A 92,578-nucleotide genomic window follows, 5' to 3' on the forward strand; every position below is an offset into this window, starting at 1 on the left:
ACGCGCACGGCCCGGGAATGTATTTCGGTGACTGAATGGTTGGTATTTACATCCGACCGATCGAGACCGTACTCTCGGGCCGCAAGACCCGAGCACATCAGCGAGGCATCGTGAACCACTCCACCCCCGAGCAGCCCGCCGACGTCGTGGCCCGGCTGCGCGCCACCTTCCGTACCGGCCGTACCAAGCCCGTCGAGTGGCGCACGGGTCAGCTGCACCGCCTGCGCGAAATGCTCACGGAGAAGGGCCCAGAACTGGCCGCCGCGCTCCACGCGGACCTGGGCAAGAGCTCCGCCGAGGCCCACCGCACCGAGATCGACTTCACCGTCCGCGAGATCGACCACACCCTGGGGCACCTCACGCAGTGGCTGCGTCCCGAGTCCGCACCCGTGCCGGCGCACCTGGGCGACGACGCGCGGGCCTGGACGCAGTACGACCCCCTCGGTGTCGTCCTCGTCATCGCCCCCTGGAACTACCCGGCCCAGCTCCTGCTCGCCCCGATGGTCGGCGCGCTGGCGGCCGGAAACGCGGTGGTGGCCAAGCCGAGCGAACTGGCTCCGGCCACCTCGGCCGCGCTGGCCGAGCTGATCCCGGAGTACCTGGACACCGAGGCGGTCGCGGTGGTCGAGGGCGGCGTCCCGGAGACCACCGCCCTGCTGGCCGAGCGCTTCGACCACATCTTCTACACCGGCAACGGCACGGTCGGCCGCGTCGTGATGCGCGCCGCCGCCGAGCACCTCACCCCGGTCACCCTCGAACTCGGCGGCAAGTCACCGGTGTTCGTCGACCGCGATGCCGACATCGAGGTGGTCGCCGACCGGCTGGCGCGCGGCAAGTTCCTGAACGCCGGACAGACCTGCGTGGCCCCGGACTACGTCCTGACCGACCCGGAGACCGCCGCCGCCCTGGAGCCCGCGCTCGTACGCTCCGTCGAGGCGCTGTTCGGCACGGACCCGGCGGCCTCCGCCGAGTACGGCCGCATCGTCAACGAGCGCCACTTCGACCGGCTCGGCAGGCTCCTCGGCTCGGGCCGTGTGGTGCTCGGCGGCGGCAGCGACCGCGGGTCCAAGTACATCGCGCCGACCGTGCTGGCCGACGTCGACCCGAAGTCGCCGGTCATGCGGGAGGAGATCTTCGGTCCGATCCTGCCGATCGTCACCGTGGCCGGCCTCGACGAGGCCATCGGCTTCATCAACGACCGCGACAAGCCCCTCGCGCTGTACGTCTTCACCGAGTCCGACGGCACGCGGGCGCGGATCGCCGCCGAGACCTCCTCCGGCGGCCTCGGCCACGGCCTGCCGCTCGCCCATCTCACCGTCTCCGACCTGCCGTTCGGCGGTGTCGGCGAGAGCGGCATGGGCAGTTACCACGGCCGCTACTCGATCGAGACGTTCAGCCACCGCAAGGCGGTGCTGGAGAAGCCGCTGAGCTGACCTCCGTCAGCCTGCCGGGCCCGGCCGTTCGAGCGGCCGGGCCCCGACCTCTACTCCTGACGGCCCTTCACCGGGCATGGTGTCATGCACCTGACTGCCTCCTCCGAGGAAAGGCACCCGCATGCGCACCCCCCACGCCCTGCTCGCCATGACCGCCGCGCTGGCCGCCGCGGTCGTGGCACCTCCTTCCCATGCCGCCACCGCGGTCCCGGCCGCCGGCGCCTACTACGTCCAGAGCGCCGTGACCGGCCTCGACGCCGCGGACAACGGCGCAGCGGTGGAACAGCACAGACCCAAGGGCAACGAGGACCACCAGCAGTGGAACCTCAGGACGAGCGGATCCTCGTACGTCCTGGAGAGCACCGACACGGCCGGCAGCTGTCTCGGCCGCTCCGGCGACCAGGCCCGGACCGTGTCCTGCGCGAGCGACGACGCGGCCTGGGAGATCGGCACGGCCGGTGCCGACCGCTACACGCTCAAGGCGCCGGGCACCGACCGTTATCTGACCGTGGCGCCCCAGCCCTCCGGCGCCAACTACCCCGCCCAACTGGCCATGGGTGCCTCCGGCACCCTCGCCGCCTGGTACCTCACCCCGGTCGCGTCCGCCACCGGCCCCATGCCCCCACCGGACCGGCGCACCCTCGACCAGGTCACGTTCCTCACCGCGCACAACGCCTACGCCAACGGAGTCGACGGCGGTTTCGCCCCGCCGTTCGTGAACTTCTTCCCCAACCAGGCCCGCGGCGTCGACCAGCAACTCGCCGACGGCGTCCGCGGATTCATGCTGGACATCCACCAGACCCCGGACGGCGCCATCCTGTGCCACAACAGCTGCACGCTGGTCAGCAGGCCGGTCGCCCTGTGGGTGGACGTACAGCGGATGGTGAACTTCCTCAAGGCCAACCCCGACCAGTTCATCACCGTCTTCCTGGAGGACTACGTCGACCCCGGCGTGCTGCGCTCCGAACTCTCCCGCGTCAGCGGTCTGCCGGACGTGCTCTACCGCCCCGACCAGACGGGTGTACGGCAAAACGGCTGGCCCCGGCTCGCCGACCTGATCGCCGCGAACCACCGGCTGCTGATCTTCACCGACCACAGCCGCTCCGCCGACGAGTCCGCTGGACTGACCCGGGACAGCTTCGGCGTCATGTACCAGCGGGAGTGGACCGTCGAGAACTACTGGTCCCTGGGATCGGGCCTGGGCTCCTCGGACTGGTCCTGCTACAGCCGCTGGTACGACGCGGGCACCAACATCCCGCTGACCCGCACCGAGACGGGCTTCAGGCCGCTGTTCGTCATGAACCACTTCCGTGACGCCACCATCGCCTCCACCGCCCGTACGGACAACACCAAACTCGCCGACCGCGCCCGGCGCTTCTGCCAGCCGGCGGCCCGCAAGAAGCCCAACTTCCTTGCCGTGGACCGCTATGACCTCGGCGACCCGGCATCGGCCGTCGCGGCCCTGAACACCTACACCTATCCGTAAAACCGCTCGCGGCGGGGGCCGGGGCGTGTGCGAGACTCCGCCGATGGCCTCCCGAACGATCACCGCGGCCGCCGCGGGCACCTGGCCCCTCGGTGACCTGCCCGTCAACCGCATCGGCTTCGGAGCCATGCGGCTGACGGGCAGCGCGGCCTTCCATCTGGACACGCCGAGCGACCGTGAACGGTCGATCGCCGTGCTGCGCGGGGCCGTCGAGCTCGGCGTGAACCACATCGACACGGCCGCCTTCTACTTCTCGTCCCTGCGCTCCGCCAACGAACTCATCAACAGCGCGCTCGGCCCGTACCCCGACGACCTGGTCATCGTCACCACGGTCGGCCCGTGCCGCGACTACTACGGGCAGTGGGCCTCCCCGGCCCGGCCCGACCAGCTGCGCGGACACGTCGAGGAGAACCTGCGCCAGCTGGGGCGCGACCACCTGGATGTGGTCAACTTCCGCCGGACGGCACGCCAGGACTCCATCGCCGAGTACTTCGGCGCCCTCGCCGAACTGCGCCAGGCGGGTCGGATCCGGCACCTCGGCATCTCCGGGGTCGGCCCCCACCACCTGGCCGAGGCCCTGGAGATCGCCCCGGTGGTGTGCGTCCAGAACCGGTACGCGCTCGACCGGCCCGACCCCGTGGACGACGAGATGCTGCGCATCTGCGCCGACCGGGGCATCGCGTTCGTACCGTTCTACGCGGTCGCCGGAGACAGCGGACCGCGCGGGGCGACGGAGCACCACGACGATGCGGTGCTCGCCGTCGCCCGGGAGCACGGAGCCGGCCCCGCCCAGGTCCGCATCGCCTGGACCCTGCACCAGGGCCCGCACATCCTCGCGATCCCCGGTACCGGCAACCCCGACCACCTGGCCGAGAACGTAGCCGCGGGCGCGCTCCGACTCACCGAGGCCGAGCTGGCCCGGCTGAACGGGAGCCGCGCGGCAGCGGGCACGCCGTGATGCTGCCCGCCCGCGGTCCTGCCGAACGCCGCGATCAGCGTCGGCCGCCTCTTCACATGATGGGCGCACGGGCCATGGGTGTACGGGCTCGGCCGTACACCCGCGACCCGACCGACTACAATCGCGTAGACGATCTGCCGAACCGTGGACGAGGACGGGGTGAGGAACGTTCCCATGGCCGACTCGAAGGATGAACGGACCGACGCGAAGGACGAGCGTCGGCCGTCCGGCGAGCTCGAGGCGAGCGTCATGGCCGCCCTCTGGGCCGCCGCGGCGCCCCAGACGCCCGGCCAGGTGCAGCTCAGCCTCGGCTCCGGCCTGGCGCGTACCACGGTGACGACGATCCTCTCCCGCCTGCACGACAAGGGTGTCGTCGGCCGGCAGCGCCAGGGTCGTGGCTACGCCTACTTCCCGGTCCAGGACGCCCAGGGCCTCACCGCCCGGCGTATGCACACCGAACTGGACCGGGACAGCGACCGCGAGACGGTGCTCGCCCGGTTCGTCGCCCAGCTCAGCGCCGACGACGAGCGCGTCCTGCGCGACCTGCTCGAACCCGGTGAGCGATGACTGTCCTGCTGCTGGTGCCGCTGCTGCTGCCATGCGCCCTGCCGGTCCTGGCCCGGCGGGCCCTCGACCGGCTCGTGCCTGCCGCGGCGCTGTGGCTGATCACCGTCTCGGCCGTGGTCCTCGCGGGCTGCTCGGTGGCCGCGCTGGGCGCGTTCGTCCTCATCGGGCTGCTCAAGCTGCCCCTGTTCGCCGCGCTCGGCGAGCTCGTGCATCCGCTGAGCACCGCCTCCGACGTCTTCGTCGTCCCGGCGGCGGCGACCTCCGTGGGGGCTCTGGCCGTGTGTGCCTGGACCCTCGTCCGCTCGGTGCTCCACCAGACGCGTGCCTTCCGCGCGGCCCGCTCGGAGGCCGGCCACGGACCGGCGGCGGGCGATCTGTGCGTGGTCGACTCGCCGCGCCCCGACGCCTACGCGCTGCCCGGGCGCCCGCACCGCATCGTCGTCACCACCGCGATGCTGCGCAGCCTGGACGCCGCCGAGCGGGAGGCGCTGTTCGCGCACGAGCGGGCGCACAACGAGGGGGGCCACCACTACTTCCTCGCGGCGGCCGAGCTCGCCGCCCACTGCCATCCCGCGCTGCGGCCGGTCCGCGAGACCATCCGGCTCGCCGCCGAGCGCGCAGCCGACGAGGCCGCCGCCACCGCCGTGGGTGACCGGCGCCTGACCGCCCGTGCCATCGCCCGCGCGGCCCTCGCCGGCCAGGACGCCGCCTGCGAACGTCCGGACTTCGCCCCCGCCGCGACCACCGGCCCCGTCCCGCGGCGCGTACAGGCCCTGTTGGCCGCTCCGCCGGCCCCTCGCCGCGCCGCCCGCTCGATCGCCGTTCTCCTGGCCGCCTGCACGGCCGTCTCCTGCGTCGCCTCGGCCACCGGAATGATCGACTTCCATCACCGGGTGGAGGTCGCGCAGGGCGACGTGAGCCGCTGAGCGAGCCGCTGCCCGGCGGCTGTCCGGCGGCTGTCCGGGGCAGGAGCAGGCTCCCGTTCCGCCTACCTCCCGGGGCGACTGGCGTCTCCGGGGTTTTACGTATAACCTCACCCGCTAACCACCCCCACCGAGAGGTCCGGATGAGACGCGTCGCCCTGGTCACCCTCGTCGTCGACGACTACGACGAGGCGATCCGCTTCTACACCGAGGCCCTCGGATTCCGGCTGGCCGAGGACACGCCGCGCCCGGACGGCTCCCGCTGGGTCGTCGTCGAACCGGGGACGGAGGCGGCCGGCACGGGACTGCTGCTCGCCCTGGCCAAGGGGGAGGAGCAGCGGGCCCGCATCGGCGACCAGACGGGCGGACGCGTCGGGTTCTTCCTGCACACCGACGACTTCACCCGCGACCATGCCCGGATGACCGCCGCCGGCGTGACCTTCCTGGAGGAGCCGCGCCACGAGCCGTACGGCTCGGTCGCCGTCTTCCGGGACCTGTACGGCAACCGCTGGGACCTGCTCCAGCCCGCCGGCTGAGCTTCCTCCCGCCGTACTCCTCCCGCCGTGGGCTCCGCCCGCCGCACGCTCCCACCGCCGCTTCGAACCGCCCGCTCAAGGAAAGCCCCGCCATGACTGCTACGCGCGTAGACGCCGAAGTGATCCGCCGCCTCCCCAAGGCCGTCCTGCACGACCACCTCGACGGCGGCCTGCGCCCCGCCACCGTGGTCGAGCTCGCGGCCGCCGTCGGTCACACGCTGCCCACCACCGACCCGGACGAGCTGGCCGCCTGGTACTACGAGGCCGCCAACTCCGGCGACCTGGTCCGCTACATAGCCACCTTCGAGCACACCCTCGCCGTCATGCAGAACCGCGAGGGCCTGTTGCGCGTCGCCGAGGAGTACGTCCTGGACCTCGCCGCCGACGGCGTCGTCTACGCCGAGGTGCGCTACGCCCCCGAGCTGAACACCAAGGGCGGGCTGACGCTGAGCGAGGTCGTGGAGACCGTCCAGGAGGGCCTCGCCGCCGGCATGGCCAAGGCGGCCGCCGCCGGCACGCCCGTCCGGGTCGGGACCCTGCTCTGCGGCATGCGCATGTTCGACCGGGTCCGCGAGGCCGCCGACCTGGCCGTCGCCTACCGTGATGCCGGCGTCGTCGGCTTCGACATCGCCGGTGCCGAGGACGGCTTCCCGCCCGCCGACCATCTGGACGCCTTCGAGCACCTGCGCCGCGAGAACGTGCCGTTCACCATCCACGCCGGCGAGGCGCACGGCCTGCCCAGCATCCACCAGGCCCTCCAGGTGTGCGGCGCCCAGCGCATCGGCCACGGCGTGCGCCTCACCGAGGACATCCCCGACCTCGCGGCCGGCAAGCTCGGCCGCCTCGCCGGCTGGGTGCGCGACCGCCGCATCGCCCTGGAGATGTGCCCGACCTCCAACCTCCAGACGGGCTGCGCCACCTCGATCGCCGAGCACCCCATCACGGCCCTGAAGGACCTGGGCTTCCGGGTCACCCTCAACACCGACAACCGACTGGTCTCCGGTACGACGATGACCCGGGAGATGTCCCTGCTGGTCGAGGAGGCGGGCTGGACGGTGGAGGACCTGCGGACGGTCACCGTGAACGCCCTCAAGAGCGCGTTCATCCCGTTCGACGAGCGCAACGCCCTCATCGAGGACGTGGTCCTGCCGGGTTACGCCGCCGCGCTCTGAAGCAGCCCCCGCAAGTAGGCGGCCTGTCCGATGTGCTGCAGATCGTCGGACAGGACGCTGACCAGTCGTACCCCGAGGCTGACCGGCGGATCCCAGCGCTCGTCCACGATGCGCTCGAGATCTTTGGCGGGCAGCTCGCGCAGCACCCCCCGGGTCTGCTCGTGGACGGCGTCGTAGTAACCGGTCAGCAGGTCGGCGGACTCGACGCGCACCTTGGCGACCTTCGCCGCGCCGTGGCCGTATCCCGTGTCCCGGCGCGGCAGGTCCAGTCCGAAGCGCTTCTCCCAGCCCTGTGACAGCCACACCTGCTCGAGGTCGAAGGCGTCGGCGACATGGTCGTCCTGGACCCGGGTGAGATGCCAGACGAGCCAGGCGACGGAGTTGGCGTCGGGTGCCGGGCGGGCGTGCAGCTCGTCCGGCCCGAGGCCGTCGAGGGTGGCATGGACTTCTTCCTGGATGCGGCCGAAGCCGTCGATGAGGATGTCCCTTGCATGCATACGTCCACCATCGCGCATCGCGGGCCCTCACGCGTCCGGAATCCAGCTCCCGTGGAAGCCCAGCGGCACCCGCCCCGGCAGCTGGATCCGGGCCACGGGCTCACCCGTGAAGTCCTCGGCCGCGAGTATCAGCAGGTCCGCCGCACCCCGGTCCGGGTCGTGCACGTACGCGATCGCGTATCCGTCGTCCTCGGCGGCCTTCGGGTCCGCGGGGTCCCGCGGCACGAACACCGCCTCGCCCGCCGCCGCGTCCCTCGGCAGCCGGTGCACCTGGGCCGTGCCGCGCAACAGATCATGCTTGATGAGCGCGTTGGAGAAGGCGCGGTCGGGCGGATTCCCGTCATGTGTGAGGTAGGCCAGCGTCAGGTCCGCGGCGGCCGCCGAGTAGCCGTAGCGATGGCGGCGGGACACCAACGCCTCGTTCACGCGCGGGAATTCCTGCGGCCGGTCGTCGATCGTCCGCTGCCGTACGCGTCCGTCGCGCAGATCGATCGTCCAGCGTTCGAGCTTCGCGGTCCCCGCCGCGTACGGCCCGTCCGAGCCGCGCCGGGCCACATGGAACGGTGCCGGATACGTCGTCAGGTCGACGACCACGCACGACCCTTCGTCGTACGCGTTGAGGGTGTGCGAGAAGAAGACCGGCTCGATGGAGAACCAGCGCACGGCGCCGCCCGTCCGCGGCATGACGCCCACGCGCGTGGGGTGCTTCCGGTTCCAGAAGTACGGCACCGGAGCACCGCGCTCGGCAGCGGCCGGGTCGAACGTGACCGGGATGTCGAAGACGACCACGTGCTTCTCGGTGAGCGCGAAGTCGTGCATCATCGGCGCGTCCGCCACCGCGATCCGCGTCGTGCGGGCGATGCGGCCCGACGGGTCCACGACCAGGTGCCGGACGTGGTCCCAGGCCGGGTAGTAGGCGATCGCATGCAGTTCGCCCGCACCCGCGTCGTACTTGGTGTGCGCGGTGAACGCGCCCTCCAGGGTGCCCCGGAAGTCGTGGGTGCCCACGGTGTTGAGCTCGCCGTCGAGTTCGTACGGCAGCGGCCCGCTCTCCTGGAGCGCGAGGATCCGCCCCCGGTACGGGATCACATGCGTGTTGCACGCGAAGTCGTCCGGCGGGACCGGGCCCGGGTAGGGCTCGCCCAGCTTCTTCGTCACCTCGGAGGAGCGCACCCAGCGGTTGCGGTACCACTCGGCGCGGCCGTCGCGCAGCCGGACGCCGTGCACCATCCCCTCGCCGAGCATCCAGTGATGGGCGCGCGGATCATCCAGGCCCAGCACATTGGGGCCGTTGCGCAGAAAGCGGCCGTTGAGTTCGCGGGGGACGCGGCCGGTGACCGTGAGGTCGAAGGCCGTCAGCTCTTCGGTGACGGGAGTGAACGCCCCGTCCAGGAAGGGATAGTGACGATCCGTCGGCTTTCCCGGCCGGGCCGAGGCCCGGGGGCCGGCCGCTCCGACAAGTGCGCCCGCCGCCGCCATCCCCGCCGCGCCGCGCAGCAGGCCCCGCCGTGTGTGTTCCGCCATGTCCGGTTCTCCTGACCGTAGTTGCCGTGAGGAACGGTCACGAGTCTGCGGCGGCGGGAGGCCGAGGTCAGGAGGGGTGGGCCCCGTCCGGGGGTGTCGTCAGACCCCCTGTTTCGAGCAGGGTGATCAGCGCGCGGGCCGCCGGGCTGGTGGCGTTCTCGGGCGGCAGCAGGGCGACCGTCTCGTACGCCGCCTCGCCCGTGCCCTTGAGGGGGAGCGCCGTCAGAGCGGTCCGCTTGTGCCGGAAGTGCCGGGGTACGACGGCGATCCCGAGGTTCTCGTCGACCAGGTCCAGGAGGCTGTGCACGTCGTTGACCTCGAGCGCCACCGTACGGCGGACACCGGCCGCGGCGAACGCGGCGTCGGTGGTGCGGCGCGGGCCCCAGTCCGGGTGGAAGTCGACGAAGGCCTCGCCGCCGAGGTCGTCCGCCGTGAGGGCCGCTCCGCCCCTGGCGAGGCGGTGGTGCGGATGGCAGAGCACGGTCATCGGCTCGCTCGTCAGCGGCACCGAGCGCAGCTGGTCCGTGTCGTCCTGCGTGCGGTAGGCGAAGGCCAGGTCGAGCCGCCCGGCCGCGACCTCCTCGGCCAGGGCGCCCGAGCCCGCCTGCCGCAGCCGGATCTCCACGTCCGGGTGCCGTCGCCGGAACGCGGCCAGCAGTCCCGCCACATGCACCCCGGCGATGCACTGTTCGGTGCCGAGTGCCAGCGTCCCGCGCAGCACGCCCTGCACCGCGGCCACCGCCTCGTGCGCCGCCCGGACCTGTGCCAGGATCCGCTCGGCCTCGGCTAGGAGCGCCCGCCCGGCCTCGGTCAGCGTCACCCGGCGGGTGGTGCGCACGAACAGCGGCGCCCTGAGCTCCCGCTCCAGCGCGCGGATCGAGGCCGACAGTCCCGACTGGGACACCATCAGCCGCTCCGCGGCCCGGGTGAAGTGCTGGTCCTCGGCGACGGCGACGAAGTGCTGGAGGTGGCGCAGTTCCATGATTGAGAAGCCTAGCCGCACAATTCCATCGGATTCTTCTGTTGGACCGCTGTACCCGGCCCGGGGAAGAGTGGAAGAGGTAGATCCTGTGCCCACCCCTCTGGAGTCGCGTTGTACACCGCACACCCCGACCGCTACGCCGACATGCCCTACCGGCGCACCGGACGCAGTGGTCTGAAGCTTCCCGCGCTGTCGCTCGGCCTGTGGCACAACTTCGGCCCCGACCGCCCGGTGCAGACCCAGCGCGCCATCCTGCGCCGCGCCTTCGACCTCGGCATCACCCACTTCGACCTGGCCAACAACTACGGCCCGCCGCCCGGCGCCGCCGAGTCCGCCCTCGGCGAGGCGCTGAAGGCGGACTTCGCGCCGTACCGCGACGAGCTGGTCATCTCCACCAAGGCCGGGTACCTGATGTGGCCCGGCCCGTACGGCGAATGGGGCTCGCGCAAGTACGTGCTGTCCTCGCTCGACCGGAGCCTCACCCGGATGGGCCTGGACCACGTCGACATCTTCTACTCGCACCGCCCCGACCCGGAGACTCCGCTGGAGGAGACGATGGGCGCCCTGCACTCGGCGGTCCAGCAGGGCAAGGCGCTCTACGTCGGCGTCTCCAACTACTCGGCGGAGCAGACCCGCGAGGCCGCACGCATTCTCGGCGAGCTGGGCACCCCGCTCCTCATCCACCAGCCGCGCTACTCGATGCTCGACCGGCGCCCCGAGGACGAGGGCCTGCTGGACGCCCTGGACGAGCTCCAGGTCGGCTCCATCGTCTACTCCCCGCTGGAGCAGGGCCTGCTCACCGGGCGCTACCTCGACGGCATTCCGGAGGACTCCCGCGCCGCGAGCGACAGCCCCTTCCTGAACTCGGACGCGGTCACCGAAGACCTGGTCGGCAGACTGCGCGCGCTCGACGAGATCGCCAAGTCCCGCGGCCAGACCCTGGCCCAGCTGGCCCTCGCCTGGGTGCTGCGCGGCGGACGGGTGACCTCCGCCCTGGTCGGCGCGAGCAGCCCGCAGCAGCTCGAGGACAGCGTCGGCACCATCCGCAACCTGGACTTCGACGTCGAGGAACTGGCGCGGATCGAGGCGATCGTCAAGCCGTAAGGCACTCGCTCACGTCCCGTAGGCGGGCCGCCGCCTCGGGGCGACGGCGTACGGCAGCACGCCGCGGCAGCTGCGCGCCGAAGCGCCACTCGGCCTCGGCGTCGGCGGTCGCCGGCGGGCTGGTGCCGCAGTTCTCGCAGGAGACCCCCGGCGGTACCGGGAGGCCGCCAGGAGCTGAGCCGCTCCAGCAGATGCACGGTCACCGTGTCGCCCTCATCCTTGCCGATGATCTTGCGAACCCCGGCCTTCACCGAACGGCTTGTGCGTGCCGTCGCCCAGGGCCATGAAGGAGCTCCGGAACGGCTCCCCGTCGATCGTGCCGCGCACCTTGACGAGCCCGCGGGTGCCGAAGAACTCCACCGAGCCGGGCCACACCACGTACGTCCACCCGCCCTTGTCCGGACTCTTGCGCAGGACCGCAGTGAATCGCGCGTCCAGGTCTCCCGCCCTGGTCATGTCGTCCTCCGCTCGCGGTGCTCTCCTCGGGCCTTTCACCTCAGGAGACCCCCGCGAGCGGGCAAACTCATCGCGGACGTCTCGGGTCACACCCCGGCGGGCACCCGGTCCAGGAAGCCGAGCACCTGCCTGATCCGGCCCTCGGCGTCCAGCGTGATCACGTCGAAGCCGGCCACCGGCGCCGAGCCGTCCGCTTCGTTCACCAGCTCCCAGGAGAAGCGCGCCGTGTCGTGGTGCCCGTCCACGGCGCCGAGGGGCCGGAAGGAGAAGCCGGGGAACTGCTGGTGCGCCGCCGCGATCACCGCGGCGATCCGCTCGTGCCCGCTGACGTCGGCGAGCGGGTCGGTGTAGCCGCCGTCCGCGCTCCAGGCCTCGGCGACCGCCTTCGCCAGGGCCTGAGGCTCGGTGGCGTTCCAGGCCTCGAAGTAGCGGGCGACGGCGCTCTGGTAACGGTCGGTGTTCACGGACATGGCGAATCAGCCTCCATCGAGGTCGTTCTTGCTGGTCAGGAACCGGAGCTTCGGCTCGTCGATCCGGTACGACCACCATGCCCGGGTCCGTGGGACGGGTCGATTACCCCTCGGGTAATCACGCGGGACGCAGCGGGCGCCGTATTTCGGCCAGGGGGCGCGGTGAATATGCCAAGAGACTGGCCGGAAAGTCATGGTGACAGTGTTTCGGGAGTGAAGATACTCAAACGCCAGGGGCACTTCACCGCACAGGAGCCGCACGGAGAGCGAGGACCGGTCGGCAGACGAGGAACGCGACGGGGGAGTGATCGTGCACGACGAATTCCTGTGCCATGTCACGGCGTACGGCACGTGCGAGGGGCGGCGCATCGGCGTACCGCTCGGCACCTATCGCGCGCCCACGCTGGCCCTGGCGCTGTGGTGGCTGCGGGACCGCGCCTGCTGGATCGCCGAGCGGCTCGACCCCTTACCCGAGAACCCGCGCTTCCCCGCCGCCGCCCTCGTCCCGGTCGCGCAGAGCGTGGCCGACGTGCCCGGCGTGCTGCGCGCCTGGTGTGCCGACCTGGTCCAACAGGAGTTCGTGGCCGACGAGTTGGCGGGCGGACGACTGGTGCGGATCGCGGCCAGCGACGACACCACCGAGTACGAGCTGCTCGCCGAGTCGGTCGACGCCCTGCGTATGCAGCGCACCATCCCGGCGCTCGTCGTTCCCGTCGCCTGACACGTGACAGCGGCCTGGCGCACGGCAGCGGCGGCCTGGCGGACGACTGCGGCCACCGGACGTCCGGGGTCGGCCGGTGGCCGGGCGCACATGTGAGCGAATCGGTAGAATTCAGGCCATGGCGGAGCGGCAGGTCGCCCCGACTGCGCCCGAGCTCGTGCTGGAGACCGACGCGGGCTCCACGGTGATGAGTCCGGAGCGCGACTACCACGTGGGACGGGATCCGTTGTGCGACATCGTCATCGACGATGCCCGGGTCTCGTGGCACCACGCGGTGCTGCGACCCGAGGACGGCCACTGGACGCTGGAGGACGAACACAGCACCAACGGCACCTACGCCGACGGCCGCCGCATCCACGAGTCGGGCGTGGGACCCGGCAGCGTCATCCGTTTCGGCAGTCCCGCCGACGGGCCCCGCGCGGTCCTGGTCGGCCGCCCCGAGCCCGCCCCGGACCGTCCCTCCGCCGTGTCGATGCCCGCCCTGACGGGCACCTTCCGGCAGCCCACCACCGTACGGCCGCTGCCCACGCGCACCGTCCGCATCGGCCGCGCCTCCGACAACGACCTCGTCGTCGACGACCTGATCGTCTCCCGCCGGCACGCCGAACTGCGTGCCCTCGCCGACGGCACGTACGAGATCGCCGACGTCGGCAGCCACAACGGCACCTACCTCAACGGCCAGCCCGTCACCCGCGCCCGGATCCGCCCCGGAGACATCGTCGGCATCGGCCACTCCACGTTCAGCCTGGTCGGCGACACCCTGCAGGAGTACGTGGACACCGGCGAGGTCTCCCTCGACGTGCAGGACCTCACGGTCGCCGTCGACCGCGGCCGCAAGATCCTCCTCGACCGCGTCTCCTTCCCGGTGGGCGAGAAGTGCCTGCTGGCGGTCGTCGGACCCAGCGGTGCGGGCAAATCCACACTGCTCAACGCCCTGACCGGACAGCGCCCTGCCGACCACGGCACCGTCCTGTACGACGGCCGCGACCTCTACCACGACTACGCCGAGCTGCGTCAGCGCATCGGACTGGTCCCGCAGGACGACATCCTGCACGCCCAGCTGACCGTGCACGCCGCCCTGTCCTACTCCGCCGAGCTGCGCTTCCCGCAGGACACGGCCCCCGAGGAGCGCCGGGCCCGGGTCGACGAGGTGATCCGGGAACTGGGCCTGGAACAGCGCACCGGGCAGCCCGTGCACAGCCTCTCGGGCGGCCAGCGCAAACGGGTCAGCGTGGCCCTCGAGCTGCTGACCAAGCCGTCGCTGCTCTTCCTCGACGAGCCGACCTCCGGACTCGACCCCGGCATGGACCGGTCGGTGATGCACATGCTGCGCGGGCTCGCCGACGACGGCCGCACCGTCATCGTCGTCACGCACAGCGTCCTCAGTCTCGACGTCTGCGACCGGCTCCTGGTGCTCGCGCCGGGCGGCAAGGTGGCGTACTACGGGCAGCCCGACGACGCCCTCGCCTTCTTCGGCTTCGAGCACTGGCCGGAGGCCTTCGAGGCCTTCGAACGCGACCAGGACCGCGACTGGGCGCGGGAGTACCGCGACTCGCCCTTCCACCGGCACTACATCGCCGAGGCCACCGCACAGCCCCGCCGTCCCGGTGCGGGCCCGGTCGCCCCGACCCCACCGCCCCGGCCGCGCAGCTGGGGCGCCCAGCTCGGCACGCTGGTGCGCCGCTACACGGCCGCGCTCGCCGCCGACCGCATCTTCGTGGTCACGATGATCGCGCTGCCGTTCGTGATGGGCGTGATGGCCCGTGCGCTGGCAGGCGGGAAGCTGACCGCGGAGACCGCGATGAACACGCTGCTCATCCTGTGCGTCGGCAGCGTGTTCAGCGGCGCGGCCAATGCCGTGCGCGAACTCGTCAAGGAACGCGTGATCTACCAGCGCGAGCGGGCCGTCGGCCTGTCCAGATCGGCGTACCTGATGTCCAAGATCGTGGTGCTGGGCACGATCACCGTGCTCCAGGCCGTGGTGCTCACCCTCGTGGCGCTGCTCGGGGTCGATCTCAACGCGCCCGGCGGCGAGGGCGTGGTGATGCCGCCCCTGCTCGAAATCACCGTGACAACGGCCCTGCTGGCCTTCACGGCGATGATGCTCGGTCTGGTGGTCTCGGCGGCGGTGCGCAAGGAAGAGGTCACGATGCCGCTGCTGGTGCTGCTCTCCATCGTCCAGGTCGTCTTCTGCGGCGCCCTGCTGAAGCTGCACGGGGTGCCCGGCCTCGAGCAACTGGCCTGGCTGGTGCCCGCGCGGTGGGCGCTCGCCGCGATGGCGGGCACCATCGGCGTGGCCCGGATCCTGCCCGGCCGGCTGACCGCCGACCCGATGTTCCGGCACTCGACGGAGGTATGGCTGGTGAACATGACCATGCTGGTGGTGCTGGCCATCGCCTACGGCATTGCCGTCGGCCAGCTGCTGCGCCGGTACGAACCCGTGGTGATGCGGAAGTAGGCGGCACCATGACGGCTCCCGGCTTCCGGCCCACCCACGTCGTCCCCCCGGACGGGATGCCCGCTTGGGAGGCGCCGGACCCTGCCCAGACCACCGTGCCGCTGGACCCGCTGCTGCCCGTGCAACTCGTGGAGCGGCGCGGCGACTGGGGACACATCCGGTGCGCCAACGGCTGGTCCGCCTGGGTCGACGGCCGCTATCTGGTCGCCGTGCCCGAGGACCCGCCCGCCGCCGGCGGCACACCCGGCGACAGCGCCGATCCGCGCCCGCTGCTCGCCCGCGCCGAGGAGGCGCTGGCCGACTACCGGGCCGCCGTCAAGGAACTGGCGGACGGCCGGCTAGACGGGGAGTCCTTCCGCGGCCGCACCCAGGGACTGCGGATCGGCGTCGTGGTCGACGGGGAGGCCATGTGGCTGTACGACCCCGACGAGGGGCGGTGGATGTACGGCGACGGGAGGAGGCTGAGCACCTACGCCACGGACACGGAGGCACCCGGTGCAAGCGTCCCCGGTCACCCCCCGACCCGCGTCGTGACCCATGAGGGCGAGCCGTGACGGCGCGCGAGGCGAGCGTGTTCTCCGGGCGGCCGTCCGAGCTGGTCGGGAAGCAGATCGCGGGGTACCGCATCGAGGACGAGATCGGCCGGGGCGGCATGGCCGTCGTCTTCCGGGCCCACGACGTGCGGCTGGACCGCACGGTCGCGCTCAAGCTGCTCGCCCCGGAGCTCGCCCGCAACGACACCTTCCGCCTGCGCTTCACCCATGAGTCCCGGGCGGCCGCCGCGATCGACCACCCCAACATCGTGCCGGTCTTCGAGGCCGGCGAGACGGCAGGTGTCCTGTACATCGCCATGCGGTTCGTCTCCGGCAGCGATCTGCGCCATCTGCTGGACCGGGAGGGCCCGTTGCCCTTCCCTGCCGCCGTGCGGATCGCCGCGCAGGTGGCATCGGCGCTCGACGCCGCCCACGACAACGGGCTGGTCCACCGGGATGTCAAGCCCGGCAACATCCTCGTGGGCCGGGGTACCGACAGCGATCACCCCGAGCATGTGTACCTCACCGACTTCGGGCTGACGAAGAAGTCACTGTCCCTGACCGGCTTCACGACGGTCGGCCAGTTCGTCGGCACGCTGGACTACGTGGCCCCGGAGCAGATATCCGGCCGCCCGGTGGACGGCCGCTGCGACGTCTACGGCCTCGCCTGCGTCGTCCACGAGACCCTGGCCGGCCATCCGCCCTTCCAACGCGACGACGACATGGCCCTGCTGTGGGCCCACCAGTACGACGAGCCGCCACCACTGTCCGAGGCCCGCCCCGACCTGCCCCCGGCCGTCGACCAGGTCTTCGCCAAGGCCATGGCCAAGAGCCCCGACGACCGGTACGACTCCTGCCTCGCCTTCGTCGCCGCCCTGCGCGCGGTCATGACGGGCGGCCCGCAGCCGGAGGCCGGCCACCCGGTGACCGAGGCGGAGATCCCCGCGGCCGAGGGCCCGGGACCGGCGGCGGACCTCCCGCGGTGGGCCGAACCGGCCTTCCGGGGCAGGCGGCACTGACCCGGATCGTTCAGCCGGGACGGCCCGGCACCTCGCCCCGGCGGTGCACCGGCCGGGCCAGCAGCCCGCCCAGGAAACCGGCCGCCAGCCCCCACAGGACCGCGAGGCCCACCGCCGGCCACACGTCGGGGTTCAGGTACAGCTCGCCGGAGAGTCCACCGCCCAGGTCGCCGATGCCGAGCAGGGAGAGGCCGTAGTGCGCGGAGATCCGGCCGAGCAGGCAGATCATGAGCACCGCGAGGGCGAGTGCGACGGCCAGCCGCAGGGCGTGCTGCCACAGTGGTATCCGGGCCGGTGAGCGCACCGCCATCAGGAACGCGGTGGCCAGCACGAGCACGATGTCCGCCACCAGGAGCCACCACATCCTGCCGTCGTGCTCGGTGAGCGTGTGCAGGTTCAGCGTGGAGACGTCAGGGGTGCGCAGCACCTCGTCCAGGACATGGGGCATGGGCAGCCCGAAGGGGCCGTCCACCCGGCCGTGCCAGGTGGCGCCCAGGCCGATGGTGAGGGTCGGCCAGGCGAGGTTCGGCAGGCCCAGCAGGATGACCGCGAACGTGTCCGCGGGGTGCCCGCGCGTGCCCGCCGCCACCAGTGCGACGACGGCGGCCAGCGCCACGTAGGCCAGCAGCAGCGCGACCACGGCGTACGCCGCCGGACGCACCGACTCCTGGAACGGCAGCAGCCGCGCAGGCAGGGGCGCCCCGCGCGACACCAGGAGCGCCAGTACGAGCACACCGGCCAGCCACAGCAGCCCGTACAGCACCGTCAGCAGTGAGTTCGTGGTGAACCCGACCTGCGGGGTGGCATCGAAGAGTTCGCCGATGTCACTCAGCACCCCCTTGCCGAGGTCGACCCTGAAGGTCTGACGGGCCACCAGGGCCAGGCCGATCAGCGCGAACAGCCACAGCACCGCGATGCGCGCGGCCCACCCGGCGAGTTCCCCGGCCCCGGCGACCGCCCGGTGCCGCAGCGGCCGCAGAAATCCGGCGGCGATCACCAGGGCACCGGTCAGCGTGACCGACAGCGGGATCACCGTCAGCTCCGCCCGCGTCCTGGCGAGCGATCCGGCGTTCCCCGAGAACTCGACCGAGCCTCCGACGGCCGCCACGACGGTCGCCGCGACCACCCGCGGGAAGGCGTCGTCCGGCAGACCGCCGGCACCCGCCGCCCACAGCCCCAGGGCGGCGACCACGACCATGCCGGCCAGTCCGGCCAGCACCACGACCAGGGCCTGTACCCAGCCGTGGCGCGCGACGGGCCGGTCGAGGGCGGTCCGGGTGCTCACGCTGTCACGCTAAGCAGCCACCGGCAGGGGCGCCCCCCGGGTGGGCCGTCCGCGTCGGCTTGCGAGGCGCACGGGACGGGAGCACACAATGGGTTAGTTGTGACGCAAGCGGCAACTGGGTGAAACCGGCCGCTCAACGCAACCGATCGCGTTCGGGAGGAGACCTCGTGAGCGTCGAACCTCCGTCGTCCGGCCGTCCGACGGGACCGCCCTCCGGCCCCCTGTCGGGGTCCCAGCCGCCCTCCGAGCCACCGCCGCAGCCACCTGGGGGCGGTGGTCCCGGAGCGCCGGAACCGCACCAGCCGTGGTGGAGGTCCGCACCACGCATCGCATTGCTCACCACGGCCGTCGTGGTCGCCGTGATCGTCGCCGTCGTCCTGTCCAACGCGGGCGGTGGCGGTAAGGCCAAGGCGAGTGAGGTCTTTCTGCAGGCCGCGAACTCGACGGGGCAGGACCCCTTCACCCAGTCGACGGCGAAGAGCAGCTCCGTCACGCCGATCACACCCTCGGCGACCACGACATCGGCCGCGGGCAACGAACTGCACAGTGTGCGCGGCGGGGACCCCGGCCTGTACGCCGGTACCCGCAACACCCCCAGCTGCGACGTGGCGAAGCAGATCAGAGAGCTGCAGGCCAGCCGGGCCAAGAACAACGCGTTCGCCTCGGTCGTCGGCATCCGGCCGTCTTCCGTTCCCGCGTATCTGCGCTCGCTCACCCCGGTGCAACTCCGCGTGGACACCCGGGTCACCGACCACGGGTACCGCAACGGCGCCGCCACCAACTACCAGGCCGTCCTGCAGTCGGGCACCGCCGTGCTGGTCGACGGGCACGGGGTGCCCCGGGTGCGGTGCGTCAGCGGCAACCCGCTGACCCCGCCGGTCGCACAGCAGACCCCGCCGAAGCCGACGGGGGACCACTGGGCGTCGTACCGGCCCTCGGCGGTCGTGGTGGTCCGGCCCGCGCCGCGGATCATCAACGTCTTCATCATCTTCGACGGCCACAACGACGAGTGGATCCAGCGCCACCGCGGTGACCACACGGGCGACCAGGACCACCGGACCAGGCCGCCGGAGCATCAGGTGAACCCCTGGGCCACCCCGTACACCCCGCCGACCGCTCCGTCGTCGCCGACCTCTACCGGCCCCTCGTCGCCGTCCACGTCCTCCCCGAGCTCGCAGTCGTCGTCGTCCGAGTCGCCGTCGTCGCAGTCCCCGACCTCGGAATCGCCGTCCTCGCGGTCCCCGTCGTCGGAGTCGCCCTCATCGGAGTCGCCGTCGTCGGAGTCGCCGTCTTCGGAGTCCCCGTCGTCCGAGGCCCCGTCCTCGGAGCCGCCCACGTCAGAGGCGCCGTCCTCCGAGTCGACCTCGACCTACGGGTCTCCCCCCTCCGAGGAGGGGACGGTTACCGAGTCCCTGGCCCCCGAGTCCCCGGCCGCCCCCGAAACGGAACAGCAGCAGCCCGAGGTGCCCTCGAACGTGCCGGAGCAGGACACGGGGAACGCCCCGGCGCCGCAGGACACCGGTGGTCAGCCGAGCTAGTGTCCGATGTGCGCGGTCGGCGAACACTGTCTGGGACTGTGGCGCCCCGCTCGGGGTACGAGCACTGGTGCAGCAGAGACCGGCCAGACCGGCTTCCGAGAGAGAAACGCATGACTGAGCACCTGGACGGGGCAGTGATACCAACTGGTTTCGACGTGCCCGTGGAACCGCTCCGGCGGGCGGCGCACTACACCGGCGAACCGGGATGCATCGCCGCGGCACGGACCTTCGCCGAGCTCTTCCTCGACCAGCTCAGGACCGAGTGGTGCGCCAGCATCGACGACCGGACCGACGGCGAACTGCTCCTGGTGGTCAGTGAGTTGGTCACCAACGCGGACCGGCACAGCAACGGCCCGTACATCCTGGAACTGGAAGGCACGGACAACACGGTCACGGTGTGTGTCTACGACAGCAGCGCCGCGCTGCCCCGGCGATTCCCGCGGGACCCCGAACGCGTCGGACGGCACGGTCTGGAGATCGTGCACGCCCTGGCCGCGGAGGTGACCGCTGAACGCGTACCGGTCGGCAAGCGGGTGCGCGCGCTGGTGAACCTCGCCCACTGAGCCTCGGGAAAGGTCCCGGGCGGCGCCGCCCGGGACCGTACCGTCAGGCGCAGCCGAGTTCGCCCAGCATGCCCTTGCGCAGCCGCATGATGATGCGCTTGATCAGCCGGGAGACATGCATCTGCGAGCACCCGAGCCGCTCGCCGATCTCCGCCTGGGTGGCCTCCTCCACGAACCGCAGATGGATGATCTCGCGGTCGCGGTCGCTGAGTTCGGCCATGAGCGGGGCGAGTGACTGGAAGTCCTCCACGAGCCGCAGCCCCTCCTCCTCCATGCCGATGAAGTCGGCCAGCACGGCCTCGCCGTCCTCGGGACCGTCACCGGTCAGCGCGGCGTCCAGCGAAGCGGAGTTGTACCCGTTGGAGGCGAGCTGGGCCTCCACCACCTCGTTCCCGGTGATGTTCATCAGGGTGGCCAGCTCGGCGACCGTCGGCTCGCGGTCCAGTCGGCTGGAGAGCTCCTCGCGCGCCTTGGCGAGCTCCACGCGCAGCTCCTGCAGCCGCCGCGGTACATGCACGGCCCAGGTGGTGTCGCGGAAGAACCGCTTGATCTCGCCGACGATGTACGGGAGCGCGAACGACGTGAACTCCACCTCGCGGGAGAGCTCGAACCGGTCGATCGCCTTGATCAGACCGATCATCCCGGTCTGGACGATGTCCTCCATGTCGTCGCCGCGGTTGCGGAACCGTCCGGCCGCGAACCGCACCAGCGACATGTTCATCTCGATCAGCGTGTTGCGCGCGTACTGGTACTCGCGCGTGCCCTCGTCCAGCTCGGTCAGACGCTGGAAGAACTGACGCGACAGCGCCCGCGCGTCACGCGGGGCGATGCTCCTCGGGTCCTCTATTCCTGGCAGCGAGCCCTCGCCCGTCGTGCTCTCGACGGTGTGCTCGACGACCACTGCTTCCGACCGGATCCCGGCGGTGTTCATTACCTCTCCCACGAAAGTCACGGTCCGACGTCTGCCTTTTCGGCCTTGGTTGCTCCGGGTACCTTGCTCGCGCTGCGCGACGGGTCGGGTACCCGGAGCCGGGCGTCCCATGCGTGCCTCGTGGTGCGGGTACCCGCAGTCACCCGGCGCATGCGTGGCGTGGACGGGCGTGGCGGAAATTGGGTGGCGGCGGCGGTCATGTTCGTCAGCCTCGAGGACGATCCGCGCAGAAACGGCGGTCTCGTCGGGAGATCGACACACTCGTCGGATTTCTGCGGGACCAGCGGCTGACGCTGGAGATGAAGTGCGCGGGACCGGACGCCGAGGCCATGGCCCGTCGAGGTCGCCCTCGTGCACATGATCGAGGAGTACGCCCGCCACAACGGCCACGCCGATTTCCTGCGGGAGCGGATCGACGGTCGGGTGGGGCAGTGACCCGCACGGTCACGCCTCCACCCGTCCGGCGGTGATCACCTCGTGCAGATACCGCCTGGTGACGCTGCCGCCGTGCCTGCCCTCGATCAGCTCCCGGATGTCCGCCAGGAGTCTCCGGCGGGAGGGTTCGTCGAGTGCCCGGTGGCCCGAGTGGGTGAGCAGGACGTCGATGTACTCGTCGGCCGTGTACGTGATCTCCTGGGCGTGGCGGCCCACCGTGAGTCGTCGAAGAACGGCGAGTCGGCCAATGCGCCCGTGTCCGTGGCCGTCTGGGCCTCCGGAACCAACCGTAGTCCGGGCGGCGTGGCAGGATCCCAGCGTTCGTAGCAGCGCTGGACGCGGGCAAAGAAGTCCAGGGTGCCGCCCGCCACGTGCTCGGTGGTGACGAGCGCGAGCCGGCCACCGGGACGCAGCGCCCGCGCCGCCTCGACCACACGGACCGCCGGACCGAGCCAGTGGAACGCGGTCGCGCACACCACGTGTCGAACGGCTGGGCAGGCAGCTCCCAGCGCTCGAATTCGGCCATCACCACATCCACCGACGGACGTCCCCGCAACTGCCGTCGGGCCACGGACGCCAGTGGCGGCCCCAGTTCCACGGCGGCGATCGGGCGGCCCGACTCCGCCAGCGCAACGGTGAGTCTGCCCGTTCAGGGGCCGATCTCCAGGACCCGGCTGTCCGGACCGATGCCGGTCACCCGGGTCAACTCCTGGACGGAAGCCCGGACAGCTGGGCCGTGCGCGCTCGTAGAGCTCGGCGGCCTCGTCGAACGTGTCGCGCAGTGCCACTCTCGCCGTCGTTCCCGTTTCCCGGATTCCACCCAGAGCGGAATGCCGGTCCCTTCCCCCGGTGCCCGGGGCTCCTAGGCTGAACAGGTGACCAACCACGTGCCGAACCAAGCCCGCGTGATTCCGCTGCGCCCGGGGGCCGCCCGCCCGGAAGCACCTGCCTCCGAGCCGAAGGAGCCGCTGTGGCGCGATCTCGTCGGCGACCTCCTGCGCCGTGAGCGCCAGGCGCAGGAGCGCACGCTCAAGGACGTGGCCGAAGCGGCCCGGATCTCGATGCCGTACCTCTCGGAGGTCGAGCGCGGCCGCAAGGAGGCCTCTTCGGAGGTCCTCGCGGCCGCCGCCCACGCCCTCGGACTGGGGCTGGGCGATCTGCTGTCCCGCGCCCAGGGCGAGCTGGCCCGCCGGGCCGACGCCGGCCGTCGCACGGGCCGTCGTGCGTCCGGTTCGCCGTACCAGGGGCTGTGCCTGGCCGCCTGACGGGACTTCAGCCGGCGCCCTTGTCCCGCAGCTGCCGGAAGAAGGCCCGGACGTCGCCGACCAGCAGGTCCGGCTCCTCCATGGCCGCGAAGTGCCCGCCCCGGTCGAACTCCGTCCAGCGGACGAGGTTCTCGGTGCGCTCGGCCCTGTGCCGCAGCGGAAGCTGGATCTCGGCGGGGAACACCGCCAGAGCGGTCGGTGCGGTGGACGGCTCGGCGGGCGCTGCCGCACGACCCGCGGCGTGCACACGCTCGTAGTAGATGCGTGCCGACGAACCGGCGGTCCCGGTCAGCCAGTACAGCATCACGTTGGTCAGCAGCAGGTCCCGGTCGACCGCCTCCTCGGGCAGCTCCTCGCAGTCCGTCCACTCCCTGAACTTCTCGATGATCCAGGCGAGTTGGCCGACGGGCGAGTCCGTGAGCGCGTAGGCCAGGGTCTGCGGGCGGGTGGAGTGCAGCAGGGCGTACGCCGACGCGTCGCCCGACCAGGCGGACCAGCGGCGCCACGAGGTTTGCGTGCGCTCCCGTTCCTCGGGGCCGAGCGCGGCCAGCTCCTCCTCGGTGGGCGCACTGGTCGCCTGCGCGCCCGGCAGCAGGTTGAGATGGACGCCGATCACCCGGTCGGGATGGGCGCGGCCCAGCTCGCGGGAGATCACCGCGCCCCAGTCGCCGCCCTGCGCGCCGAACCGCTCGTGGCCGAGGCGTCCCATCAGTTCGGCCCATGCGTCGGCGACCCGGCCCGCCTCCCAGCCGGTGTCCGTCGTGGGCCCGGACAGCCCGAACCCGGGGATGCTCGGCACCACGACGTGAAAGGCGTCGGCCGGGTCGCCGCCGTACGCGGCCGGATCGGTGAGCGGTCCGACCACGTCGAGGAACTCGACGATCGAGCCCGGCCAGCCATGGGTGATGATCAGCGGGGTGGCGCCGGGCACCGGGGAACGGACGTGCGCGAAGTGGACGGTCGCCCCGTCGATCGTGGTGGTGAACTGCGGCCAGGTGTTGAGCCGTGCCTCGGCGGCCCGCCAGTCGTACGTGTGCCGCCAGTACCGCACGAGCTCACGCAGATAGCCGGTCGGCACGCCGTACGCCCACCCCGCATCGGGCAGTTCATCGGGCCATCGGGTGCGGTCGAGTCGTTCGTGCAGGTCGTCCAGGACGCTCTCGGGAATCGCGATACGGAAGGGCCGGATGGTCTCTGCGGACGAAGACGTCATGATCCGGATGCTAGGCCCTGCCCGAGAGGAACCCGCGTCCATCCGGAGGAATCGGCCTGCCGGCCGATGAGTTTCGCGGGCACGATCGGTCGGCACCGGTGACCGCGTTCCACGCCCCAGGAGGTAGCTCATGGCCACCGACGGATTCACCACGTGCCTCTGGTTCGACGACCAGGCCGAGGAAGCCGCCCACTACTACGTCTCGATCTTCAAGAACTCCGCCGTCGGCCGGGTCGCCCGCTACCCCGAGGGAGCCCCCCGTCCCGCCGGCACCGTCCTGACCGTCGAGTTCACGGCCAACGGCCACAAGTTCGTCGCGCTGAACGGGGGCCCGGAGTTCAAGTTCAACGAGGCGATCTCGTTCCAGATCTTCTGCGAGAACCAGGAGGAGATCGACTACTACTGGACCAAGCTCACCGAGAACGGCGGCGAGCCCGGCCCCTGCGGCTGGCTCAAGGACAAGTACGGGATGTCCTGGCAGGTCATCCCGGACCGGCTCGACGACATGATCACCGACCCGGACCCGGTGAAGGGGGCGCGTACCACCCAGGCCATGCTGTCGATGCACAAGCTCGACATCGCCGCCCTGGAGAGGGCATACGCGGGCGAGTGAGGATTCCCAGGGGCGCGGGAAGGCGCGGGCCCACGCCCCTACGCGGATTCGGCGAGGATCTCGCGGATCACATGCCGTGAGTTCTCCGCCAGCGGCGGGTTGGTCTCCCAGTAGTACGGCAGCTGGATGAGCGAGATCGACAGCGCCCAGCCCCGGCCCCGCGCCCATTCGGCGTCGTCGGCGCCCACGGCCCGGCGGAAGGCGTCCCGGGCCGTCGCGGGCAGCAGGTTCCAGGCCACGATCAGATCGACCGCCGGATCGCCCACCCCCACGGTGCCGAAGTCGATCACGGCGCTCAGCCGGCCATCGGCGACCAGCACGTTTCCCGGGGACAGATCGGCGTGCGCCCAGAGGGGCGGGCCGGTGTACTCAGGCGCGCGCAGGGCCTCCTCCCACCGGGCGGTGACCGCCACGGTGTCGACCCTGCCCGCCAGCCGGCCGATGGCCTCGCGGGTGGCCGCGTCCCGGGTGGCCAGCGGGACCCCCCGGTGGTTGGGCGGCCCGCCGTGTGCGTCGATCCTGCGCAGGGCGCCGATGAACGAGGCGAGGTCCTCGGCGAGCGGTCCGGGCTCCTCGACGGCCCCGGCGACGGGATTGCGCCCGTCCAGCCAGCGGTACACGGACCAGGGCCAGGCGAAGCCCGCACCGGGCCCGCCCCGCCCCAGCGGCTCGGGGGTGGCAACCGGCAGCAGCGGCCCGAGCCGGGGCAGCCAGTGCTGCTCGCGCGTCACGTCCGCCACGGCACCGGGATGCCGGGGCAGCCGTACCACCAGGTCGGTGCCCAGCCGGAACATGGCGTTCTCGGTCCCGGAGGACTCCAGACGCTCCGCGGGCAGCAAGGCCCATTCGGGGAACTGCCCGGCGATCAGCCGGCGGACGACCGAGGCATCGAGGTCCGCCTCGTCCTCATGCATTTTCACGGCACACACGCGGGCCATTCCAACCGCCAACGGGCCTGCTGTCGAATGAATTCGAGGGCGATGGTCCCGCACGGCCCGGGGGCGGTGTCGCGCGACACCGCCCCCGGCACAGCCACGGCCTCAGATCCGGTCGGCCACGATCATGAGGTACTGGAAGCTGCCGTTGCGGTAGGCGGACAGGAAGGTGTCCTCGATGCCCGTCACCAGGTGGTCGGCATCCTTGCGCAGTTCCCAGTAGGGGATCGTGGCCTCGGTCAGGTCCTCCACATGCACCGGCACCAGCCGGTTGCGGGCCATCGCCCGGAAGTACTCCGACCTCGGGTGGATGTCGCAGATGTAGTGCGCGTTGATGAGGGACACCTCGCGCGAGGCACGGCCGTAGGTGTCGTTGTAGCAGCCGGTGATCACCACATAGCGTCCGCCGCGTCGCAGCAGCCGGGCGTGTTCGGCGAACAGCAGGTCCAGTTCGACGTACATGGTGGACTCGTTGTTCCACGAGGCCGCGTACGCGCCGGACTCGAAGCCGGTGTCGAGCATGTTGCGGTGGTGGTAGCGCACCTTGTCGTCGATGTCGCGCCGGCGGGCCGTCTCATTGGCGAAGTCGGCCTGCTTGGCGGAGATGGTGACGCCGTCGGCGTGGCAGCCGTACCGCAGATTGGCCACCACACTGCCGCCGCCCCGTCCGCAGCCGGCGTCGAAGACGCGGTCGGCCGGGGTGAGCGGGCCGAGCCGGGAGGCGAGGAACTCGGCCTGGGCGTGCTCCAGGCGGTGCAGTTCGGCGGTGATCCGCTCCCGGCGCAGGGCGGGGTCGGTCTCGTCGAGCACGGTCCAGTCGACGTTTCCGATGCCGTAGTGGTGGTGGTACAGGTCGTCGATCTTACCGAGTTCGAGGTTGACCGGATTTTCCTCGGCGTTCCAGTAGTCCGCGACGCGGTTCTGGTACGTGGACTGGGTCGGCAAAGGTGCGGCCGTGGTCCGGGCGACGGGGGCGGTGGTCAACAGTGACTCCTCGTGACGCGTCTGACGCTGTTTCAGATATTTCTGGTGCGGAATGGGCGCTGTTACCAGTAGTCGGGCAGGTGGTATCGGTGGGTGTTGGTGGCGTGCCACTCGTGGTTGCCGGACACCCAGGCGGCAAGCCCCTGGGCATAGCGCTCCACGAGGGGCGAGGTGGCGGACAGGAGGGCGGACTCCTCCTCGAAGGCCTCCATGATCCGGTTGTGGATCTCGACGGACTTCAGATAGGCAGCCTTCAGGCCGCACCGTTCATTGGCCGCGACGACCTGCGGCAGGTTGAGGTGGTCCGGGTCGCTCTCCAGCTCCTTGGTGAAGGAGTAGAGGTCGTTCATGACGGTGGTGGCATTGCACGCGAGGGCGGTGATCCGCTGGATCTCGGGGCGGGCGTAGACCTGCTCGGGCAGTTCATAGCCGTCCACGGCGTCGACGAGCGACAGACAGGGGCGGAAGTTGTTGAACTGCCGCATCACCAGGTACTCCCAGACCCGCGGCATGTACCGCGTCTCCATCCAGGCGGCTTCGCCCAGATAGCCCATGTGCAGCCGGGCCATGTCGTGCACGAACCGGTCGGTCTGGCTGGGCGTGGCGAAGGCGGCGTAGTCCGCGAGCGCGGACTGGTAGGAGCGCAGCGGTCCGTCGGCGGACAGGCCCTGGCGCCACTCCTCCTCCAGTTCCGGGATGCCGTGGAAGGGGTCGAGCGCCGACTGGGCGATGATCAGCGGGCCGCCCAGGCCGCGCCGCGATCCGCCCCGGCCCTCGTCCTCCTCGCAGTAGCAGGAGTCCACGATGTTCTCGGCGAGCAGCAGCTTGCCGGCGGCGGTGAGGCGGTCCAGGTCGAGGGCGCCCGGATGCTGGAGGGTGACGGCCCGGCCGAACTGGAAGCCCGAGAAGTCCCCTTTCCACGCCTGTGGGAACAGGTCGAGGTCACGGGCCCAGCTCTCCAGCCTGCGGTCGATCTCGGCGGCCTTGTCCGGATCGGCGGGAGCGGCAGGCCGGTGGTGCAGTCCGGGGATCGCCCCGGTGCGCCGGGTTCTGCGCAGGCTCTGGGCGATGTTCGGCGGCCCGGGCAGCGCATAGGAGTGGGTGGGTGCGCTCATGGTGTGCTCCAGGCCGTCAGTCGGCGGTCCGGCCGAGCTGGACGTTCTCCAGGATCCCCGCCGCGTCGGGGACGAGGATGGCCAGCGAGTAGTAGGCGGTGACGAGATAGCTGATGATCGCGGCGGTGTCGATGCCCATGAACCGCACATTGAGGCCGGGCTGGTACTCCTCGGGGATGCCGGTCTGGTGGAGGCCGACGACACCCTGGTCGGCCTCGCCGGTGCGCAGCGCGATGATGCTGCTGGTGTGGTCGTCGGTGATCGGGATCTTGCTGCACGGGAAGATCGGGACACCGCGCCAGGCGGGGATCTCGTGCCCGTCGACACTCGCGGTGCCGGGCACCAGGCCGCGCCGGTTGCACTGCCGGAAGAACGCCGCGATCGCCTTCGGATGGGCGATCAGCACCTTGGTCCTGCGGCGCATCGAGAGCAGCTCGTCCATGTCGTCCGGCGTCGGCGGGCCCGTGTAGGTGCTGATGCGCTGCCCGTAGTCGACGTTGTGCAGCAGTCCGAACTCCCGGTTGTTGACCAGCTCCCACTCCTGGCGCTCGCGGATCTCCTCGACGGTCAGCCGGATCTGCTGCTCGGTCTGGTCCATCGGGTTGTTGTAGAGGTCGGCGACCCTGGTGTGCACCCGCAGTACGGTCTGGGTGAGCGACAACTCGTACTCGCGCGGGGCGAGTTCGTAGTCGACGAAGCCGCCGGGCAGCGTCGGCTCGCCCACATGGCCGGCCTGCATCGGAACGTCCGCCTCACCCTTGCGGTTCACGGGCTTGCGCTGCCGCTCGACGTACGCCTGCAGATGGGCGGCCAGGGACGGCGCCCGTTCGGTGAACTCCTCGACGACCGCCCAGGGCAGTGCCAGCACCACGCCCGCGGTCTCGGCCCGCACCGAGCTGAGCCACAGCGGGTCCACCTGGCCGACGGCCTCGTCGCCCATCTGGTCGCCGTCGGTGACGACGCCGATCACCTCTTCGTCGCCGTACTTGCCGGCGGTGTAGCGGGTGAACCGGCCGTGGACGACGAGGTATGCCTCCGTGACCGGCTGTCCGGCCTCGAACAGCACTTGTCCGGGCCGCACTTCACGGGCCTGGAAGCGGTCGGCGATCTCCCGCAGCACCTCGGTGTCGGGGTAGCCGCGCAGAACCGGCAGTTCGGTCAGCGTCTCGGGGATGACCCGGATGTCGTCGGCGCCGTTCTGCTCGAAGTGCACCCGGCCGCGGCCGGTGCGCAGCGTCAGTCGCCGGTTGACCCGGTAGGCGCCGCCCTTGACATCCACCCACGGCAGCGTCTTGAGCAGCCATCGGGAGGTGATGGCCTGCATCTGCGGTTCGGACTTGGTGGTCGTGGCGAGCTGGCGCGCCGCGCGGGTGCTGAGGCTGGTGAGCTGCCCGTCCACGGAGGGGTCGGGGGCGGGTTCGTCGATGGCGGAACCGGTGGCGCTGTCCGGTGTGGACACATTCCCTCCCGGAAGGTGAACGGGGTGACCGGATCGGTCGGTGGTGTGCGAGTTGGTGGTGCGCTCGGACAAGCCAAACAGCCGTGGTGATCTTCCGGTACGGCGCGAAAGGGGCGGTTTTGTCCCCTGGTGGTGCAAACCTATGGTTCGGGGTGTACGGCACAGGGGAGCGTGATCGCGCGCACAGGTCCCGCCTCCGCGCCCCGGGGGCTTGTGGATCATCCGGGGTTTGGGATCAGGACAGATCGTTCACCAGGACCGCCGCCCCGTCGAAGCGGCCGGCCTTGAGGTCCCTGAGGGCCTGCGGTGCCTGCGACAGCGGATACGCGTGGGTCGTGGCGTGGACGCCGTGCAACGCGGCCTTGGCGAGGAACTCGCGGGCGTCCGCACGCGTGTTGGAGGTGACGCTGCGCAGTTCCTTCTCGTAGAACAGATCGGTCTCGTAGTGCAGCGGCGGTACGTCGCTCAGGTGGATACCGGCGACGGCCAGGACCCCGCCCCGGTCCAGGGCCCGCAGTGCGACCGGGACCAGGTCGCCGACCGGGGCGAACAGGATCGCGGCGTCCAGGGGCTCCGGGGGCAGCTCGTACGCGTCGCGCGCCGAGGCGGCGCCCAGATCGAGGGCCAGCCGCCGGGCATCCGCGCCCCGGGTCAGGACGTGCACGGTGGCTTCCTCGGCGAGCGCCACCTGCGCGCAGAGATGGGCGCTGCCCCCGAATCCGTACAGCCCGAGCCGGCCGTGCCGCGGTAGCGAGGTGCGGAGCAGCGCGCGGTAGCCGATGATCCCCGCGCACAGCAGGGGGGCCAGTGCCACGTCGTCCAGTTCGCCCGGCAGCCGGTGGGCGAAGTCGGCCGGGACGGTCGTGTACTGCGCGTAGCCGCCGTCCGCGTCCCAGCCGGTGTACCGGGACCGGGGACACAGGTTCTCGGAGCCCCGCAGACAGTAGCGGCACTCGCCGTCGGTCCAGCGCAGCCAGGCCACGCCCACCCGGTCGCCCACGGCGAAGTCCGCCACGGCCGCCCCGATCCCGGCCACCACGCCGACCACCTCGTGCCCGGGTGTCACCCCGGGCCGGTGCACGGGCAGGTCCCCCTCGGTGACGTGCAGGTCGGTGCGGCAGACGCCGCAGACGCGCACCCGGACCAGGAGCTCGTCGTCCCCGGGCACGGGCACCGGCCGCTCGACGAGCCGGAGGGGGTCCTCCTCGACCGGACCGGGCCGGGTCACCGACCACGCCCGCATCGTGCCTGCGACAACCGAGTCCGTCATGCCGCGCCCCGTCCTGCCGAAGCCCGCCGTCTCCGCATTCCAGTGTCCGGCAGACCGGTCGGTTCGGCGCGCGGGCCGACCGGGGGATGACTAGCGTGTGGAGCGTGACGATTCAGGCAGTCCTGCTATCCGGAGAGGTCCCGCACCATGGCCGTACGACCTGAAGGAACCCCCTGCTGGGCCGACGCGATGTTCAGTGACGTCGAGGGAGCCAAGAGTTTCTACGGTGACGTCCTCGGCTGGACCTTCGGCGAGGCCTCGTCGGAGTACGGCAACTACACGCAGGCCTATGCGGACGGGAAGGCCGTGGCGGCCGTCGTCCCGCCCATGCCCGGTCAGGAGGGCCAGTCGCAGTGGTGCCTCTACTTCGCCTCGCCGGACGCCGCGGCCACCGCCGAGAAGATCCGTGAGAACGGCGGCGAGGTGCTGATGGAGCCGATGCAGGTAGGCGAGTTCGGGACGATGTGCCTGGCCCGCGAGCCCAGTGGCGCCGTGTTCGGCATCTGGCAGGGGGGCACCCACGAGGGCTTCGAGGCGACGGCCGTGCCCGGCGCCTATTGCTGGGCCGAGGTCTTCACCCGTGAGCCCGAGCAGGCCGACACCTTCTTCTCCGCGGTGTTCCCGTACACGGCCAAGCAGATCGACGACGCCTCCGTCGACTTCCGGATGTTCAACCTGGGGGAGAACACGGTCCTGGGCCGGATGAAGATGACCGACGACTTCCCGCCCGAGGTGCCGTCGTACATCAATGTGTACTTCACCGTCGGCGACTGCGACGAGGCCGTGGCCAAGGCCACCAAGCTCGGCGCCATCCTCCGGTTCGGGCCCATGAGCAGCCCGTTCGGCCGGTTCGCGGCTCTCAGCGACCCGCAGGGCGCGAACTTCTCGGTGATCGACGTCACGACCACCGAGGGCGAGATGCCGCAGACCCTGGACGTCTGACCGGCCCGGTCGGGGGGTCTCTCCGGCCGTGGCATGATCGAGCCCATGCGTGAACGTGTTGTGGCCGCGTGCGACGGGGCTTCGAAGGGGAACCCCGGACCGGCGGGCTGGGCCTGGGTGGTGTCCGACGACTCCGGTACCCCGGCCCGCTGGGAGGCGGGGCCGCTCGGCAGGGCGACCAACAACGTCGCCGAACTGACGGCGCTGGAGCGGCTGCTGGCGGCGACCGACCCCGGCCTGCCGCTGGAGATCCGGATGGACTCGCAGTATGCGATGAAGGCGGTCACCACCTGGCTGCCGGGCTGGAAGCGCAACGGCTGGAAGACGTCCGCCGGAAAGCCGGTCGCCAACCAGGACCTGGTGGTGCGCATCGACGAGCTGCTCGACGGCCGCTCCGTCGAGTTCCGCCATGTCGCCGCCCACCAGGTGGACGGCGACGCGCTGAACGACTTCGCCGACCGCGCCGCCAGCCAGGCGGCCTCGGTCCAGGAGTCCGCGGGCAGCGCGTTCGGCTCGCCCGAGCCGCCGCCCTCGACCGTCACCGCGGTGTCCGCCGCCCCGCGCCGCAAGGCGGCACCCCGCAAGCAGGGCGGCGGCGGTTCGTCCTCCCGCACGATCAAGGCGAAGTTCCCCGGGCGCTGTGTGTGCGGCCGCTCCTATGCGGCCGGCGAGTCCATCGCCAAGAACGCACAGGGCTGGGGCCATCCGGAGTGCCGGACGGCCGAGGCCTGATCAGACGTCGAAGGTGTAGAACTTCGTGTGGTCCAGCAGATCCGCCGGCCGCACGTCGTTCCACGGCTTCATCGTGTCGTTCAGGTCGACCACGTCCGGCGTCCCGCCGGTCGGCGCATAACCCACCCCCGGGTGCCGGCGCTGCCAGTCGGCCCACAGCTTGTCGATGAAGGCGTGGTGCAGCCAGAAGACCGGGTCGTTGGGGGAGACACCGGTGGCCATCTGCCCGCCGACCCACACGTGGACCCGGTTGTGCAGGTTGACCCCGCGCCAGCCCTCGAGATGGTTGCGGAAGCCGTCCGAGGCGCTGTTCCAGGGCGCCATGTCGTACGTCGTCATCGCCAGCACGGAGTCGGCCTCGGCGCGGGTCGGCAGCTCGCGCACCCCGGCCCCGAGCGACCTGCGCAGATAAGTACGGCCGTCCACCCGCACGTTGAGCGGCCAGTTCCCGGCGCTCGCGGCGAACGGCCCGTCCATGACCCGGCCGTCCGAGCTGCGTCCCGTGCCGCCGAGGAAGTCGGGCGCCCACAGCGAGGAGCGCACCGTGCGATCGTTGGTCCAGTCCCAGTACGGCAGGGCCACCGACGCGTCCACCGACTGCAGCGCCCGTTCGAAGTCGAGCAGGAATCTGCGGTGCCAGGGCAGGAAGGACGGCGAACGGTGGCCGGTCCGCTCGGAGTTGTCGGTGTCGGACATGATGAAGCCGTTGTGCGTCGTGACGAAGGCGTCGTAGCGTCCGCTGCGCTTGAGCTCGAGGACGGCGGCGACGAACCGCCGCTTCTCGTCGGCGGTCAGGGCGGCCTGGTTCTTGCGTACGGTCATGTGCGGGTGACCTCGGATTTCCTTGCGGGGCGGTCAGTTGGCGGGGAAGGGGAGGAGCTTGGCGCCCTGGAGCTCGTCGACCGCGGCGCGGGCGGCGGCACGCGGCGTGGGCACCGGGTCGTAGTGGCTGACGACGCTGATCCAGCTGCCGTCCGCGTTCTGCATCACATGCAGCTCCACCCCGTCGACGAACACCCCGTATCCGGCGCCGTGCTCGTGGTGGTGACCGCCACCGCTCATCGGGCGGCCCTGTATCCGGCGGCCCTTGTAGACCTCGTCGAAGGAATCGGGCGAACCGTGGTCGTGTCCGGCGGCCGAGGCGGCGGGCGCGACGAGCGTCGCGGCTCCGGCGGCCGCGGCGAGGGCGGCCGCGGCGGTGAGCGCGCGGCGACGGGTGAGTTCCGGCATGCGGGACCTCCTGGTGCGTTCGGGTGATGTCCCCGCATGCCTATCGGTCCCGCCGAGAGCGGGAGAAATCATCTGGAGTCGGTTGGCTGCGATCAGGACAATTGCCCACATGCCGTACGGGATTGAACAAAGATGATCTTGCTGTGGAGTGCCCCTTCCGGGGACCGGAAGAGGTAAATCCTTGCCGTCGCGGGGGTGTTCGCGGAGATCTTTCGTGATCGGTGACGTCCCCAGTGGCGCGGCTCACCCCGACAGACTGACGCGATTCGAAAGCCCGGCCGCATGCGCCCCTCGTGCCGCCCTGTGGCGCCGACCGATCGCGTTGCGTGACGCCTGTCGGTGCGGACCGGTCGACGGGTCGGCGTCGCCGGGCGTTGGTGAATGGCAATTCACCAGGTAAGGTGAATTTATATTCACCTCGTATTCCTGACGTCAGCCGGAGTGCCGATGGACCAGCCCGCTCCGATATCCTCCCCGCCCGGAGCGAGCGCCGGGGCCGGCCGAGTCCGGGACCGGCTCACCATTCCCGTGCTGGCATCGGGCGGCATCCTCATGGCCGTCATGCAGACCGTCGTCGTCCCGCTGCTGCCGGACCTGCCGCGACTGACCGGTGCCTCGGCGGGCACGGTCTCCTGGATGGTCACCGCGACCCTGCTCTCCGGGGCGGTCCTCACCCCGGTCCTCGGCCGCGCCGGCGACATGTACGGCAAGCGACGGGTGCTGACGGCGGCCCTGTCCCTGATGACCGTGGGCTCGGTGATGTGCGCCCTGTCCTCGGACATCGGCGTGCTCATCGCCGCCCGCGCCCTGCAGGGTGCCGCCGCCTCCGTCGTCCCGCTGTCGATCAGCATCCTGCGGGACGAACTGCCGCCCGAGCGGCGCGGTTCGGCGGTCGCGCTGATGAGCTCCACCGTCGGCATCGGCGCCGCCCTCGGCCTGCCGCTGGCCGCGGTGGTCGTGCAGTACGCCGACTGGCACACCATGTTCTGGCTGACCAGCGTGCTCGGTGCGCTGGGCGTGACGGCCGCGTGGTGGGCGGTCAAGGAGTCGCCCGTGCGCGAGCCGGGCCGGTTCGACGTGCTCGGCGCACTCATGCTGGCCGTCGGCCTGACCTGTCTGCTGCTCGGGGTGTCCCAGGGCGGGCAGTGGGGCTGGGGCAGCCCGAGTGTGCTGGGCCTCTTCCTCGGCGCGGCCGTCGTACTCGCCCTGTGGTGGTGGCAGCAGCTGCACACCGCGCAGCCCCTGGTCGATCTGCGGCTGGTGACCCGGCCCCGGGTGGGCCTGTCCCATGTGGCGGCCCTGCTGACGGGTTTCGCCTTCTACGCCAACTCACTGGTCACCGCCCAGCTGGTACAGGCACCCGAGGCAACCGGGTACGGGCTCGCACTGTCGATCGTCGCGACCGGTCTGTGCCTGCTGCCCGGCGGTGTCACGATGCTGCTCTTCTCGCCCGTCTCCGCGCGCATCTCGGCGAAACGCGGCCCCCGCATCACCCTCGCCCTCGGCGCCGCCGTCATCGCCTGCGGCTACGCGGTCCGCATCGCCGACAGCCGCGACCTGTGGATGGTCATCCTGGGCGCCACGGTGGTGGCGACCGGCACCACGCTCGCTTACTCCGCGCTGCCCACCCTGATCCTGCGCGCCGTCCCGGCGGGGCAGACCGCGTCCGCCAACGGCGTCAACGTCCTGATGCGCACCATCGGCCAGGCCACGTCCAGCGCCGCCGTCGCCGCCGTCCTCGTGCACCACACCAGCCTCGTCGACGGGGCGCCGATACCCACGCTGCACGGCTATCTGCTGGCCTTCGCCATGGCGGGCGCGATCGCCCTCGCCGCGAGCGCGGCCGCGCTGACCATCCCGGGCGACAGCGGCCCCGACCGCGCTCGGCGGGCCCGGGGCGGCACCCGGGGCGCCCGCGACGGGGCGATGGAGGGAGCATGAGTCCGTGAGCACTCCATCCGGCGCGCCCGCCGTCTCCTCCGCCCGCCGGGACGCCGAGACCACCAAGGCGGCCATCCTCAAGGCGGCCCGGTACCTCCTCGCCCGGCACGCCCGCGCCGACATCACCCTCAAGGCCGTCGCCGAACGCGCCGGTGTCAGTCCGCCGTTGATCCTGAAGTACTTCGGCAACAAGGACGCCCTCCTCGCCCGCGTCATGTCCTTCGAGGCCGACGCGGACGCCCTGCTGGACGCGCCCCTGGAGGACCTCGGCCGGCACATGGCCGAGCACGTCCTGCGCAGCCAGCGCGAACGGGGCGCCGACCCGCTGCTGCGCATCGCCTTCGCACCGCTGCACGGCGACCACGGCGACATCCTGCGCGCCAACTTCCGCGCCCAGGTGACCGAACGTCTCGCCGACCGGCTCACCGGCCCCGACGCGGGCCTGCGTGCCGAACTCGCCGTCGCCACCCTCATCGGCCTGGGCGTGATGTACGGCATCGCGCGCGGCGAGCAACTGCGCGCGTCCTCGATCGACACCATCGCCGACCGTTACGGGCCCATCGTCCAGGCGCAGTTGACGCCCTGACTCACCGCCCGGCGACGGGACCCGGCAGCAGCGCCTCGGCGGCGGTGCGGAAGGCGGCGAGCAGCGCGTTGCCGTCACCGGCGCGGGTCGCCAGGACCACATGACACGCCTCGACACCGTGCAGAGGGATCGTGGTGAGGTCGGGGCGGATGCCGATGCCGGGGGCCTCGGCCATGATCGCGAGGGACTGCCCGGAGGCTACGAGTTCGAGCTTGTCCTCCACGCCGTCGATGAGCGGGCCGTCGGGTGCCGGGCGCCCGTCGGGCCGGGGATCGATGCGCCAGAAGGCGTTCCAGAGCGGGTCCGGCACCCGGGGCAGCGGCTCGTCGGCGATGTCGTCGACGGTGACCGACTCCTTGCCGGCCAGCCGGTGGCCGAGCGGGACGACCAGCACGCGCCGCTCGTCGTACAGGACGGTCACCCGCAGCCCGTCGGAGGCGAGCGGCAGCCGGGTCACGACCGCGTCCACCCGGCCGTCCAGCAGGGCCTCGCGCGGTTCCTTCCAGTTCAGGTGCACAGTCTGCACGTCGGCGTCCGGGAACCTGCGGCGCAGCTCGCGCACGGCCGGGGTGACGAACAGACCCGTGATGTACCCGATGGTGATCCGGCGGGGCTCCGCGGCGGCCCGGGTGGCGGTCGCGGCCCGGGCCGCCGAGCGCAACAGCGCCCTGGCATGCGGCAGGAACACCTCACCGGCCTCCGTGAGCCGGGTGCCCTGCGGGGTCCGGTCGAGGAGCCGCGCACCCAACTGCTGTTCCAGACGCCGGACCTGGCGGCTCAGGGAGGGCTGGGTGATGTGCAGCGCCGCGGCCGCACGGCCGAAGTGATGGTGCTCGGCGACCACCGTGAAGTACCGCACCAGCCGCAGATCGAGGTCCGGCGCGGAAACCGAGTCGGGCATACCTCCAGCGTAACTCTGCTGACCTGGGGTGATGCCTGAAGTGCATGACCGCATACGAAAGAGGCTTTGGACGCGGCCCGCCGCTCGGCCGAACGATGGAGGTCTCCCGACCTCGCGAAGGAGCGCAGCAACATGCGTGTATTCGTCACTGGCGCGACCGGCTTCATCGGCTCCGCCGTCATCCCCGAACTCCTCGAAGCCGGACACCAGGTCGTCGGCCTGGCCCGCTCGGACGAGGCGGAGGCGGCGCTGAAGGCGATGGGCGCCGAAGCGCACCGCGGCGCCCTGGACGACCCCGGCGGACTGCGGACCGCGGCGGCCGCGGCCGACGGCGTCATCCACCTGGCGTTCATCCACGACTTCTCCGACATGCCCGCCGCGGGAGCCGCCGATCTGCGGGCCGTCGAAACGATCGGCGCCGAGCTGGCGGGGTCCGACCGGCCCTTCGTGGTCACCTCGGGCACCCTGATGGTCAGGACCGCCGGCCTGGCGACCGAGACGGACCGGGCCGCCCCGGGGACGCACCGCACCGCGTCGGAGAACGCGACGACCGCGCTGGCCGAGCGCGGGGTGCGGTCGTCGCTCGTCCGTCTCGCCCCGTCGGTGCACGGGCGGGGCGACCACGGCTTCGTACCGCGGCTGATCGAGATCGCCCGGGAGAAGGGCGTCTCGGCCTACGTCGGCGACGGAGCCAACCGCTGGCCCGCCGTCCACCGGTTCGACGCGGCGCGGCTGTTCCGGCTCGCGCTGGAGGCGGCTCCGGCGGGTGCGCGCCTGCACGGCGTCGCCGATGAGGGCGTCCCCTTCCGTGACCTCGCCGAGGTCGTCGGCCGGCATCTGAACCTGCCGGTCGAGGCCGTGGCCCCCGACGAGGCAGTGGGTCACTTCGGCTGGCTGGGCACCTTCGCCCCGCTCGACTGCCCCACGTCCAGCGCCCTGACCCGCAAGCTGCTGGACTGGCGTCCCGTACAGCCCGGGCTCCTCCCCGACCTCGAAGAGGGCCACTACTTCCGGGCCTGATCAGGGCCGCAATCGGTCCGGGAAGGGGAAGGGGCTCAAGGAACGATCCGGCCACCGGCGGATGACAGACTGGCGGCATGGACGAACGCGTAATCGGCAGGTCGGGTCAGCGGGCATCGGTCGTCGGCCTCGGCACATGGCAGCTGGGCGCCGACTGGGGCGAGGTGGACGACAAGCAGGCCCTCGCCGTCCTGGAGACCGCGGCCGAGTCGGGCGTGACCTTCTTCGACACGGCCGATGTGTACGGTGACGGGCGCAGCGAGCAGACCATCGCCACCTTCCTCAGCGGCAGGCCGGATCTGCATGTGCTGGTGGCCACGAAGATGGGCCGCCGGGTCGACCAGATCCCGGAGAACTACGTCCTCGACAACTTCCGCGCCTGGAACGACCGCTCACGCCGCAACCTCGGCGTCGACCGCATCGACCTGGTGCAGCTGCACTGCCCGCCGACGCCGGTCTACTCCTCGGACGAGGTGTTCGACGCCCTGGACACCCTGGTCGAGGAGGAGCGCATCGCGGCCTACGGCGTCAGCGCGGAGACCTGCGCGCAGGCGCTGACCGCGATCGCCCGGCCGGGCGTGGCAAGCGTGCAGATCATCCTCAACCCGCTCCGGATGAAGCCCCTGCGCGAGGTGCTCCCGGCCGCCCGGGAGGCTGGCGTCGGCATCATCGCCCGTGTGCCGCTGGCCTCCGGTCTGCTGTCGGGCAAGTACACCAAGGACACGGTCTTCGCCGCCGACGACCACCGCACCTACAACCGGCACGGCGAGGCCTTCGACCAGGGCGAGACATTCTCCGGCGTCGACTTCGGGACCGGTGTCGAGGCGGCCGCCGAGTTCGCCGCGCTCGCCCCCGAGGGATACACCCCGGCCCAGCTGGCCCTGCGCTGGATCATCGAGCAGCCCGGCGTCACCACCGTGATCCCGGGCGCCCGCTCTGCGGAGCAGGCCCGCTCCAACGCGGCCGCCGCGAAGCTGCCGCCGCTGCCCGAGGAGACGTTCACGGCGATCCGGGAGCTGTACGACCGCCGGATCAAGGACCAGGTCGAGAACCGCTGGTAGGCCCCGTGCCGCCGGAAGCAATCGCCCTCATCGCTTCCGGCGGCCCGTTCGTCCGAACGATCAGCGCGACGACAATCAGCTCGGTGGTTGAACGATCAGCTCGTGGTTAAACGATCAGCTCGGTGGTTACTCGCAGCGCATGACGCAGGCAGCGAGACGGACGGGCCGCGACGAGACCGAGGAGGAGCGGGCCGACCGGATGTGGAGCGACCTCATCCAGGAGGTCCGCGTGGCCCAGACGGGCGTGCAGATCCTGTTCGGCTTCCTGCTCACCGTCGTCTTCACCCCGAAGTACGACCGTCTGGCCCATGCCGACCAGGTCATCTACATCGTGACCGTCGTCCTCGGCGCGTGCGCCACCGGCGCGCTCATCGGGCCGGTGTCCCTGCACCGCCTGGTGGCCGGGCGGAGGGTGAAACCCCAGGCGGTGCGCTTGGCGGCCCGGCTCACCTTCATCGGCCTCGTGCTGTTGCTGGCCACCATGACCGCCTCGCTGCTGCTGATCCTCCGCGTGGCCACCCACGACGGCTTCGTGCCCTGGCTGGTCGCGGCCGTGGTGGCCTGGTACCTGCTGTGCTGGTACGGGCTGCCGCTGTGGTCGCGCCACCGGCACATCTCACGCCGCCCGGGCTCGCGTTGACTCCAGCGCCGCCAGCTGCCGGTCGTGCACCCGGCTGAGCACCAGCAGGGAGAGCGTGGCCCCGATCAGGGCGCAGAACATGTCCCACTGCGTGTCCCACACGTCGCCCTGGGTGGCGAGGAAGGCGTCCGCGCCGTGTCCGCCGATCTCGGCCGCCGCCCACTCCAGCAGCTCGAAGCACGCGCTGAAGGCCAGGCAGGCGCACACGGTCAGCGGGGCCAGCCAGCGGCTGCCGCGCAGCGGCGAGGTGCGGCTGAGCAGCTCCCGTACCAGGACGGCCGGGACGAAGCCCTGCATGAGGTGGCCGAAGCGGTCGTACGGATTGCGGTCCAGGCCGAAGGTGTCGCGCACCCAGTCGCCCAGCGGCACCTGCGCGTAGGTGTAGTGACCGCCCACCGCGAGCACCACCGCGTGCGCGGCGAGCAGGCCGCACAGCAGGCCGGTGAGCGGGAACCGCCGCCAGGTCAGGACCACCAGCGGCAGTCCGATCAGCACCCACACCGTCTCCAGGAACCAGGTCGTGCGGTCGCGCGCGCCCCATGCCGACAGGGCCATCACGGCGACGACCGACGCGGCCAGAACGACGGGCAGGGTGGGGCGGGTGGCGCGGCGCGGGGCTTGGTGCACTGCGGTCATGGCGGACTCCTTGTCGTGGAGGCCCCATCGTGGTGCCGGGGGACCGGCGCGGGCATGAGTACGGCTACTCAGCCCGTGGCCAGGATCTCCGCCAGGACGTCGTCGACCCGGACCTGCTCCTGCCCCGGCGCCACCACCTCGCGGGTCTCCCGCAGAAAGGCCGCGATCGCCGGCGCCCAGGCGAACGCCACCGCCCGGTGGCGGCCGCCGTCGCGCCGGACGTCGCCGAGGAACTCCATGCGCAGCTCCTGCCACATACCGGTGGCCACCGGGCGGAATCTGACGTCCCCGACGCCCACCGGCCCGCGCAGGCCGTCGGCGAGCATCTCCCGGTCCAGCCGCCAGCGGGCCAGCACATGGCCGTCGTGGGCGAACGCCGCCGTGACGGCGAACGGGTCGTCGGCGTCGTACGTGAGGTGGGCGAGCACGGAGAAGCGGTCCGTGCCGCTCGCCTGGATCTGCACCACCAGGGTCTTGCGCACGAAGGGGTTCACGCGGGGGCCTCCGAGAACAATCGACGTAGGGCCCTCTAGTACCCCTCTCGCGGCGAAGTTGCTCACTCGCCGGGGTGATTTCCCCGTGCGCCGCGCAGCGCGGTGAGGCAGGTGCCGATCGCCTGCTGGAGTTCCTCGAGGCGCTGGACCATGTCGTCCTCGTAGAAGTCCTGGGCGTCGTCGAAGGTGAGTTCCTCGAACGCCCTGGTGGCCTTCTGCAGGCTGCTGTAGAACTTCGTCCGCCGTTCCTGGACGCGCAGTTCGGGGTCGGCCTCGACCGCCTCGGCCACGAGCGTCTTCATGGTGTCGTAGGCCTCGGAGGCCCACTCGCCGCTGTCCTCGCCCTCGTCCAGCTCGTCGATGAGCGACAGGTGCCGCTCGGCCTCCTGGCGCACGTCGGCGGGCGCGTCCACGGTCTGCCCGGCGGGCGTCCTGATCTGTCCCGACTCGGCGATCTGCCGCACATATCCGATCCGGTCCGCCGACCGGCTCTCGCTGGCCACCGCCTTCTTCAGGTCGTCCGTGCGGACCACGTCACGGGCCAAGTCGGCCTGGAGCTCCGGGTCTTCCCGCAGCCGGTCCAGCAGGGCGGTGCGCGCCGCGCGGGCCGTGGAGGGGTCGGCGAGGATCGCGGCACGCAACGCGGTGGGGTTCTCCGCGACCTCCAGGGCCTTGGTGGGCCGGATGCCCTCGGCCTCGGCCGCCTCGGCGATGGCGGTGCCGCGCTCGGAGGTGGCGCCGGAGCGGGAGACGTAGTAACCCAGCCACACGTCCGCGTCCGGCAGTTCGACCTCCTGGCCCGGTGCCAGCGCCTCGAAGTGGGGGACGAGACCGTCGTCCGCGGCCCGGTCCCAGGCCTTGTAGTAGCGCATGACCCGCTCGGCGGAGCAGCCGGCGAGCTCCGCGAACTCCTTGGCCGACACCTTCGGCGTCTCGTCCGCGCCCTGCCCGCCGGGCCGCACGCTGCGTGCCACCATCAGCCCGAAGGCCCACCCTCCGGTCCGCGCGTAGACCCCGAAGTCGCGCGCGTCCCGCGCCACGAGGTCGGACAGGGGTGCCGGGGTTGCGGGGGACGTCTCGGACGGGACGGTCGCTACGGTCACGGATGACTCTCCTGGGAGCGCGGCTGGTCGGACTGCACTGTGCAGACCGACCAGCCTATATGGACCCATTGACCATGCTTTGGCAGACCTCCCTTCCGCAGTGGCCCGTTGGTCACCCGAAGGTCTCGCGCAGCGCGGGCAGCAGCGTCTTCGCCGACCAGTCCAGGTACTCCGGCTGTGACTCGCCGCCGATCTGCACGAGGGCGATCTCGGTGAACCCGGCCTCGGCGTACGGCCGTACCGCGTCGACGAAGTCGTCCGGATCGTCACCGCACGGGATCGAGGCGGCCACGTCGTCGGGCGTCACGTACCGGGTCGCGGACTCGAACGAGTCCGGGTGGGGCAGCTCCGCGTTGACCTTCCAGCCACCGCCGAACCAGCGGAACTGTGCGTGGGCGCGCTCGACGGCGATGTCCCGGTCGGGGTCGTGGCACACGGGCAGTTGCCCCACCCGCGGCTTGCCCGCGCCGCCGTGCCGGTCGAAGGCCTCCAGGAGTCCCGCCTCCGGTTCGGTGGCGATCACCAGGTCGGCGAGGTGGCCCGCGATCCTGCAGGACTGCTCGCCGGAGACCGCGACCCCGATCGGCGGCGGCTCGTCGGGAAGGTCCCACAACCGGGCCGACTCCACGTCGTAGTGCGCGCCGTGATGGGTGACATGCCCGCCCGAGAACAGGGCGCGGATGATCTCCACGGCCTCCTCGAGCATCTCGTGCCGGATGTCGACCGACGGCCAGCCGCCGCCGACCACGTGCTCGTTGAGGTTCTCGCCGGAGCCCAGCCCCAGCCGGAACCTGCCGCCGGACAGCAGCTGCATCGTCGCGGCCTTCTGCGCCACCACCGCAGGGTGGTAGCGGCGGGTCGGACAGGTCACGTAGGTCATCAGCGGAATGCGCGACGTGGCCTGGGCGGCGGCGCCGAGGACACTCCACGCGTACGGCGAGTGACCCTGTGAGCGCAGCCACGGGAAGTAGTGGTCCGAGGTCACCGAGAAGTCGAAGCCGGCCTCCTCGGCCCGCACCAGATGGTCGACGAGCTCACGCGGACCGGCCTGCTCGGTCATCATCGTGTATCCGATGTGCACCATACGGCCCGGGTCCCCGGCTCACCGGATCGAAAACGGTCCCGCGGCACGTGGAGGGGCACCAGCTCTCCGGTGCGCGGCTTCAGCTCTGCGCTATCCGGAACGTCCCCAGGAACGTCTTGGGCGCCAGCCGGTCGGCGGCGGTGTTCCAGTCGTCGGCCGGAGCCGTGAAGCGCAGCGAGAAACTGTGCCGGCCGCCGATGAGAAAGCCGCGGCCGAAGGTGCGCGCCCGGTCGCTACCGGATCCCGAGAACCACTCCATGTCGGCGCCCTTGTAGCCCTGGTACGTCGTCGCCTCGATGTCCCCGATCCGCTGGAAGCCGTCCGTGCGCGCCAGATCGGGCTGGACCTCGTCCCGCCACACGGCGACCGGGTCCGGGCCGACCTGCGAGCTGTAGGTGACCGCCAGGGTGCGGGGATCGTCGCCGCCGGGTCCGAACGTGACACGGTAGGCGCGATCGCCCTCGCGTGCGGTGGCCTGCCTTGTCCAGCCGTCGGGGAGGGCGACCGAGAAACCCTCGGGTGCGGTGTAGCGGCGGTAGCCGGTCGGCAGGGCGTTGGAGGTGGCCGAGGGGGAGGTCGAGGCCGTAGCGGTGGGGGTGGCGGAGCCGGGCGTGGGTGTCGGCGTGGGTGCGGGTGCCGCGGGGGTTCGGGAGCCGTTGCCGTCGGTGCGGTTGCCGGTCGGGTCTGCCGCGGCGGACGGCCGGGTCGCCGATCCCGCCGTGTCGGAGGTGCCGGTGCCGGGGAGCCCGTGGGTCACGGCGAGCACGGCGGCGGACACGGTGAGGACGGCAAGCGCGGTGCCGACGGCCATGGTCCTTCTGCTCCATCCCCGACCGGCGCGCAGGGCGGTCAGATAGGCGCCGCGCAACCGGGGGACGGGGGCGGGCTCCCGGTCCGCGTCGGCGTCCTCGGCGAGGATGCGCATGAGGGCCTCGCGCACCACGGTCCCGGTCAGCCGCTCCCGGCAGTCCTTGCGCAGCAGTCCCTGTACGACCCGGGCCAGCGGACCGGCGCGCAGCGGGGTGCGCAGGGGCAGTCGCTCCACTGCCCTGAGGGTGGTGTCGGGCCGGCCCCGGTCGCGGAACGGCGGCCGTCCCTCGACCATCGTGTAGAGGATCGCGCCCAGTGCCCACAGGTCCGCGGCCGGGCCGAGGCGCTCGTCACGGGCCTGTTCGGGCGCGGCGTACGAGGGTGCCGTGACCCGCGGGGCCAGGGTCGCGCCCGCCAGTCCGAAGCCCGTGACCACGACCGGGCCCTGGTCGCGCACGAACACCTGGCCGGGGCTGAGTTCGCCGTGCGTGAAGCCCTCGCCGTGCGCGGCCTCCAGCACATCGAGCAGTTCCAGGCCGATCCGGGCCGCCCGCACGTAGTTCAACGCGCTCTGCTGGGACAGGAGTTCGCCCAGTGGGATGCCGTCGATCCACTCGATGACCGTCCACAGCGTGCCGGAGTCCTCGATCGCGTCGATCACCGTGGCCACCCGGCCGGGCCGGAGCATGCCCATGAGCTCGGTGGTGCGCAGGACGCGGGCGGTGGTCCGGCGCGCGGTCTCCTCGGCCGGCCGGTCCGGCAGCTCGGTCTGTGTCACCAGCCGGGGCCGCTGCGCCTCCAGGTCCTCGGCGTACCAGCAGATCCGGTTCGTCTCGCGGTGGACCACCTCGAGGAGCCGATACCTCCCGGCGACCAATTCCTGTCCGGAGACGTGCGCCTTGCCCATGGTCATCCTTCGCTGAAGCCCCTGCCTCGTCTTTCCCAGAGGTACGCGGGGCGCGACGGTGAGTGTTCAAAGGATCTGCAACTCCGGCCTGCTTCTCGCCTTTTATTCAACCGGCCCAGCGCACCCACGGCTTGTGGAAGACAGCGAATTTCCCCGCCTCGACCTGCGGGTAACCGAGGGTAAGCATTCCGGTGCGGTGCTGCCTCAGCACAGGCTGAATTGCTCCGTCCACTTCTTGACGTCCCCGGGGCTCGTGTTGCCCCCGCACACCACCAGCCCGAGCCCGGCGCCGTCGCCCACCCGGTCCAGCACCCGCCGGGCCGCGGGCAGCAGACAGCCGGCGGCCGGTTCCGCCCACACCTTGGCGTGCTCGGCGAGGTCGAGGCAGCCCCGGACGGCCTCCCGGTCGGGGACCACCAGGACCTCGGTGACCAGGGCGGACACATGGTCGTACGTCAGCTGTGACACGCTCGGCGCGCTGAGCGTGGTCACGATCGAGGACAGCGCGACCGGCACCGGGCCGCCCGCCGCCAGCGCCTCGGACATGGCCTGGGCACCCTCCGTCTCCACCCCCCAGATCCGGACGCCGGGCCGCAGGGCGTGCAGCGCGGCCGCCACACCGGCGATCAGACCCCCACCGCCGATGCTGACCAGCACGTCCGTCAGCTCACCGGCGTCCGCGGCGAACTCCAGGCCGACGGTGCCCTGTCCGGCGACGACGACCGGGTCGTCGAAGGGGTGGACCAGGGTCAGTCCCTCCTCCCGCAGCCGTTCCATCAGTTCGAACGCGCTGTCCATCCCGTCGGTCAGCCGCACCGACGCCCCCGCATCCTGCGCGATCGCGATGGACCGCGCGGGCGCCGTGCGCGGCATGACGACCGTCGCCTTCACATCGAGAGCGGCGGCCATCACCGCGAGGGCGATGCCGTGGTTGCCGCCGCTGACCGCCACCACGCCCGCGGCGCGCTCGGCCTCGCTCAGCGACAGCAGCTTCGCGGTCGCGCCGCGCGCCTTGAACGAGCCCGTGCGCTGCAGGAGTTCGAGCTTCGTGGTGACCGGGACGCCGAGCAGTGCGGACAGGCCGGGACTCGGCACGGTCGGGGTGCGTACGACGTGTCCGGCGATCCGCTCCGCTGCGGCTTCGATGTCCGAGATGCCGATCAAGGAAGTCCACCCTCTCGGCGCGGGGTGAGGGACCGCGCCGATTGCACCCTGACCCGGCGACCCGGTGCAGGTCAACACGGCTTCAGAGGTCGCGGCGCAGCAGGTGGTCCAGCAGGCGGCGCAGCTCCGCGGCGGCCCCGGGCGCGAGCGGCGCACCGGCGAGCGCCGACTCCGCGGCGGTCGTGTGCCGGCGGGCTTCGGAGAGTGCCGCGGTACGGCCGCCCGCCTCCTCGATCAGCGCGGCCGCCGCGACCGTCTCCTCGGTGTCGAGCAGTACGGCCAGGCGCTCGGCGGCGGGGGAGGAGAGCGCGGCCAGGACCGGGAAAGTCTTCTTCCGCTCGCGCAGATCGCCGTGCACGGGCTTGCCGGTCACGGCCGGGTCGCCCCAGATCCCCAGGACGTCGTCGATCATCTGGAAGGCGATCCCCAGATGCCGTCCGGCCCGGTCCAGCGCGGCGACCGTGGCATCGGGGGCGCCGCCGAGCGAGGCACCCAGCGCGGCCGCGCAGCCCAGCAGGGCACCCGTCTTGTGCTCCGCCATCGCCCGGTACTCCTGCGGACGGACCCGCTCCGGACCGGTCCAGGGCCGGGTGCTGAACAGCAGGTCGTCCGCCTGCCCCCGCACCAGGTCGGCCAGGGCCGCGGACAGCAGCCGCAGGGCCGCCGCACCGCCGGGGGTGGCGGCGAGGGTCTCGACGGCCAGCGCGAACAGGGCGTCCCCGGCCAGTACCGCGGGGCCGGTGCCGTAGGCCTTCCAGACGGTGGGGCGGCGTCGCCGGGCGGCGTCGCCGTCCATGATGTCGTCGTGCAGCAGCGAGAAGGTGTGCACGAGTTCCACGGCGACCGCGGCGCTGACCCCGGCCCGCCCGGGTGCGCCCGCCGCCTCGGCCCCGAGCACGGCCAGGGCCTGCCGCACGCCCTTGCCGCCCGGCGCCACGGCGGGTGCCCCGCCGATCTCGCACCAGCCGAAGGAGTAGGCCGCCATCTCACCCACCCACGGGTGCAGCCGCCCGACGGCGTCGGCCAGCGCGGGCCGCACCAGCTCCCGGCAGCGCTCCAGGACCCGGGACGCGGAGGGCGGTGCCTGCACCGCCGAGTCAAGCGCCGTCACCGTACGGCCTCCGCCCCGACGAGACCGAAGTCCTCCTGGGCGCGGGCCACCATCTCCCGTGCGTGCCGCAGCCCGCTGCCCTCCAGCGTCCGGGCCAGATCCGCCAGTTCCGCGAGGGTCTCGGCACGGTCGCGGCCGAGGCGGGCCAGCGACTTGGCCAGGCCGAGCCGGGCCAGGGCCTCGCCGCGCGGCTCGCCCATCGCGCGGAACTCCTCGAGGGCCTGCTCGTACAGCTCCCGGGCCTCGGTGTAACGACCCGCGCGGTAGAAGACGTTGCCGCGCATCTTGTGGTTGTAGGCCAGTGCGCTGGTGAGGTTCATCGCGCGGCACGTCGCCTCCGCCTGCGACAGCAGCTCCAGCGCCCGGTCGGTGTTCCCCTCGCGCACCGAGAGGATGTCGGCGAGTCCGCGCAGCGCCCAGGCGTGACCGCGCCGGTCCTCGGCCCGCGCGGCTATCTCCGCCGCCTCCTCGAACATCGCGTACGCCGTGTCGTAGGAGCCGGTGTTGCGGTGCATCTGCGCGATGCCCTCCAGCGCCCACACCGTGTGCCGTGCCTCGCCGCGCTTGCGGGCCTCGGCCAGCAGTTGTTCGTGCAGCCGGCCCACGGCCTCGTAGTCACCCTGGATGCGCCCGGTCTCCGCGAGGCCGGCCAGCGAGTAGCCCCGTACGACGATGTCGCCGCCGCGCTCGCCGAGTTCGGCCGCCAGTCCCAGCAGCCGCCAGGCCAGCGGGAACGCGCCGCGCTGCCGGGCCAGCGTGCCGCCGCTCCACAGCGCCCAGGCCATCGCTGCCGTGTCCCCGGCCTCCCGGGCGGCGCGGTAACTCGCCTTCCACGCCCGGTCCGCGTCGCCCACCTGGCCGAGTCGCCGGTGCGCCTCGGCGACGGCGAGTCCGCACCGCGCCGCCTCGTCGCGCCGTCCGGCCCGCTCTGCCTCCCGCAGCTGCTCGGTGCCCGCGGCCAGCACGTCGACCAGGGAGGAGTTCACGGACAGGGTGGTCAGGGCGCCCTGGTACTCCGGGGCAGATGCCTTGCCGTACATGGATGCCTTTCGATACGCGGAGCGTATACACGGCGTGTATGCACCCTATGTATACGCGCAATGTATAGTCCGTCGGAAATGTGCCCTGGCCACGCGGGCCAGGGCATCGCGTTGTTGTGGATCAAGACGCCGGCAAGAGCGGAGGGGTTGCTTCCGAGACGCAGATCACTTCGCCGTGGGTCAGTGCTGCTGCGCCTTCTGCGGCGTCGCCTCGCTCGGGCGGACCACGACGTACCCTTCGCCCTGCAGCATCAGCTGGACGGCCTCCCCGGAACCGCCGCGCAGCATCGACCCGATGGACTGCGAGCGGTGCAACGACGTCTGCAGGTGCGCCGTCCAGCCCACCACCGCGTCCGTGTCGACGTACACCGGGTGCTGCGCCGAGACCGGTATGACCAGCGGGTTCCCCTCGCAGACCAGACCGAGCCCGCCCTGGCCCGTGAAGACGCTGTTGAACAGGCCGCCCCCGGCGATGCCCGAGCCCTTGACCGTCTTGATCTCGTACGACAACGAGGCGTCGAAACACAGGACGTTGCGGCCGTTGACGGTGAACTCGTCGCCGGGCTCCACCTCGACGATGAAACAGTTCTGCGCCTCGTGCGCGAACCACGCCTCGCCCTGGCCGCGCACCGCCATCAGCGGCAGCCCCTCACCGGTGACCGCACGCTTGAGCATGCCGCCCACGCCCTGCCCCTTGCGTTCGAACTTGAGGCTGCCGCGATAGGCGACCATCGCGCCCTGGCGGGCGAACATCTCACCGTTCACGGTGTACTTGAGGCATTTGGCGTTCTCGACGGTCATGCCCGGCTCGACGGCCGGCTGCACCATGTGCGTACTGGAAAAGAGATCACCCTTCATGCGGGCATGGTGTCCCGGAAGGATTCGTTCCGCCAAGATCACGGACAGCACCGGCTCAGGCACCGAAGAGCTGGGTCCAGTACGTGCCCGCCCGGCCGCCCCCGGCGAAGCCGACACCGATGTGGGTGAAGCCGGGTTCGAGGATGTTGGCGCGGTGTCCGGGGCTGTTCATCCAGCCGTCCACCACCTCGGCCGGGGAGCGCTGACCGCAGGCGATGTTCTCGCCGATCGTGCGCCGGGCCGAGCCCGCGGCGGCGGCCCGGTCCCACGGCTGGGAACCCCCGGGTGCGGTGTGGGAGTAGAAGTCGTGCGCCACCATGTCCGCGCTGTGCGCCTGGGCGGCGGCCGTGAGCAGCGGATCGACGGCCAGCGGCGGCAACCCGGCCCGGCGGCGCTGCGCGTTGGTGAGCTCCACGACCTCGGCGCGGGTGCGCTCCAGGTCGCCCGCGGCGAGGGGCCGGGCCCACAGGGCGGTCCAGTAGGTGTCGCCCGTGCGGCCACCGGTGACGTGGGCCAGGCCGGCCTGGGTGAAGGCGGGGTCCTGGAGCGTGCGCCGGGCCTGCTCGGTGCGCAGGCAGTACGCGATGAACTCGGCGGGGGTGCGCGGCCCGGAGACCAGGTGTTCGCCGACTGTGGCGTAGGCGTATCCGGCGGCCGTGATCCGTTGGTGGACCGAGGTGCCGTCCCGGCTCTCGCCGCCCAGACGCCCGTCGGCCGCCATCGCGGCGGCATGGGCCCGGGCGGCCGAGACGAGACGTGCGTCGAGAGTGACCGGCAGGGAACCGGCCCCGGCGCGGGCGGAGTTGACGAGGTCCAGGAAGCCCTCGGGGTCGGAGGCGGGAACGGCGGCCGGTGCCGGGAGGCGCGCCGAAGGGGGCCGCGGTGCCGGGGGCTGCGGTGAAGGGGGCCGCGGTGCGTGGCGTGCCGATCGCTGCTCCGGCACGGTCGGGCGGTGCGCGGGTGCCGTCGGCCCGGGGCGGTCCTCGGCCACGTCCACCCCGAAGTCCCGGGCCAGCCCAGCCAGTCCGTCGGCGTACCCCTGCCCGATCGCGCGAAGCTTCCAGCCCGTGCCCCGGCGGTATATCTCGGCGAGCAGCAGCACGGTCTCGCGCTGCGGGCGGGGCGGGGTGAAACGGGCGAGCGTACGCCCCCGCGGATCGGTGACCTGGAGCTCGGACGCGGGCAGCCGGCCGAGCGGCGTGTCCGGCTCGGCGGCGCTGACGGCCACGGTGACCCGCACGGCGCCCGGGCGCAGCAGCGCCGGTTCGACGGTCAGCGTGTCGCCGCGCAGCCGGACACCGGGGGCGGCCGGCTGGTTGTAGAACACGAAGTCGCCGTCGCTGCCGACCCTGCCCTCGCCCCCGGTGATCAGCGCCGACACGTCGAAGGGACCGGGCACCCGCAGGATCAGCGAGCCGCCCGGAAGGGGCAGATTGCCCCCGGGAACCAGCTCGCTCATCGCGCCGCCCAGGAGTGGTGGGACCTCGGCCCCGGTGGGGGAGCCGCCCGTACAACGTCCGGGCGCGGCGAGCTGGTTCCCGCCGCCTCAGTCGCCTGTCGGCGCGGGCGCGGCGTCCTCGTTCCGCTCGACGACCGCCGCGTCGGGCGCCGCCTTCTTCGGCTTGCCGCAGAACGCCGACTCCAGCGTGCCCGCCATCGTGTTGAGCACGGTGCCGTTGTTGGAGGTGGTGGCGACCGCGGCGACGCTGCGCCGGCCGTCCTTGGTGGTGAAGGCGTAGGTGTAGTAGCCCTGGACGGCGCCCGTGTGGCCGTACACCGAGATCCCGCACGACAGGGTGCGGCGCCGCAGGCCGAGTCCGTACGCCGTCGTGCTGTTGACCGGCGTCCAGCGTTCCATCTCGGCGAGGCGCGCGGACGAGGTCAGCCGGCCGCGGAGCAGGGCCGAGTAGAACGTGTTCAGATCCCGTGTGCCGGAGATGATGGCGCCCGCGCTCTGCGCCCAGGACACCGTCTGCTCGGTCGCGTCCACCAGGGGGGCGCCGGCCGTGTCGGGGGTGAGGTAGCCGCGGGTGTAGCGGCCGGGGAGTTTCTTGTCGGGGTGGACGTAGAAGGTGTCGTTGAGATGCAGCGGCTTGAAGATGCGGTTCACGTACTCGGTCCGCACCGAGTGGCCGGTGAGCTTCTCGATCAGCATCCCGGCGACCACGAAGTTGGTGTTGGAGTACGAGTAGGCGGCCCCGGGCGCGTTGGTGCGCGGCTTCGCGAGAGACAGTTTCACCAGCTGGCGGTAGGTGAAGACCTTGTTGCGCACCGACTCGAAGCCGGAGACGGAGTGGGCGAACATGTCGTTCGTGTAGTCGTACAGCCCGCTGCGATGGCTCAGCACGTGCCGCACCGTGATCCGGTCGTCGGGCAGCAGGCCCGGCAGATAGCGGTTGACCGGGGCGTCCAGGGTGAGCCGGTGCTCGTCGGCCAGTTGCAGCAGGACGACGGCGGAGAAGGTCTTGGTGACGCTGCCGACGCGGAAGCGGTCGTCGCCGTCGATGGCCCGCCGGGTCCTCAGGTCGGCGAAGCCGTAGGTCGCCCGGTACATCGACCCGTTGTCGTCGATCCGCGCCATCGCGCCGGGCGCGCCCTGCGCGACCGCCGACCGCAGGACGCTCCGCAGACCCGCGGTGTCGGGTGCCGGCAGCCCGGCCGCCGTCCCTGTGTGCGCCTCTCCGGTCGCCGCCTGTGCCGGCACCGCGAGGAGCGACACCACGACCGCTCCGAGCACCGCGCTCTTGCCCACCGTTGCCGAGACCATCCGTTGCCTCTCCCATCTCCGCGGTTTTCAGTGCGAGATCGGTCACATTCCGCCGAGGGAACCTACTCGCAGCCGGTCACATCTCCACAGTTGACACACAGTTGGTCAGTTGTTGATCACCCTGCGGCAGCCTTTTGTAAAGGATTGCCATAAAAGGCCGCGAAAGTGATCATTTTGGCTTTACGTGGACATGACTTATCCGTAAGGGTTTCGTCTGGGGCCCGACCAGCTCCCGTGGTGCTCAACGGCGCCATGCCGCAAGGCGGTTGGTGATCCCGGCCGTCTTCGAACGAAGGAACCCTGATCAGTGCGTAGACCGCACATACGCAGCGTGGCGGTTGCCGTCGCCGTGACGACGGCCGCCACGGGCCTCGCCGGTACTGCATTCGCGGGTCCCTCCACGGGGGTGGAGCACGGCGTGACGTCGGAGGCCTCGACGGCCGCGTCGGTGGTGTCGGCGGCGCGTGCCGCCGCCTTCGCCCACGCGTCGGCGACCGGCGTCTCCCAGGGCGACCAGCTTCACGCCCAGGACGTGATGACCGATCCCGAGGGCGCCCGGCACGTCCGGTTCGTCCGGACGCACAATGGAATGCCGGTGCTCGGTGGCGACCTCGTCGTCCACCTCTCCCGGCAGCTGGCCTACGCGGGTGTCACCCGCGCGGCCGGCCACGCCGTCAAGCCCGCCGCATCGCAGGCGAAGCTGACCGCCGAGCAGGCGGAGCAGAAGGCCGCCGCGGCCGCCAAGGGCGACGCGGGCAGCGCCCAGCTCGTGGTGGACGCCCGTGGGGGCGCCTCGGCCCTCGCCTACCAGGTGACGGTGACCGACAGCAGCACCACCGAGGGCAACGGCGCCCGGACGGTCGTCGTCGACGCCGTTACGGGCAAGGTGCGCAGCAACGCTCCCGTCAGCGACGAGTTCCTGTCGCCGAAGCTGCTCGACACCCTGCAGAAGCGGGGCGAGACGATCGACCCGGCCACGGGCCTCGGTACCCAGGGTGCCGGCCTCGCCGACTCGTCGCTGTCCTCGGTGTCGTCTTCGGCCGGCGCCACCGGCTACCCGAAGACGGTGGCGGGCACCGGCAAGTCGCTGTTCGTCGGCACGGTCGGGCTGACCGTCCAGCAGACGGCCCGTACGACCTTCCTGCTGAAGGACCCGAACCGCTACGGCACCGAGACCCGGGACGCCAAGGGGACGGAGACCGAGAGCTTCGGCGCCGGCAAGAAGATCACCAGCTCCAGCAAGACCTTCGGCAACGGCACGACCTCCAGCCGCGCCAGCGCCGCAGTCGACGCCCAGTACGGCATCACCAAGACCCTGGACTTCTACAAGAAGACCTTCAACCGCAAGGGCATTGCGAACAACAGCAAGCCCGCCAAGGGCATGGTGCACTGGGGCAAGAAGGTCGCCAACGCCTTCTGGGACCCGACGTGCGGCTGCATGCTGTACGGCGACGGTGACGGCGACATGTTCAAGAAGCCGCTCGTCGTCCTCGACGTCACCGGTCACGAGCTGACCCACGGCGTGGTGGACGCGACCGCGAAGCTCGAGCCTACCTTCGTCGACGAGCAGGGCAACCAGTACGGCGAGCCCGGTTCGCTGAACGAGTCGCTGGCCGACATCTTCGGCTCCAACGTCGAGTTCTTCACCAAGAACACGAAGGACACGCCGGACTACCTGATCGGCGAGAAGCTGGGCCTCCAGCAGAAGTTCCTGCGCCGCCTCGACCACCCGTCGCTGGACCGGCTCGAGGGCACGATCGACTACTGGAAGCCCGAGGTGTACTACACCGAGGTGCACGCCGGTTCCGGTGTCTCCTCGCACGCGTACTACCTCCTCGCGGAGGGCAGCGGCCAGAAGACGATCAACGGCGTCAAGTACGACTCGCCGACCTACGACGGCGGGACCGTCAAGGGCATCGGCCGGACCAAGGCCACGGCGATCTTCTACCGTGCCCTGACCCGCTACATGGTCTCCTCGACCGACTTCCACGACGCGCGTGTCGCGACGCTGAAGGCGGCCAAGGACCTGTACGGCGCCTCCAGCGTCGAGTACAAGACGGTCGACCGGGCCTGGGCCGCGGTCAACGTCACCGCCGCGAACATGCCGGCCGCCCGTCACTGACGACAGGCCGGTCGCACGGCAGACCAGGGTGCCCCGCCATGCGCGGGGCACCCGCATGTCGGCCCCCGGTACAACTGCCTTTCCGGCAACCGTGGACACCCCCGGCTGGACCCGGCACGCGGGCCCCGGCGGCTGGAACGACCTGGACTCCCTCGACGTCGGCAACGGCGGTCACCGACTTCGACCGGATCCTGCGCAGCCCCTACGACCCCGAGCGGATCCTGCCCTTCTTCGACGGCGGCGACCATCTGCACCCCAACGACAAGGGCATGCGGGCCATGGCGGACGCCGTCGAACCGGACCGGCTCGACTGTCACCCGGAGACGGTCGGCTCCGGGGTGATCAGGCCCTCGCGGTAGGCGATGGCCACCGCCTCCGTGCGGCTCGCGGCGCCCAGCTTGGCGAGGATGTTGGAGACGTGGACGCTCGCGGTCTTGCCGGTGATGAACAGCTCCTCGCCGATCTGACGGTTGCTGCGGCCCCGTGCGAGGAGCCGCAGCACGTCCTGCTCTCGGGCGGTGAGCGGTGCTGTGCGCGCCTCGCCCGACGGAGTGTCCGCGAGGCGGCCACGGCGGATCAGGGCGTCGATCCGCTCCAGCAGCGGCGCGGCGCGCAGCCGGGCGGCCGTCTGCCGGGCCTCGAGCGCCGGGGCGGCCGCATCCGCCCGGCGGTCGGCCGCCAACAGGGCCTCGGCCAGGCGTATCTGACACCGCGCCCGCTCGTACACCTCACCGTGCTCGAACGCCGTGACCGCCTGCTGCCAGGCCGCCGCGTCCGGCCCGGACACCGCCCGCACCCACTCAGCCTCGGCGCGGGCCAGCCACGCCAGGCCCTCGGGACCCTGAGTGCCGCCGTCACCGCCCCGCTCGGCCGTGGTCCGCGCCAGCTCCACGAGTTCGCTCGCGGTGTCCGTCCAGCGCAGCCTTCCCGCCTCGTCACCGGTGCGGCGCAGCTCGGCGGCTTGGTCGGCCACGGCGGCGAGACAGAGCGCGGCCAGCCGGACCGTGACGTCGGGGCGCCGGCCCGAGTCGTCGGTGAGGGCTGTGACCGTCGCCCGCATCCGCTCCACGGCCGCCTCGGCATCGCCGTCCAGGGCCGCGGCGTCCGTCAGCGCGATGCCCGCGACGAGCGTCCCCATCCAGTCGAAGGGCCCGTCCAGCAGGGCGCGGGCACCCTCGACGGCTGCCCGGTCGCCGCGTGCCAGCGCCACGTACAGCACGGGACCGGCGGCGTAGCCGTCCACCTGCGCGGCGTCCGCGTGTGCCGCGCGCACGCACTCGTCCCAGCGGCCCAGCGTGTACAGCACCAGCAGCCGCAGATAGCGCATCTCGCGCGGATACGGCGAGGAGAGCAGCCCGGCACGACGGGCCCGCTCCAGCCCCTCGTCCAGCCACGGCAGACAGTCCTGGAGGTCGCCGGACTCGAAGCAGCCCACGGCGAGATTGAACAGCGCCCGCATCTCCACCGGCGCATGCCCGGAGCTCCTGGCCAGTTCCCGCGCCTCCCGCAGCCGCTCCCGGCCCTGCGGGGTGCGGCGGCCGCCCCCTTCGAGACCTGCCAGGGAGATCAGCAGATCGGCCCGCGCATCGGTCACCCCCAGCTCCTCGGCCACGCGCAGGGCCCGGCGGGCGACCCGGAGCGCGGTCCCGTCCTCGCCGACCTGACGCGCCGCCATGACATGGGTCGCGGCCGCCCACACCCACGTCCGGGACGGCGGCTCGGCCGGGATCATGGCGAGCGCCTCGCTGCTGTACTCGAAGGCGGCCGTCAGACTGTCGACGCTCAGCAGATTCCCGGCGAGCGTGTAGCGGACCCGGGCGGCGAGCTCGGAGTCGGCGTCCTGGCCGACTCCGGCGAGCGCGGCCCGGGTGAGGGACACCGCCCGGTGCGAGTCCCCGGCGTGCGCGGCGGCTGCAGAAGCGCGCAGCGTCAGCGTCACCCGGTCGGGTCCGGCGCCCGCCGGCCGCGCGGCCGGCTCCACCGAGGGCCACAGTTCGAGCGCGGTCTCCAGGTGCCGCAGCTCCTCGGCGGGCGCGCCCACCCGCTGGGCGTGGTCGGCGGCCTCGAGCGACGCGGCGAGCGCCTCCGGCAGATCGTGGCTCTCGCGGTAGTGATGGGCGCGCTCCGCCGCGCTCTCGGCCGTCCGGCCGCTCGCGGCGAGCAGCCGGGCGAACGCGCCGTGCAGCCGGGACCGTTCGCCGGGCAGCAGATCGGCGTACACCGCCTCGCGTGCGAGGGCGTGGCGGAAGGAGTACGTGTCCCCGTCACCGGGAACGAGCAGCTGCCGTCCGACGGCCTCGCGCAGCGCCGACTCCAGCTCGTCCTGCGGGAGTCCGACCGCGTCGCGCAGCAGGTCGTGGCCGACGCGCCGCCCGGCGACGGCGGCGGTGCGCAGCACCTGCTGGGCGGTGTCGGACAGTTGCTCGACCCGGATGAGAAGCAGGTCCGCGAGCCCGCTGGGCACCCCGTCGGCGTCCGCGCCGGTCGCCGCAACCAGTTCCTCCACGTAGAAGGCGTTGCCCTCGGCGCGCTGCACGATCCGGTGGACGGTGGCCTCCGGCAGCGGACGGTCCTGCAGTGCCCGGACCAGCCGGGCCACCTCGGGGTCGGCCAGCGGCCGCAGTTCCAGGCGCTCGACCGAGGGCAGCCGGACGAGTTCGGCCAGCAGGGGGCGCAGGGGGTGGCGGCGGTGCAGGTCGTCCGCGCGGTACGAGGCGAACACCGTGAGCCGGTGGGCGGGCGCGCCGCCGGCCGACCTCTGCAGGATGCCGCGGCTGAGCAGGAACCTGAGCAGGTCCCGCGAGGACTGGTCGGCCCAGTGGAGATCCTCCAGGACGACGAGCAGGGGAGCGAGGTCCGCGAGGTCGGCCAGCAGTCCCGCCACGCCCTCGAAGAGCCGCAGCCGGCCGTCCGCGTCCCGTGCCACGTCCGACCCGCCGCCCAGCAGCCGGTCCACCACCGGATGCGCGGCGACAGCGGCGGCGAACCGCTCGTCGGCGGCGAGCGCGCCGAGTATCTCGGTGAACGGCAGATACGGCAGGCCGACGTCACCGAGGTCGACGCAGTGTCCGGTGACCACTGTCGTCCCGGCCCCCGCCGCCCGCCCGGCGGCCTCGTCCAGCATCCGTGTCTTGCCGACCCCCGCGTCCCCGGCGATCAGCACGGCCCGCGCCTCGCCGCGCCGGGCACGCTCCAGCACACCCGTGAGGCGGTCGAGTTCCTCGTCCCGGCCGATCAGCGGTGGTGTGGTGAAGGCGGTCTGCGGCACGGACCCATCCTGGCACGCGGCACCGACAATGCGGCCCGCGGCCCATGATCGCGGATGTTCAGCGCAGGGTCTGCGCCCAGTTCCCCGGCACCCGTCCGGCCGGGCCCGGCGTGGGCTGGTCCGCGGGGTGGGCGACCGGCGGGACGAGCTCGGGACCGGATTCGTACAACTCGTTGGTGTCGTAGTTCCAGAACCAGCCCTCGCCCGGCTCGAAGCTGCGGATGACCGGGTGCCCGGTGGCCCGGTAGTGGGCCGTGGCGTGCTTGGCGGGGGAGTCGTCGCAACAGCCGATGTGCCCGCACTGCGTACAGCGGCGCAGATGGAACCACCAGCCGCCGACCTCGTCGCACTCCACGCAGCCGGTGCCGCTGGGCGGGACGCTCGGGTCGATCGCGGGATCGGTACTCATGCTGTCTCCTCGGGCGTCTCGGCGGTCATGGGCAGCAGGACCTGGAAGCGGGTGTCGCCGGGCACCGACTCGACCTGGAGGCTGCCGTGGTGCTTGTTGACGACGATCCGCCAGGAGATGTCCAGGCCCAGGCCGGTGCCCTGGCCGACCGGCTTGGTGGTGAAGAACGGGTCGAAGATCCGGCTCTTGATCTCCGGGGCGATCCCCGGACCGGTGTCCCGGAACTCCACCAGCACCCGCTCGTGGTCGAGCGCCGTCCGCACGGTCAGCGTGCCTTCTCCGCCGGCGTCGTTCATGGCGCAGACCGCGTTGTCGATGAGGTTGGTCCACACCTGGTTGAGTTCGGCCGGGTAGCCCGGGACCGGCGGGAGCGTGCGGTCGTACTCCTTGACCACCTCGATGCGCTGCCCGATCTTGCCGGACAGCATCAGCAGTGTGCTGTCGAGGAGTTCGTGCACGTCCACCATCCGGTAGGGCGCCCGGTCCAGTTGCGAGTACTGCTTGGCGGCGTCGACCAGATGCGAGATACGGGTGGTGGAGTCCTCGATCTCGTTCATCAGCAGTTCGGTCTCGATGGTGTAGTTGAGCCATCCGACCGCCCCGGGGAGGATCTCCTCTCCGACGGCCGCCGCGACCTGCTCCAGCCAGTCGACGTCGAGTCCGGCCTGGACGAAGGTGGGCGCCAGCTGCCAGCCGTGGTCGATGCCGTGGTTCTCCAGCCAGTCGGTGAGCACGTCCTCCCGGTCCGACGCCTCCAGCGGGCTGAGCGCCGGTGCCTTGGAGACCCGCTCCGCGGTGCGCTCCTGGATCTCGATCAGGTCCGCCAACGCGTCGCGGGAGAAGGGCCCTTCGGCGATCACGGCGAGCTTGTGCCGCATCTTCGCGACCCGCTCCCGCAGCGTCGAGGTTGCCCGGACGGCCGCTGCCGCGGGGTTGTTGAGCTCGTGCGTGAGCCCGGCCGACAGGGAGCCGAGCGCCAGCAGCCGCTCCCGCTGCCCGATGGCGGCCTGCATGCTCTTGGAACCGAAGAACAGGCCCTCCAGCAGGTGCACCGCCATCGGGAACCACTCGCTCATGATCTCCGCGAAGGTGTCCCCCGGCAGGACGAAGAACCTCGTCGGCTCCGTCACCCGCATCGAGTTGTTGTACACCTGGCGCACCCGGTCGCCGAGATAGGCCTGCATGGCGCCCGCGTACACACCGCGCTGCGAGGTCCGGGTGACCTCCACGTCGTCGCCGCCGACCCGGCGCGAGAGCACGACCGTGCCCTCGATCATCACATAGAAGCAGGTGGCCGGATCACCTTCGGTGTAGACCGGGCCGGGCTGGAACAGCTCCACCCGCCCCGTGCTGCACAACCGCCCGAGCTGCTCCGGTGCCAGCTTCTCGAACAGGAACAGCGAGCCGATCTCCTTCGGGCTGCACGGCATCAGCTGCCCGCTCATGACTGCTCCAGATACCGGTGGACGAGCATCACGGCCATGGCTCCTTCTCCGACGGCGGACGCGACACGCTTGGCGGACTCGGCGCGGGCGTCGCCCGCCACGAACACGCCGGGAACGCTGGTCTCCAAGTGGTACGGCGGCCGGTCCAGCTCCCAGCTCGCCGGCGGCCGGCCGTCGGGGGTGAGATCGGGGCCGGCGAGGATGAAACCGCGCTCGTCGCGCAGCACGGTCTCGCCCAGCCAGTCGGTCAGCGGGGCCGCGCCGATGAACACGAACATCCACTGGGCGTCGACCAGTTCGCTCTCACCGCTCGCCACATGACGCAGCGTCAGCCGCTCCAGTCGGTCGGTGCCGTGTGCGGCGTCGACCACCGTGTGACTGCGCACCGAGATGTTCGGGGCCTCGTTGATCTGCTGGATCAGGTAGTACGACATCGACGCCGACAGATCGGCGCCGCGCACCAGCAGCGTCACCGACTTGGCGAACCTGGACAGGTACATCGCCGCCTGGCCCGCCGAGTTGGCGCCGCCGACGATGTACACGTCGTGCCCCTGGCAGGAGGCCGCCTCGGTCAGTGCGGAGCCGTAGAACACCCCGCATCCGGTGAGGTCGATGCAGCCCTGGGCCTCCAGCTGCCGGTACTGCACGCCCGTCGCCAGGATCACGCTGTGCGCCGCGATCGCGGAACCGTCCGCGAACCGTACGACGCGGGCCGCCCCGTTGACCTCGAGTGCCGTCACCTCGCGCGCGGTGAGGATCTCGGCACCGAACTTCGCGGCCTGCCGCCGGGCACGTTCGGTGAGCTGGCCGCCCGAGACGCCGTCGGGGAAGCCGAGGTAGTTCTCGATCCGCGAGCTCTGCCCGGCCTGCCCGCCGGTCGCCGACCGCTCCACCAGCACGGTCCGCAGCCCCTCCGACGCCCCGTACACCGCCGCGCCGAGCCCGGCCGGGCCGCCGCCGATGACGACGAGGTCGTAGAAGTCGGCCGTCGGCGTGGTCGCCAGCCCCACCCGGGCGGCCAGCTCCGGCGCCTCGGGCTCCACCAGGGGCGTTCCGTCCGGAGTGATCACCAGGGGCAGGCGTTGCCCGTCCTGCCCGGCCGCGGCCAGCAGCCGCTGCCCCTCCGGCTCCTCGACGGAGTACCAGCGGTACGGCACCTGGTTGCGGGCCAGGAACTCGCGCACGTCCGACGAACGCGCCGACCAGCGGTGACCGACGACCTTGGTGCTGGGCACGCAATGGAAGTCGCTGCGCCGCCATGCCTCCAGCAGGTCGTCCAGCACCGGATAGAGCTTCTCCTCCGGAGGGTCCCACGGCTTGAGCAGATAGTGGTCCAGGTCCACGACGTTGATCGCGTCGATCGCCGCGTTGGTGTCGGCGTACGCGGTCAGCAGCACCCGCCGCGCGCCCGGGTACACGTCCAGGGCCTGTTCCAGGAACTCGATGCCGTTCATCTGCGGCATCCGGTAGTCGGCCAGGATGACCGCCACCAGGTCGCCGCGCAGCTTCAGCTCGCGCAGCGCCTCCAGTGCGGACTCGCCGGACTCCGCGCGCACGATCCGGTGCGACTCGCCGTAGCGCCGCCGCAGGTCCCGGGCGACGGCCCGGGACACTCCCGGGTCGTCGTCCACGGTCATGATGACGGTCCGCGCTGTGTCGGCGGCCTGTGCCATACGTCTCCCACCCCGAGAGGTCGTTTCACGGGACGGTGTCGCCGTTGTCACCGCACCGGTTTCCGCCCATCGTATGTTCGATCGCCCGGATTCGCTCCGGTACGCGGAAGCGGGCGGCCACGCGGCAGGGGGCGGCCGGGAGAGCGCGGTCAGTGGTGCCGCGAGCTCAGCACGCAGAACTCGTTGCCCTCCGGGTCCGTGAGCACGGTCCAGGGCTGCTCGCCCTGTCCGACGTCCGCGCGCCCGGCACCGAGGGACAGCAGCCGGGCGACCTCGGACTCCTGGTCGTCGGGACGGAAGTCGAGGTGGAGCCGGTTCTTGACGGTCTTCGCCTCCGGCACCGCCACGAACAGCAGCCCCGCCAGCCGGTCCGGCTCCGGCCGGATCTAGTACTCGTCGGGGGCGTCGTCGACCACCACCCAGCCCAGTGCCGTGGCCCACCAGCGCCCCAGCGTCACCGGGTCGGCCGCGTCCACGGTCACCTGCTCCCACTGCATCGCCATGGTCGCAGCGTAGTGAAGACTGGCCCGGAGAACTGCGGATCACGAGGAGGCCTGAGCATGACACGCCCGATCACGGCAGGGGTCGACGGTACGGAGGAGAGTCTCGCCGCGCTGGCGTGGGCGGGGCGGGAGGCCGTACGCCGGGAACTGCCGCTGCGCGTGGTGCATGCCTGGCGGTTCCACCCGCACGAGGCGGAGGCCGCCGGGGACCGGGACACACAGCACCGGTGGGTCTCGGACGGGGTCGCGCAGGCCGTGCGCGCCGTCACCGAGCGCCACCCGGAGCTGACGGTGACCGTGGACGTGGTCGAGGGGCACGCCGTCGAGGCACTGGTCGGGGCCGCGGCCGAGGCGGAGATGCTGGTGCTCGGCTCGCGCGGTCACGGGCCTGTGGTGGGGTTCCTGCTCGGCTCGGTCGGACAGCAGGTGATCGCCGAGGCCGCGCGGCCCGTGGTCCTGGTGCGCGCCGGGGACCGCCCGGCCGCCGAGGCGGCCGGGCGGGAGGTGATCGTGGGCCAGCAGGGCGGCCCGGAGGACAGCGAGGCCGCGCTGCGGTTCGCGTTCGAGACGGCGGCGGCCCGCGGGGCGACGGTCCGCGCCGTACGGGCCTGGACGCTGCCGCCCGTCTTCGCCTACAGCCCGGGTTCGCTGAAGCTCCTCGACGAGGCCGGCGGCCTGGAATCGTACGAGAAGAAGGCCCTGGCCGACGCGCTGAAGCCGTGGCGGGAGCGTTTCCCCGCCGTCCGTGTGGCCGAGCAGGTGGAGATGGGCAGCGCGGGCCAGGTGCTGCTGTCCGTCGCCGGACAGGCCCAGTTGATGGTCGTCGGGCGGCGCGCGCATCGCACGGCGGTCGGCGCCCGGATCGGCTCGGTGGCGCACGGGGTGCTGCACCACGCCGACTGCCCGGTGGCCGTGGTCCCGCACGACTGACCTACTCCGGAGCGGTCGGCTCCAGCGTCTCGCGCGCCTTGGGGAGGACGTTGTCGATGTAGGCCTGGACCGCCGTGTCCAGGCCTATGTCCTGCTGCGCCCGCTCGGACAGGTACCAGCGGTGTTCGAGCAGCTCGTGGTAGATCTCGGCAGAGTCCATGGAGCCGCGCAGATCGAGCGGTACGGCGCGCACGGTGGGCCGGAACACGTCCCGCACCCAGCGGTGGGCCAGCACCTCCGGGCGCGCGGCGAGGGGATCGCCGGGCCCGTAGTCGTCCTGGGTGGCCATCCAGCTCTCCAGGTCGTTGAGCAGCCTGCGGGCCTGGTTCTCCTCGGTGTCCAGTCCGGTCAGGCGCAGCAGCTGGCGCTGGTGGTGGCCGGCGTCGACGACCTTCGGTACGAACGTCACCGTGTCGCCGTCGGGGGAGTGCTCGATCTGCATCTCGGCCACGTCGAAGCCGAGGTCGTTCAGGCGCCGTATCCGGCGTTCTATGTAGTGGTACTTGCCCGCCGGGTACACGGACGTACGGGTCAGCTCCTGCCACAGGCTCCGGTAGCGGGCGCAGATCTCCGAGCCGAACTCGATCGGGTCGACGGACGGGTGCAGAGCCCCCGACGCCTCCAGGTCCAGCAGTTCGCCGCTGATGTTCACCCGCGCGAGATCGAGGTCGTAGTCCCGCTGCCCCGGGCTGAGCCGCGGGTGCAGGTCGCCGGTCTCCGCGTCCACCAGATAGGCCGCGTACGCGCCCGCGTCCCGCCGGAACAGCGTGTTGGACAGCGAGCAGTCGCCCCAGGCGAACCCGGCCAGATGCAGCCGGACCAGCAGCACGGCGAGGGCGTCCATCAGACGGTGCATGGTCGCCGGGCGCATGGTCGTCTCGAACATCGAGCGGTACGGCATCGAGCCGCCCAGGTGTCGGGTGACCAGCACCGACTCCAGCGGGGCGCCGCCGCCGTCGGTGCGTCCGGTGATGACGGCCAGCGGGTCCACCGCGGGGATGCCCAGCCGGTCCAGGTCGCGCAGCAGCTCGTACTCGCGCAGCGCGGGCCGCTCCGCGAGCTCCTTGACGGCGATCACCTCGTCGCCGGCCCGGGCATAGCGCACGACGTGCCGGGAGATGCCCCGGGGCAGCGGCACGAGATGCTCCTCGGGCCACTCCTCCAGGGGCACGTCCCAGGGGAGTTCGAGCAGGAGCGCGGGGTGCTCCGGGTTGGTCGCGCTGATCTGCAGTGCCATGGGAGGAACCCTAAGGCCGCGTAGCGGGCTTCAGTGCGCCCGCTCCCGGGCCTGCTGGGCGGCCCTGCTCACGGGACCGCAGTGGACCGGGCCGTGGCCGGGCAGCAGGGTGTCGCCGTCCAGTGCCTCGATCAGGTCCAGCGAGGCCACCGCGCGGGCGCGCTCGTGGTGGAACATGTCGGGCAGCAGCTGCGGGCCCTCGGCACGTGCGGTGGCATGGCCGGTGACCAGGGCGTCGCCGGAGACCACGATCCCGGCCCGCGGCAGGTGGTAGACGCAGTGGCCGTCCGTGTGGCCGGGGGTGTGCACCGGGACGGGCCGGCCCGGCAGGTCGAGGGCTCCCGCGCGGGGGAAGGCCTCGGGAGCGGTGACGGGGTGCTGCTCCGCCCCGCCGACGCGCAGCACGTGCACCAGCCACGGCACGACGCCCGGCCGCCAGGCGTTGCGCACCACCTGGCCGACGGTCACCTGCTGGAGGAAGTCACGGCGGGCGTGCGGGACTTCGGCCTCATGGAGGTGGACCGGCGTGCCGTACGTGCTGCGCAGGTACTCGGCCGAGCCGAGGTGGTCGTTGTGGGCGTGGGTGATCAGGACGGCAGCCACGGCCTCAGGTGAACTGCCCACGGCGGCGAGCGAGTCGAGGAGCTGCTGCCGGTCCCCGGGGTAGCCGGTGTCCACCAGTGTCGCGGCGTCCCCCTCCGTGAGGATCACCCAGTTGGTGTTGCTGCCGTGCACCAGGTAGGTGCCGTCCGCCACTTGGTGTACGTCTGCCCGCATGGTCTTCCCGAGGTGTGAGCGCGCCGTTCGACGGGGGACAGCCAACCAGATGGCGGGGGGTCCGCGTCGGGCGGGGTTGCGGGCACTCATTGCACGCCGTGCGGGCGGTACTGGACGCTGATGCGCGGACCGGTGGCGCGCGCCGTCTTGGGGACGCAGTGCTCCCAGGTGCGCTGGCAGGAGCCGCCCATCACGATGAGATCGCCGTGGCCGAGCGGGCGCCGGATCGTGTCGCCGCCGCCCACCGGGCGCAGCAGCAGGTCCCTGGGCGCGCCCACGGAGAGGATGGCGACCATCGTGTCCTCGCGCGCGCCCCGGCCGATCCGGTCGCCGTGCCAGGCGACGCTGTCCCGGCCGTCGCGGTAGTAGCACAGCCCGGCGGTGGAGAAGGGCTCGCCGAGCTCGTCTGCGTAGTGCCGGGAGAGCGCCGCGCGGGCCTCGGCCAGGACCGGGTGCGGCAGCGGGTCGTCAGCGCCGTAGAAGGCGAGCAGCCGCGGAACGTCCACGACGTTGTCGTACATCTTGCGGCGCTCCGCACGCCAGGGCACGTCCGCGGCCAGCTGTTCGAACAGGGCGTCGCCGCCGCTCAGCCAGCCGGGCAGTACGTCGATCCAGGCGCCGGAGCCGAGCCGGGTCCGGCGCATCCCGTCGAGGGCGCCGAGCCGCAGCTCGTCGGTCTGGTCGAACAGGGAGCCCTGGAGGTGCGTGGCCATGGGAGCAGCGTACTCCTAATCGAAAACATGTTCCCTTCGGATCTTGGTGGACGGATCCCGGCGGAGCTCTTTCGATACATTGGTGTATCCGATACATTCACGTATCGAACGGAGGACGGACATGGTGATGGAGGGCACGGCCAAGCGCGTGACCAGGCGCCGGGTCCACACCCGGGCGCGGCTGCTCGAGGCCGCATTCGGCGTGTTCGCCGCGAAGGGCTTCGGGCGGGTGTCCATCGAGGAGGTCTGCGAGGCCGCCGGGTTCAGCCGGGGCGCCTTCTACTCGAACTTCGCCACCCTCGACGAGCTGTTCTTCGCCCTGTACCGGGAACGCGCGGACCTCATCGCGCAGCAGGTGAGCCACGCGCTCGCCGGCGACGGCCCCGACCTGGACGTGCCCGCTTCCGTGGACCGGGTCACCGAGGTGCTGCTGCTGGACGTGGACTGGCTGCTCGTCAAGACCGACTTCCTGGTGCACGCCGCCCGTGACCCCGAGGTCGCCCGGACCCTCCTCGACCACCGGGCCCGCCTCAGAAGCGCCATCGCCGACCGGCTCTCACGGGCCAGGGGCCACACCGAACTGCCCGCCGTGCTCGGCGATGCCGACGCAGCGGCGCACGCCGTGGTCGCCGCGTACGACGGGGTCACTACCCAACTGCTGCTGGACCGGGACGTCGAGACCGCCCGCGCCTGGCTCAGGCAACTGCTCACCGCGCTGCTGACCGATGGGGGCGGCGCCCCCGAACGAGTCGCATAGGGAAGGGAACGGTCGCCATGGACGCGGACGTCATCGTCGTCGGAGCGGGCCTCGCGGGCCTGGTCGCGGCGCACGAACTCACCAGCCGGGGCAGGCGCGTCGCCCTGGTCGACCAGGAGAACGCCGCCAACCTCGGCGGTCAGGCGTTCTGGTCCTTCGGCGGGCTCTTCCTCGTCGACTCCCCGGAGCAGCGCCGCCTCGGTATCAAGGACTCCTTCGATCTCGCCTGGAACGACTGGCGGGGCAGTGCCGGGTTCGACCGCGTCGAGGACGAGGACTCCTGGGCGGTGCGCTGGGCCCGCGCCTATGTCGAGTTCGCGGCGGGGGAGAAGCGGTCCTGGCTGGAGGGCCACGGCATCTCGCTGCTGCCCACGGTCGGCTGGGCCGAGCGCGGCGACCTGCGCGCGGACGGCCACGGCAACTCCGTACCGCGCTTCCACATCGCCTGGGGCACCGGCACGGGCGTCGTCGAGCCGTTCGCGCGGTACGCCCAGCAGGCCGCGCGTGACGGGCTGCTCACCTTCTTCCACCGCCACCAGGTGGACGAGCTGGTCATCGAGGAGGGGGCGGCGCGCGGGGTGCGCGGCACGGTCCTCGCCGGCGACGACTCGCCGCGGGGAGTGGCCTCCAACCGCGACCGGATCGGCGAGTTCGAACTCACCGCCCAGGCCGTGGTCGTCACCACCGGCGGCATCGGCGCCAACCACGACATCGTCCGCCGCTACTGGCCCGATCGGCTCGGCACGCCCCCCACCGAGATGGTTACGGGCGTCCCCGACTACGTCGACGGACGGATGCTCGACATCAGCGCGGACGCGGGCGTACGGCTGGTCAACCGGGACCGCATGTGGCACTACACCGAGGGCCTGCACAACTGGAACCCCATCTGGCCCGGCCACGGCATCCGCATCCTGCCCGGCCCCTCCTCCATCTGGCTGGACGCCCTCGGCCGCCGCCTGCCCGACCCCTGCCTGCCCGGCTACGACACCCTCGGCACGCTCCGGCATCTGCGCACCACCGAGGACATCGCGGGTCACGACCACTCCTGGTTCGTCCTCACCCGGAAGATCATCGAGAAGGAGTTCGCGCTGTCGGGCTCCGAGCAGAACCCGGACATCACCGCCAAGGACCGAAAGGCGGTGCTGCGCGACCGGCTGCTCGGCAAGGGCGCGCCCGGACCGGTGCAGGCCTTCCTGCGCAACGGCGCGGACTTCGTGACCGCGGACACCCTCGAGAAGCTCGTCGAGAAGATGAACGGCCTCACGGACAAGGCGCTGCTCGACGCTGCGGAGGTGCGCCGCCAGATCGAGGCGCGCGACCTGCAGATCGCCAATCCCTACAGCAAGGACTCCCAGGTCCAGGGCATCCGCAACGCCCGCCGCTACATCGGCGACCGCCTCGGCCGGGTCGCCGGCCCGCACCGCATCCTCGACCCGGCGGCCGGCCCGCTGATCGGCGTCAGGCTGCACGTGCTCACCCGCAAGACCCTCGGCGGCATCCAGACCGACCTCGACTCCCGCGCCCTGGGCGCCGACGGACGGCCCATCGGCGGGCTGTACGCGGCGGGCGAGGTCGCCGGCTTCGGCGGTGGCGGTGTCCACGGCTACAACGCCCTGGAGGGCACCTTCCTCGGCGGCTGCCTCTTCTCCGGGCGCGCGGCCGGACGGGCCGCGGCGAAGCAGACGGCCTGAGTCAGTCCGTCAGGAGCCGCGCAAGCACCGAGGCGTGACTCTCGTCGGGGGTCTTGGAGGCGGTCAGCAGCGTCACCGGGCCCTTGCGGGCCGCCTCCCGGAGGCCGTCGAGGAGCTCGGCGGCCTCCGGCGCGGCGAGCTCCGCCTCGTATCGCCTGCGGAACTCCTCGAAAGAGCCCTCGCCCGCGTGATACCAGTGGCGCAGCTCGGTGGACGGCGTGAGGGCCTTGGGCCACTCGTCCACCTGGGCCGCGTCCTTGGACACACCGCGCGGCCAGAGGCGGTCGGCCAGGACGCGCAAGCCGTCCTCGGCCTCGGGCGGTTCGTAGATCCGGCGCACGCGGACGCTCATGCACGGGCCTCCGTCGAAAGGGTGGGCGGGGAGCCTGCAGCCTACTGTTTCCACTCGCGTCGGCGACCGTTTCTGATCGGCGACGCGGTGTAACTTGACCTGAACGAGGGGGATTTTGGTCAGCTCGGCCGCCTAGTCTGTGGTGCGTTTGATCATCCGTCACCCCCCAGGGAGCGCACGTGACGCCAATCCGCAGGCAGGCCGACAGACGACGCACCGCAGTCCTCCGCCGCGAGGCGGTCCTCGCCACCGTCCCCGTCGCCGTGGCGGCACTGCTGGCCGCCGCCGGACCGGCCGCAGCCGGGACCAACGGCGCCTCCGGCGTGGGTGACCCGTACTTCCCGCTCGAGGGCAACGGCGGCTACCACGTCCGCCACTACGGCCTGACCCTGCGCTACGACACCGCCTCCCGCCACCTCGACGGCACGGCGGTCCTCAGCGCCCGCGCCACCCAGAAGCTGACCCGCTTCGACCTCGACCTCAAGGGCCTCAAGGTCACCCGCCTCACCGTCGACGGCACCACGGCGGACTTCCGCCGCGACGGACAGGAACTCGTGGTCACCCCGCACCGGGCGCTGCACAAGGGCCAGGACTTCCGCGTCAAGGTCACCTACCACGGCACCCCCAGGCCGGTCACCGACCCGGACGGCTCCTCCGACGGATGGATACCCACCGACGACGGAGCATTCGTCGCCGGTGAGCCGCAGGGCGCGATGACCTGGTTCCCGGCGAACAGCCACCCCAAGGACAAGTCCTCGTACGACTTCAGGATCACCGTCCCCCAGGGACGCACCGCGGTCGCCAACGGCGTCTTCCTGGGACAGCGCACCGCGCACGGACACACCACCTACCGCTGGCGCGAGACCGAGCCCATGGCCGCCTATCTCGCCACGGCGACCATAGGCAAGTTCAAGGTCGAGCGGTACACCACCCGCGACGGCATCCAGGTGTACAACGCCGTCGACCCGCGCGAGGCGAACGCCGCGGCGCCCGTCCTGAAGAAGCTGCCCTCGGTGCTGGAGTGGGAGAGCAGGATCTTCGGCCCCTACCCGTACCGCGCCGCCGGCTCGATCGTCGACCGGGCGCCGGACGTCGGGTTCGCCCTGGAGACCCAGACCCGACCGGTGTACGACTCGGCGCCCGACCTGAGCACCCTCGTCCACGAGAACGCCCACCAGTGGTTCGGCGACTCCGTTTCCCTCACCGCCTGGAAGGACATCTGGCTCAACGAGGGCTTCGCCACCTACGCCGAATGGCTCTACCAGGAACAGCACGGCGGCGACAGCGCCCAGAAGACCTTCGACAAGCTGTATGCCACCCGCGCGAGCGACGACCTGTGGGCGTATCCGCCCGGCAACCCCGGCAGCGGCGCGAACATCTTCGGCACGCCGGTCTACGCCCGCGGCGCCATGGCCCTGCACGAACTGCGCAAGACCGTCGGCGACCAGACGTTCTTCTGCATCCTGCGCGCGTGGGCCGCCGAGCACCGGGGCGGGCACGGGACGACGGCGCAGTTCGTGAAGCTGGCCGAGCGGGAGTCCGGCAAGCAGCTGGACGGACTGTTCCGGACCTGGCTGTACACCCAGGGCAAGCCGGGCAAGGCGTAGGGCGACCACGGGATCCTCCGGTGCGTCCACCGCAGCGCACCGGAGGAACAGGCCGTGGAACCTGACGAGTTCCTCACAAGTCTCGGCCAGGGTCGGAGCATGATCGATCGCAGAACCGCCGTCGCGCTCCTCGCATCCCCCCTCCCACTGACCGGATGCGAAGGCCGCGCCGAGGCCACTCCGCGCCCGAAGACGCCCCCGAGTCACAGCCGGAGGCCGACGGCGAGGCGGGCCCCGGAGCCGTCGGCCGAGGCGGCCGCGCAGCGGATCCCCGGTCTCGGCCCCAAGGGCCGGAACGCGACACCCGGCCGTTCGCGTCAGGTGGTCGTGGCGACCGGCCACGGCAAGGACTCGCCCGAATCGACCGTGGTCCCGCACGAGCGCACCGAAGCGGGCCGGCAGGCGGGAGCCGCCCGGTCCGCACACAACGCGCTGCGCGGCTGGAGCGACCACCACACGGCCCGGCACCTGCGCTCGCCGGTCGGCGTCCACACCCTCACCGAGGCCGGAGGCCTGCTCCGCGCCCCCGGCACCCGGCTGCCGTACCACCGCTCCACCGGATTCGTCTCGCCCGGCACCGGTTTTGCGGGCGAGCCGCCGGCCGGCTCCTTCGGCCATGTGATCGCCGTCGACTGCAACCGCAAGCCCGGCACCCCACTCCTCGACGGGACCCGCCCCCTCGGCGCGGGCCGGGGCGGCGGCATCCGGTTCCACGCCGGCCACGGCGGCCCGACCCATGGCCGCATCGGCATCGCGGAGGCGCACATGAAAGCACTGCGCCTCGCCCTCGACCCCGGCCGGCATCCCGTCGTCGTGATGGGGCACGCCGACCGGCTCGCCCTCTGAACCGCCTAGGATCCGCCCCGTGTGCGCACATGTGCTGGTCGCCGAGGACGACGAGATGCAGGCCGAACTCATACGCCGTTCCCTGCTGGCGGAGGGCCACACCGCCACCGTGGTCCACGACGGCTCGGCCGCCCTGGACGCGGCCCGCAGACTGAGACCCGACCTCGTGGTCCTCGACCTGATGCTCCCGGTGATCGACGGCTTCGGCGTGTGCCGGGTGCTGCGCGGCGCGCAGGACAACGCCGAGATCCCCGTACTGATGCTCACCGCCCGCTCGGCGGAGGACGACGTCCTGCTCGGCCTGGAGCTGGGTGCCGACGACTACCTCACCAAGCCGTACAGCCCGCGCGAACTGATGGCCCGCATCCGCACGGTCCTGCGGCGCAGCGGGCGCGGCGTCGGGGTGCGGGAGGATCCCGTCGTCCGCGCGGGCGGCATCCGCATCGACCCGGTACGGCACGAAGTGCGCTGCGACGGCATGCCGGTGGAGTGCACCCCGGCCGAGTTCCAGATCCTGCTGGCCATGGCGGGTGAGCCGGACCGGGTGTTCTCGCGACGGCAACTGCTGCAGTGCACCCGCGGCTTCGACCGGTCCTCCACCGAACGGGCCGTCGACGTCCACATCATGAATCTGCGCCGGAAGATCGAGGCCGATCCGCGCCGGCCGGTACGGCTGGTGACCGTGTTCGGGGTCGGCTACAAGCTGAGCGGCGGCCAGCCGTGAAGCCCCGGATACCGTGGCGCAAACGGCTGCTCGTCCGGCTGCTGTTCGCCTCGGTGCTGATCGCCGTCTGCTCCGTGGCCGCCACCGCCTGGCTCGCGGTCACGACCACCACCAGCGCCCTGGAGGAGGAACAGGGCCAGGACCTCGCCGCCGACAACAACATCCTCGCCCGGCTCAGCGGATACGCCGCGACCCACCCCGACTGGACCGGCGTACGGCACACGGTCAGGGCGCTGGCCGCGAAGAGCCGCCGCCGGATCGCGCTCACCACCGCCGACCGCACCCTCATCGCCGACTCCGCGCCTCACGGCACCCCGCTGCCGCCCCGGCCCGCCGCCGCCGTCGACCCCCTGCACACCGACACCTACACCGAGTCCGGCGCCCAGCTCAGCGGCATCGACCCGCGCGCGGTCGGCCCGTACCGGCTGTCGGCCGGGGAACGCGCGCACCTGGACGAGGTGGCCAGGAAGCAGCGGATCTGCTACGACCGCTACAGCATCCGCGTCACCTTGGCGCACACCCCCAGCGGCCGGCCCTTCCTTACCGACGAGGACGGCACCGCCGCGGGCGACTACGGGGGGACCGTCACGTGCGGCTACGGGCTGAACGAGCCGACCCGCACCGAGGAGAGAGCCCGCGCGGCCCTGGAACAGGGCGCCCGGACCTGCCTGGCGGACAAGGGCGTCCACCTCGGCTCCCCGCTGTTCGTCGCCTTCGATCCCGGGGGCAATACCTCCGCGACGCGGCTCTTCCCGACGAAGTTCGCCAGGATGGGCGACCCGAGGACGACCCGGAGCGTCCAGGGCTGCGTCGACAGCGCCCGCCGCGCCCAACTCGATCCCTACGTCGCTCCCGTGGCCGAGCTGTTCCTCGGCATCGGGGACCAGAGCGTGCCCCGCTTCGACATGTCCCCGGCCAACAAGGCCAAGATCGTCGGCGCGGCCGGCCTGGTCCTCGCCGTCACGGTCGCCGTCACCGCGGTGGTCGCCACCCGTCTGGTACGACCGCTGCGCGCGCTGACGGTGGCCGCGCAACAGCCACCGGAACTGCACGTGCGGGCGCGGGTGCGCACGCGGGACGAGATCGGTCTGCTGGCCGCGGCGTTCAACGACCTCACCGAGCGGCGGGAACGTCTCGAGGCCCAGCGCAGGGCGATGGTCAGCGACATCGCCCATGAACTGCGCAGCCCGCTCACCAACATCCGCGGCTGGCTGGAGGTGACCCGGGACGGACTCGTGGACCCCGATCCCGCGCTGCTGGGCTCCCTGCACGAGGAGGCCCTCGTCCTCCAGCGCATCATCGACGACCTCCAGGACCTGGCCGCCGCCGACGCGGGCACCCTGCGCCTGCACCCCGAGCCGGTCCGCGCCGAAGAACTGCTCCACCAGGTGGCCGCCGCACACCGCGTCGCGGCCGACGCGGCCGGGGTCACCCTGCGCACCGGGACCGACGGCGACCCCTGGCTGGACGCCGACCCCGTGCGGATGCGGCAGGCCCTCGGCAACCTGGTCTCCAACGCCCTGCGCCACACGCCCGCCGACGGCACGGTCACCCTGGCCGCCCGCCGCGACGGCGACCGGGTCGTCCTCACCGTCACCGACACCGGCACCGGCATCGCGCCGGAGGATCTGCCGCATGTCTTCGACCGGTTCTGGCGCGCCGAGAAATCCCGCTCCCGCCGCACCGGCGGCAGCGGTCTGGGCCTGCCCATCGTCCGCCACCTGATCGCCGCCCACGACGGTACGGCCGAGGCGGCGGGCGAGCCGGGGAAGGGTGCCGTGTTCACACTGCGGCTGCCGGGCACGGCGGCGCCGCAGGACGGGTGAGGAACGGCCCGCGCCCTCAGGGGCGCCGCCGTATGCCGACGCGCCGGTTCAGCGCGCGCCGTTCCATTTCCGTCGTGCCGCCCCAGATGCCGACGCACTGGCCCGTCTCCAGCGCCCACTCCAGGCACTGCTCCCGGACCCGGCACCGCCCGCAGACCGCCTTGGCCCGCTGTGTTTGCAGCATCGCCGGTCCTGTGGTGCCGATCGGGAAGAAGAGGTCGGGGTCCTTGTGGCGGCATGAGGCCTGCTCTCGCCAGTCGCCCATGGGAAGTCACCTGCGATCGATGTCGTCCGCGCCCTTGCACATGTGTAACGCGAGTTCGGGTCACCGTCGACCCGGCTGTGAAACACATGAGTTCTCGGGAGAGCGACCGGGAACGGGCTCACTGCTCCCGCATGCCCCAGGGCGAGCCGTAGGCGGTCAGCAGGTCCAGGAACGGGCGGGCCGGGAACGCCTCCGGGCCGAGGACACCCGAGCCGGACCAGGCACCATCGGCGAGGAGTTCGAGGGCGACGACCGGGTTGACCGCCGTCTGCCACACCACGGCCTGGCAGCCGTACTCCGCCATGGACCACTGGTTGTCGACCACGTGGTACAGATACACCTCGCGCGGCGCGCCGTCCTTGGTGCCGCGCACCCAGGTACCCGCACAGGTCTTGCCGCGCATGCGGTCGCCCAGCGTCGCCGGGTCGGGCAGACAGGCGGCGACCACGTCCCGCGGCGACACCGCGACCGGTCCGTCGGCGCCCGGCACGGTCACCGGGTCGGTGCGGTCGAGGCCCAGCAGGTGCAGCGTCTTGAGTGTCTCGATGAACTCCCGTCCCAGCCCGTACTTGAAGGTGACCCGCCGGGCGTCGACCCAGCGCGGTACGAGCAGCACCTCCTCGTGCTCGACGTTCACGCACTCCACCGGACCGATCCCGTCGGGGAAGTCGAAGACCTCCGGCTCGCTGAACGGCGCGGTGGTGAACCAGCCGCGCTCCGCCTCGTACACCACCGGCGGGTTCAGACACTCCTCGATGGTGGTCCAGATGCTGAACGACGGAGCGAAGTCGTGGCCGTCGACGGTGAGGTTCGCGCCGTCACGGATGCCGATCTCTTCGATCTCGTCGAAGAGTTCGTCGGCGGCGTACCGGGCGAACACGTCCGACAGGCCGGGTTCCACGCCCATGCCGACGAGCGCCAGCGCGCCCGCCTTCTCCCAGTCGGCGGCCAGCTCGAACTGCTCGTCGCCCAGCTTGATCCCGCACTCCTCGTACGGACGCTCGGCGTGCGGCCGCGACAGGGACATCGCCATGTCGAGGTAGGTGGCGCCGGCCGACCGTGCCGCCCGGAACAGGGGCATGACGAAGCGCGGGTCGGTGGCGTTGAGGAGCGCGTCGCAGCCGTGGCGGGCCAGCAGCTCAGCCACGGCCGACTCGTCGCCGGCGTCCACGCGCTCGGCGCGGAACCGGGAGGCGTCGGCGCCGAGCGCCGCGACCGCCGCCTCGGCCCGTGCGAGGTCGTAGTCGGCGACGACCATCAGGTCGAAGAACGGACGCCGGGCGGCGATCCGGGTGATGGCGGTGCCGACACCGCCTGCTCCCACGAGCAGCACACGCATGGCGAAATCCCTCACGATCGAATGTCGAAGTCGAAGACAGGCGCGCCCTGGCCCGAGATACAACGCCCCGGGCTCACGTAAGGTCAATGGCGTTGGCATAAGAGCGCTCGCGGGAGGGTGGAGCATGCCGAAACCGGTGGTGCCCGAGGAGAAGCGGCGGCGGCGCCGGCCGACCAGGAGCGGCACCGTGCTGTCCGAGCGGCTGATCGTCGAGACCGCGCTGCGCATGCTGCGCGAACACGGCAGCGCCGGGCTCACCGCGCGCCGGCTGGGCCTGGCCCTGGACTGCGACCCCAGTACGCTGTACCGCTACTTCCGCGGTATGGACGACCTGACCCTGGCCATCGGCGACGCGCTCATCGGGCAGGCGCTGCGGGGCTGGGAGCCGACGGGGGAGTGGCGGGCGGACCTGCGGGCGATCGGGCTGCGCATCCACGCAGCGTATGTCGCGCACCCGCAGGCGGCCCTGCTCACCGCGAACCGGGTCACCGGACGGGCGCACGAGCTGGCCGCCGACGAGGCCGTCCTGGACGTGCTGCGCAGGGCGGGCTTCCCGCTGCCGGAGACGGTTCGCGTCTACCACGCCTTCATCGACCAGACGCTGGCCTTCGCCGCCCTCGACGCCGCGTCCCTGGCCCTGCCGAGCGCCTCCCAGCGGGCCGACGACGACAAGTGGAACTCGACCTACGCCCGTCTGCCGCGCGCCACCCACCCCCGCATCGCCGAGGCGGCCCTGCTCCTCGCCGCCCGCATGCCCACCAGCGCCTATCCGACCGCCCTGGACATGCTCCTGGACAGCGCGGCCGGCACCCTGGCGGCCCGTACGGGGCCGGAGCCGGCCGAGGCGGGGAACCGCCGGTCGGCGAAGCCCGGTTCCTGATGCGGTGTCGCTACCCGTGCAGTGTCTCCGCGGCCGTGGCCACCACTGCCTCGGCCAGCGCCGCCAGCGCGGGGGAGTCGAGCTTCCACTGCTGCCAGAACAGCGGGACGTCGACCGACCGCCGCGGTGCGAGGCGGACGAGGCGGCCGGTGCGCAGGAGCGGGTCGGCCTGGGCCTCGGGCACCATGCCCCAGCCGAGGCCCGCGGCCACGGCCTCCGCGAAGCCCTCCGACGTCGGAACGTAGTGCCGCAGCGCGCTCGCCGCCCCACGGCCCTGCGACAGCGTGCGCACGAAGGCGTCCTGGAAGTCGTCCCGCCGGTCGAAGACCACCACCGGCGCCGCGGTGAGCGTGTCCCGCAGCGGCCCGCCCGGATGCGCTTCGGCGAAAGCGGGGTTGGCCACCGGGAGGTAGCGCATCCGGCCCAGGGCGCGCACCGAGCAGCCGGGAACGGGGTCGGGCGACGAGGTCACCGCCGCCATCACCAGCCCCTCGCGCAGCAGCGCCGCCGTGTGGTCCTCGTCCTCGCGGCGCAGTTCGAAGCAGAGCCGCGGCTCCTGCGGCACGCGCGTCAGCGCCCCGAGGAACCAAGTTGCCAGCGAGTCCGCGTTCACCGCGACCGACACCCGTGTCGGCTCCCCGGCACCGCTCATGCCAAGTTCGCCGCGCGCGTCCCGCTCCAGCCGGGCCAGCTGCCGGGCGAACCGCACCAGCACCTCGCCGGACTCCGTGGGCCGCACCGGTTTCGTGCGCTGGAGCAGCACCCGGCCCGTGCGCTGCTCCAGCGCCTTCACCCGCTGACTGACCGCCGACGGCGTCACATGCAACGCCGCGGCCGCCGCGTCGAACGTGCCCTCGTCCACCACCGCCAGCAGCGTCCGTACCTGGTCGAGGGGGAGCTCCGACATCATGTGCGCCCTCACTTCGTCATGACGAGCGCTAATGGTACGTAAAAATCTTTAGCTGTACGTGCAGTGATCCGCTTGCTTAGCGTCAAGGACATGTCCAACGCCTTGACCGCCGCGGCCGCCGGATTCGGCACCGGCCTCTCCCTCATCGTCGCCATCGGCGCCCAGAACGCCTTCGTCCTGCGCCAGGGGGTACGCCGCGACGCGGTCCTCGCCGTCGTCGGGATCTGCGCCCTGTCCGACGCCCTGCTCATCACGCTGGGCGTCGGCGGCGTGGGGGCCGTCGTGGTGGCGTGTCCCGGTGCGCTGACCGCGGTCGGACTGATCGGTGGCGCCTTCCTGCTCTGCTACGGCGCCCTCGCCGCCCGCCGCGTCCTCAGGCCCGGGACCGGGCTGAGGACGGACGGCGAGGCGGCGGGCTCCCGCAGGCGCGCGGTGCTCACCTGCCTGGCGATGACCTGGCTCAACCCGCACGTCTACCTGGACACCGTGTTCCTGCTCGGCTCCCTCGCCGCCGACCGCGGCGCCCGGCGCTGGACCTTCGGTCTCGGGGCGGCGCTCGCGAGCCTGTGCTGGTTCGCCGCCCTGGGCTTCGGCGCCCGGCTGCTCGGCCGCTTCCTCGCCCGCCCGTCGGCCTGGCGCGTCCTCGACGGGCTGGTCGCCGCGACGATGATCGGCCTCGGAGCCGTGCTCGTCGCCGGATCGTGAGACAGGGGTCGGGCGCCGCCGGATCGTGAGACAAAGCGTTTCTGCAGCTACCGGAGTTGCTGCCATAGTGAGCTCGCAATCGAAAGATGTAGTGAGCAACCACAGCGAGCAACAGGAAGCCCGTGGACACGAGCGAGAGCACAGGCAGCAGCACCGAACCGCAGTCCGACGCGACCGCTGCGCCGGCCCCGCCCCGGCGCGGCTGGCGCCGCTGGGCGATGGACACCCGCCCGCTGCGCCGCCCCGCCTACCGCCGGCTGTGGTCCTCGACGATCGTCACCGCCGTCGGCAGCCAGCTCACCGCCGTCGCCGTACCCAAGCAGATCTACGACATCACGCACTCCTCGGCCTGGGTCGGCTACGCGAGCCTCGCCGGTCTCGTGCCGATGGTGGTGTTCGCGCTGTGGGGCGGGGCGGTCGCCGACACCGTGGACCGCCGCAAGCTGCTGCTGGTGACCAACGGCGGGATAGCCGTGACCTCGCTGCTGTTCTGGGCGCAGGCCGTGACCGGGCTCGACTCGGTCGTCGTGCTGATGGTCCTGCTCGCGATGCAGCAGGCGTTCTTCGGCCTCAACGCACCGGCCCGCAACGCCTCCATCGCCCGGCTGGTGCCCGCGCAGGAGCTGCCCGCAGCCAACGCCCTGGGGTCGACCGTCATGCAGACCGGGCTGGTGGCCGGGCCCCTGCTGGCCGGTGTGCTGATCCCGGTCATCGGCCTGCCCGAGCTGTACCTGATCGACGCCCTGGCCCTGTGCGTCACGGTCTGGGCCGTCGTACGGCTCCCCGCACTGCCGCCGCTGAGCCGAGCGGTGGCCCGGCGCGCCGGCTGGCGGGAGATCGCGGCGGGCTTCCGCTACATCTCGCTGCACAAGGTGCTGCTGCTCTCCTTCCTCGCCGACATCGTCGCCATGGTGCTCGGCATGCCCCGCGCGCTGTTCCCGCAGCTGGCGGCCGAGACGTACGCGTCGTACGGGGAGGGGCTGGCGCTCGGTGTGCTGTTCGCCGGGATCCCCGTGGGCGCCGTGATCGGCGGGCTGTTCTCCGGCACGTTCTCCCGGGCGCGCCGGCACGGCTGGATGGTGATCGGATCGGTGGTCGGCTGGGGCGTGGCCGTCGCCGGGTTCGGACTGACCAGCAACCTGTGGGTCGCCCTGGCGTTCCTGGCCGCCGCCGGAGTTGCCGACATGGTCTCCATGGTCTTCCGCGGGGCGATCCTGCTGTCCGCGGCCACCGACGAGATGCGCGGCCGTATGCAGGGCGTGTTCACGGTCGTCGTGGCGGGCGGCCCGCGTCTGGCCGACGTGCTGCACGGCACGGCGGGCTCGGCCTTCGGTCCGCGCGCCGCTGTCGCGGGCGGCGGCCTGCTGGTCGTGGTCGTGATGCTGGGCCTGGCCGCCGCCGTGCCGGCACTGCGCCGCTACCGCGTCTGAGGCCCTACAGCGGGCCGCGCCGGCGCAGCGAGTACTGGTCCATCAGCTTGCCCCGGGTCATCTCCAGCCGGTGGGCGAGGATCTCGGCGACGGTCCGCACCAGCGACAGCCCGAGCAACGGGTCCTCCACGGACAGGCCCAGCACCGCCGCCGCGTCGAACTCATAGGCGCGCACCGGACTGAAGGCCACCGCGCCGAAGTCCCACTGGTACGGCGGGAACAGCCACGACCAGCCGAGGAGGTCGCCGGCGCCGAGGGTGGCCACGGTCACCCGTTGGTGGGACGTCACCTCCTGATCAAGGTTGACTGCGCCCGAACGGATCACCCAGAAGCGGTCGGCGGTGCCACCCGCCTCGAAGATCCGGGTGTCCTCCGGGAAGGAGACCTCCTGTGCCAGCTCCATCAGACGCTCGCGCTGCACTTGCGGAAGGGCGGTCAGCAGTTTTATCGCTTTGGTCATCGCGGAGGGCTCCTCGCCGGCGGGGGTTTCCGGTGTTTTCCCTGCACCCATTTCAGCCGCTGCCGCCGCCCTGAGCACCTCGGCGGAGCGGAGATCCTCGGGATTCGGTGCCTGCGGGCATGAAAAAGCCCTGGCTGGACGGGGGAAGCCAGCCAGGGCCGTAAGCGGTGACACAGGGAGGACTGTCGCGGTCGACTCCGAGGCCACGTATGCGTGAACGGTAAACCACCTACGGTGGCTTCGCGTACTCGGGAGCGGGTCACGTGACCGGTTTCACTTCTTCTCGTCGCCGTGCCTGCCCGGCACGGCGATCTCGTCCAGCGCACGGAACACGGCCTCGTACGCGCAGGCCCGTACGGATGCCTCCCGGGCTCCTTCCGGATCGGTCGACCGCAGGTTGTCCGCACGGGCCCGCCAGGCCCGCTCCTCGGCCGCCGCGCAGTCCCGTCCACGCTGGATGCGCCGCAACAGCTCGCTCGAATCCACGACGTCGGTCATACCGTTCCCATACCCCGAAACGATGCCCCGATCGGACCGTTCACGGGTTTGGCGGCGCCCGGAGCGGTCAGTCGGAGGAGCGGAACCCGTTGCGCGCACAGTGCGTGACCGGGAGGAAGCGAGGCTGCCTTGAACGCCGGTGCTGTCCTGCGCAGTGCGCGGGTGCGTGCCCGTCACGGGGCGGCGGGCGCGGTGACGGAATGGGCCGCCCGGGCCGGTCTCGTCGCGCGCGGTGTCATCTACCTGCTGGTGGGACTGCTGGCGCTGGGCGTCGCCCTCGGCCACCAGAAGAGGCAGGCGGACAGCAGCGGGGCGCTCACCGAGCTCGCGGACCAGCCGTTCGGTGCCGTCCTGCTCTGGGCGCTGGGCATCGGGCTCGTCGGCATGGCCGTGTGGCGGCTGTCCGAGGCGCTCTTCGGCTCCGTCGGACCGGACGGCCGTACGGCACGGAAACGGCTGCTGGGGCTTGCGCGGTGCGTGTTCTACGCGGTCGCCGCCACGTCCGTGCTCGCCTTCGCGGCGGGCTCGGGCGGCGTCCGGTCCAGCGACGCGCAGTCCCGCGACGTCACGGCACGCGCACTCGGCGTCCCCGCCGGCCAGTGGCTCGTCGGTGCGGCCGGGGCCGGTGTCGTCGTCGCTGGCGTGTGCATCGGCGTCCAGGCCGTGCGGCGGGTGTACCCCGAGGACCTCAGGACCACCGAGATGTCCGAGCGGACGCGGCGCTGGGTCGACGTGACCGGCGTCGCCGGCGGACTCACCCGCGGCGTCGTGTTCGCCGCGGCGGGCGTCTTCGCCGTGAGCGCGGCGATCGCCTACCGCCCCGAAAAGGCAAAGGGCCTCGACGGCACCCTCAGAACCTTCGCCGCCACCCCGGTGGGGCCCTGGCTACTGGCGGCGGTTGCGGCCGGGTTGGTGCTGTTCGGGGTGTTCTCGTTCGCAGCGGCGCGTTGGTGTCGGGTTTGAGCGCGCGGTCGGGACTTGCCGGGCTGGTGCGTGCCCGGTCGGGGCTTGCCGGGCGGTTGCGTGCGCGGCGCGTTTCCCGCTCGGCGGTCATGCCTTGCGGGGTTCGAGTGGCGCTCGGAGGGGGCGGGCCAGACCCATGACCGCCTCGTCCAGGCGTTGCAGATGGCGCAGTACCCGGTCGGTCACGCGGTCGTAGCGCGGGGTGGCGAGGGTGCCGGGCTTGAGCAGGGAGGCGATGCTGGGGCCGGTCTCGACCGCGGAGCCGGCGTGCGGGTCGGTGACGTGCCCGGCGATCGCCTCGATGTTGTGCACGATCCGCCGCCCCACCCCGCGCAGCCGGGGATCGGCGGCGATCGAGGGGTACGCGGGCAGGAGTTCGGCGGTGGCCGCCAGCGAACGGGCGTGATACGCACAGGTCTCCAGCAGGGCCACGACATGGCGGGCCGTGTCCCGGCGCGACCGCTGCGGTGCGATCGGGTGGGTCAGCGGCTGGGTGGAGGCGCGCAGGTCGGCCAGCGCCTGGTCCAGCTCCCGTGCCCGGTCGAGGAGATCGGCCGGGGGTCCGCCGCTCAACTGGTCCACCGCGGCCCGGGTGACGTCGGCCAGCCGGTTCAGCACGCCGGCCAGGAGTTCGTTCGTACGGCGGTCGGTGCGCACCGGCAGGACCACCGCCGCCGCGAAGACCCCGCACGCCGCGCCCAGCGCCGTCTCCTCCACGCGCAGCACCAGGACCGATGTGCTGTAGGTGTTGAGCAGTGTGTACAGCAGCCCCAGCATCGCCGTCACGAAGAACGACATCAGTGTGTAGGAGAGCGGTGCGGTGTAGAACATCGCGAAGATGAGCAGCAGCACCAGCCCGAACGCCGTCCACGTGTGGTGCCCGACGAGTCCCGCCAGTGCGATGCCGGCCACGACGCCGAACACGGTGCCGAGCAGCCGGCGATAGCCCTTGACCAGGATCTCCCCGGTGGACGCGGTGTTGATGAACACGATCCAGCAGGTCAGCACCGCCCAGTACCAGCGATTGCCGGACAGCAGCTCACCGCCGACGATGGCGAGCGCCGATCCGACCGCCACTTGCACGGCCGCCCGCGTGGTCGGCCGCAGCAGGCCGGTGGGCTGCGCCGCCTCCCGCTCGTCCTCCTCCTCGCTGCCGATCGCCGCGTCCTCCGCGTCCAGCTCCTCGCGCGAGCGGGTCGTCGCGGGGGTGTCCGCGGACTCGTCCTGCGGCCCGTCGAGGGCGATCCGCAGCCCCAGGACCGCCCGCGCGGCCTCGCCGATGCCCCGGAAGACGTCCTGCACGGCGGACGGGGCATCGGGCAGGTTCTCCTCCTCCCGGTAGCCGAGCAGCCGGTTCCGCAGCCGCGACAGCGCGGTCCCCGTGTCCTCGCCGACGGGCCGCAGCACCAGCAGCCGCAGCGCCTCCAGCGCGCGGCGCAGCTCGGCGGCCCACTCGTCGCGCGCCGGCAGCTCACCCCCGGAGGGAAGGGGCGCGCCCGGCAGATGCAGGGTGAGCGTGTCCGCCCGCTCGGCGCTGCGCGCGGTCAGCAGCATCAGCCCGAGCCGCTCGGCGGCGATCTCGGCGTCCGCGATCCGGCGCTGGAGCATCCGCGCCACCGCCTCGTCGGAGGTCCCGTCCTCCAGCCGGCCCTGGATCAGCAGAGCCGTCTCGTGCAGCCGGGCCGTCCTGACCCGGACCACCTCGAGGGCCTTGTCCACGTCGGCGGGGCCGGCGTCGAGCAACTCGATCTGGGCCTCGACGAGTTGGGCGAGCCGGGCGCGGAAGGCCCGCCGCAGCCGGTCGAGGGTGCCCGCGGGCGTCTGCGGTACGAGGACGAACCGGGCGACCGCGCCGCACAGGAACGCCACGACGATCGCGCCGTAGAGCCCCGGCAGCGTCGGCACGGTCGTGTGCACGAACAGCGAGAGGAAGTAGATCTGGAAGCCGATCAGGCCGAGGGCCGTACCGCGGTCCCCGTACCGGCGGCCGTAGACGGCGCAGAAGATGAGCGCGACGAAGAACAGGTCGCCGGCCACGACGTGTGCGCTCAGCAGCGCGCCCAGAGACACCGAGACCAGGGCCACCGGCAGCCCCAGGGCGAGCGTGACGGCCTGCCGGCCCCGCTGCTTCTCCCGGATGGCGAAGGTGGCGACCATCGCGGCCATGGCGGCGGCCACCAGTAGGGTCACATCGGCCCCCACCAGGGCCAGAACGGTCAGCGACAGGCTGATGGCGAGGACGGTCCGCAAGCCCGCCGTGAGCCGCAGCAGGCCGGGATCGGACGCCGCGAGACGGTCCCGCAGTTCCGCCCGCACCGACCGTCCCGCAGTCCTCACGCCGTCTTGCTCTTTCCCGTGTCACGTCGTGATCCCGCACCCAGCATGGCACGGTCCGGCCCCCGGCCACCTGGGACGGCCGCCGGTCGGGAGCGCAACCGAGCGGCGGCCGACAGGGTGCCCTTCGTCAGCTCGACGGGCCGGCGCCGCCGCGGCCCTCTACATACGCCCGCACCTGTTCGGGCGTCATATAGACGTCGGTGTACTCGAAGTCCTTGAGCCTCGCGGCCTTGCGGGCCTGGAACCCGGTGCGCACGAAGTCGTCGCCCGCGACCGCGTTGAGCAGCCAGTTGGTCATGACCCGGGTCTTGGCGACATTGGTGCGCAGCGCCGACCAGTGGTAGCCGCGGGCGACGACCTGGGCGGGCAGGCCGCGCAGTTCGATGCCCAGCGGCTTGGACACCGCGTCCTTGCCGCCGAGGTCGACGACCAGCCCGAGGTCCCGGTGCTCGTACGGGCGCAGCGGCCGGTTGCGGAGCGTCGCGATGACGTTGTCGGCGACCCTCCTGCCCTGGCGCATGGCGTGTTGCGCGGTGGGCGGGCAGACCGCGCCCTCCTCGTCCTTGGCCCGGTCCGGCACCGCGGCGGCGTCGCCGAGCGCGAACACGCCGTCGTGGCCCGAGAGCGACATATGGGCGTCGACCACGAGCCGCCCCCGCACGGTCTCCGCGCCGAGCGTGGCGATCAGCGGGCTGGCGACCACACCGGCCGTCCAGATCAGCGTGCGGGTGGGGACCACCCGGCCGTCGGTGAACGTGACCTCCTCGGGGCCCGCCTTCGCGATGGACACGCCCAGCGAGATGTCGATGCCACGGCGGCGCAGGATCTCCTGCGCGCTGCGGCCCAGCTTGTCGCCGAGCTCGGGCATCAGCTTCGGCGCGATGTCGATCAGATGCCACTTGATCAGGCCGGGGTCCAGCCGCGGATAGCGCTTGACGGCCGCGTGCGTCAGCCGCTGCAGACAGGCGGCGGTCTCGGTGCCGGCATAGCCGCCGCCGACCACCACGAACTGCAGCCGCGACGCGCGCTCCGCCGGGTCGTGACTCGCGTCGGCGAGGTCCAGCTGGGAGATGACGTGGTCGCGGACGTAGGCGGCCTCCGCGAGGGTCTTCATGCCGAAGGCGTAGTCGGTCAGGCCCGGGATGTCGAAGGTGCGGGTGACGCTGCCCGGCGCGAGCACGAGGTAGTCGTACGACTCGTCGACGGTCTCGTCGGTTATCGTGCGGATCACGCAGACCTTGGCCTTGAGGTCCACGCCGATGACACCGCCCGGGATGATCCGGGTGCGGTACTTCTTGCTCCGGCGCAGCGACACGGCGATCGACTGCGGCGTGAGCACGCCGGAGGCGACCTGGGGCAGCAGGGGCAGATAGAGCTGGTAGGCGGACGGCGTCACCAGGGTGACGTCGGCCTCGTCCGGGGCGAGTTTCCGTTCCAGGCGGCGAACACACTCCACTCCGGCGAAGCCTGCGCCAACCACCAGGATCCTGGGTCGTGTCACGTTGTTCATCCCTTTCTGCGGCTCCAGGCGGTCCGACTCGACGCCGTTCGCATGCCCCGGATCGCTGCTTCGCACCACATCGATCCCACCGTGGCCCGAATCGTTCCGCCAGTCGGGTCCGGCAGGCAGACGAAAGCGTGGGCACCAGCATGCCCCTGCGCGGCCCCGAGTAACCCGCGTGTCGCACGGATATGCGGTGTACTGCTGAGCCTGTGGCAGTCCGAGGGTTCCCGGCACGGCGCGCGCGCCGGTCGCGGCGGGCTCGAACCCGGCGTCCGGAAAACGCTCCTGCACCCCGACCTGCGCGTCGTAGAGTGCGCGACATGGCGCAGACACGGCCCGGTTCGGGCTTCCAGACGCGGAACATCGACGCACGGAATCCCGAAGCGGCGGCACCCCTCATCGGCGCCCTGGACGTCCAGGACGCCAACCCCGGAGTACGACGGCTGCGCGCCTGGGCCCACGAGGCGCTCGCGCCCAAGGACGGCGAGCGGACACTGGACATCGGTTGCGGGACCGGTTCATGGACACGGGAACTGGCGGCCGCCGTCGGCCCCGACGGCTCCGCCCTCGGCGTCGAGCCGAATCCCGCGCTGCGCGCGGTCGCCGAGGATCGCGCGGGCGGCAGCGGGGCGCGCTTCACGGACGGCGACGCCCTCGCGCTGCCCCTGCCCGACGCCTCGGTGGACGTCGTGTGGTGCGAACGCGTGCTCCAGCATCTCGCCGAACCGGACCGGGCCGTCGCCGAGATGGCCCGGGTGCTGCGCCCGGGCGGCCGCGTGGCGCTTCTCGACACCGACTGGGCGACCACCATCCTGCACCCCGGCGATCCGGAGATCATGCGGGCACTGACCTCGGGCGCCCTCACCAATGCGGCCAACCCCTACTCGGGACGCCGCCTCGTCGGCCAGCTGACCGCGGCCGGATTCGTGGTCGACGACCGGGGCTCCCAGGCCCTTCTCCAGGACCACCGGTCCGTCGCCTGGCCGCTCATCCGGATGCTGGGCGAGTCGGCGGTGCGCCGCGGACTGCTGACCGAGGCCCAGCGCGACACCGCGTACACCGGTCTTGCCGAGGCCGCCGAGCGGGGAGCGCTGCACATGTCCGTGACGATGTTCGGCGTGGTCGCCCATCGCCCAGGCTGACCGATGACCATGCGGGAACGTTCCGCCACCAGGCCGTGACCAGGCCGCCCGTCGCCGGGACGAAAGGTCCGTCACCAGCGAAGAAAGGCGTGCACCTCCTTGCCCGTCTCCGTGACGACCACGCTGACCTGCTCGCACAGCGTGTGAATGAGATGCCAGCCGATGCCGCCCCCGCCCTTGCTGGGCCGGAACGGCCGCGGCTCCGGCCGGGTGGTGCTGGTGTCGTGCATCGTGACGTGCACGCCGTCGAACGTGCGGCGCATCCGCAGTTCGAAGGGGCCCGGCGCGTACTGGACGACGTTGGCTGCCAGTTCTGTGACGACCAGCAGGATGTCGTCCCAGTACTCCGGAGCCGCCGGCGGCGACCTGCGTGCGAGAGCACACAGGAATTCCTCCGCGGCGAGTCGTGTACCCGTCACGTTCCGTAGATCGCCCGGGAAGGAGAACGTACGCTCCAGCGTCTCCTCGGAGGGCGGTGTGTCGTCCCAGCGCGGCCCGATCGGCATCTCGTCTTCCTCAGTCCTGGGAGAGTAGGACTGCTGTCGGTGCTCATCCGTCCCACCGTGCGAGTTCCCAGGGTCGGCCGCTCCTCACCGGAACACGTCGTCCGAGTCGTCCCAGTCGGCCGGCTCCTCCAGGGCGGGCCGGTGTGCGGCGCGGGTCCGGACCTGGTACATCGCGTCGATCTCGGCCGCGTAGTGCCGCACTATGGCGTCCCGGCGCAGCTTCAGCGAGGGCGTCAGCAGTCCGTTGGCCGGGTCGAACGGCTCGGGGAGCACCCGGTACACCCGGATGGACTCGGAGCGTGACACCGCACTGTTGGCCGCCGCGATGGCCCGCGCGATCTCCTCTCGCAGCGCGTTGTCCTCCCGTGCCTGCCGGCCGGGCGTGTCGGGCTGCAGCGCCGGCGCCGTCCGCCAGTGCGCCAGATACTCCGGGTCCAGGGTGATCAGGGCCCCCACGCAGGGCCGGTCGTCGCCGACCACCACCGCCTGGTGGACGAGCGGATGCATCCGCAGCCGCTGCTCCAGCGGCGCCGGGGCCACGCTCTTGCCGCTGCTGGTGACGATGACGTCCTTCTTGCGGCCGGTGATCGTCAGATAGCCCTCGGAGTCGAGCCGCCCGATGTCCCCGGTCGCCAGCCAGCCGCCGCGCAGCGCGGCCCGCGTGGCCGGCTCGTCGTTGACGTAGCCCTGGAACACCGACGGGCCGCGCACCAGGAGCTCCCCGTCGTCGGCGACCCGGATCTCCGTGCCCGGCAGTGCCTGCCCCACGGTCCCGGACTTCTCCCGGCCCAGCGGCTGCATGGTGATGCCTCCGCCGGCCTCGGTCAGCCCGTAGCCGTCGTGCACATAGATGCCGATGCCCTCGTAGAACAGGGACAGTTCACGGCTGAGCGACGAGCCGCCGGAGGTGGCCCGGACCACCCGGCCGCCCAGCACGCCACGCAGTCTTCGGTACACCGTCCGCTCGTACAGGGCGTGTTGCAGCCGCAGGTCGAACCCGGGGCCCGGCCCCATGCCGAGGCGCCGGCGTTCCTCGGCCTCGGCGAAGTCCCGTGCCGTCTCCGCGGCCCGCTCGAACAGGGCACCCCGGCCCGACTGTTGGGCGGTCCGCAGAAACGTCTTGTAGAGCTTCTCGAACAGCGACGGCACGGCGTAGAAGTACGTCGGCCGGAAGCTGCGCAGGGCCGAGGCCAGGGCCGCCTCGGTCATCTCCGGCTCGTGGCCCATCAGCACCCCGCCGCGCACGCACATCACCTGGATCATCAGGCCGTAGACATGCGAGAACGGCAGGAAGGCCAGGACGGACGGCTGCTCTCCCGGGGGCGCCGCCGTATGCCCCCAGCCCGCGAACAGCGTGTCGCACGGATGCGCCAGGCTGCGGTGGGTCAGCGCGCAGCCCATCGGGCGGCCCGAGGTGCCCGAGGTGTAGGCGATGGCCGCCGTCGAGTCCGGCAGCACGATCCGGCGCAGCGACTCCACCGTGGCCAGCGGGATGAACCGGCCGCGCTCCGCCAGATGGGCCAGCGCCCCCGCGTCCAACTGCCAGACGTGCCGCAGCCGCGGCAGGGCCGCGCACACGGTGCCGACCGTCATGACGCCCTGCTCGTCCTCCACCACCACGGCCACGCACTCGGCGTCCCGGAGGATCCACTCGACCTGCTCCCGGGAGGATGCCGGATGGATCGGCACGACCTCCGCGCCGACCGCCCACAGGGCGTACGCGAGCGCCGTCCACTCGTACCGCGTCCGGGACATGACGGCCACCCGGTGGCCCGGGGACATCCCGCACGCCACCAACCCCTTGGCCAGATCGACCACTTCGTCCCGCAGCTCGACCGCCGTCACCTCCTCCCAGGTGGCCAGGGCACCGTCCGGGCGGCGCGCGAGCACCGGCAAAGTGGGGTTGCGGACCGCCATGTCGAAGACGCTGTCGGCGAGTCCGCCGGTCAGGGCCGGAACCGCCGCCGGAGCGAGGGCCAAGTCGCGCATGCGCTGCTCCCGGGATGTACGGAGGGTGACACTGCCGATCAGTACCGTGGTCGGCGGTGCTCGAATGTATCCGAGGCGACGTCGTTTGGCGCCTGGAACGGTCAAGTCGTCGCCGACTGATGATCTAGACGTGTCCGAGGGCTTCCCGTAAGACGCGCACTCACGACCGTCCCGGCTGTGTGTGCCGTATGCACTCGGTGACGACGTCGCGCAGACTCCCGGTCCGCTCCAGCGCCTTGCGCTGCACCGATGCGCCGTTGCCCCGCCGCAGCAGCGCCTCGAACGCTTCCTGCACACGCTCGTTGTCACCGGTGTCGGCGAGCGGGTCCGCAATGTGCTCCAGCAGGTCCCGCAGCACCGACTCCGCGGGCGCAGGCCGCATGGTCTGCGGGTGGAGCAGTTCCCCGGACAGTCCCGAGCGCGCCGCCCGCCACCCGGCGAGCCGCAGCAGGCTCACGCTCTGCCCCGCCGGCTGCGCGCCGGCCCGCCAGTCGCGCGCCGCCGTCTCCACCAGCCCGCGTGCCAGGGTGGCCAGCAGGACCGTGGTGTCCGCGTGCAGACACACATCCGCGACACGGATCTCCACCGTCGGGTACCGGTCGGACAGCCGCGCATCGAAGTAGATCATGGCCTTGTCGAGGAGCGCACCGGTGGCGATCATGTCCGTCACCCGCTCGTGATACCGCTCGGCCGAGCCGAAGACCTCCGTCGGCCCGGCCGACGGCCAGCGCTGCCACACCCGGCTGCGATAGCTGTCGTACCCGCTGTCCCTCCCCTGCCAGAAAGGGGAGTTGGCGCTCAACGCCGTCAACACCGCGAGCCAGGGCCGGATCCGGTCGAGGACGGCGACGCCCTCGTCGTCGGACTCGACCGCCACGTGGACGTGACAGCCGCAGACCATCTGTTCGTGCACGGCGATCCCGTACTGCTCGGCCATCCACTCGTAGCGGCGGTTGGCGCTGATCGAGGGATTGACGGGCAGCGGCGAGGAGGCGAGCGCGGCGACCGCGCAACCGGTCTCCCCGGCCAGCCGCGCGGCCTCCGCACGGCAGCGGACGATCTCCGCGGCCAGTTCGTCCAGGTCCGCCTGCGGATGCGTGGCGAATTCGAGCTGCTGGCTGTGCAGCTCCTCCTCGAACGCCTCCCCTGCCTGATCGTCCCGGTCGGCGCGGGCGAGCATCGCTGCGGACATCGCCCGGGGTTCGCCGGTTGCGGGATCGACCAGGAGGAGTTCCTCCTCCACTCCTACGGTACGCACGTTCCCCGACTGCCCCGTTCGGTCATTCCTGAACCGGGTGCGGGACCAGCCACACCGTGGCGAGGGGCGGCAGGGTCACCCGGAGCGCGCCGTCGTCCGGCACGAGCGCTCCGCGGTGGATGACGTCGCCGCCGCCGTAACGCGCGCTGTCGGTGTTGAGGATCTCTTGCCAGGCGACGACGCCGTCAGGGACGCCGAGCCGGTAGTCGTGGCGGACGACCGGGGAGAAGTTGGACACGGCCAGCAACGGTGTGCCGCGCCCGTCGAACCTCAGGAAGGCGAAGACGTTGTCGTCCGTGGCGTCGCCGACGACCCAGCGGAAGCCGGCCGGGTCGGTGTCCCGCTGCCAGAGGGCGGGGTGGGCGCGGTAGACGGTGTTGAGATCGCGGACCAGGTCCTGCACCCCACGGTGGTCCGCCGCCGCCTCGTACGCCGGGTCCAGCAGCCACCACTCGGGGCCGTGGGCCTCCGACCACTCGGCGCCCTGGGCGAACTCCTGCCCCATGAAGAGGAGTTGCTTGCCCGGGTGGGCCCACATGAAGCCCAGGTACGCACGGTGGTTGGCCCGCTGCTGCCACCAGTCGCCCGGCATCTTGGAGACCAGGGCCTGCTTGCCGTGGACGACCTCGTCGTGGGAGATGGGCAGGACGTAGTTCTCGCTGTAGGCGTACACCATCGAGAAGGTCATCTCGTTGTGGTGGTACTTGCGGTGCACCGGCTCGTGCCGGATGTACTCCAGCGAGTCGTGCATCCAGCCCATGTTCCACTTCAGTCCGAAGCCCAGACCGCCGCTGTCCGTCGGCCGGGTCACACCGTCCCAGGCGGTCGACTCCTCGGCGATGGTCAGCACGCCCGGCGCCCGCCGGTAGACGGTCGCGTTCATCTCCTGCAGGAACGCCACCGCGTCCAGATCCTCCCGCCCGCCGAACACATTGGGCGTCCACTGACCGGAGTCGCGCGAGTAGTCGAGGTAGAGCATGGAGGCGACCGCGTCCACGCGCAGCCCGTCGATGTGGAACTCCTCGCACCAGTACACCGCGTTGGCGACCAGGAAGTTGCGCACCTCGATGCGCCCGAAGTCGAACTCGTACGTCCCCCAGTCCGGATGCTCGGCCCGCCGCGAGTCCCCGGGTTCGTACAGCGGATCCCCGTCGAAGCGCGCCAGCGCCCAGTCGTCCTTGGGGAAGTGCGCCGGCACCCAGTCCATGATCACACCGATGCCGGCCCGGTGGAGGGCGTCGACCAGGTACTTGAAGTCGTCCGGGGTGCCCAGCCGGGACGTCGGCGCGTAGTACGACGTGACCTGGTAGCCCCAGGAGGGGCCGAAGGGGTGCTCGGCGACCGGCATCAGCTCGACATGGGTGAAGCCGAGGTCCTTGACGTACGCCGGGAGCTGGTCAGCCAGTTGACGATACGTCAGACCGGGTCGCCAGGAGGGGAGGTGGATCTCGTACACCGAGAACGGTGCCTCGTGCACCGGGGTGTCCGCTCGGTGCGCCATCCACCCCGCGTCGCCCCACTCGTAGTGCGAGGCCGTGACGACGGAAGCGGTGTCCGGCGGCACCTCCGTGCGCCGCGCCATCGGGTCGGCCTTGAGGAACCGGTCGCCGTAGCGCGACGTGATCTCGAACTTGTACCGGGTGCCCTCGCCGATGCCCGGCAGGAACAGCTCCCAGACCCCGGACGAGCCGAGCGAACGCATCGGGTACTGGGTGCCGTCCCACCAGGTGAAGTCCCCGGCGACCCGCACCCCTCGGGCGTTCGGCGCCCACACGGTGAAGCGGGTGCCGGTCACGCCCTGGTGCGTCATCGGTTCGGCGCCCAGCGCCTGCCACAGTTGCTCGTGCCGGCCTTCGCCGATCAGATGCAGATCGAGCTCGCCGAGAGCGGGGAGGAAACGGTAGGGGTCGTCCACCTCTTGCTCGACGTCCTCGTACTCCACGCGCAGGGTGTACGGCGGAACCGTGTCGTACGGCAGTACGGCGGCGAAGAGGCCGTCGCCCTCGGAGACGAGGCTGTTGCGCGTCCCGTCGATCACGACGCTCACCGCGCGGGCGAAGGGGCGCAGTGCCCGGAACACGGTCCCGCCGGGGACCGCGTGGGCGCCCAGCAGGGCGTGCGGATCGTGGTGGGAGCCCGACAGCAGCCGCTCACGGTCCATCGGGTCCAGTGGAACGGTCGTGGGCGGAAGCGGACCCGAGTGCTCGGGGAGTGAAGTGTCGCGCAGGGCCATGAGGTCAGCCTCCCCGTACTGCGAGTCGCTCGATCGCGGCCATGGGAACCGGAAGCCAGTCCGGGCGGTGCCGGGCCTCGTACAGCACTTCGTACACCGCCCTGTCCGTCTCGTGGGCACGCAGCAGGGCGTGCTTCTTGCGCGGATCCCACCCGGCCCGGGCGGCATAGCCCGCGCAGAAGGCCTCCCGGCAGCGGCGGGCCCACTCCGGGCGCCAGGGGCGGCGCTGCCGGGCCGCGTAGTCGAAGGAGCGCAGCATGCCGGCTATGTCCCGCAGCGGGGACTGGGCGCTGCGCCGCTCGGTGAGCGAGCGGGACGGTTCGCCCTCGAAGTCGATGACGAACCACTCGGGGCCGGTCCGCAGCACCTGCCCGAGGTGCAGGTCACCGTGTATTCGCTGGGCCGGCGGCCCGGCGTCGCAGGTGGCGAGCGCGCCGAACGCGGTGCGCAGCCCCGGGACGAACGGCCGCAGCGCGGGCACGCAGTGCACGGCGGCCTCCAGCCGGGCCGTCATCGCCTCCGCCATATCCTCGTTCTCGCCCCGGACACCCGACGGGAAGGCCGTGGCCAGCGCCAGGTGCACCTCGGCCGTGGCCCGCCCCAGCTCGTGCGCCGCCCTGGTGAAGTCGTCGCCCGAGGCGAGCGCCCGCAGGGCGAGCGTCCAGCCGTCGTCGGCGCCGGGCAGGAAGGGCTGGAGCACGCCGAGTGTCGCGGGCCAGGGCTGCGTGGTCCGGAACCAGGCCACCGGCGCGGGCACGCGCGTGCAGCCCTGTGCGGCCAGCGCCCCCGACACCTCCAGGTCGGGGTTGACCCCGGGCTGGATGCGCCGGAAGACCTTCAGGATGTACGCGTCGCCGTACACCAGCGAGGAGTTGGACTGCTCGGCGTCCAGCAGACGCGGTGCGAGTGCGCCGGGCACCCGCACGGCCGGGTCGGTCTCGAAGCGCAGCGGGCCTGCCGTGCCCGGCTGCCGCAGCCGCTCCAGGAGCAGTTCGGCCGAGCGCGGATCGTGCAGCGCGTCGTACACCGCCAGACCGGCCAGCGGGCCCTCGTCGGGCCGGCCGATGTAGGCCCGGCCCAGGCGCGGTGCCGGATGCTGCTGCGCGCCGAGCAGGAGCTGGTAGCAGTCGCCGGCCGTTGGGGTGCCCACGGGGGCGGGGACCCCGCCCTGTCCGGCCTGGACCAGCAGGTGCAGACAGCCCGGGAACAGCTCGGTCATGGACAGCACGGAGAGCTCCGTGACGGGCCGGTCCTTGCCCGCGAACCAGCGCTGCCCGGGCAGCCATTCGCGCAGCAGCCCGGTCAGCGAGGCCGTGGGCCGGTCGGAACCGGTCCAGTGCCTCGGCCGGACGGAAACGGTCTTCGTCATGGTGAAGCCTCCTTTCCTCGGTGCCGCGCGCTCAGCGTCGTCGGCCGATCCGGGATGCGACTCGGGAGAGCCGGAACCAGTAGAAGCCGTGGCCCGCGAGGGTGAGCAGATAGGGCAGTTCACCGATGGCGGGGAAGCGGACCCCGCCGATGAGCTCGACCGGATGACGTCCGTCGAAGACCCGCAGGTCGAGTTCGGTCGGCTGTGCGAAGCGGGAGAAGTTGTGCACGCACAGGACCAGGTCGTCCTCGTACTCGCGCAGGAAGGCGAGGACCGCGGGGTTGGAGGACTGGAGTTCCGTGAACGAGCCGAGTCCGAAGGCGGGGTTCTGCTTGCGGATCTCGATCATGCGGCGGGTCCAGTGCAGGAGGCTGGACGGGGAGGACATGGAGGCCTCGACGTTGGTGACCTGGTAGCCGTAGACCGGGTCCATGATCG

General features: G+C 71.8%; 82 protein-coding genes and 6 pseudogenes. 38 read left to right on the forward strand and 50 right to left on the reverse strand.

What is annotated here, in order from left to right; translation table 11 throughout:
* Nucleotides 1-110 precede the first annotated feature (110 nt).
* The 7 genes from Q8A52_RS14020 (at nt 111) to Q8A52_RS14050 (ending at nt 7,075) form a co-directional block, all read left to right on the forward strand.
* Entirely contained in the window at nt 111-1,433 is a 1,323-nt protein-coding gene (locus Q8A52_RS14020; RefSeq protein ID WP_316751687.1) for an aldehyde dehydrogenase family protein, read from the forward strand.
* A 121-nt stretch (nt 1,434-1,554) separates the two neighbouring features.
* Nucleotides 1,555-2,919 carry a PI-PLC domain-containing protein gene (locus tag Q8A52_RS14025; protein ID WP_316751689.1) on the forward strand — a complete coding sequence of 455 codons (1,365 nt, stop codon included), beginning with the start codon at nt 1,555-1,557 and terminating at the stop codon, nt 2,917-2,919.
* A 43-nt stretch (nt 2,920-2,962) separates the two neighbouring features.
* Nucleotides 2,963-3,877, forward strand: a complete 915-nt coding sequence (locus tag Q8A52_RS14030; RefSeq protein WP_316751691.1) for an aldo/keto reductase — start codon at nt 2,963-2,965, stop codon at nt 3,875-3,877.
* A gap of 174 nt (nt 3,878-4,051) precedes the next feature.
* Nucleotides 4,052-4,444 carry a BlaI/MecI/CopY family transcriptional regulator gene (locus Q8A52_RS14035; protein WP_316751693.1) on the forward strand — a complete coding sequence of 131 codons (393 nt, stop codon included), beginning with the start codon at nt 4,052-4,054 and terminating at the stop codon, nt 4,442-4,444.
* The gene (locus tag Q8A52_RS14040; protein WP_316751695.1) at nt 4,441-5,370 is read left to right on the forward strand and encodes a M48 family metalloprotease; all 930 of its coding nucleotides are present in this window, start codon (nt 4,441-4,443) and stop codon (nt 5,368-5,370) included. The genes Q8A52_RS14035 and Q8A52_RS14040 overlap by 4 nt, the downstream gene beginning before the upstream one ends.
* A gap of 140 nt (nt 5,371-5,510) precedes the next feature.
* Nucleotides 5,511-5,903, forward strand: a complete 393-nt coding sequence (locus tag Q8A52_RS14045) for a VOC family protein (protein WP_316751697.1) — start codon at nt 5,511-5,513, stop codon at nt 5,901-5,903.
* A gap of 92 nt (nt 5,904-5,995) precedes the next feature.
* Nucleotides 5,996-7,075 (forward strand): adenosine deaminase, encoded by a 1,080-nt coding sequence (locus Q8A52_RS14050; RefSeq protein ID WP_316751698.1) that lies wholly within the window; start codon nt 5,996-5,998, stop codon nt 7,073-7,075.
* Here the strand turns inward: Q8A52_RS14050 and Q8A52_RS14055 are convergent.
* The 3 genes from Q8A52_RS14055 to Q8A52_RS14065 all read right to left on the reverse strand — a co-directional run bounded on the left by Q8A52_RS14055 (nt 7,057) and on the right by Q8A52_RS14065 (nt 10,078).
* On the reverse strand, nt 7,057-7,572 hold the full coding sequence (locus Q8A52_RS14055) for a mycothiol transferase (protein WP_316751700.1): 516 nt from the start codon (nt 7,570-7,572) through the stop codon (nt 7,057-7,059). The genes Q8A52_RS14050 and Q8A52_RS14055 overlap by 19 nt on opposite strands.
* 27 nt (nt 7,573-7,599) lie before the next feature.
* Nucleotides 7,600-9,096 carry a carotenoid oxygenase family protein gene (locus Q8A52_RS14060; RefSeq protein ID WP_316751702.1) on the reverse strand — a complete coding sequence of 499 codons (1,497 nt, stop codon included), beginning with the start codon at nt 9,094-9,096 and terminating at the stop codon, nt 7,600-7,602.
* A gap of 67 nt (nt 9,097-9,163) precedes the next feature.
* Complete coding sequence (locus Q8A52_RS14065) at nt 9,164-10,078, reverse strand: LysR family transcriptional regulator (protein ID WP_316751704.1); 915 nt, start codon at nt 10,076-10,078, stop codon at nt 9,164-9,166.
* A gap of 111 nt (nt 10,079-10,189) precedes the next feature.
* Between Q8A52_RS14065 and mgrA the strand changes: the two genes are divergently transcribed.
* Complete coding sequence (mgrA, locus tag Q8A52_RS14070) at nt 10,190-11,182, forward strand: L-glyceraldehyde 3-phosphate reductase (RefSeq protein ID WP_316751706.1); 993 nt, start codon at nt 10,190-10,192, stop codon at nt 11,180-11,182.
* Nucleotides 11,183-11,355: 173 nt separating this feature from the next.
* On the opposite strand, the pseudogene Q8A52_RS14075 reads toward mgrA, so the two are convergent.
* Both Q8A52_RS14075 and Q8A52_RS14080 read right to left on the reverse strand, forming a co-directional pair.
* A pseudogene (locus Q8A52_RS14075) lies at nt 11,356-11,638 on the reverse strand (DUF1905 domain-containing protein); the annotation flags it as partial.
* Nucleotides 11,639-11,724: 86 nt separating this feature from the next.
* The gene (locus Q8A52_RS14080; protein ID WP_316751708.1) at nt 11,725-12,108 is read right to left on the reverse strand and encodes a nuclear transport factor 2 family protein; all 384 of its coding nucleotides are present in this window, start codon (nt 12,106-12,108) and stop codon (nt 11,725-11,727) included.
* A gap of 310 nt (nt 12,109-12,418) precedes the next feature.
* On the opposite strand from Q8A52_RS14080, the gene Q8A52_RS14085 reads away from it, so the two are divergent.
* The 4 genes from Q8A52_RS14085 (at nt 12,419) to Q8A52_RS14100 (ending at nt 16,839) form a co-directional block, all read left to right on the forward strand.
* On the forward strand, nt 12,419-12,829 hold the full coding sequence (locus Q8A52_RS14085) for a hypothetical protein (RefSeq protein WP_316751711.1): 411 nt from the start codon (nt 12,419-12,421) through the stop codon (nt 12,827-12,829).
* Nucleotides 12,830-12,947: 118 nt separating this feature from the next.
* Nucleotides 12,948-15,287, forward strand: coding sequence for an ABC transporter ATP-binding protein/permease (locus tag Q8A52_RS14090; RefSeq protein WP_316751713.1), 2,340 nt, complete (start codon nt 12,948-12,950; stop codon nt 15,285-15,287).
* Between the two features lie 8 nt (nt 15,288-15,295).
* Nucleotides 15,296-15,841 carry a hypothetical protein gene (locus Q8A52_RS14095; protein WP_316751715.1) on the forward strand — a complete coding sequence of 182 codons (546 nt, stop codon included), beginning with the start codon at nt 15,296-15,298 and terminating at the stop codon, nt 15,839-15,841.
* Entirely contained in the window at nt 15,838-16,839 is a 1,002-nt protein-coding gene (locus Q8A52_RS14100; protein ID WP_316751717.1) for a serine/threonine-protein kinase, read from the forward strand. The genes Q8A52_RS14095 and Q8A52_RS14100 overlap by 4 nt, the downstream gene beginning before the upstream one ends.
* 10 nt (nt 16,840-16,849) lie before the next feature.
* Here Q8A52_RS14100 and Q8A52_RS14105 read toward each other — a convergent pair whose 3' ends face one another.
* Nucleotides 16,850-18,124, reverse strand: a complete 1,275-nt coding sequence (locus Q8A52_RS14105) for a streptophobe family protein (protein WP_316751719.1) — start codon at nt 18,122-18,124, stop codon at nt 16,850-16,852.
* A gap of 167 nt (nt 18,125-18,291) precedes the next feature.
* On the opposite strand from Q8A52_RS14105, the pseudogene Q8A52_RS14110 reads away from it, so the two are divergent.
* Nucleotides 18,292-19,494: pseudogene (locus Q8A52_RS14110) on the forward strand (DUF6777 domain-containing protein); the annotation flags it as partial.
* A 278-nt stretch (nt 19,495-19,772) separates the two neighbouring features.
* Complete coding sequence (locus tag Q8A52_RS14115; protein WP_316751724.1) at nt 19,773-20,225, forward strand: ATP-binding protein; 453 nt, start codon at nt 19,773-19,775, stop codon at nt 20,223-20,225.
* A 43-nt stretch (nt 20,226-20,268) separates the two neighbouring features.
* Here Q8A52_RS14115 and Q8A52_RS14120 read toward each other — a convergent pair whose 3' ends face one another.
* Complete coding sequence (locus tag Q8A52_RS14120) at nt 20,269-21,156, reverse strand: RNA polymerase sigma factor SigF (RefSeq protein WP_316751870.1); 888 nt, start codon at nt 21,154-21,156, stop codon at nt 20,269-20,271.
* Between the two features lie 345 nt (nt 21,157-21,501).
* Between Q8A52_RS14120 and Q8A52_RS49035 the strand changes: the two are divergent.
* Nucleotides 21,502-21,591: pseudogene (locus Q8A52_RS49035) on the forward strand (mycothiol transferase); the annotation flags it as partial.
* 9 nt (nt 21,592-21,600) lie between these two features.
* Here the strand turns inward: Q8A52_RS49035 and Q8A52_RS14130 are convergent.
* Nucleotides 21,601-22,406 (reverse strand): annotated as a pseudogene (locus Q8A52_RS14130) (class I SAM-dependent methyltransferase).
* 60 nt (nt 22,407-22,466) lie between these two features.
* Here Q8A52_RS14130 and Q8A52_RS14135 point away from each other — a divergent pair.
* Entirely contained in the window at nt 22,467-22,856 is a 390-nt protein-coding gene (locus Q8A52_RS14135; protein WP_316751725.1) for a helix-turn-helix domain-containing protein, read from the forward strand.
* A 7-nt stretch (nt 22,857-22,863) separates the two neighbouring features.
* Here the strand turns inward: Q8A52_RS14135 and Q8A52_RS14140 are convergent, their stop codons facing one another.
* A complete protein-coding gene (locus Q8A52_RS14140) occupies nt 22,864-24,069 on the reverse strand; it encodes an epoxide hydrolase family protein (protein WP_316751727.1) in 1,206 nt (401 codons plus the stop codon).
* A gap of 130 nt (nt 24,070-24,199) precedes the next feature.
* Between Q8A52_RS14140 and Q8A52_RS14145 the strand changes: the two genes are divergently transcribed.
* Nucleotides 24,200-24,682, forward strand: coding sequence for a VOC family protein (locus Q8A52_RS14145; protein ID WP_316751729.1), 483 nt, complete (start codon nt 24,200-24,202; stop codon nt 24,680-24,682).
* A 38-nt stretch (nt 24,683-24,720) separates the two neighbouring features.
* Here Q8A52_RS14145 and Q8A52_RS14150 read toward each other — a convergent pair whose 3' ends face one another.
* The 5 genes from Q8A52_RS14150 to Q8A52_RS14170 all read right to left on the reverse strand — a co-directional run bounded on the left by Q8A52_RS14150 (nt 24,721) and on the right by Q8A52_RS14170 (nt 30,418).
* Nucleotides 24,721-25,596, reverse strand: a complete 876-nt coding sequence (locus Q8A52_RS14150) for an aminoglycoside phosphotransferase family protein (protein ID WP_316751872.1) — start codon at nt 25,594-25,596, stop codon at nt 24,721-24,723.
* Nucleotides 25,597-25,722: 126 nt separating this feature from the next.
* A complete protein-coding gene (locus tag Q8A52_RS14155; RefSeq protein ID WP_316751731.1) occupies nt 25,723-26,601 on the reverse strand; it encodes a geranyl diphosphate 2-C-methyltransferase in 879 nt (292 codons plus the stop codon).
* 62 nt (nt 26,602-26,663) lie between these two features.
* Nucleotides 26,664-27,728: a family 2 encapsulin nanocompartment cargo protein terpene cyclase gene (locus tag Q8A52_RS14160; protein ID WP_316751875.1), complete on the reverse strand. Its 1,065-nt coding sequence runs from the start codon at nt 27,726-27,728 to the stop codon at nt 26,664-26,666.
* A 4-nt stretch (nt 27,729-27,732) separates the two neighbouring features.
* Nucleotides 27,733-29,175, reverse strand: a complete 1,443-nt coding sequence (locus Q8A52_RS14165) for a family 2B encapsulin nanocompartment shell protein (protein WP_316751733.1) — start codon at nt 29,173-29,175, stop codon at nt 27,733-27,735.
* A 235-nt stretch (nt 29,176-29,410) separates the two neighbouring features.
* The gene (locus tag Q8A52_RS14170) at nt 29,411-30,418 is read right to left on the reverse strand and encodes a zinc-binding alcohol dehydrogenase family protein (protein WP_316751877.1); all 1,008 of its coding nucleotides are present in this window, start codon (nt 30,416-30,418) and stop codon (nt 29,411-29,413) included.
* A 174-nt stretch (nt 30,419-30,592) separates the two neighbouring features.
* On the opposite strand from Q8A52_RS14170, the gene Q8A52_RS14175 reads away from it, so the two are divergent.
* The gene (locus Q8A52_RS14175; RefSeq protein WP_316751735.1) at nt 30,593-31,387 is read left to right on the forward strand and encodes a VOC family protein; all 795 of its coding nucleotides are present in this window, start codon (nt 30,593-30,595) and stop codon (nt 31,385-31,387) included.
* Between the two features lie 33 nt (nt 31,388-31,420).
* Nucleotides 31,421-32,119 carry a ribonuclease H family protein gene (locus Q8A52_RS14180; RefSeq protein WP_316751737.1) on the forward strand — a complete coding sequence of 233 codons (699 nt, stop codon included), beginning with the start codon at nt 31,421-31,423 and terminating at the stop codon, nt 32,117-32,119.
* Here Q8A52_RS14180 and melC2 read toward each other — a convergent pair whose 3' ends face one another.
* Nucleotides 32,120-32,941 (reverse strand): tyrosinase MelC2, encoded by an 822-nt coding sequence (gene melC2 / locus Q8A52_RS14185; protein WP_316751739.1) that lies wholly within the window; start codon nt 32,939-32,941, stop codon nt 32,120-32,122.
* Between the two features lie 33 nt (nt 32,942-32,974).
* A complete protein-coding gene (melC1, locus tag Q8A52_RS14190; protein ID WP_316751741.1) occupies nt 32,975-33,349 on the reverse strand; it encodes an apotyrosinase chaperone MelC1 in 375 nt (124 codons plus the stop codon).
* A 447-nt stretch (nt 33,350-33,796) separates the two neighbouring features.
* On the opposite strand from melC1, the gene Q8A52_RS14195 reads away from it, so the two are divergent.
* Together Q8A52_RS14195 and Q8A52_RS14200 are read left to right on the forward strand one after the other, a co-directional pair.
* Nucleotides 33,797-35,290 carry an MFS transporter gene (locus tag Q8A52_RS14195; RefSeq protein ID WP_316751742.1) on the forward strand — a complete coding sequence of 498 codons (1,494 nt, stop codon included), beginning with the start codon at nt 33,797-33,799 and terminating at the stop codon, nt 35,288-35,290.
* 4 nt (nt 35,291-35,294) lie between these two features.
* Nucleotides 35,295-35,876 carry a TetR/AcrR family transcriptional regulator gene (locus Q8A52_RS14200; protein ID WP_316751745.1) on the forward strand — a complete coding sequence of 194 codons (582 nt, stop codon included), beginning with the start codon at nt 35,295-35,297 and terminating at the stop codon, nt 35,874-35,876.
* 1 nt (nt 35,877) lies between these two features.
* On the opposite strand, the gene Q8A52_RS14205 is transcribed toward Q8A52_RS14200, so the two are convergent.
* Nucleotides 35,878-36,777, reverse strand: a complete 900-nt coding sequence (locus Q8A52_RS14205) for a LysR family transcriptional regulator (protein ID WP_316751747.1) — start codon at nt 36,775-36,777, stop codon at nt 35,878-35,880.
* 132 nt (nt 36,778-36,909) lie between these two features.
* Between Q8A52_RS14205 and Q8A52_RS14210 the strand changes: the two genes are divergently transcribed.
* From Q8A52_RS14210 to Q8A52_RS14220, 3 genes are all read left to right on the forward strand, one after another.
* On the forward strand, nt 36,910-37,797 hold the full coding sequence (locus Q8A52_RS14210) for an SDR family oxidoreductase (protein WP_316751749.1): 888 nt from the start codon (nt 36,910-36,912) through the stop codon (nt 37,795-37,797).
* Between the two features lie 77 nt (nt 37,798-37,874).
* Nucleotides 37,875-38,858, forward strand: a complete 984-nt coding sequence (locus tag Q8A52_RS14215) for an aldo/keto reductase (RefSeq protein ID WP_316751751.1) — start codon at nt 37,875-37,877, stop codon at nt 38,856-38,858.
* 139 nt (nt 38,859-38,997) lie between these two features.
* Entirely contained in the window at nt 38,998-39,498 is a 501-nt protein-coding gene (locus Q8A52_RS14220) for a DUF6328 family protein (RefSeq protein ID WP_316751753.1), read from the forward strand.
* On the opposite strand, the gene Q8A52_RS14225 is transcribed toward Q8A52_RS14220, so the two are convergent.
* The 11 genes from Q8A52_RS14225 to Q8A52_RS14275 form a co-directional block, all read right to left on the reverse strand.
* Nucleotides 39,475-40,134 carry a DUF2238 domain-containing protein gene (locus Q8A52_RS14225; RefSeq protein ID WP_316751754.1) on the reverse strand — a complete coding sequence of 220 codons (660 nt, stop codon included), beginning with the start codon at nt 40,132-40,134 and terminating at the stop codon, nt 39,475-39,477. The two genes, Q8A52_RS14220 and Q8A52_RS14225, sit on opposite strands and share 24 nt — an antisense overlap.
* A gap of 68 nt (nt 40,135-40,202) precedes the next feature.
* A complete protein-coding gene (locus tag Q8A52_RS14230) occupies nt 40,203-40,628 on the reverse strand; it encodes an SsgA family sporulation/cell division regulator (protein WP_316751756.1) in 426 nt (141 codons plus the stop codon).
* A 62-nt stretch (nt 40,629-40,690) separates the two neighbouring features.
* Nucleotides 40,691-41,731: a hypothetical protein gene (locus tag Q8A52_RS14235; RefSeq protein WP_316751760.1), complete on the reverse strand. Its 1,041-nt coding sequence runs from the start codon at nt 41,729-41,731 to the stop codon at nt 40,691-40,693.
* A 112-nt stretch (nt 41,732-41,843) separates the two neighbouring features.
* On the reverse strand, nt 41,844-42,815 hold the full coding sequence (locus tag Q8A52_RS14240; protein WP_316751761.1) for an LLM class F420-dependent oxidoreductase: 972 nt from the start codon (nt 42,813-42,815) through the stop codon (nt 41,844-41,846).
* 79 nt (nt 42,816-42,894) lie between these two features.
* A complete protein-coding gene (locus Q8A52_RS14245) occupies nt 42,895-44,538 on the reverse strand; it encodes a serine/threonine protein kinase (protein ID WP_316751763.1) in 1,644 nt (547 codons plus the stop codon).
* A 198-nt stretch (nt 44,539-44,736) separates the two neighbouring features.
* The gene (locus Q8A52_RS14250; RefSeq protein WP_316751765.1) at nt 44,737-45,696 is read right to left on the reverse strand and encodes a threonine/serine dehydratase; all 960 of its coding nucleotides are present in this window, start codon (nt 45,694-45,696) and stop codon (nt 44,737-44,739) included.
* Nucleotides 45,697-45,778: 82 nt separating this feature from the next.
* Nucleotides 45,779-46,807, reverse strand: a complete 1,029-nt coding sequence (locus tag Q8A52_RS14255; protein ID WP_316751767.1) for a polyprenyl synthetase family protein — start codon at nt 46,805-46,807, stop codon at nt 45,779-45,781.
* Nucleotides 46,804-47,847, reverse strand: coding sequence for a tetratricopeptide repeat protein (locus Q8A52_RS14260; protein WP_316751770.1), 1,044 nt, complete (start codon nt 47,845-47,847; stop codon nt 46,804-46,806). The genes Q8A52_RS14255 and Q8A52_RS14260 overlap by 4 nt, the downstream gene beginning before the upstream one ends.
* A 180-nt stretch (nt 47,848-48,027) precedes the next feature.
* Nucleotides 48,028-48,705 (reverse strand): AIM24 family protein, encoded by a 678-nt coding sequence (locus tag Q8A52_RS14265; RefSeq protein ID WP_316751773.1) that lies wholly within the window; start codon nt 48,703-48,705, stop codon nt 48,028-48,030.
* A gap of 55 nt (nt 48,706-48,760) precedes the next feature.
* Nucleotides 48,761-50,164 carry a CAP domain-containing protein gene (locus tag Q8A52_RS14270; protein WP_316751775.1) on the reverse strand — a complete coding sequence of 468 codons (1,404 nt, stop codon included), beginning with the start codon at nt 50,162-50,164 and terminating at the stop codon, nt 48,761-48,763.
* An 87-nt stretch (nt 50,165-50,251) separates the two neighbouring features.
* Nucleotides 50,252-51,472 carry a serine hydrolase domain-containing protein gene (locus Q8A52_RS14275; protein ID WP_316751777.1) on the reverse strand — a complete coding sequence of 407 codons (1,221 nt, stop codon included), beginning with the start codon at nt 51,470-51,472 and terminating at the stop codon, nt 50,252-50,254.
* A gap of 307 nt (nt 51,473-51,779) precedes the next feature.
* Here Q8A52_RS14275 and Q8A52_RS14280 point away from each other — a divergent pair, with 307 nt between their 5' ends.
* The gene (locus Q8A52_RS14280; RefSeq protein WP_316751779.1) at nt 51,780-53,594 is read left to right on the forward strand and encodes a M4 family metallopeptidase; all 1,815 of its coding nucleotides are present in this window, start codon (nt 51,780-51,782) and stop codon (nt 53,592-53,594) included.
* 167 nt (nt 53,595-53,761) lie between these two features.
* A pseudogene (locus Q8A52_RS14285) lies at nt 53,762-53,953 on the forward strand (hypothetical protein); the annotation flags it as partial.
* Here the strand turns inward: Q8A52_RS14285 and Q8A52_RS14290 are convergent.
* The 5 genes and pseudogenes from Q8A52_RS14290 to Q8A52_RS14310 form a co-directional block, all read right to left on the reverse strand.
* On the reverse strand, nt 53,908-56,862 hold the full coding sequence (locus Q8A52_RS14290; RefSeq protein ID WP_316751781.1) for a helix-turn-helix transcriptional regulator: 2,955 nt from the start codon (nt 56,860-56,862) through the stop codon (nt 53,908-53,910). The pseudogene Q8A52_RS14285 and the gene Q8A52_RS14290 sit on opposite strands and share 46 nt — an antisense overlap.
* A 58-nt stretch (nt 56,863-56,920) precedes the next feature.
* The gene (locus Q8A52_RS14295; RefSeq protein WP_316751783.1) at nt 56,921-57,271 is read right to left on the reverse strand and encodes a UBP-type zinc finger domain-containing protein; all 351 of its coding nucleotides are present in this window, start codon (nt 57,269-57,271) and stop codon (nt 56,921-56,923) included.
* Nucleotides 57,268-58,716 (reverse strand): ATP-binding protein, encoded by a 1,449-nt coding sequence (locus tag Q8A52_RS14300; RefSeq protein WP_316751785.1) that lies wholly within the window; start codon nt 58,714-58,716, stop codon nt 57,268-57,270. The genes Q8A52_RS14295 and Q8A52_RS14300 overlap by 4 nt, the downstream gene beginning before the upstream one ends.
* On the reverse strand, nt 58,713-60,389 hold the full coding sequence (locus Q8A52_RS14305) for an FAD-dependent oxidoreductase (RefSeq protein WP_316751787.1): 1,677 nt from the start codon (nt 60,387-60,389) through the stop codon (nt 58,713-58,715). Before Q8A52_RS14305 ends, Q8A52_RS14300 begins: the two co-directional genes overlap by 4 nt.
* 149 nt (nt 60,390-60,538) lie before the next feature.
* Nucleotides 60,539-60,892: pseudogene (locus tag Q8A52_RS14310) on the reverse strand (VOC family protein).
* Nucleotides 60,893-60,949: 57 nt separating this feature from the next.
* Here Q8A52_RS14310 and Q8A52_RS14315 point away from each other — a divergent pair.
* On the forward strand, nt 60,950-61,822 hold the full coding sequence (locus Q8A52_RS14315; RefSeq protein ID WP_316751790.1) for a universal stress protein: 873 nt from the start codon (nt 60,950-60,952) through the stop codon (nt 61,820-61,822).
* A 1-nt stretch (nt 61,823) separates the two neighbouring features.
* Here the strand turns inward: Q8A52_RS14315 and Q8A52_RS14320 are convergent, their stop codons facing one another.
* From Q8A52_RS14320 to Q8A52_RS14330, 3 genes are all read right to left on the reverse strand, one after another.
* Entirely contained in the window at nt 61,824-63,059 is a 1,236-nt protein-coding gene (locus Q8A52_RS14320; RefSeq protein WP_316751791.1) for a DUF4032 domain-containing protein, read from the reverse strand.
* A 30-nt stretch (nt 63,060-63,089) separates the two neighbouring features.
* Nucleotides 63,090-63,836: an MBL fold metallo-hydrolase gene (locus Q8A52_RS14325; protein WP_316751794.1), complete on the reverse strand. Its 747-nt coding sequence runs from the start codon at nt 63,834-63,836 to the stop codon at nt 63,090-63,092.
* Nucleotides 63,837-63,922: 86 nt separating this feature from the next.
* Complete coding sequence (locus tag Q8A52_RS14330) at nt 63,923-64,549, reverse strand: alpha-ketoglutarate-dependent dioxygenase AlkB (protein WP_316751795.1); 627 nt, start codon at nt 64,547-64,549, stop codon at nt 63,923-63,925.
* Between the two features lie 121 nt (nt 64,550-64,670).
* Here Q8A52_RS14330 and Q8A52_RS14335 point away from each other — a divergent pair, with 121 nt between their 5' ends.
* Nucleotides 64,671-65,306, forward strand: coding sequence for a TetR/AcrR family transcriptional regulator (locus Q8A52_RS14335; RefSeq protein ID WP_316751797.1), 636 nt, complete (start codon nt 64,671-64,673; stop codon nt 65,304-65,306).
* A 17-nt stretch (nt 65,307-65,323) separates the two neighbouring features.
* Nucleotides 65,324-66,997, forward strand: coding sequence for an FAD-binding dehydrogenase (locus tag Q8A52_RS14340; protein ID WP_316751799.1), 1,674 nt, complete (start codon nt 65,324-65,326; stop codon nt 66,995-66,997).
* 1 nt (nt 66,998) lies between these two features.
* Here the strand turns inward: Q8A52_RS14340 and Q8A52_RS14345 are convergent, their stop codons facing one another.
* Complete coding sequence (locus tag Q8A52_RS14345; protein WP_316751801.1) at nt 66,999-67,349, reverse strand: DUF488 domain-containing protein; 351 nt, start codon at nt 67,347-67,349, stop codon at nt 66,999-67,001.
* A gap of 179 nt (nt 67,350-67,528) precedes the next feature.
* Between Q8A52_RS14345 and Q8A52_RS14350 the strand changes: the two genes are divergently transcribed.
* The 4 genes from Q8A52_RS14350 to Q8A52_RS14365 all read left to right on the forward strand — a co-directional run bounded on the left by Q8A52_RS14350 (nt 67,529) and on the right by Q8A52_RS14365 (nt 72,352).
* Complete coding sequence (locus tag Q8A52_RS14350; RefSeq protein ID WP_316751803.1) at nt 67,529-68,956, forward strand: M1 family metallopeptidase; 1,428 nt, start codon at nt 67,529-67,531, stop codon at nt 68,954-68,956.
* A gap of 99 nt (nt 68,957-69,055) precedes the next feature.
* Nucleotides 69,056-69,802, forward strand: coding sequence for a hypothetical protein (locus Q8A52_RS14355; protein WP_316751805.1), 747 nt, complete (start codon nt 69,056-69,058; stop codon nt 69,800-69,802).
* Nucleotides 69,803-69,821: 19 nt separating this feature from the next.
* Nucleotides 69,822-70,526, forward strand: a complete 705-nt coding sequence (locus tag Q8A52_RS14360; RefSeq protein WP_316751806.1) for a response regulator transcription factor — start codon at nt 69,822-69,824, stop codon at nt 70,524-70,526.
* Entirely contained in the window at nt 70,523-72,352 is a 1,830-nt protein-coding gene (locus Q8A52_RS14365) for a sensor histidine kinase (RefSeq protein WP_316751808.1), read from the forward strand. The genes Q8A52_RS14360 and Q8A52_RS14365 overlap by 4 nt, the downstream gene beginning before the upstream one ends.
* 16 nt (nt 72,353-72,368) lie before the next feature.
* On the opposite strand, the gene Q8A52_RS14370 is transcribed toward Q8A52_RS14365, so the two are convergent.
* Nucleotides 72,369-72,617, reverse strand: a complete 249-nt coding sequence (locus Q8A52_RS14370; protein WP_316751811.1) for a WhiB family transcriptional regulator — start codon at nt 72,615-72,617, stop codon at nt 72,369-72,371.
* Nucleotides 72,618-72,735: 118 nt separating this feature from the next.
* Complete coding sequence (locus Q8A52_RS14375) at nt 72,736-73,956, reverse strand: saccharopine dehydrogenase family protein (RefSeq protein ID WP_316751812.1); 1,221 nt, start codon at nt 73,954-73,956, stop codon at nt 72,736-72,738.
* A gap of 124 nt (nt 73,957-74,080) precedes the next feature.
* On the opposite strand from Q8A52_RS14375, the gene Q8A52_RS14380 reads away from it, so the two are divergent.
* Complete coding sequence (locus Q8A52_RS14380) at nt 74,081-74,836, forward strand: TetR/AcrR family transcriptional regulator (protein ID WP_316751814.1); 756 nt, start codon at nt 74,081-74,083, stop codon at nt 74,834-74,836.
* 10 nt (nt 74,837-74,846) lie between these two features.
* Here Q8A52_RS14380 and Q8A52_RS14385 read toward each other — a convergent pair whose 3' ends face one another.
* Entirely contained in the window at nt 74,847-75,746 is a 900-nt protein-coding gene (locus Q8A52_RS14385) for a LysR family transcriptional regulator ArgP (protein ID WP_316751817.1), read from the reverse strand.
* A 90-nt stretch (nt 75,747-75,836) separates the two neighbouring features.
* Here Q8A52_RS14385 and Q8A52_RS14390 point away from each other — a divergent pair, with 90 nt between their 5' ends.
* Both Q8A52_RS14390 and Q8A52_RS14395 read left to right on the forward strand, forming a co-directional pair.
* Nucleotides 75,837-76,451 carry a LysE/ArgO family amino acid transporter gene (locus Q8A52_RS14390; protein WP_316751819.1) on the forward strand — a complete coding sequence of 205 codons (615 nt, stop codon included), beginning with the start codon at nt 75,837-75,839 and terminating at the stop codon, nt 76,449-76,451.
* Between the two features lie 122 nt (nt 76,452-76,573).
* Nucleotides 76,574-77,881: an MFS transporter gene (locus tag Q8A52_RS14395; RefSeq protein WP_316751821.1), complete on the forward strand. Its 1,308-nt coding sequence runs from the start codon at nt 76,574-76,576 to the stop codon at nt 77,879-77,881.
* Between the two features lie 4 nt (nt 77,882-77,885).
* Here Q8A52_RS14395 and Q8A52_RS14400 read toward each other — a convergent pair whose 3' ends face one another.
* Entirely contained in the window at nt 77,886-78,341 is a 456-nt protein-coding gene (locus Q8A52_RS14400; protein WP_316751825.1) for a Crp/Fnr family transcriptional regulator, read from the reverse strand.
* A gap of 273 nt (nt 78,342-78,614) precedes the next feature.
* The gene (locus Q8A52_RS14405; RefSeq protein WP_316751828.1) at nt 78,615-78,839 is read right to left on the reverse strand and encodes a hypothetical protein; all 225 of its coding nucleotides are present in this window, start codon (nt 78,837-78,839) and stop codon (nt 78,615-78,617) included.
* A gap of 129 nt (nt 78,840-78,968) precedes the next feature.
* Between Q8A52_RS14405 and Q8A52_RS14410 the strand changes: the two genes are divergently transcribed.
* The gene (locus tag Q8A52_RS14410; protein ID WP_316751830.1) at nt 78,969-79,802 is read left to right on the forward strand and encodes a DUF1206 domain-containing protein; all 834 of its coding nucleotides are present in this window, start codon (nt 78,969-78,971) and stop codon (nt 79,800-79,802) included.
* An 87-nt stretch (nt 79,803-79,889) separates the two neighbouring features.
* On the opposite strand, the gene Q8A52_RS14415 is transcribed toward Q8A52_RS14410, so the two are convergent.
* Together Q8A52_RS14415 and Q8A52_RS14420 are read right to left on the reverse strand one after the other, a co-directional pair.
* On the reverse strand, nt 79,890-82,139 hold the full coding sequence (locus Q8A52_RS14415; protein ID WP_316751832.1) for an FUSC family protein: 2,250 nt from the start codon (nt 82,137-82,139) through the stop codon (nt 79,890-79,892).
* Nucleotides 82,140-82,266: 127 nt separating this feature from the next.
* Nucleotides 82,267-83,649 carry an NAD(P)/FAD-dependent oxidoreductase gene (locus Q8A52_RS14420; protein ID WP_316751834.1) on the reverse strand — a complete coding sequence of 461 codons (1,383 nt, stop codon included), beginning with the start codon at nt 83,647-83,649 and terminating at the stop codon, nt 82,267-82,269.
* Between the two features lie 314 nt (nt 83,650-83,963).
* Here Q8A52_RS14420 and Q8A52_RS14425 point away from each other — a divergent pair, with 314 nt between their 5' ends.
* Nucleotides 83,964-84,785: a methyltransferase domain-containing protein gene (locus Q8A52_RS14425; RefSeq protein ID WP_316751837.1), complete on the forward strand. Its 822-nt coding sequence runs from the start codon at nt 83,964-83,966 to the stop codon at nt 84,783-84,785.
* 71 nt (nt 84,786-84,856) lie between these two features.
* Here the strand turns inward: Q8A52_RS14425 and Q8A52_RS14430 are convergent, their stop codons facing one another.
* The 6 genes from Q8A52_RS14430 to Q8A52_RS14455 form a co-directional block, all read right to left on the reverse strand.
* A complete protein-coding gene (locus tag Q8A52_RS14430) occupies nt 84,857-85,291 on the reverse strand; it encodes an ATP-binding protein (RefSeq protein WP_316751838.1) in 435 nt (144 codons plus the stop codon).
* A gap of 84 nt (nt 85,292-85,375) precedes the next feature.
* Nucleotides 85,376-87,280, reverse strand: a complete 1,905-nt coding sequence (locus tag Q8A52_RS14435) for an AMP-dependent synthetase/ligase (RefSeq protein WP_316751840.1) — start codon at nt 87,278-87,280, stop codon at nt 85,376-85,378.
* Between the two features lie 160 nt (nt 87,281-87,440).
* Nucleotides 87,441-88,538 (reverse strand): glutamate--cysteine ligase 2, encoded by a 1,098-nt coding sequence (locus Q8A52_RS14440; RefSeq protein WP_316751842.1) that lies wholly within the window; start codon nt 88,536-88,538, stop codon nt 87,441-87,443.
* Between the two features lie 22 nt (nt 88,539-88,560).
* Nucleotides 88,561-90,771: a 1,4-alpha-glucan branching enzyme gene (gene glgB, locus Q8A52_RS14445; protein ID WP_316751844.1), complete on the reverse strand. Its 2,211-nt coding sequence runs from the start codon at nt 90,769-90,771 to the stop codon at nt 88,561-88,563.
* 4 nt (nt 90,772-90,775) lie between these two features.
* The gene (locus Q8A52_RS14450) at nt 90,776-92,140 is read right to left on the reverse strand and encodes a maltokinase N-terminal cap-like domain-containing protein (protein WP_316751847.1); all 1,365 of its coding nucleotides are present in this window, start codon (nt 92,138-92,140) and stop codon (nt 90,776-90,778) included.
* A 31-nt stretch (nt 92,141-92,171) separates the two neighbouring features.
* Nucleotides 92,172-92,578: alpha-glucosidase C-terminal domain-containing protein (locus tag Q8A52_RS14455; RefSeq protein ID WP_316751849.1), on the reverse strand; the 407-nt coding region annotated here is incomplete at its 5' end.

Source organism: Streptomyces herbicida, assembly GCF_032656585.1.
Taxonomy (GTDB): Bacteria; Actinomycetota; Actinomycetes; order Streptomycetales; family Streptomycetaceae; genus Streptomyces; species Streptomyces herbicida.

What these genes read in the sequence shown, in the direction of transcription:
- Q8A52_RS14370 (WP_316751811.1), bottom strand. Translation starts at nt 72,617, where the DNA reads ATGGGCGACTGGCGAGAGCAGGCCTCATGCCGCCACAAGGACCCCGAC.
- glgB (WP_316751844.1), bottom strand. Translation starts at nt 90,771, where the DNA reads ATGGCCCTGCGCGACACTTCACTCCCCGAGCACTCGGGTCCGCTTCCG.
- Q8A52_RS14340 (WP_316751799.1), top strand. Translation starts at nt 65,324, where the DNA reads ATGGACGCGGACGTCATCGTCGTCGGAGCGGGCCTCGCGGGCCTGGTC.
- Q8A52_RS14270 (WP_316751775.1), bottom strand. Translation starts at nt 50,164, where the DNA reads ATGAGCGAGCTGGTTCCCGGGGGCAATCTGCCCCTTCCGGGCGGCTCG.
- Q8A52_RS14150 (WP_316751872.1), bottom strand. Translation starts at nt 25,596, where the DNA reads ATGCATGAGGACGAGGCGGACCTCGATGCCTCGGTCGTCCGCCGGCTG.
- Q8A52_RS14375 (WP_316751812.1), bottom strand. Translation starts at nt 73,956, where the DNA reads ATGCGTGTGCTGCTCGTGGGAGCAGGCGGTGTCGGCACCGCCATCACC.
- Q8A52_RS14040 (WP_316751695.1), top strand. Translation starts at nt 4,441, where the DNA reads ATGACTGTCCTGCTGCTGGTGCCGCTGCTGCTGCCATGCGCCCTGCCG.
- Q8A52_RS14025 (WP_316751689.1), top strand. Translation starts at nt 1,555, where the DNA reads ATGCGCACCCCCCACGCCCTGCTCGCCATGACCGCCGCGCTGGCCGCC.
- Q8A52_RS14265 (WP_316751773.1), bottom strand. Translation starts at nt 48,705, where the DNA reads ATGAAGGGTGATCTCTTTTCCAGTACGCACATGGTGCAGCCGGCCGTC.
- Q8A52_RS14175 (WP_316751735.1), top strand. Translation starts at nt 30,593, where the DNA reads ATGGCCGTACGACCTGAAGGAACCCCCTGCTGGGCCGACGCGATGTTC.
- Q8A52_RS14225 (WP_316751754.1), bottom strand. Translation starts at nt 40,134, where the DNA reads ATGACCGCAGTGCACCAAGCCCCGCGCCGCGCCACCCGCCCCACCCTG.
- Q8A52_RS14240 (WP_316751761.1), bottom strand. Translation starts at nt 42,815, where the DNA reads ATGGTGCACATCGGATACACGATGATGACCGAGCAGGCCGGTCCGCGT.
- Q8A52_RS14060 (WP_316751702.1), bottom strand. Translation starts at nt 9,096, where the DNA reads ATGGCGGAACACACACGGCGGGGCCTGCTGCGCGGCGCGGCGGGGATG.
- Q8A52_RS14180 (WP_316751737.1), top strand. Translation starts at nt 31,421, where the DNA reads ATGATCGAGCCCATGCGTGAACGTGTTGTGGCCGCGTGCGACGGGGCT.
- Q8A52_RS14210 (WP_316751749.1), top strand. Translation starts at nt 36,910, where the DNA reads ATGCGTGTATTCGTCACTGGCGCGACCGGCTTCATCGGCTCCGCCGTC.
- Q8A52_RS14315 (WP_316751790.1), top strand. Translation starts at nt 60,950, where the DNA reads ATGACACGCCCGATCACGGCAGGGGTCGACGGTACGGAGGAGAGTCTC.
- Q8A52_RS14045 (WP_316751697.1), top strand. Translation starts at nt 5,511, where the DNA reads ATGAGACGCGTCGCCCTGGTCACCCTCGTCGTCGACGACTACGACGAG.
- Q8A52_RS14325 (WP_316751794.1), bottom strand. Translation starts at nt 63,836, where the DNA reads ATGCGGGCAGACGTACACCAAGTGGCGGACGGCACCTACCTGGTGCAC.
- Q8A52_RS14170 (WP_316751877.1), bottom strand. Translation starts at nt 30,418, where the DNA reads ATGCGGGCGTGGTCGGTGACCCGGCCCGGTCCGGTCGAGGAGGACCCC.
- Q8A52_RS14090 (WP_316751713.1), top strand. Translation starts at nt 12,948, where the DNA reads ATGGCGGAGCGGCAGGTCGCCCCGACTGCGCCCGAGCTCGTGCTGGAG.
- Q8A52_RS14450 (WP_316751847.1), bottom strand. Translation starts at nt 92,140, where the DNA reads ATGACGAAGACCGTTTCCGTCCGGCCGAGGCACTGGACCGGTTCCGAC.
- Q8A52_RS14385 (WP_316751817.1), bottom strand. Translation starts at nt 75,746, where the DNA reads ATGATGTCGGAGCTCCCCCTCGACCAGGTACGGACGCTGCTGGCGGTG.
- Q8A52_RS14050 (WP_316751698.1), top strand. Translation starts at nt 5,996, where the DNA reads ATGACTGCTACGCGCGTAGACGCCGAAGTGATCCGCCGCCTCCCCAAG.
- Q8A52_RS14305 (WP_316751787.1), bottom strand. Translation starts at nt 60,389, where the DNA reads ATGGCACAGGCCGCCGACACAGCGCGGACCGTCATCATGACCGTGGAC.
- Q8A52_RS14120 (WP_316751870.1), bottom strand. Translation starts at nt 21,156, where the DNA reads ATGAACACCGCCGGGATCCGGTCGGAAGCAGTGGTCGTCGAGCACACC.
- Q8A52_RS14220 (WP_316751753.1), top strand. Translation starts at nt 38,998, where the DNA reads ATGACGCAGGCAGCGAGACGGACGGGCCGCGACGAGACCGAGGAGGAG.
- Q8A52_RS14205 (WP_316751747.1), bottom strand. Translation starts at nt 36,777, where the DNA reads ATGCCCGACTCGGTTTCCGCGCCGGACCTCGATCTGCGGCTGGTGCGG.
- Q8A52_RS14295 (WP_316751783.1), bottom strand. Translation starts at nt 57,271, where the DNA reads ATGAGTACCGATCCCGCGATCGACCCGAGCGTCCCGCCCAGCGGCACC.
- Q8A52_RS14275 (WP_316751777.1), bottom strand. Translation starts at nt 51,472, where the DNA reads ATGGTCTCGGCAACGGTGGGCAAGAGCGCGGTGCTCGGAGCGGTCGTG.
- Q8A52_RS14320 (WP_316751791.1), bottom strand. Translation starts at nt 63,059, where the DNA reads ATGGCACTGCAGATCAGCGCGACCAACCCGGAGCACCCCGCGCTCCTG.
- Q8A52_RS14435 (WP_316751840.1), bottom strand. Translation starts at nt 87,280, where the DNA reads ATGCGCGACTTGGCCCTCGCTCCGGCGGCGGTTCCGGCCCTGACCGGC.
- Q8A52_RS14420 (WP_316751834.1), bottom strand. Translation starts at nt 83,649, where the DNA reads ATGAACAACGTGACACGACCCAGGATCCTGGTGGTTGGCGCAGGCTTC.
- Q8A52_RS14035 (WP_316751693.1), top strand. Translation starts at nt 4,052, where the DNA reads ATGGCCGACTCGAAGGATGAACGGACCGACGCGAAGGACGAGCGTCGG.
- Q8A52_RS14335 (WP_316751797.1), top strand. Translation starts at nt 64,671, where the DNA reads ATGGTGATGGAGGGCACGGCCAAGCGCGTGACCAGGCGCCGGGTCCAC.
- Q8A52_RS14065 (WP_316751704.1), bottom strand. Translation starts at nt 10,078, where the DNA reads ATGGAACTGCGCCACCTCCAGCACTTCGTCGCCGTCGCCGAGGACCAG.
- Q8A52_RS14095 (WP_316751715.1), top strand. Translation starts at nt 15,296, where the DNA reads ATGACGGCTCCCGGCTTCCGGCCCACCCACGTCGTCCCCCCGGACGGG.
- Q8A52_RS14115 (WP_316751724.1), top strand. Translation starts at nt 19,773, where the DNA reads ATGACTGAGCACCTGGACGGGGCAGTGATACCAACTGGTTTCGACGTG.
- Q8A52_RS14390 (WP_316751819.1), top strand. Translation starts at nt 75,837, where the DNA reads ATGTCCAACGCCTTGACCGCCGCGGCCGCCGGATTCGGCACCGGCCTC.
- Q8A52_RS14215 (WP_316751751.1), top strand. Translation starts at nt 37,875, where the DNA reads ATGGACGAACGCGTAATCGGCAGGTCGGGTCAGCGGGCATCGGTCGTC.
- Q8A52_RS14145 (WP_316751729.1), top strand. Translation starts at nt 24,200, where the DNA reads ATGGCCACCGACGGATTCACCACGTGCCTCTGGTTCGACGACCAGGCC.
- Q8A52_RS14345 (WP_316751801.1), bottom strand. Translation starts at nt 67,349, where the DNA reads ATGAGCGTCCGCGTGCGCCGGATCTACGAACCGCCCGAGGCCGAGGAC.
- Q8A52_RS14055 (WP_316751700.1), bottom strand. Translation starts at nt 7,572, where the DNA reads ATGCATGCAAGGGACATCCTCATCGACGGCTTCGGCCGCATCCAGGAA.
- Q8A52_RS14380 (WP_316751814.1), top strand. Translation starts at nt 74,081, where the DNA reads ATGCCGAAACCGGTGGTGCCCGAGGAGAAGCGGCGGCGGCGCCGGCCG.
- Q8A52_RS14400 (WP_316751825.1), bottom strand. Translation starts at nt 78,341, where the DNA reads ATGACCAAAGCGATAAAACTGCTGACCGCCCTTCCGCAAGTGCAGCGC.
- Q8A52_RS14355 (WP_316751805.1), top strand. Translation starts at nt 69,056, where the DNA reads ATGATCGATCGCAGAACCGCCGTCGCGCTCCTCGCATCCCCCCTCCCA.
- Q8A52_RS14330 (WP_316751795.1), bottom strand. Translation starts at nt 64,549, where the DNA reads ATGGCCACGCACCTCCAGGGCTCCCTGTTCGACCAGACCGACGAGCTG.
- melC2 (WP_316751739.1), bottom strand. Translation starts at nt 32,941, where the DNA reads ATGACCGTACGCAAGAACCAGGCCGCCCTGACCGCCGACGAGAAGCGG.
- Q8A52_RS14030 (WP_316751691.1), top strand. Translation starts at nt 2,963, where the DNA reads ATGGCCTCCCGAACGATCACCGCGGCCGCCGCGGGCACCTGGCCCCTC.
- melC1 (WP_316751741.1), bottom strand. Translation starts at nt 33,349, where the DNA reads ATGCCGGAACTCACCCGTCGCCGCGCGCTCACCGCCGCGGCCGCCCTC.
- Q8A52_RS14140 (WP_316751727.1), bottom strand. Translation starts at nt 24,069, where the DNA reads ATGACGTCTTCGTCCGCAGAGACCATCCGGCCCTTCCGTATCGCGATT.
- Q8A52_RS14195 (WP_316751742.1), top strand. Translation starts at nt 33,797, where the DNA reads ATGGACCAGCCCGCTCCGATATCCTCCCCGCCCGGAGCGAGCGCCGGG.
- Q8A52_RS14425 (WP_316751837.1), top strand. Translation starts at nt 83,964, where the DNA reads ATGGCGCAGACACGGCCCGGTTCGGGCTTCCAGACGCGGAACATCGAC.
- Q8A52_RS14260 (WP_316751770.1), bottom strand. Translation starts at nt 47,847, where the DNA reads ATGTACGGCAAGGCATCTGCCCCGGAGTACCAGGGCGCCCTGACCACC.
- Q8A52_RS14405 (WP_316751828.1), bottom strand. Translation starts at nt 78,839, where the DNA reads ATGACCGACGTCGTGGATTCGAGCGAGCTGTTGCGGCGCATCCAGCGT.
- Q8A52_RS14430 (WP_316751838.1), bottom strand. Translation starts at nt 85,291, where the DNA reads ATGCCGATCGGGCCGCGCTGGGACGACACACCGCCCTCCGAGGAGACG.
- Q8A52_RS14080 (WP_316751708.1), bottom strand. Translation starts at nt 12,108, where the DNA reads ATGTCCGTGAACACCGACCGTTACCAGAGCGCCGTCGCCCGCTACTTC.
- Q8A52_RS14300 (WP_316751785.1), bottom strand. Translation starts at nt 58,716, where the DNA reads ATGAGCGGGCAGCTGATGCCGTGCAGCCCGAAGGAGATCGGCTCGCTG.
- Q8A52_RS14245 (WP_316751763.1), bottom strand. Translation starts at nt 44,538, where the DNA reads ATGACCATGGGCAAGGCGCACGTCTCCGGACAGGAATTGGTCGCCGGG.